We start from the raw sequence: 115,343 nt of genomic DNA, 5'->3' as shown, positions 1-115,343 counted from the left end.
AATAATACCTTTGCAAAAAGATACCATATTTACTGTCCTTCTACATAGTTAGGGGCTTAGCTTGATACAAGAAACGGTATCTTATTTGAAAGTGGGAAATTTGATGAGAAGGAAAAGGTGAAAAACCTTGATAGGTACTCGCTGCCGTTTAGGGTCTTGAACATGGTAAAAGATATAATTAGTATTTCATAGAAATATTGACATTTATTTTTCAGACAACTAAGCTTAATGAAAAATAGAGCTGGGGAGGGACTGCCAGTGGAATTAATTCAACTAAATTGTCCGAATTGTAATGGGAAAATTGAATATAAAGAAGGGCAATCATTTAAATGTCCTTTTTGTGAAACTGAAATAATGCTGAAAGAAAATAAAGTCTATTATGTAGATCAAACGATTAATCATTATTATGGTACAGCTGCTCCTAATACAGCTACACGTCCCAAAACGAATTTAAAGGCACTTCTTATTGTACCGATTGTCTTCTTGTGTGCCTTTCTTGGGTATTTTCTTTTTAGTAGTAATCAAACAGAGCATGGAAACCGTGAAGAAATAGCTGTTCGAACAATGCCTGAAAGTGAAGTGCTTCTATTCTTTTTAAGGGACATTTTTGATAAGGGTGGAGCAATGCCAACTAAAGAAGAGATTGCAAGTATTCGATATTTGGCCCCCTACTATTCTGATGATCAATGGCATTTTGATTACAGTCTAGACGATCCATTTACAAATAAGGAAGCTGAAATTTCTACCTATACCATGATGGATAAGTTATTAAATACGCAAGAAATCGAACAAAAAGACTTTGAAGCCTTTACTGGACTAACTGTATTGAAGCTCATGAATGATTATGAAATAGCACAAAGTGAAAAGGTAAGCTTTCGACATCTGAAAAACTTAAAAAGCTATACAGGTAGCTTTAATGAATCATTTAGTAAAATTGCGGAATATTTTAGCGATAAGTCTAATATTGAAGAGCTCTCTATCCAAATTCGAAGTAATGAGGAACTTGCTTTATTATTAGAGTTTCCGAATCTCCAATCACTTGAAATATCTTATGTGACTGAAGAAGTTAAGGATTTTGAGCTTCTTAATAAATTGTCACTAAAATCATTGTCTTTAAAATTTTTCAATGATTTGAAGTGGTTGTCTACATTAACTGATTTAGAGTCGTTAGCGATAGACAATAGTGAAGCGACCGATTTTAGCTCATTCTATTCACTGAATCAATTACAAGAATTGAAGCTTACATCGGTAAGAAATTTAAAAACGCTTGATTTTTTACAAAATATTCCTAACCTACAATCGCTTGATCTCGAAAATATGAACATTGCCAATTTAGAAAAGCTTAGAAATAAATCATCTTTGACAAAGCTACGTTTATCTTCTCCAGGTCAATTTGAATTGCTTGATATTGTGAACAGTCTGACATCACTCACTGAGTTATCATTAGCTGGTTATTATGGCGATACATCGCCGATTACAGCACCCAATTTGAAGAAGGCAGAGCTAAAGGGTTCTTTTATACAAAAGTTAGAGGCACCCACTTTAAAAGATTTGACTGTTTATATAAGTGGATCGGAATCGCAATTGAATGGTGCAGCATTTCTGAAATACCCACAGCTAGAAAAGCTTACAGTCAAGGAGTATGGGGTTTTCACGGACGTTCGTTCCTTAAATGACTTACCTAGTTTGCAAACAATTCATTTTAACGAGACCATTTTTTATGAAGAAACAGGTGACTTATTCAATTTACAGCACGTAAAGATATTAAATTGTTCTGAATGCAATTTTCAATTTAATAGTCAACAACCATTAACAAACAACGTGCTGGAACATTTAACTTTGAATGATGTATCGATTCAAATAGGTAATAGTGATTGGATAGATGAGGTTGATAAGATCATGCCTTACTTTGCTGGCCTTTCAGCTTTACGTTCATTCACATTACAGGATAGTTCACTTCAATCGTTACATTTTATGAAAAATTGGCAACAAATCGAGGAGCTTCATTTAGAAAATAACGCTATTTCAGATGTAGAGCCTTTAGTGAATATGCCTAACCTAAAAAGGCTATATATTTTAGGAAATCAGGTTCAAAATCAATCTGTTTTAGACAAAGGAATTCTCATTTATTAGAGTCAGGTGTATTTTTAACATGAACTCACTTAGTAATCAAATTAGGTACCAGTCATAAAGGAGGCTGGTACTTGTTTTTAATAGAATAAGGCTCGAGATGAGTATAGTATTACAAACTAAATATCGGGTCAATAAGGAAGAAACGATAGGAGCATTGGATTTATTTGTCTTAAGCAATTGGATAGTTTTATAATGAATAGATGGTTAAGTAGAGGAGCTGAAAAATATGTTCACACGTAATAAAGGTATTTATTTAGTGTTATCATTACTAGCAATCACTTTTGTTTTAACAGGCTGTGGTACCGCTAAAGACAAAGCAAAATCTGAAGGAGACACAGTGGATTATGCGGCGGAAGTGAAGGAAAATCCAATTGTGACGATTACGATGAGCAATGATGAAAAAATTGTCATTGAATTAGAACCTACTGTCGCCCCAAATACAGTCGCTAATTTTATATCCTTAGTGAAAGAAGGATTTTATGATGGTCTTATTTTCCAGCGTGTAATTCCTGATTTTATGATTCAAGGTGGAGATCCTTTAGGGAATGGTACTGGTGGACCTGATTATTCAATTGATGGTGAGTTTTCATCAAATGGATTTGACAATAATATGAAGCATGAACGTGGTGTTATTTCGATGGCTCGTTCGCAAGATCCTAATTCTGCAGGTTCACAATTTTTCATTATGGTAAAGGAAGCATCGCATCTTGATGGGGATTATGCTGCTTTTGGGAAAGTGATCGAGGGTATGGAAACAGTCGATGCCATTGTTGCGGTTGAGCGAGATGCCACAGATAAGCCGCTAGAAGATCAGCAAATGAAAAAGATAGAAGTGGATACAAAAGGCTTTGATTATCCAGCGCCTAAGGTCAATAAATAGTTAATCTAGAATTTATTTTATTGATAAAAACAATAATATAGACATAAAAGAGTATGTAAGAGGTGAAATCTTACATACTCTTTTTACTTGTCAATTTCCTTTGGTATTGAAATAAGCCATAAAAAATCGTCCTCTATCAGTATTTGGATGTCGTGCCCTTGAGTAACTAGCTGTTCAGCCTTATGCTGTTTGCTACTGATGCCACGACGTTTATCTCCAAGAATGACGAAATCCGTTTGCTGTGTAACAGCTCCCTGTAAGGACCCTCCACAGGCTTTTACTTGTTTGGCAGCCTCTGAACGGGTCATTGTAGAAAGAGCCCCTGTAAAAACGATTTGTTTTTTATAAAAGGGGTGTGTTAGGCTTTCAGCTGAATCAGAATGGAAAATGATTTCTAGGTTGTCCTTATTCGTCATATGGGTACTCCTTAACATTCTCTTATCATTTTAGATAATAAATAAATCCACAAAATTTTGCATGTATGCTACATTAAAAATAAAAAATTTAAAGAGGTACATAGACATGAATTCGCAATTGACTGCTTTTATTACTCTTAGCTGTACATCGGGTTTTCTAAATTTGTATTTATGTTTATACGTATTTCTACAACGCTACAATTACGCAAAAATTGCGCAATTGTTTATAGGGTATACGGCGTTAATTACGGTATATTGTTTTGCCTCTGCTTTTGGTTTAATAGCTACAACACTGGACGCAATAAAGTTTTGGACAGCCATTCAATATGTAGGTATGGCTTTTTCAACGCCGCTCGGTTTATTGTTTATCATGCAATATTTGGGCTTTCATTTGACAAGGAAAAAGATAATGGCCCTTCTAGTTATCCCTTTTATTAGCTTAATAATGGTTGCTACAAATGATATGCACCATTTTCATTATAAGATATTTGAAATTGATCCCGTGCTAGGGGCTCCTTATGTTTATCAGGAAATCGGTATATGGTATATCATTCATGGTATATTTACGTTTGGCTGTATGTTTGTATCCTTTTTACTAATAGTAAAGTATTGGAAAGAAACAAGTAAAACTTATCGCCAACAACTGATTGCCTTAATGTGTGGTCAGTTAATTCCTATGATCACTGCTTTTATATACTTATTGGGTCTAACACCTCAAGGGGTTGACCCTGTTCCAATGGTCTTATGGATTTCTTCTCTGTTGTATTTATGGTCTATTAATTCCTCACGTTTATTTAGTGTAATGCCTGTTGCCAAAGATGCTATATTCCAAAGTATCAATGATGGGGTCGTTGTGTTAGATGAGTCGTTTCGATTAATAGAGTTTAATCAAGCATGTAGCAAGGTGTTCCCTCAACTAACTCGGTCTATGTTTGGTGTGGATTTTAGGAAGCTATGGCTTGAAGTAACTGGGCAAACGATGCCATTTACATTAGAGACGACGATGAATACGCAAGAAATAGAGCTTGATCTTATGAGTCATACTTACCAGGTACGCATATCAGCGCTACGGCATGTTAATCATGGTAATGGGCATTTACTCATTTTCACCGACATTACAGAGTTAAAGAAGCTACAACGGATGTTAGAACAACAGGCTTATTATGATGAACTGACACAAATCTATAATCGTCGAGCATTTTTTCAACAATGTAATCAAGCCTTCAGCGAGATAAGAGCATCATCAACAGCATTTACAGTAGTATTAATGGACATTGATTATTTTAAAAGTGTCAATGATACGTATGGTCATGCTGTCGGCGATCAGCTACTTGTTCATGTTGTACAGGTTTGTCAGAGTCAATTGAAAAAAGGCGAGCTTTTTGCAAGATATGGTGGTGAGGAATTTGTTCTTGCACTCAAGGGCTATTCATTGTCTAAGGGGCAAGCATTAGCTAAGCAGCTTTGTCACAGTGTAGAAACACAACCTCTTATGACTATTGAGGGGGCTATTTACGCTACCATTAGCTGTGGAGTGGCTGAAGGAACAAATGAAGAAGAGACATTGTATCAGCTTTTAAATAAAGCGGATAAAGCACTGTATGGAGCAAAGCAGGCAGGGCGTAATCGAGTACATGTTTATTTAGAATAAAAAGGGCTAAAATATACGATCATTCATGGAAGGAATGATGTATATTTTAGCTTTTTAATTACCAATTCGTATGGAAAACACCTTCTGCATCAGTACGCTCATACATATGGGCGCCAAAATAATCACGTTGTGCTTGTAACATGTTCGCATTAGATGAGCCTGTTCGATAACTATCGTAATATGTGAGAGAAGCACTTAGACATGGGAACGCATTACCTGCTTGAATGCCTTCACAAACTATTTTTCTCAAGCCGTTTTGATAGTCCTTTGTCTTTTCTGCAAAGTAAGAGTCAATTAGTAAATTATCAAGTGTTGGGTGCTGTTGGTAGGCTTCACTAATCACATTTAAAAACTCTGCACGAATAATACAGCCACTGCGGAAAATTAAAGCAATATCCTTTAATGGTAAATTCCAGTTGTAAAGCTCAGATGTCATTTTATATTGTGTGAAGCCTTGTGCATATGCACAGATTTTACCCATATATAAGGCTTGACGTACGTTTTCTATCCAAACATCTTTATCTTGATTTTGTGGATTGTAGTTCGGCCCTGACAGTATAGCTTCGGCTCGAACCCGCTCCTCTTTTAATGATGAAATATAGCGAGCGAATAAGGCTTCTGTAATAATCGATGTAGGGATACCGTTATCAATGGATTGCATACTAGTCCATTTCCCAGTACCTTTTTGACCTGCTTTATCAAGAATCATATCAATTAGTGGTAAACCTGTTACTTCATCCTTTTTTCTTAAAATTTCAGCTGTAATTTCAATCAAATAGCTTTTTAATTCGCCTTGATTCCATGTTTCAAACGTATCAGCAATTTCCTCAACAGATAATCCTACATTTTTTCTTAAAAACGTATAGGCCTCAGCAATTAGCTGCATATCAGCATACTCGATCCCGTTATGCACCATTTTAACAAAGTGGCCTGCACCTTTAGGACCTATATACGTACAGCATGGTGTACCATCCACTTGTGCTGCGATTTTTGTAAGTATAGGTGCTACTTTGTCATAGACCTCCTGATCACCACCAGGCATGATAGATGGCCCTGTCAATGCGCCCACTTCACCGCCTGAAATCCCAATTCCTAAATAACCGATTTCTTGTGCTTTTAATTCATCATATCGACGCTCTGTATCTTGATAGTGAGAGTTACCACCGTCCATAATAACATCGCCTTTTTCAAGGAATGGCACTACCGATTGAATAACGGAATCAATAGCCTTCCCAGCTGTCACCATCAAAAATATCTTTCTTGGTTTTTCTAAAGATTGTACGAACTCTTCGATATCATAGTAAGGAGTAAGCGCTTGTCCTTCGATCTTTTGTAGCAGTTTGTCGGTTAAATCTCGTGTGTAATTATAAACGGCCACTTGCTCGCCCTTATTAGCCATGTTTAAAGCAATATTACTGCCCATAACACCTAAACCAATAACGCCTATTGTATTTAACATTGTGCTCGCTCCTTTTTTACATTTCTTAAACGAATAAACTAAGTAATAAAATAAATCCTAAACCAGCTACAGATACAATTGTTTCTAGCAACGTCCATGTAGCAAACGTTTCCTTCATGCTTAACCCAAAATATTCTTTAAACATCCAGAAACCAGCATCATTGACATGTGAAGCAATTAAGCTGCCAGCACCTGTTGCCAGCACAACCAAAGCGAGATTCACGTCACTTTGACCTAACATTGGAATGACTAGCCCTGCTGTTGTTAAAGCAGCCACTGTAGCAGACCCCAATGAAATACGTAAAATAGCGGCAATTATCCACGCAAGTAAAATCGGTGATAAGGTAGTTCCATGGAATAGCTCGGCAACGTAATCCCCAACACCCCCATCGATTAATACCTGTTTAAAGGCGCCCCCGCCCCCAATGATTAAAAGCATCATACCGATATGTGAAATGGCTGTTGTACAGGATTCCATTACCTGCTTAATCGGAATTTTTCTGGCTATTCCCATTGTATAAACAGCTACTAATAAGGAGATTAGCATGGACGTACCAGCTTCACCGATGAAGCGGATACCTGCTAAGAGGCCATTATCTTCAAAGCCCATTGTTTTTTGTAGCAGTGTAATAATAGTGGCAAGGGACATTAAAATCACAGGTAATAGTGCAGTGAAGACACTTATGCCAAAGCTAGGGGTATCCTCTAATTCAAATGTTTTTTGTTCACCTAAAGAAGCAATATTCCCAGTTTTGTTGAATGATTCAGGCACTAATCTTTTCGCCAATTTTGTAAATAATGGCCCTGCTAAAATAACGGTTGGAATGGCGATGATAAAGCCATAAAGCAAGACCTCACCAATATTTGCCCCGAATTCACCAGCGATGACGGTTGGTCCTGGATGTGGTGGCAAAAATCCATGTGTGACGGATAAGGCTGCTGTCATAGGAATTCCTAAATATAAAATAGAAACTTTTAATTGTCTTGAAATGGCGAAGACAATAGGGATTAATAGCACAAGCCCTACTTCAAAGAAAAGAGCGATACCGATAATAAAGGATGCGGCTACAACAGCCCATTGGATGTTCTTTTCACCGAATTTGTTTACAAGGGTCATGGCAATGCGCTGTGCACCGCCTGAATCCGCAATTAACTTGCCAAGCATAGCTCCAAGTCCAAATATTAATGCTAAGTGACCTAGCGTACCACCTAATCCTGCTTCAATCGTTTTCACGATGATATCTAAAGGCATGTCAAGAGCCAATGCCACACCAAATGAAACAATGATTAATGAGATAAATGTATTTAATTTAAAGCCCATGATTAAAATTAATAGCGCAATAATACCAATACCTACAATAACTAATGGCATGTATTCTCCTCCTCTTTAGTCGGGCTTAATTAAGCTCCTTTGATAATGAGCAATTGACGCATAATCATCTGCTAATACTCTAGATAAACGAATGAAAATGGGGAGCAATTGTCTATATTCTTTGGCCGCCTCTTCGATTGGGGTATGCTTATAAGTGTCACCAACCATATCAGCGACAACATCAAAGGAATCGATTTTTCCAATAGCATATAAGCCTAAAATACAAGCACCGAGACAGGAACTTTCATAGCTTTCAGGTACTACTACTTCCGATTCAAAAATATCAGCCATCATTTGTCTCCAAATCTCAGAGCGTGAAAAACCACCTGTTGCTTGGATACGTGTGACCGGGCTTTCCATACACTCGAGTAATGCTAAATAGACCGTATATAAATTGTAGATAACCCCTTCGAGAGCCGCCCGTATCATATGTTCTTTTTTATGTGACATTGTTAAACCGAAAAATGAACCACGTACATCTGGATTCCATAAAGGTGCACGTTCACCTGATAAATAAGGATGGAATAGCAGTCCATCAGCACCAGGTCTTACACGTTCTGCAATTTTTGTTAACACTTCATATGGATCAATACCTAGTCTTTTGGCTGTTTCGATCTCAGAAGAAGCAAATTCATCACGAATCCAGCGTAATACCATACCACCATTGTTTACGGGTCCGCCGATAACCCAATGATTTTCTGTTAAGGCATAACAGAAAATTCTACCTTTCACATCTGTTTTGGGCTTATCGATAATGGTACGGATAGCACCACTTGTCCCAATTGTGACAGCAATTTCACCTTCTCTAATTGCGTTAACACCTAAATTGGACAGTACGCCATCACTTGCACCAATGATAAACGGTGTTTGAGGATCAATACCAATTTGTTTAGCTAAACGGACATTACAGTTAGAAAACGATTGCGTTGTAGGTACAAGAGTCGATAATTGTGCTTTCGTAATACCTGCAATGGCTAAAGCTTCTTCGTCCCAATCTAATGTATGGAGATTCATCATACCCATACATGAAGCTAAAGAATAATCCACAACGTATTGATCGAAAAACTTCTTAAAAATATATTCTTTAATGCCAATGTATTTCTTTGTTTTTCGAGCAATTTCAGGATGCTCATTTACAAGCCAAGTAATTTTGCTTAATGGAGACATTGGATGAATAGGTGTACCAGTTCTTTTATAAACCTCATGTCCATTCCATTCATCTTTAATTTTATGTGCCCATGCCTCACTACGATTATCCGCCCAAGTGATAACAGGTGTTAAGGGTTGATCATCCTTGTCTACAGCAATAACACTATGCATAGCACTACTAAAGGAAACAAATAATAATGGTTTGTCAGAATGGACTTTCATAATGTGGGTAATGGCTTGCAGCACAGCTTGAAAAATCTCTTCTGGATTTTGCTCAGCTGTTGAAATATCAGGTGTATATAATGGATACCCAATATTCTCTTGTTGAATAACCTTGCCTTGTTCACTAAATAATACGGCTTTGGTGCTAGTAGTCCCTATATCAACACCTAACATATAGTTAGTCATTTTGTGGCTCAACCCCTTTAGATAGCATTTGCTGTGACCGCCATAGATCTTCTACCTTGCCTTGAACATCATCAAAATTTTCATGTAAGGATTTAATCATGAGCTCTCGATCTTTTGCTCTGATCGCATCAATATACAGCTCGTGGTTTTTCACAATACGAGTGAAATCCTCATATTTTTCTTGGAAGCGCATGCGCATAGATAACAAAATAAGGCCTTCCATTACTGGCTTTAGATTATTCCAAATCATCGTTATATAGGAATGATCGATGGAGCGAATAATGGCCTCGTGGAACATAACATCCTGATAAGAAAATTCGTCGGCATCATTATATTTAATGGCAACCTTCATCATTTCTAATGTTTTACTCAGCTCCATTGCTAAGCTAGTTGTATCCATTTTTATGAGACGTTCAAACACGAATGTTTCAATCAACAAACGAACATCATAAATTTCTTCAATTTCCTTTTCTGATAAACCAATGACAACAGCGCCCATTTTTTCTAATCGAATGATATTTTCAGACGCTAGTATTCTTAAGGCTTCACGAATAGGTGAACGACTTACTTCAAAATCAGCTGCTAGTTTGTTTTCAGAAAGAATGGTACCGCTTTCAATTAAGCCTGAAATAATGCGCATTCTAAGTTCATAGGCTACACGATCGCCTGTTGAAGCTTTAGAAAGCCATTTTTGTGGGTATAAATAGTCCTTAGATTCGCTCATAAAATCACCCTTTTTGATTTTGAGTATACTTGTATACAAGTATTATAGTCAGAAAGAAAATAAGATTGCAAGCGACTTACTAACAATTAGAAATGGAAAAAAGCTTCAACACTATACTTAGCTAAATAAAAAATTTAATGCACATTGTTTTATTGCTCTATGGACAAACTTGAGAATGAAAAGTTCATAAAACATTTAGTCGATGTTCGAGCTTTTCAAATACTCGATGGAGGATGGTTATGTCAAATATGAAAACAAATCGTAACAATGCAAAAGCAACTGGAACGAGTAGTGCAAACAAATCAAATAAACAGCGTCAAAAACTCCATCAGGAAGAGTTTGGAGCTGAATTTGAGCTTGATGCGTCTTCAGCACAGGTCAATAATTTTGCTGAAACACAAGGGAAAACAGGCATCAAGCAACCTGTCAGTGAACGGACTGCATGGCACTAATTGATATTTGACAACTATTCATGACATTGGGAAAAGAACTAAGGCAGCGGATGCCTTAGTTCTTTAAATATAGCCTGGGAAATATTGTGTTGGGAGGATCTCGGATGTCACAGATTATTTACCATACATATTTTCGAATCAATTTATAATACTACATCTAGAACAATGAAACTTTTTAAGAAGGGAAGATGTATACATTGGCTAAACACTCCGATACAAGTTGGAAGCAAGACCATCCTAGTACATTGTTTAGTAACTCAGTGCTAAAGGCAGATCGTTTGTTGAAGCATGCTAAATTACATCCAGAGGAAATAGCGCTAGAGCACGCTTTCAATCAAATAAAGCATGCTGAAAATGCACGTTTCAATGCAGAGCAATATGGTGAACATTTGGATATTGTGCAGCAAAATAAAGAAAGCCTAGAGCAGATTAAACAGCAATTACATGAAATGAAAGATGATATGAATAGGTAATCACAGAGGAAAGCGGCTTAAATTCTCGTAGTGAGTTTTAAGCCGTTGCTTATTTCAATGATGAGGTTAACACCAAACAATGATTTCGTATGGTGTGGTTTGAGCAGGAATGCTCCGAGTGGTAGGTCCATAAAAGACAATGAGGTTTCGATTGGCAGGGCTTTTAGAAAAGGGCTGCCCATTTTTAAGCGAGATAACAGTAGTAGGAGAAAGATTTAATTGCAATTGGCCATCACTACTTAGCAATTGATGATTAAAAAAATCTACCTTTACATTTTGATAGTTGCTATCTTTAACAATAATTAAAGCACGATATTGGGGCGGATAAATCATTGGTACAGGTGCATCCCCATCATAATAGCCTGTGACCCATTCCCCTGTCGTAACGATTTCATGATGAACAAAATAAGTAGAAGGAGAAATAACAAAGTTGACGACCCCGCCAGCTCCATCTTCTAAGGTCATCATTTTATAACAACCTTCCTTATCCCCGTTTTGCCCTACTGGAAAATCACTGATTTGTGTGACGACACCACGAAAAGATTTAAAATTGACCATAGTCATTCCCTTCTTACATAATTCTAAATTGTACCGTATCATTTTAATGTATGTAGTATAGGAAATTTAGGTGACAGGCAGTAACTAGGGATTACTATTTTTTATGAACCCATCTATACTGAAAATGTTTACTATAAAGCTAGAGGAGTGGAATCTATTGAAGTGGATTTCTAAAAATAAGAAAATCTTTCTGTTTTTAATTTTTGCTGTCATTGTTATTGCTGGTATACTCGATATTAAATATGAGGGATTATTCTTTCAGCTATTACCTACATCAATACAAACATTTTTATCTAATTTATTTTAGCATGTTGAGAACCGTACCTAAAAGAGTGCGGTTTTTTCATTAGGATAATCTTTATCCTACATGTAACCAATTAAATTAAAACAGAAAACGTCATTATGGATTTTCTATTGTTTGAATAGTATAGAATAAAAAATTACATAGTAAAAAGGAAGTCCATGATCGATGGACAAATGGACATTAGCACTTGAAACATTCTTGAAAGATTGGAAAGATCGAGAGGATGTCGTAGGAGCACTAGTTTGTGGGAGTTATGTTACAGGGTACCCCTTAAAACGCTCTGATAGCGATATACATATTATTTTGGCAGATCATGTGGAGTGGAGAGAAAGAGGCAATCGAGTAGTGAATGTCTTTTTGATTGAATACTTTGCGAATCCACCAGCTCAAATTCGAAAGTATTACCAAGATGATTTTAATAAACAGAGAACCATGTCGATGGTGCAATTTAAAACAGGTAGAATAGTATTTGATTATACTAGAATAATAAAAAACTTAAAATTTGAAGCAGAAGAGTGACTCAAAAAATATAAAGTAATGAATAAAACAATATTAGAAATAAAAAAATATGGAGTATGGAATGCACTGGATAATTTAAAGGACTGTTATGAGCAAGAGAGAAAAGACTTTAACTTTACCTATCATAACGAATTAGCAAATTTGTTTATGGAGTACTGTCAGTTTTTGAATGTAGAAATGATCCCTTCTTATCAAATCTATGCCTATCTTGAAGATCCAATCTATTTTCAAAAATATAGTAAGCTAGCATTTCCAGATGTGGCTTTTAAAAACATGTTTGTCCATGCTGTGGGAGGACAACGCACAACAGGTGATGACATTATATGAAGCATTAGTCGATTATGTGTTACTGCAAATGGGTGGTTTTCATAGTGATGGCGGGCATATTAAAAGCCCAATCGACAGTTCATCTTGAAGAATGGGGAGCTAGTTCAAAAACAAGACGGGCTGCCTATCGCTATGTTATTATAGAGATATAATAATAAAAAGAATCTATTTTTTATGAAAATGTCAACCATTTTTGGGGCGATTATTCCATAAAGCTTAAAAAACCCAAGTTTTAACTAGAATAAAAAATGGTTTTTTTGCTTGAGTTATGAATGGAAAGGCTCGAAAAAAGCTGATAACTCTCATATAAATAGTTGATATTTTATTCTTGAACTAATTGTGATAAACTGCAATAAGGTAATAATTGATACAGAAATGGTGTGCTCCAAGGTTGCTCCATGGCTTACAGTACTTCTAAAGCGGGAGTGCTAACATCCTTTCTGCAAATCTTAACATATAAGGAAGGTAAAAATGAGTAACAGACAAATTAAATCAGATGTTATCTTAATTGGTGCCGGAATCATGAGTGCAACTTTGGGAACATTGCTCAAAGAATTAGCACCAGATTGGAAAATTACAGTGTTCGAAAAGCTTGAGAAAGCAGGCGAAGAAAGTTCTCACGAATTGAACAATGCGGGAACTGGACATGCTGCATTATGTGAGCTGAACTACACTTCAGAGAAAAAAGACGGATCAATCGATATCAAAAAAGCGATTAATGTTAATGAACAGTTCCAAGTTTCAAGACAATTTTGGTCGTATCTTGTAAACAATAAGCTGATCAATAATCCACAAGACTTCATTATGCCTTTACCACATATGAGTTTAGTACAAGGGAAAGAAAATGTTGAGTTTCTAAAGAAACGTCATGAAACGATGATAAAAAATCCTTTATTTGAAGGAATGGAATTTTCTAATGACCCTGAAACACTAAAAAAATGGATTCCACTTATTATGGAGAATCGTCCAGCGGGTGAAGACATTGCTGCAACAAAAATTGACACGGGTACGGATGTTAACTTTGGTGCTTTAACACGTATGTTAATTGACCACTTAAAATCAAAAGATGTGGATGTTAACTACAACCATAGTGTTGAAAGTTTAAAACAAGCTAGTGATGGTTCATGGGAAGTACGTGTGCATGATTTAGACGGCTGTAAAATGGAATATCATTCAGCAAAATTTGTCTTCCTTGGAGCTGGTGGAGGAAGCCTAGAATTATTACAAAAATCGGGTATTCCTGAAGGGAAACATATTGGTGGATTCCCAATTAGCGGTCTATTCTTAGCATGTAATAATCCAGAAGTGGCTGAACAACATCATGCAAAAGTTTACGGAAAAGCAAAAGTTGGTGCTCCACCAATGTCAGTTCCGCATCTTGATACACGTTATATTGATAATAAGAAATCATTATTATTTGGACCATTCGCAGGTTTCTCACCTAAGTTTTTAAAAACGGGTTCAAATATGGATTTATTTGCTTCTGTAAAACCGCATAATATTACAACATTATTAGCGGCAGGCGTGAAAGAGATGGGATTAACAAAATATTTAATCCAACAGCTTATGCTTTCAAAAGAACAACGTATGGAAGAGTTACGTGATTTCATTCCAAATGCGAAGAGCGATGACTGGGATATTATCGTAGCTGGTCAACGTGTACAAGTTATTAAAGATACAGAAGCTGGCGGTAAAGGAACACTCCAATTTGGTACAGAAGTTGTAAGTGCTGCTGATGGATCGATTGCAGCTTTACTTGGAGCTTCACCAGGTGCGTCTACTGCTGTGCATGTTATGCTTGAAGTTCTTAATAAATGTTTCCCTCAACATATTAAAGAGTGGGAAACAAAAATTAAAGAAATGATTCCATCTTATGGTTTATCATTAGCAGAAAACCCAGAGCTTCTAAAAGAAATTAATGCAACAACAGATAAAGCTCTTTGTTTAAAATAAAGGCAATTCATATAAGCGTTTAAGACAGGCCCTCAATCTATTCAGGATTGAGGGCTTTTTATTTTGCAAATATCTTTTCCTGGGAAATGTCTAATCTAGTTGCTTATTTAATAAAAGAACCATGAAAATGAATATAAATATCAGTTGTTATTGATTAAACTGTAGTCCTATATCCTGTTGTTTTGTAGTAGTTGTTTTCTATACTCTTTATAAATGTATGAAGGAGGCCAATCTATAGATGATTAAACTACAAGACATTACTATGTCTACTATTAAAAATGTAAAAAGGCATATTCCATTAAGAATACGCCTTTTTCTAAAACTAGTAACAAATATTAATTCATGACTTTTATTGTCAATCCTCGGAGTTCCAATTGTGCTTGAATACACTAGATTAAAGAAAATGAAAGATTGTTTAATCATGTTATCTAAATTCGAAGCTTTGATAAACAAAATACCATAGAGCGTTTGATATAGGTAGCACAAAGGAATAGTAGTACAGCTACTAGCAGTGCTAGGGGGATGCTGAATAGAATAGGGAGGTCTACATCATACCAGATGCTCATTTTAATTTGATCTAGTCCGAATGTTCGTAAAATGCCAGCGAGTATAGATAGAACAGCACTTACAAGTAAGCCAATGTAAAGAACGGATAAGACAATTAGGGCTAATGAGCAAAAAAAGGCTTGTAGTATTTTTAGGAATGTCATTCTTTTTCCCTCCGTATAATGTGGTATACCTTTGCGTTTGAAGCAATCGTATAATCATCTGTATAGTAAAGCGTCTCAATTAGACAGTTTTCTCCCACTCTAACTACTTCGCCGTCAACAATCTGTGCATCTGTATACGATAGTTGTAGTTGTTTTCCTTTGATTGTATGGCAACTTAACCTTTTCTTAAATAATGGAAGAAGTGTCACTCGATCTTTTTCTATCACTACATTGTCCGCTAGTAGTTTGCTAATTTCACTTTCCCCCGATAATTTCAACTGAAAATGATTAGCCACTATTTCTTCAGCTTTTACTACACCAATAGCGTCGAACCGTCTGCTCTGTAATTTATCCTCAATTATGAATTTCCCAGAACTATTGATCTTGTGGACACATCCATTACGTATTTGAATGTTTCCAGCGTTTGTTAGTTCTTCGATCTCACAATAATCCTTTAATGTGCATGAGCCTGAACTGTTAAATACCTGGGCAGTAACAGAGCAATAAAAGGAGCTATGACCATGAGTGGACACCTTTTTTAAGTGTACTTCTTGATGTAAAGCTACAGCTCCTCGAATATTTAATTGCTCATACCCAGTATCCAGATGTTTAATGCGACCGTTCGTTAATGTTAGCGTACGAAGTTTTTGAAACATAAAAAATCACCTCATTATAATTTAATTAATATATATTTTAATTATTAAAATATATATTAATTAAATTATATGCAGCTCCCTTTTGTCAAGAACAAAAGGATTCCCTAAAATTTGGCCAATAAAAAAAGGATTTCAATTTGTTGAAATCCTAAAAAATATTATTCATTAATTGATTTACTTCACGTAAGATGTCAGCCATGTCTGCCAGTTTATCCTGAGAAAACTTTAAGAAAATTTCTTGGACCTTCTGATCACCATTATTTGTTAAAGCCATTTTGACAACACGACGATCATTATTTTCTCTAATTCGTTGAATCAGCTCTAGCTTTTCCAGCTTATCGCACATGGAAGTTACAGCTCCAGGTGTTACACTAAAGAAGTCAGCGATTTCTGTTGCCTTCATTCCATTATTTATTTTTAGTTGCAGAAGTAAAATCAATTGGTTTTGCGACAATGCTTCCCCTTTAGTTAAAAGTTCCACAAACATTTTTGATTTTTGCTGAATGTCCAGCATTTCTTTCATAATGATTTCTACATTGTGTAGACTATCTGCCATATAATCACGTCCATTAAAATATTTAATGATTAAATTATATAGCAATTAAATAAATCTTTCCAAGCATAGAATAGCTCTTAAAAAGTTTATTTTTTAAAAGTCACACGCATCCATTCAAAAAATCTATCTTTTTCTTCGAACTGTGGGTAGTGTGCAGAGTGTTCGTATGCTATAAATTCTTTTTTCTCGGCATCTATTTGGTCGAAGTATTTTTTAGCGGTATTCGATGATGTTTGATAGTCGTAGTCACCCATTACAAAATAGAAGGGGAGGTCTAGTCTATTAACTTTAGTAGGTAATGGATGTTGCATGACCTCTTTTAATAATGCTTCTTGAGATAATGATAGGCCTTTGTTGTAGCGGATCATATCCAATAAATTATATTCTGTACTGAATAGCATTCCTAACATATTGCCGTCAGGGTTATCAATGTTTCTTGTGGCTCCTCCATATTTATTTACGTAATGGCGGGGTGTAAATGTCTTACCCTTATTAATGTCTTCCGTTAACCTTTGTAAATATACAACATCTTCTGTGTTCCCTTTGAGTTGAGCCTGTTGGATGGTGTACTGTAAACTATCCATTTCACTTTCAATGGTATTACTCATTTGACCAATACCAATGTAGGCTTCATATTTTTCAGAAGCTTTAGCAGCTGCTTGTGTGGCAATATATGTACCATAGGAATGACCGATTAAGATGATTTTTTCTTTGTCTAGGCGATTAGCTATATAATCAGTCAGTGCTAATAAATCCTCCACAAGCAAGTCAGATGAAAGATTAGAATAGTCCTCGAAAAAATGATAGGATTTCCCGCTAGCCCGTTGATCGTAATGGACCACGGTAAACTCGGTTTCCAACAAATCTTGATATTTTTTGGCATAGGGAATTTCAGAACAGCCAGGTCCACCGTGAACAAAGATGATCACAGGATTATCTTTGTTTTGCCCACGTATCATAATTTCATGGTCACTGTCGTTAATTGCTACCTGCTCTAATGTACTAATGCTATTAGTTCCCTTTATAGATGATGTCCATGTTGGGAATAGAAGTGCTAGTAAAAGTAAGGAGCCCATGATAATGACAAGATATTTGACGAATTTTTTAATAGCTTTCATAGAATCCCTTCTTTACATGCGTTTCGTAAAGGTAGCTTGATACATTTTTCTTTTATACACATAAAAGTACATACTTAGCGGCCACCATAGCGTAACAAAAATAGGGTAGATTGCCCATATAACCGTAGGTGAAGAAACAACGTTAACAATAATGAAAAAGCTACTAATTAGCAATGAAGCTGTCACGGAGAATGCTACAAACGTTTTCCGTTGAGCATGATATAAAGCTAGAGGCCACCACATAATTAAAAATGCGGGATAAATCGCCCAAGGATATTGAGGAGACAGCATGATATTCAGGAATGCATAATAAATAATTGTGGAAGCACAGCCGATGAGTGCTGTTTTTAAAGTTTTTGCTTTTTCACCTAAGTACATAAGAATCGGCCACCAGATAATTGGATAAATAGCATAGATAAACCATAAATGATTTGGTGCATATAAATAATTTTCAACGATAAGAAATGCGATAATCATTGCACTACAAACGATAGAGTATTGTTTATACATTTTATTAGACATAAAAAATAGCGTAATTGGCCATAGCAAGAGCAGCAGGCAAGGATATATAAACCACATTGTTTGCGGTGATGTCGTGTAATTGACGATTCCTAAAAAGATCATGGTCATCAGGCTCCCGGCTAAAGAAAAGTTAATAAAGTTCCTCATGTTCATTCACCCCATTTCTTACGTGACCATACAAAGTACATTGATAAAGGCCACCAAAGTATTGCGAAGATTGGATAGATAGCCCAAATTGTATGTGGAGTGTAATAAAGATTAATAAAGATAAAAAATACAATGATTAAGCCACTCCCCCAGATGGAAAACTCTAAATTTAGTTTTGCCATGTTTTTCTTAGCAGGCTCCTTAACACCCAATTCCTTTTTCAAATCTTCAATATCTCCGAATTCTACAATCGCCTTATTGATGGCATCTTCTTGTTCCTTTCCTTGATCCATCAAGTAAAATACTTTTTCTTCAAGATTTTCAATGATTTCTTGTTTGACCATTTCAGTCTCGTTATTACGAGGAATATCCTTAAAAAGCTCATCAATATGGTTTTTTATTCTTTTCATTCAAAGCCCTCCATAAATAAATCGATTATTTCCTTTACTTCTGACCATTCTTTCACTAACTCATTTAAATAGGCTTTACCTAATGAGGTAATACGGTAATACTTTCTTTTGCCTCCATGTGAAACATCTCCATAATAGGCTTCAATAATTTCTTTTTTCTCGAGACGTTGAAAAACGGCATACAAAGTTGCTTCCTTGATTTGAAATCGATTGTTTGTACGGAGACTTATTTCCTGAGAAATTTCGTAGCCATAACGATCTTTTTCTGAAATTAGCCGTAAAATAATCGAATCCAAATGTCCTCGGATAATATCACTGCGAACCATAAGTCACCTACTTTATTTTATTGCTCTATCTGTCAGAGTAATAGTAGCAAACATTACTCTACCTGTCAAAGTAATTTATTTTTCCTTTTTAGCAATTATGTCGAAGTCCTCTTCATGAAAAAACTCCATTCGCTGAAATGCCGCAAAGGACAATTTCATAGCGAATGGAGCTGAAACAATACTTTTACATATATAATGCAGCAAGAAAAATTCCGAGGGCTTCCTCATAAATTTCGTCAAACTGACTGATTGGCAAAGGATTCGTACCGCTTCCTAGCTCAACGGTAAAGCCAGGTCTACGCCAATCTTGGATGAACCAATCTTTATAGCCTGCATAGCTTCCTGCAGATTGAATGGGTTCATAGCCGCTGACTCTACTAAATTCATTCACAAGTACCTCTGATTCTGGAGGCTCAAGATTTTCAAAGCCCCAATAAATAACACGCCCCTGTGTATGAAAGGCTAGTACTCTTGAAAAATCACGTAGTTTAGTCAAGTCAGCCATCGCAATAGCTTCAGGTTCAGATAAAGGTCTTTCACCACCATAATCTCTAGGCCCTGGTGTCTTAGGGTTACGGGCACTTTCTAGCTCCCATTGTGCAGGGAATTGATCATTTAAATCGATGCCATGGATGTTTGCTTTCCAGCCAGAAAAATCAGAGCTATCATTATTCCATGTAATTAATTGATTTCTTAATGTTGTATCATTTGGGGGACCTTGTATTACTAAATCCACTCCATCAGGATTCACCATAGGTACGATAGAAAGAGAGGTTTGCTGGTAAAGAGAGAATGGAGAGATGCCACGAATGCTACTTTGGTTGGTGAGGGCGAGCAAATAGTCGTTTAAAAATGTTAGAATAATAGGTGTAGTAATCCATTCATTTGCATGGAAGGAGCCGTTATAGTGAACACGTTTAGCTCCATTGCCAATCAACAACTCAGGTAGACCTTTCCCTAAAACGGAACTGCCAATAGTTGAATTGTGAAGAAAAGGATAAGCATCAATTAGTTTATTAAGATCATTCATCATACGGGTATACGTATAATTTTGCTTACCATCAACTAAACGCCACGTAATACGTTGTGGTATACGAATCATCTGACCAATTTGTAAGCGATTTGGATTGAGACCTGGATTAACGAGTAAGAGGGCGACTAGGGAGAGGTTTTGACTCTGTGCAATTTGCCAAAAAGAGTCCCCTTGTTTCAATTGATAGTCGATGGTCACAAAACCAGGAATACGAATGCGTTGTCCAACTCTTAAAAATTGGGGATTTATATTTTCATTGGAATCTAAAATTAGTTGAAGCGGTATTTTAAACACTTCACTGAAATGCCAAAGTGAATCTCCCGGTCTTACGATTATGTCCACATGTATTCTCTCCTTAATTTAGAAATGACTCAATATAAAATGTATATGAAAAATGCATAGACTTATTAATACGAAACAGCAAAATTTCTTTGTTGCTCATGTCAAAAGAAGAGATAATCAGTTATTTTTACATGTATACTAGTAATAAAATAGAGTGAAAGAAAGGTAAAGGTAGGAAAACCAAATGTTAAATAGATTGAAATTGGGTATACGCTCTAAGATTACATTAGGTTATATCATAATCATTCTTTGCTTACTTGCAGCCGTTGTCATATTAAATAATCAAATTAATTCTTTGCAAAAGGAAAGAAATTATATTATTAAGTACGATTCCAATGTTCAAACACTAACCAATGAAATTGAAAAATATATATTGGATATGGAATCGAGTCAGCGAGCTTTCATTATTACAGGCAAACAAAGCTATCTTGAGCCCTATAATAAGGCAGCTGATAATTGGAAAATGGATTTTAATGATCTCTATCAGCGAATGACAGATAAACCATCACAGCAGGAAAAACTAAAAGAGATAGAGGAAACGATTGAACATTGGATTGCCACTTCGGGAGAGCCAACGATTCAATATAAAAAAGATAATAACATAGAGGCGTTAAATGAGTTTTTTAAAGTAGATACTGGGCGCCAAGATTTGGAGAAAATGCGTAAGTTATTTGATTCGTTCCGCTCAACTGAAAATGCCTATACACAAGCGAAGGCAAGTCAATTAGACAAACAAAATAATAAGTTAACTAGTGGTTTATTTGGGATTTTAATTTTAGTTTCTATTATAGCAATTGTTATAGCTAGTGGCATTTCACGTTCTATTGTAAAAACGATAACAGAAGTTACACAAACCATTCAAGAAATCGCAGCTACAAAAGGTGATTTTACAAGAAGAATCTATGTGAATACCAATGATGAAGTGAATGATCTTGCCAATGCAACGAATATACTGCTAGAGTCAGTCGAAAAGAGAGAATGGCTACAAAGCAATATTGCGGAAATCGTGACAAAATATCAAGGAGTTTCAGCCATTACAAAATTGGCTGAGACCTTCCTGTCAGAAATCGCGCAGAAAACAGAGGCATCCCTTGGTGCATTTTATGTTCGTGAAATAACAGAGGACCAAGTACAATTTGTGAAAAAGGCTGCATTTGCTGACGGAGATGATCGCGTTGGTATGGAAAGCTTTAAAATGGGACAAGGATTAATTGGTCAATGTGCATTAGAAAAACGAATGTTATTTTACGATAATATTCCGCAGGACTATCGTTTAATCAGAACAGGATTAGGCGAGGTAAGACCGCATAATATTCTATTGATTCCTGTCATTTTTGAAAATGAAGTGATAGCAGTAGCAGAAATAGCGACAATGACTAAATTTAGTAAGCTACAGCAAGAATTAGTAAAGCAGGTCACAGAAACTTTTGGGCTAACAGTGAATAGTGTTTTAGGACGCATGGAAATTGTTCGTCTATTGAATGAATCTAGAGCAATGACGGAGGAATTACAAGTTCAATCAGAAGAGCTGCAGACACAATCAGAAGAATTACAAATGCAGACCGAAGAGCTGACAATGATTAATGAGCAGCTTGAAGAACGTACAAAAGAGGCAGAGTCTAAATCAAGAGAGCTAGAAAAGGCGAAAAAGGAATTAGAAGAAAGTGCCGAACAGCTTATCTTGAATTCAAACTACAAATCTGAGTTTTTAGCAAATATGTCACATGAATTAAGAACACCTTTAAACAGCATATTAATTTTATCGGAGATGCTAGCAGAAAATAGCCAACAAAATCTAACAGATGAGGAAATAGAGTATGCTCAAGTCATTCATTCTTCTGGAGAGGACTTACTTGCTTTAATTAATGATATTTTAGATTTATCAAAAGTCGAGGCAGGCAAGCTTGATATTATTTTTAATGAAGTGAACATGAGCGAAGTACCTGTACAAATTGAACATACCTTTGCACCTGTTGCGATGAAGAAGAATCTAGCATTCCATATTTCAAAGGCAGACCATGTTGTAGATGTATTCTATACAGATGAAAAGAGATTCCATCAAATCATAAAGAATTTATTATCCAATGCCTTTAAATTTACGGAACATGGTTCGGTAACATTAGCTATTCATCAGCTAACACCACAGCAGTTAACAAATAATATGCAGGATATAAGTACAGATTGGCTTGAAATTACTGTATCAGATACGGGTATAGGTATTCCGAAAGACAAGCATCAGCTTATTTTTGAATCATTCCAACAAGCCGATGGCGCTACGGTTCGAAAATATGGTGGGACTGGACTTGGTCTTTCTATTTGTAAGGAGTTTGCTAAATTGCTTGGCGGTTGGATTACGCTGCAAAGTGCTGAAGGACAAGGTAGTAGCTTTACGTTAACGATTCCAAGCTTACCAAATGGAATCGAAGAGGAGCATTGTCAAAAGCTTGCCATGAACGAAGTGGCTGTTACGGTGGTAGAGGAGCCAATTGCAGAGCAGCCAAAGGAAATAGAGGAAGCCCTTCAACAAGAGGTAGAGGTTTTCCAAGGGAAAAATATTTTAATAGTAGATGATGATAACCGTAATATTTATGCATTAAAAACGGCATTAGAAAAAAGAGGTATGAGCATTCTAGTTGCTAAAGATGGGCTTGAATGTTTAGAGGTAATGCATGCGCATCCTGACATCGATCTCGTTCTGATGGATATAATGATGCCGAATATGGATGGCTATGAAGCGATGACTATTATTCGTCAACAAATGAAACGAATAGACTTACCGATCATTGCATTGACGGCAAAGGCTATGAAAAATGACCGTGATAAATCATTGCAGGCTGGTGCATCTGATTATATTAGCAAGCCATTAAATTTAGATCAATTATTATCGGTCTTAAGAGTCTGGCTCGTTTCTAAAGGGAGTTAATGAAAATGGAGCAATTTCAGCCTTTGGAGCAAAAAATACAATTAAATAAACAAACAAATTTAGAAATTGATTTATTACTAGAGGCTATTTATCGTTTATCAGGCTATGATTTTCGTCAATACAATCGTTCATCCATTTCACGTAGAATTTATAATAGGATGGGGATCAATAACATTCCAACGATTTCTCAGGTACTAGAAAAGGTCATTCATGATCAAGAATTTTTAGAGCAGATGTTGAATGATTTTTCGATAAATGTAACCGAGATGTTTCGTAATCCTAGCTTTTTTAAAGCTTTTCGTGAAAAAGTAATCCCTATTTTAAGAGAGTATCCAGAAATACGTATTTGGCATGCTGGGTGTGCGACAGGTGAGGAAGTATATTCTATGGCTATTTTACTTCAGGAAGAGGGGCTTATAGAGAGGTCTATTATTTATGCAACAGATATGAATGAGCAAGTATTAGAAAAAGCGAAGAAAGGAGCTTTTCCTATTCATAAAATGCAGGCATATACGAAAAACTATATGCTTGCTGGAGGAGCCCATGCGTTTTCAGAATACTATCAAACAGATTATCAATATGCTTACTTCCATCCAACACTATTGAAAAATATTATTTTTGCTCAGCATAATTTAGTAACGGATCATTCTTTTAATGAGTTTCATGTTGTCTTGTGCAGAAATGTCCTGATTTATTTTTCACCTAAGCTACAGAGCCAGGTACACCATTTGTTTTATGAGAGTCTAAGTGACAAAGGATTTTTATGCTTAGGGGATAAAGAAACATTGCGGTTTGAAGAGATTATTTCAAAGTATCGAGAAATCGTAGGCTACGAAAGAATTTATCAAAAAATGTATTAATGAGTAAGAGGCTATCTTCAACTGATGGCCTCTATATATTGTTGAAAAAAGATGATGTCAATAGCAGAAAAAGAATCTTTGGCAAGGTGAGGGGTTAATTTCCGTTCCGCCAGCGTCCTTTCCAGGGGGCGTCCGATGAGCCGCTTCGCTTCACTCACTGCGTTTCGCTCCAGGGTCTCACCTGTGACGCTAAATCCCCTAGGAGTGACGCTGGCTCCACTCCAATCAAATGTATCTTTTATACTAGCCGAAGCGATCAAAATAGTCCATTATTTGTATAATTAAAGAAAAAAGGCTCTTATTTTCAATGTAGAGAAGTGATGAGTAACAACACCTCTCCATAAAATGAGTAGTGAATACCTCCATTTTATTTGAAAACCTTTGCTAAAAAGTTCACATTTTGTGGATTGGAGTGGAAGGCTACTTGACTCCTGTGGGATAGCGAGACAGGCGAGCCCCTGCACAGAGCTCGCCCATAGGAAAGCAGGTAGCCTGCAACGGAAATCCATTTTCACCTTTCACAAAAATTCTATTGATTGTTTTTCAACACTATAAAGAGGCTATCTTCATGTGATAGCCTCTGCTTTTTATTTATATGGAAGTAGTGCTAGCTTGAATCATTAATACACACATATCATCAGGCTGGTTTTCTTGTTTATCTTTAGGTAATAGGTTGTCAATGAGGCATTGTGAATAATCCCATTTAGTGGATGTTAGCGTTTGCAAATGCTTTTCTGACTCGATTTCACAGGGGCCCATTGCCTCTAAAACACCATCTGTAAATAACACAATTTGAATATCTTGTTCATATTGAATACATTGCTTTTGAACTTTCATTTCATCGAAAAAGCCGACCGCACAGCTACCTTGATTTAATGGAATACATGTTTTTTCATCTATTAGTGCGTATCCAGGAGGGTGACCAGCGTTTATGTATTCGACTGTTTTTTGCTCTGTATCAATGATGAAATAAATCGCTGTAAAATAATAAAGATTATTATCTTTTCCATCTTGTAAAAGAGTCATATAACGATTCAGTTCTTTGATGACAAGTTCTGGGTCGTTTAGTTGTTTAACGGCCTCTCTTAAAACCGAGGAGATAAACATACAAACAAGCGCTGCAGATATACCGTGACCCATCATATCCAATAAAATGATAGCATAGCGATGATCGTCTATTTTGTACCAATAATACATATCGCCTGCTAAATTAGAGGATGGTAGATAAGAAACTTCTATCCGGATATCCTTCTCGTTTAATGGTGGACTGAGCAGGCTTCGTTGTACATGAGTGGCTAGATCTAGTTCATATTGAATTTTCTTGTCATGCTGGGTGTGCCAGTCTAATTCAGCTTTTAAGCGTAAGGCAACACGAATTCTTGCAAGCAGCTCCGTTTTATTAATTGGTTTTGTAATATAATCTACACCACCAATGTCTAGTGCTTCTGCTAGTTTGTTTTTATCTTCCAGTGCTGTGACAAATATGATTTGGATATCTTTCAATCTTTCATTTTGCTTAATGCGTTTGCAGGCCTCAATACCATCTACTTCCGGCATCATAATGTCTAACAATATTAAATCTACAGAATTTCCTGTTGGATTTGGTGCATCTAATTGTAAATAATCAAATAGCTCATAAGCAGATGAAAGAGAAACACAGTTATCATAACCTGCATTTTTTAGTATTTTTTCAATGACAAATAGATTGACTTGATTGTCATCTACTAGAAGAATGGTCATAGTTAATTCCCCTTACTCTGATTGAATTGTGCAGATTATTCATGTATATAAAATACTTTCAACTTTATCATTATACAAAACATCGGAGAATAAAGGTATTTTAGCGATTTGAATAGGGGGATTTTATACTTTCGCTTTTTTAAATCCTTGATAAATATCAAATGCATTTGCTAAAACAGCAATAATTATACTGACGAGTAAGATTTTATCTATAGTATAGGCAACCTTAGCGGATGTTGTTTCTAGGATGGCAGCCATGTAGGGAATCGAGGCACTATGAATAAAATCTTGGTGTATCGCCATTAAAATAAAGACGATCGTTCCTACACTTTGAAGTAGTGCATTCGTGATGGCGATGAGCATTGTCCACTGACCAGCACGCCATTTTATAAAAGATAATACGAGACTAAGAACAATACATAGTAAGACGATAGGAGCAAATGATTGTAAAACATTTTGATTAAAGATTGGCATAACAAATTTCAAGCTACCATTGTCATTCGTTGTATAAATCCCTAAAAGACGATAAGCATTCCAATAGACAAAAGAAAATATTAGAATTCCAACTAGGCTAAAAATCGTATCACTTAAAGTAATCACCTTAACTTTGGGAATGGGTTTCATTTTAACTAAATCATCAGGTGACCATTGCTTGGTGTCTTTCAAAAAGGGTAAATGAATCTTTTCAGAACCAGAGCGCTCGATGATGATGAAAACGACGGTAATCCAAAACAATACGTGAAATATTACAGCAATAATCGCCACAATAATCATGGCAAATGCCGAAATAATGGTTGAAAGAAGCGCTTCTCCACCTGAATAGAGCACAATTTTTTGGATTACATGAACAATAACCGTAATGAAAATAGCCCAAGGCATAACTAGTTTGATTGTTCTTGTATATTGATCAAAAACCTCTGGGCCAATTAAAAAACGAGGTGTATCTTGATAGCTTGCCGCAACTTCGGAAGGACTTCCAAGTTTTTGGAGTACATCCTTAACATCGGATTCAGAATAGGACTCAGGCAGCATATCCTCAATCGTAGCTTTTAGTTCAAGCTTTATGTCTTCACGCTTATTCTTATGTAGCCTTTTAGACACTTCGTGAATATACGAATCAATTAAAGCCATTTATTTTCCTCCTTTAATCATTTTCATTGTTCATTATTTCCGTGTGGTAATATATGTTATTTGTGGGGTATAAAAATTAATATGAAAAATGTACAAACAACATGCAGCACTTTGAAAATGGAGGGGATATGATGAGAGTAATAGAGAAGTTATTAAAAGAACAAGATTTTTTAGAATTTCTGAATATCGTTGTAGAAGACTATCCAGGAAGAATGGGACAAAAGAGCAGCTGAAAAATCCATTGATGCAAAATGAGAACAATGACCAATCTTTTCAGTATTATGGACTTTGGGAAGATGACAAACTCATTGGTGGTATACAACTACATGACTTTCAAATGAACCTGCTTTCTAGTAATCCGTGGGGTAGAGCTTGTTGCAGTTGTTTTATTACATAAAAAGAGAAGGTTGCTAAAGAACTAATCTAACATCTCTTTCAAATTTTTTTAGCAAAAAACATTCATTTTGTTGCTTTGTTTCCGTTTATTTTTGGGGGGGCTCTGGACCGAGCTTTCTTCGCTGGTGATGGGTGTAGTAATGATCCAAGAGCTATAATGCATAGTCAAACCCTGGTTAGTGATGAGCTATATTTACAAGACTTATAGCAGTTTTTCTATGTGTTCGCAAAGCTTACATGTATTTGACATTTTAGAATAGGAATAGCGCTCTTACTACCGGTCAGTGCTCTTTTTTTATAAAAATAGAAGACCGCGTTGGTCTTTCAAGTGGTGTGATGTTAATAATAAAATAGCTTATGATTAATATCAGGATAATCAATGAATAAATTAAAGTATTTAGAGGGTGATCATGCTCCACAATAATTAAACGAATCATCGCTGTGATACCTATATATATAAAGTAGCGCAGTGGAAAATGATAATCCTCTTTAAAATATTTAATAATCATTGTGATGAACTCAAAATATAAGAAGAAAATAAGAATATTGGCAAGGAATAATTTATAATCGCCACCTTCCTTGGCGAAGATTAATATTTTAAGAAATTCGATTAGCTCCTTAAAAAGCAGAAATGATAGGATAAGAGCTAGTAACACAAGGCAAACGTTGAGAAATAGCTGTAGAGATTTCGGCACAGCTTTAATGAGCTGCGCGTAAGTAAAATTTTTTTGATTCATACATTTCCTCCAATCGAGTGTTAGTATTAGGTTTGTTAAATACATCATCATATGGCTGAGCAGTGGCTTATTATGATATAAATATAACAATTAGCCGTAAATCTTGTCTTTATTTTTTGTAAAGTTTTGGTATATTTTCATGAAAGAAAGTTTTCAAAATAATTTAGTGGTATGCTAAAATAGATGTGCATGAATATAAAATATAAAAGGGGTTTTTAAAATGGCAAAAGCTACAAAAACTGATGCGAAAATTACACCAGAACGTTTAGAAGAAGCGTTAAACGTTCGTGATCGTCTTATTATTGAGCTACTGGTACAAGTACTTGATGAAAAATTAGTAATTGAGCGCCCTGTATTACGTGAACGTCTAGGAAACCTTGTAGAACTTGCTGATCATGATGCAGAGCTGAAGGAAACAATCCACGCAGTAATTAACAAACTATAATGTTAAGAAGAATGCTACGCCTAAACCGTAGCATTCTTTTTTCTTGTCATGTAAAGCGTTCTACTAAGTCGTACATGCGCTCTGCCTCTGTATGAAGTTCCATAGAGGAGTGCATAATCGAGTTCACTGCTGACTTTTGTTCGTCTATGGAAGCATTAATTTGTTCCGTAGCTGCGGCAGATTGAGTAGCTACACTGGCTATTTCTTTGATAGCATTCATCACCACTATGCGATTTTCCGCCATGTCGTTCATTCCCTCATCTAGTGAAACAAGATGCTTTGTAATATCCTGAATGGAGTCTGCTAGGAATGTAAAAGCTCCTTTTACTTCAGTAATCGATATGGCTTGATTTTGTGAAAGTTGGAGCGTGTGTATCATCTTTGCATCGGAGTTTGCAGTACCCACCTCAATACGCTGTAATAGATTTCTGACACGCGTAGTAGCTTCGTTTGTATCCTCCGATAAATGCCGGACTTCCTCTGCCACAATGGCAAAACCTTTACCGTGTTCACCAGCACGCGCTGCCTCTATGCTAGCATTGAGTGCCAAGAGGTTTGTTTGTTCAGATATAGATGTAATTGTTTGTACCACTTGATGAATCTCTTTCATTTGGTTCGTCAAACTGGAGAAATTAGTTCTTAACTCCTCAATCACCTGTGTGAATTCACTTGAATTTTGCAGTAAACCTTCTACTTTTTGTCTACCATTTTCTTGTGATGAATTGATGATATTCATATTTTCAGTGATCTCACTATATTTATTTGTAGCAATTGAAATAAGTGAAGATAGTGTTTCAACCTTACTAATGGCCATCTCAGCTTCTTCTGCTTGCACAACTGCCCCTTTAGAGATGTCATTGATTGCTTGATGAATTTCGTCAGCAGAAGCGGTTGTTTCCTCTGTAATAGCACTAAGCATCTCTGAAGAAACTCTCATTTGAGAGGCGCTATCCTTCGTATTGTTGACCATTTCATATAAGCTATGTTTCATATTATTCACGTTATTAGCGAGTATACCTAGTTCATCTTTTGTGGTAACAGGTATGTCATCGCCAGTTAGCTTACCTTTAGCAATATCTGAAGTAATCACCATGATTTTGCGTATATAGGTAGTCATTCGTCCAGAGAAGAACCAGAAGAGTGCCACACCAATAATCGTTGCGAGGATTGTCATACAAAGCGTGTAATAGAAAACATTTTTAGTGCCTGCATTGAAGTCCATTTCGTATGTACCAGCTGCAATAATCCACCCCCAATGTTCGTCCATTTCTACATAAGTAATTTTAGGTGCAACGATTTCAGGGGTGGAGGGTAGTGCCCAATCATAACGGACATATCCTCCACCAGCCTTAGCTGCTTCAATCATTTCGCGTACAAAATAGCGTCCATCCTCTGTTTGTAAATCAGCAATATTTTGCCCTTCCAGAGATGGATGCGTTTCGACTATGCCGTTATCTTGAAAGGCATAGAAATAAAAATTATCCCCATATTTAACAGGATTATCGATGGATCGTTTATTGTCTTCAACTCTTTTACCAACAATTTGTGTTCTTGCACTTTCCTGAGCTTCCTCTAACGTTATATTTCCCTTTTGAACTTGAGCATCTAATTGTGCAATTAATTCAAGAATGCCTAGTGTGCCATTTTTAAGACTTTGTCGACCTACTTGATCTAGTTCACCTTTCACTACGATGTAATTGACGGTTCCAACTAGTACTGTTGATATTAGAATAACTATGATGGCAAGACTAACAAGTTTATTACGTACTGATTTCATGAAACAAAACCTCCGTTCCTCCAATATAGTTATATTATAATATATAGTTTTCTAATAAAATAGAAAATTCTGATAATAAATGTCATATTTTAATATACTATGTATTCATGATGCTTATAGAACAATTGATGGGGAAGGTCTCATAAAAGAACCCCAATAAAGAACAAGTAGTTCTTTATCGGGGTTACTATGGATTAGTATACTTTATCTCCATTGAAGATAGAATTTTTTACGATAACATAATCAACATTTCGAATAGCCTCTAGTTTTGTGCCACCAGCATAAGAAATAGATGATTGTAAGTCTTGCTGCATCTCGATTAATGTATCTTTGATGCTACCTTTATGCTCAACATACATTTTCTTTCCTTCGACATTTTTGCGTTCGCCTTTTTGGAATTCAGAGGCAGAGCCGAAGTATTCCTTCACCGTTTTACCATCAACTTCAATTGTTTCACCTGGTGATTCTTCATGACCAGCAAATAAAGAACCAATCATCACCATTGAAGCGCCGAAACGTACAGATTTAGCGATATCGCCATGTGTACGAATACCACCGTCAGCAATAATTGGCTTTGTAGCAGCCTTTGCACACCAACGTAGTGCAGCTAGCTGCCAGCCTCCTGTACCAAAGCCTGTTTTGATTTTAGTAATACAAACTTTACCTGGTCCAATGCCTACTTTCGTAGCATCTGCGCCAGCATTTTCTAGTTCACGTACGGCTTCAGGTGTTCCAACGTTTCCAGCAATGACAAAGCTGTTTGGTAAGTGCTTCTTAATGTGTTGGATCATACGAATAACAGCATTTGAATGACCATGTGCAATATCAATTGTAATAAATTCAGGTACTAAATTAGCAACTGCTAATTCTTCAATAAACGCATATTCATCTTCTTTTACACCAACACTGATCGAGGCAATTAAGCCCTTTCCTTGCATTTCTTGAATGAAGTTTATACGAGTTTCTGGTTGGAAACGGTGCATAATATAAAAGTAACCGTTTTCAGCAAGTTTCTTAGCAAGATTTTCGTCAATAATTGTTTGCATATTTGCAGGTACTACAGGAAGCTTAAAAGTATGCCCACCTAAAGTAACCGAAGTATCACACTCTGAACGACTTTCTACAATACATTTTGCGGGAATTAGTTGAATATCCTCATAGTCAAATACGTTATCCATTATATACACTCCTAAAATACGAATATTTTTAAAGATTTATTTTAAATTGTTCGCCATTTGGTAATTTACATGATTTTTGAGTAAATGTCAAAGCTTTTACGAAAATAAATGAAAAATTTAAAAATAAGGGGGAATAAATTTATTTGTAGATGAATGATTCCATTTATAATTTGTGCTATGTTTTGTAATCCATGTACAATAGAATTGTTTCAAAAAATGACAAGGGAGTGTTGGAAATGGCAGTAGAAGTGTATTTGATCTTTAATGGAAATTGTCGAGAGGCTGTTGCGTTTTACGAAAATGCTTTTAATACGGACAAGGCTGAAATTATGACGTTTGGAGATTCACCTCAAAATCCTGATTACCCACTACCAGAGGAAGCGAAAGATCTTGTGATGCATACACGACTTTCTGTATTTGGTAGTAGAATTATGTTCTCAGATACATTTCCAGGCTCACCGTTCTCCGTTGGGAATAATGTTACATTAGCGGTTGTTTCCGATGACGAAGAGCAAATGCGAGCAGCATTTGATAAGCTGAAAGACGGCGGAAAAGTAACGATGGAGTTACAAGAAACATTTTGGAGTAAATGTTACGGTTCGCTGACAGATAAATTCGGTATTGAATGGCAATTTAGCCATGAGGCAAATGAATAAATAGCTAATAAAAGCACGATGATCTTGGAAAGTCCAAAGATCATCGTGCTTTATTTTAATTCATCCATGTCTTTTGTCGAAAGCCAAGCGTTATGGATAATTAGTAATTAAATCGGTCTACATAGCCTTGTAATTCGTCCGCCATATCAAGTAAAGTTTTAGCCGAAGAAGCGATTTCCTGCATGGAGGACAATGTTTGTTCCGTTGAAGCGGCAACTTCTTCAGAGGCTGCTGCATTTAGTTTTGCATGGTCTGATAGCTCAATGGCTGTTGCGGATACTTCTTCTACAACGGCAGACATTTCTTGTGCCGAAGCTGATATATCTTCCATTTTCGGTGCAATCTCTCGAAGACTTTCAACGATACTTGTAAATTTCTTTTTCGTATCCTCAGATTGCTGTAACCCTTCTTGGACATCTGATGAAGCTTTCATCATCGTTTGCACAGATTTAGCCGTGTCCTGTTGTATGCCTGTAATAAGCGCAGAAATTTGTTCTGCTGATTGATGGGATTGTTCCGCTAATTTACGTACTTCATCTGCTACAACCGCAAAGCCTTTGCCTTGTTCACCAGCTCGGGCTGCTTCAATAGCGGCATTCAGAGCAAGAAGGTTCGTTTGGTCAGAAATGGCACTAATAATTTCTATAATGGAACCAATTTCTTTTGTTCGATCAAACAGTGATTTAATCATGGTGTCGGACTGTGTCACAGATTCATGGATGGAAACCATTTGATTCACAGTTTGTTCAACAGATTGTCCGCCTTCCTCTGCTAATTGGATAGCCTGACTGGACAGGTCTGAAACTTGTAGGGCACTATCTGCCACTTCTACAACACCTTTAGCAATTTCCTCAATGGAAACAGCATTTTGATCGATTCCAGTTGTTTGTTTTTCGGTGCTGATAGCTACCTGCTGCATAGCCTCTGTAACCTGTTCAGATGCAGCTATGTTTTGTTCAGCATTAGCTGAAAGTCCTTGGGCAGAGGTTTGAACATGCTGAGAGCTTTGGTCAACATTGCGTATCAGTTTTTTTAAGCTAACTTTCATCGAGACAAATGCCTCACTAAGCTGTCCAATTTCATCCTTTGTATGAATATCAATAAACTCCGTTAAATCGCCCTCACTAATTTTTAATGCACTTTGCTGAAGTCGTTTAATAGGGTTCACAATAGATTTAATCATAGAGAGCATAAAAATAATTCCTACAATAATAGAAATACCAATGATGAGCAATGTGATAGTAAATGAAGCAGTCGCTGCCTCTGTAGCCTCTGCGATGAACATTGTACCAACTACTTTCCACCCTGTAAGTTCATTGGTTTCAAAACGTAACTGGCGATCATCTTCCATAATCATACCTTCCTGTTGTTCGTAAACTTTTGCCATATATTCTTCTGTTGCTCGTGAGCCGCTTTCTTTATCTTTTTGCGCAATATATAGCTGATTACGATCTAGTAAGGATGCAAACCCAGTTTCTCCTATACGTGTTTCGTCTGTCAGTGCACTAAGAACAGAGATATTTACATCTAAGGCCATCACACCAGAATTATCTGGAAGAGCTTGCATGACAGTCACTACTACATTATTTGTTGATTTTGAGATATATGGTGAAGTAATGGATACTTGCCCTTTGTTCTCAATTGCTTCTACGTACCAAGGTCGTTTACGTGGATCATAATCACTTGCATAATCATGGACGGGTTCATCAATTATTTGACCATCTGCTGTTCCAATATATAACAGCTCTACCTCGGGATGAGTATTAATATATTCTTGAAAAAGTTTTTTTAATTCAGTTTTTTTATCTTCTTGTAAATAAGATTGATTTATTTTTTTGGAAAAATATCCAATGTCATGAACTTTTGGCGCAATTGTATTTGTAATATTGCTGTTAAGCATACGCACACTTTCCTTAGCGCTTGCTTGTTGCTCTTCTAAAATCTGATTTTTAGTACTTTTAAAGGAGGTATACCCGATTAAAAGTGCGGGAATGAGGAGTATCATTAAAAATGCAAAAATGAGTTTCTTTCTTAAGCTAATCTGTTTCATATAGTATTCCTCCTTAAAATGACATTAGTTAATTGTCATAATTTGATAACTGGTTCAATAGACAAGTCATTCCAATGTTTAATCTGATTCTAAGAGGAAAATGAATAATAATCAACATAATTTTCTGAAAAATCTGGAAAATAAAGTTATACTATAGTACTTTTTGTAGAAAAATATTTTATTTTGTAATTTCCCCTGTTTTTATATGTCAAATTAGTACAGAAAAAATCTGAGCTCCATAATAGAACTCAGATTCTGAAAGGATAATTTAATATTCAAAACGATTTACGTAACCTTGCAATTCATCCGCCATATCAAGTAACGTTTTGGCAGAGGATGCCATGTCCTGCATAGAGGATAAAGTTTGCTCAGTAGAAGCAGCAACTTCCTCTGTAGCTGCAGCATTTAATTTGGCGTGATCTGATAATTCAATAGCTGTAGCGGAGACCTCTTCCACGACTGCAGACATTTCTTGTGCAGAGGCAGATATATCCTCCATCTTTGGCGCAATGTTTCGTAGACTTTCAATAATGCTGGCGAATTTCTTACTTGTTGATTCTGTCAATTGTAAGCCATCCTGAACATCTGCTGAAGCCTTGACCATAGTCTGCACAGATTTAGCCGTATCCTGCTGAATACTCGTAATGAGCGCAGCAATTTGCTCTGCTGATTGGTGAGATTGCTCTGCTAATTTTCGTACTTCATCGGCTACTATGGCAAAGCCTTTGCCATGTTCTCCAGCCCTTGCTGCCTCGATAGCAGCATTGAGGGCTAGTAAATTTGTTTGGTCTGAAATGGCACTAATCATCTCTAAAATTGAACCGATTTCTTTCGTGCGATCATATAGAGTTTTAATCATTGTATCTGATTGTGTAACAGATTCATGAATAGAGTTCATTTGTTGTACAGTTTGTTCGACTGCTTGTCCACCTTCATCTGCCAGTTGGATAGCATGGCTAGAAAGGTCTGATACCTGCATAGAGCTGTCTGCGACCTCAACAACCCCTTTAGCAATTTCCTCAATGGAGATAGCATTTTGGTCAATACCTGTTGTTTGCTTTTCCGTGCTGACTGCCATTTGTTGCATAGCATCCGCAACCTGTTCAGAGGCAGCGATATTTTGTTCTGCATTGGCAGATAAATCTTGAGCAGACTTTTGAACATGCTGGGAGCTTTGGTCCACGTTGCGAATTAGTTTTTTCAAGCTAACCTTCATGGAGATAAAAGCTTCCCCAAGTTGTCCAATTTCATCTTTAGAATGAATTTCAATAAACTCTGTTAAATTACCTTCACTAATTTTCAACGCGCTTTGCTTAAGTCGATTAATTGGAGTAACTACAGACTTAATCATGAAGAGCATGAACATAATACCAACTAGAATGGACACAACAATAATGATCAAGTTGATATTTAAAGTGGAGGCAGCAGCCTTTGCAGCTTCTGCAGTAAACATTGTGCCTATTATCTTCCAGCCAGTAAGTTCATTTGTAGCAAACTGTAAATGACGGTCTCTTTCAATAATTGTACCGCTTGCTTGCTCATAAATTTTAGTGATATAGTTTTCTGTTGCCTCAGTACCACTTTCTTTTTCAGGCTGTGCGATATAGAGCTTATTGCTATCTAGAAGAGAGGCAAAACCAGTCTCTCCAATGCGGATATTATTCGTAATATCACTTAATGTAGAAATGTTAAGATCTAATCCTATGACTCCAGAACCATCTGGTAAAGCCTGCGTAATTGTAATGACCATGTCACCAGTTGATTGTGTAACATAAGGGGCAGTGATGGAGACCTCGCCATTATTATCTAAGGCTTGCTTATACCAAGGTCTTGTACGAGGATCGAAGCCATCAGGATAGTCTTGAGCAGGCTCGTCAAGTAGTTTGCCATCGGCAGTACCAATATAAATCAGCTCTACTTCAGGGTGCATATTAATGTATTCACTTAGTAATGATTGAAGTTTCGGAATGTTATGATCTTGAAAGTAGGTTTTACTAAATTTTTTCGAAAAATATTGCACATCTTTTAGTTTGGGTTCAATCGTGTTCGTAATATTGGTATTAAGAATACGTACACTTTCAGTTGCACTTGCATGTTGTTCTTCGGAAATTTGCTTTTCTGCACTTTGGTAGGAAACAATTCCAATCAACAGGGTTGGGATGAGAAGCATTGCTAAAAACGAAAAAATAAGCTTTTTTCTTAAACTTAGTTGTTTCACTTGTATTATCCTCACATAATTTTTTTATTCTAAACTTTTCCCTAGAAGGTAAATAATTCTCATTCTATCAGAAATAAAATAAAAGTTAAGTACTTTGGAATAATAATTTACAAGTTATATATATTATGGTCAATTATTCGAAATTTCGCTAAATTGAAATCGTTAGAAGCTATATAAAGCTACAGTTTGATATATACTAATGCTCAAAAGAGGAGGGAAATAGGTTATGATTCATCAAATTGGGCAGGTAATGTTATATGTTAATGACCAAGAGGTAGCAGTAAAGTTTTGGACAGAAAAAGTGGGGTTTGTTGTCGTTGCTGATCAGGAAGAAGCAGGGATGCGCTGGATTGAAATTGCGCCAACGAAGGATGCACAAACATCATTTGTGTTGCACAATAAAGAGATCATAGCTAAAATGCAGCCGGAGCTAAACTTAGGAACTCCGTCTATCATGTTTTATGCTGATAAAATGGAAGAAATGTACCAAGATTTTCAGGCAAAGGGCATTAAAGTGGGCGATTTAGTTATGATGCCAATGGGTAGGGTATTTAATTTTGCTGATCCTGAAAATAACTATTTTGCCTTGGTTGAAAAACAAATATAAATGACGGAATCTGCTCGTATTTTGCTTTGTTTTTAAGCAAAAATGAGCAGATTCCTGTTTTTTTATCTTATTTAATAGAGAGAGTCTTCTATGATAAATCCTCTCCAAAAATACTAACCGTTTGTCGATCTATCATAAATTCATGACCATTCCATTTTAAAACATTTTCTACATAGCCTAGTCCATCGGCATGATACCTACCTGCAATTCCTTGATACCCTAAAATTTCATAGGTTCCATCTCGATCATAATCAATGGGATATAGTCCGCTAAAAGGGTCTACCCAGCCTTCTATAGGTTGCTTTAATGTACCGTCCGGATTATAAATTTCTGCTAAGTAGTCCGCTCCTTTATACTGTAAATCGATTGTGTATCTTTTAGCGGGATTTGAACTTTGAACTACAGCCTTGTAGTGATCTACATAATTGACGCTATATTTGAGTTTATTATTAAAAGACTCTGCGTCAAAAATAGAACGAACTTGATTGTTGATGGATGAAAATATTTCACCGTTTATAATTCCTCCGCTACCCCCAGTATCAGAGACAACCAGAATATCCTCAATATGATTACCAGTAAAATCGCCTAGAAAAATAGTCGGATTATAGCCCAAATTCTGTTTCAAGGGAAACTGTTGCATTTGTTGTGTTTGCACATAAAAAATAGTGAGTGTGATATTTTTCCACAGAGGGCTATCCGGTTGTTGAACGCCCACTAAAAAAATTGTTTCCAAAAAACCATCGCCATTAATATCTCCAAACTTAGTTTGAATTACTTGTGGAGCCAAATAGGATAAGGTGCCAGCACTTTGTGGCGAATTAGAATGATTAGTCATGTATACACCTCTTTCATTAGTCTTAGCATATGTTGTAAACAAAGCATGGTGCATAAATTAAAGGGTAAAATTGAAACATTGTAATTCATATTAAACTAACAAAAAAACTTGAGTTTCACCCATTGACATTTTCAAATGTGAAAAGTATTATAAATGTCAACGAATCAGAAAATTCAGTACCGAATAGTATCTCACTACAATATGTAGGTAGAGATTTTTTTTCACTATCAATTCTTAGTAATTTTATATGATTTATATATATTGGGAAGAAGGAGATTTACTTGAAGGATTTATTTGTAAAAACAGAGCGACAACGGTTCTGGTTAGATCAGCTAGCAGCTATTGCAGAGCCAATTAAGGCTGAGGCTGTTGAGGTAGACGAACAATCTCGTTTCCCGTTTAAAGCACATCAATTGCTTTTGCAAATTGGCTATCCACAACTAACTTTACCGAAACAATATGGCGGAGAGGGCTTATCAGTCTATGATATGGTACTTGTGCAAGAAACATTAGCAAGCTATGACGAAAATGCATCTCTTTCCCTTGGCTGGACATTAGGCGTTGTTGGTGAAATATATGAAACCCACTTATGGACTGAGGATGTATTAACAGCATTCGCTCAAGAAATAAAGAGCGGTGCCATCATTAATAGAGCAGTTAGTGAGGCAGCAACGGGTAGTCCAACACGTGGTGGTCGACCTGGAACATATGCTGTTTCGACAAAAGAGGGCTGGCTATTAAATGGACGCAAAATCTTTACGACTGCGTCACCGGTGCTCGATTATTTCCTTACTTCTGCTTGGATTGAAGAAAAGCAACAAATTGGTTTCTTCCTTATTCATAAAGATTCTGTAGGGCTAACGATTGAAGAAAATTGGGAGATGTCTGCGATGCGAGGTACTAGTAGCCATGATCTTGTGTTAAAAGATGTCATAGTGGCAACAGAGCATTTAGTAGAGTTACCAAGTCATCCTAGTGGTGGCAAGATAAATGGCTGGATACTCCATATCCCAGCAACATACTTAGGTATTGCACAGGCTGCCCGTGACTATGCGGTCCATTTTGCCAATCATCATCAACCGAATAGCTTGAATGCTCCGATTAGTACGTTGCCAAATGTACAACAGCTTTTAGGAGATATTGAATTAAAGCTTCATCAAGCACGTTTTGTCTTGTATGGAGTGGCTGAGGCTTATGATGATACAGCTAGACGTAGTTTATTAACAAATGAAATGGCTGTTGCTAAACATACAGTAACAAACATGGCAATAGATATAGTCGATAAGGCAATGCGTGTAGTGGGAGCGAAAAGCTTGCAGCTATCCAATCCATTACAACGCTATTACCGTAACGTCCGTGCAGGACTTCATAATCCGCCTATGGATGATATGACGATTATAAAGTTAGCGACTGCCGCTATTGAACAACAAAAATTAACTGGAAATTCATAATGATTACATGGAAATAAGGAGAAATGACAGATGAAAAAGATTAGATTATTTCAATTTGCCGCAATTGGTTTGGCTTCTATAGCACTTTTAACGGGGTGTAATTCAGGACAATCAGCAGATAAGGATTCAGGTGATGGTGAACAGGTTCGTACAGTAAAGGTCGCCTACGATCAAGCCTCCAAGCCTATTAGCTATATCGACGATAATGGAAATCCAACAGGGTATGATGTAGAAGTAATGAAATTAGTAGATGAATTAGTACCTGACTATCAATTTGAATACGTAGGTACAACAAGTGATGATTTGTTGATTGGTGTTGAGCAAGGGAAATATCAAGTAGGGGTTAAAAATGCCTTCTTTACACAGGAGCGTACAGAGAAATTTATTTTCCCGAAGGAATTTTTAGGGTTAAGTAGTGCGGGGCTCGTTTTACGTAAAGAGGATGAAGGTGTGAAAACATTAGCCGATTTTGCAAAAAAGGGTTATTCTTTAGCACCGATTGCTGCTAATAACGCGCAATATACAATTATCGATGAATATAATACGGCAAATCCAGACAATAAAGTACAACTTCAAGCTGGTGATGCATTTACCGTAGACGTTGTGCAGTGGGTAAATGAAGGGCGTGTTGATGGTGGCGTCATGATTGAGGGACCATTTAAACAACAAGTGCTTGCTGAGGATGGCCCTTATTACAACTTAAAAGATGAGGTTGTCTATAACGAATTTGCTGTTATTAAAACATGGCCTCTGTTCAATAAAAAAGAACAAGAATTTGCTGATGCCTACGATAAAGCGATAGCTCAAATTAAAGAGCAGAAGAAACCAAATGAATTAAGCACGAAGTTCTATGGTCGCGATTTATTTGAAGTGCTAGAAAATGTTAATCGTTAGCTTGAAACGGAACGAATAATAAGGCTGTTGAGTCTTTAATGCTCAGCAGTCTTTATTCATAAAAGGAAAAGTTGGTGAGGAAATGGATAAATATTTTGATGCAACCTACATTTGGAACGCAATCCCAATGTTATTACCATTTTTAAAAATGACGTTCTTAGTTGCAGGGTCCTCTATTATCTTAGGCACACTATTTGGTTTATTGTTGGCGGCAGCTAAGCTATCTTCAATAAAGTGGTTACAAAAATTCGCAAATTTATATACAACGATTATGCGTTGTACGCCATCCATCGTTTTGTTATTTCTTGTCTATTATGGTGTGCCAGCATTAGCAGAAAATGTTGGTCTTAACCTCCATTCAATTGAAACAGCTATATTCGTTGTCGTAACATTCACCTTACAATTTGCTGCAATCATGTCTGAGGTGATAAGATCCGCCTATTTAGCTATTCCAAAAGGTCAGTTTGAAGCAGCGGTTAGTGTGGGCTTAACACCATTTCAGGCATACCGTCGAATTATTTTCCCTCAGGCACTTGTCGTTGCTTTGCCGAACTTTGGGAATGGCATGATTGCTTTGCTACAAGAAGGCGCACTAGCTTATACAATTGGTCTAATTGACATTGTGGGCAAGGCAAATTTAATTATTGCCAGTAACATCAATGCTCATGCCTTAGAAATTTATATTGCATTAGCCATTATTTATTGGGTGTTATCAATTATTATAGAAAAAATATTTACTATATTAGAAAAGGTATTTGGGAAGGGTAAGAAAACCTTAGAAACAACTTAAGGAGGAGGCGTGAACGTGAATTATCCATTTTTACTTGAAACATTTTTCATTGCATTATCTGGTGTTCCCATTGCACTCCTTATCACAGTTGTTGCTTTATTGATAGCTCTGCCACTTGGTTTTTTGTTGGCACTCACTAGAATTAATAAAATTCCAGTTATTCATCATCTAGCAAAAATTTACGTTTCATTCGTGCGAGGAACGCCAATCATTATACAAATCTTTATTATCTATAGTAGTATCCCGTTAATGTTAAAAATTATTTTTGAAAAATATAATATTGCGTATGATATTTATAAAATCAATCCAATTTGGTATGCGTTTATCGTGTTTGCATTCAGCTCAACAGCCATTTTAATAGAGGTCTTTCGTTCTGCATTAAGCACTATTGAAAAGGGGCAATTAGAGGCTGCACACTCAGTAGGTTTGACAACGTTCCAAGCTTATACTCGAATTATCATTCCACAAGCATTAGTAGTTGCGCTACCAAATATTTGTACAGCTACTGTCAATCTTATTAAAGCTACCTCGCTAGGCTACGCAATGTCACTTCCTGAAATTACGCTGAAGGCCAAAGTAGCTGCAAATGTTGGCTACAATTATGTGGAAGCCTATCTGGATATCTTTATCGTGTACTTAATATTATGTAGTACGGTGGAATACTTGTTTAAGCGCTATGAAAAATATTTAAGCAAATACAAAGTGGCAAATGCCTAAGGGGTGAATGAGCATGTTAGAAATTAAAAATATTCATAAATCATTTGGTGGCAATGAAATTTTAAAGGGTGTTGATTTAGCGATTGATAAAGGCGATGTTGTTGTTATTTTAGGCCCTAGTGGCTCAGGAAAAACAACATTATTACGTTGCATCAATTTTTTAGAAAAAGCGGATCAAGGACATGCGACATTTGGAGATATTCAAGTGGATTTTCAACATGTGAAGAAAAAAGACGTACATGCAATTCGCCAACGTGTCGCATTTGTCTTCCAAAATTATAATCTTTTCACTAATAAAACGGCATTAGAAAATGTGACGGAAGGTTTAATCATTGGACGTAAAATTCCTAAAGCACAGGCTGTGGACATTGGTAAAAAGGCACTGGATAAAGTAGGTTTATCGGAAAAGTATGATGCCTATCCAAGTCAACTGTCAGGCGGTCAGCAGCAGCGAGTAGGGATTGCACGTGCAGTAGCATTGAACCCAGATATTATTTTATTTGACGAACCAACGTCCGCACTTGATCCTGAATTAGTAGGTGAGGTTCTACAGGTCATGAAAAATATTGCAGCTGAAGGCACAACAATGCTTGTGGTGACACATGAAATGGGATTCGCCAAAGATGTTGCTAATCGTGTGATTTTCATGGATGGAGGCGTTGTCGTAGAAGAGGGGAGCCCTCATGATATTTTCGTAAGCCCAAAAGAGGAGCGCACAAAGAAATTTTTAAAACGTGTCATTCCAGAAGATTACACTTTCTATATATAAAAAAACAGGAGGATCTGTTACTGACAGATCCTCCTGTTTTGTTGTTGAAGAAAGACGAAGTAAATAGCAGAAAAAGACTTTTTGGCAAGGCGAGAGGTTGATTTCCGTTCCGCCAGCATCCTTCTCAGAGCGCGTCCGATGAGCCACTTCACTCATTCCGTTCGCTCTAGGGTCTCAGCTGTGACGCTGGCTCCACTCAAACCAACCATGTGCAAAAGTGTCTTTTCCTTCTCTTTCATACTAGACGTAATGAATAAAATAGCCCATTATTTGTCTAATTAAAGAAAGGGTAGGCTCTTATTTTCAATGTAGAGAAGTGATGATTGACAACATACCACGATAAAATGAGTAGTGAATACCTCCATTCTTATGTGAAAACCTTTGCTAAAAAGTGACCATTTTGTGGGTTGGAGTGGAAGGCTACTTGACTCCCGTGGGATAGCGAGACAGGCGAGCCCCTGCACGGAGCGGTAGCGGAGGAAGCGGCTCAGCGCTCGCCCACAGGAAAGCAAGTAGCCTGCAACGGAAATCCATTTTTACCTTTCACAAGAATTCTATTGATAGTTTTGTTTTTCAGCACTATGACAGGAGGATCTGTTAGCTATCATTGAAGGAAATGCGTTAATTTGTTGATGGAATAAATGTGTAGCTCATGCATAGCCCTCGTGCAGGCTGTATAAAAATAGTACCGTTCGTTTTCCTTTGCGTAATTAGCAGCAGATGCATTATAGATAAGCACAGCATCAAATTCGATACCTTTCGCCATATAAGCTGGAAGTAATAAAATACCTTTTTTAAACTGCTTCGTATTATGGTTAATCAATTGAATATCTACTTGATTACTTAATTGCCCATATACTGCGGAGCATTCAGCAGCAGTTTTACAAATGACAGCAATGGTTTCAAATTTAGCTGAGAGGTGATGGATGTTTTGGGTAATTTCATCTATCAGTTCCAATTCATTAGGAACGACAGTAATTGATGGTTCTGGACCAGTTCGGTTAAATGCCTCAACTTCGCTACCATCATTTAAAATTTTTGCAGTGAGTTGAATGATTTGTTTTGTCGAACGATAGCTTTTCATTAAAATCATTTTTTCAGCCTGCTCACCATATAATTGAGGGTCGAGCAGGGAAGGGTTATCGAAGGTATGTGGATGAATCGTTTGATGTCCATCTCCTAAAATAGTCATACGTGCTTTTGGGAATAACTGCTGTAATACAGTCAGTTGGAATGGAGAATAATCTTGTGCTTCATCAATCAATACATGATGGATCATCGTATTAGTCTGCTGCCCTTCAATTTTGTCCTGTAAATATAAAAATGGTGCTGCATCCTCATAAGCTATAAAACGTTTTGCTAAATTTGGAAGTGTTTGCCGGCAAATATCCTCCCAATCGTTTGGCATAAGATGCTGTAAATCTTTAGTAATGGGGTTATTCAAATCAAAGAGTTGGCGATACGTGCCTAACATATGCACAAACTTTAATTGGTGAACGGAATTGCGTAACGGTTTAAAGTATTTTTTTACAATTTGTCTCGCTAATTTTTGTCGTTCTTGATCTAAATCATCGAATGAATTTTCAGTATAGCGCCCTTCGTATAAAAGCTCACTGTAAGACTTGGAGTAGTCCTCTTTATCTAATAGTTCAGTTGCTTCTTCTACCCATTCTTTTGTACGCTCAGCCTTTTCAAATTTCGTCAGTTGTTGCAATAACCATTCTTTTACGAATTGTAGGCGATTTGGTATCGACATAGTGGAAGGGAAAGAATAGAAGTATTCAGTAATTTCCTGCGCTGTAATAATTCGTTCCCCACGAAATACGATATTTTTAAATAATAAGCCCTTATTGGATAAATAGCTTACATATTGATCCATCAAATGCTTGTAAGCAAGGCTCGCTTTATAAGATATACTACTTAATTTTGATTGATAATAAGCTTCATCCTTTTCTGTTAAAAGGTCCTCTAATTGCTCGTACGGATATTCCAATTTAAACTGTCGACCTAATCGTTTTTCTACATACTCTATAAACGTTAATTGCTGCATATTGTCCTCGCCTAAATCAGGTAAGACCGTATGGACATATTGGTTAAAAAGTTGATTAGGTGTAATCAATAAAATTTGATCGGCAGTCATTTCATTGCGATAGCGATACAATAGATAAGCGACTCGTTGTAAAGCCACAGCTGTTTTACCACTACCCGCAACACCCTCTACAATAAGATAGCGTGATTGAACATGGCGAATAATTTTATTTTGCTCAGCTTGAATCGTTGCAACGATACTACGAATATGCTCGTTTGCATTTTGTGCAAGGATATCAAGCAATAAATCATCACCAATGGTAAGACCAGTATTAAACATCGATTGTAGCTGCCCATTTTTAATAATAAATTGCCGTTTCAGTAGCATTTCACCATGAATCTCTTCTGCCATTGTGTCGTAGGAGGCTTTACCTGGTGTGTAATCATAGTACATACTCGATATAGGTGCACGCCAATCATAAATAACTATATTTTCATCTTGTTCGTCCAATAAAGTGGCAACACCTATATAAATTTTTAATGGATCTTGCTGCCCATCTTGTAAAAAGTCAATACGAGCAAAATAGGGTGATTGTTGTAAACGCTCGTATACCTTAACATTCTGAATTGCACGCTGCTGTGCAAGCTCTGAGTCAGAGAGAAGCTCTACCTGTTGCTTAATCGCGAAAAAGGTTTCGTCAACATCTTCAGCAGTATCTAAATTGACTCTGACATCGTTCCAAAAAGTTTTCTTCAGAGCGACAGCATTTTCCTTGAAGCTCTTTTCTTTTAGCAATAATTCGTTCTTTTTGTGATCAATGAGGTTTAAACTTTGCTCAAGATGATGTTTTTCTTCTAGCCATTCATTTTGATTTTTCAACGTTTACTCACATTCCTCTCCATATTTTTCTCTTCTGTTAGTAGTAATCCTCACCTATAAATATGGTGAAAAGAAAATAATTGTGATTCTCCTTTAAATGGTTGTCCAAACACCTTTTTTAGTATATAAACGTATTTAACCTAAGAGGAAATGTAGGGTGATTGAATCAGGAAATTTATCATACATCTACTCCGCAATGAAGTATAGTCTAATAATTATTGTAAATTTATGCTATAATAAAATTATAAAGAAACCTAGAGTTTAACGATAAAGGCTGTTCCACAAATAAGTGGAGCAGTCTTTTTTATATGTAGGAAAGTCTAACATTATGCCTGTTTTTTAAGAATTTGTTATTAATATTTAGTTTTTATTTGTCCTAGAAGTAAAAATAAATTTAACTGAATTGTCGAAATATATTGACATTTCATCTTCTGTTTTTTATTCTTGTGTATAAAGTTTCCGTTAATCGGAATGTTTTTCCGTTTGGTGGAAACTTGTAGGTGTGTAAGAAATGCTTAATGGATACGTTGTCTGTGCCTCAGTTCAAAGCTAAAGAAAAAATTATTAGGGGGAGACGGTTATGGTAAACCTACAGCAAGATAAAAAAGAAGATGAACCACGGATAAAGGGAATTAATGCATTTGTATTAATGTTTATTATTATTTTAGTCATGTCGTTACTGACCTATATTTTACCAGCTGGACAATATGAAAGAGTTGAGAGTAATGGCAGAATGATAGTAGATCCAGAATCCTTTCAGTATATCAATTCAAATCCTATTGGCTTTCTAGAAATATTCAATAGTGTGCATCTGGGAATGCTTGAGGGTGCTTCTATTATTTTATTTGTCTTTTTATTCGGAGGCGCTTTAGGGGTAATGCAAAAGACTGGAGCTATTGATTCCTTTATTAAAGTTATGGCCTCGAAATTTGGAAAACAAGAGTACGTATTAATCCCTATTCTAGTTTTAATATTTGCTAGTTTAGGGACACTAATTGGCTCAGCAGAGGATACGCTTGTCTATATAGCGATTATTATCCCATTAACGATGGCACTCGGAATGGATGCGATTACAGGCTTTGCGATCGTCATGCTAGGTACATTAGCAACTGGCTTTACTTCAGGCATTACGAACCCATTTAACATTGGTGTAGCTCAAACTATTGCAGAGCTTCCAATGTATTCAGGAATGTCATATCGAATCATTGTGTTCATCGTTTTTTATAGTTTGACAGTACTTTATATATACAGGCATGCAAAAAAAGTGAAGAGTGACCCATCCAAAGGGATTTACGGAAAGTTTAAAAGAGAAGAGAGCATCAAAATTGATTTAGACTTTAAGATGAGTCCACGTCATTTGATAGCACTATTCGTATTATTGGGAAATTTTGTTGCATTGATTGTAGGGGTAATAAAGTATCAATGGTATATAAGTGAAATTGCTGGTGTCTTTCTATTAAGCAGCATTATTATGTCTATTATTTGTAAGATTGGACCGAATAAAATGGCTGAAGGATTTATTTCTGGTGCCCGGGATATGGTAGAAGGGGCATTAATTATCGGATTTGCCCAAACCATTTTAGTTATTACTACAAATGGAGGATTAATTGATACTATTCTTCATTTTGTTTCAAATACTGTAAGTGTATTACCTGCTTCTATCAATGCGATAGGAATGTTTTTGCTTCAGCTCTGTTTAAATTTCTTAGTACCTTCTGGAAGTGGACAAGCAGCGTTAACGATGCCGATCATGACACCTTTAGCGGATTTAATTGGTGTAACTAGGCAAACAGCCGTACTGGCTTTCCAGTTTGGTGATGGTATTTCAAATATGGTCATTCCAACAAGTGGCGTTTTATTAGCGGGACTAGCAATAGCAGGTATTCCATTTTCAAAATGGTTCAGATGGGTCTTTCCTTACTTCCTTATACAGACAGGCTTAGCGATTGTCTTATTAGTCATTGCGCATCTCATAAATTATGGACCATTTTAATAAAATAAATAATAAATTAGGAGTGATTAGATTGATAGAAACGGCTAATTTAAAACAACAGGTTATTGAATGGCGTCGGCATTTGCATATGCATCCTGAATTATCGCATCAAGAGCATAAGACAGCTCAATATATTTATGATCAATTAATAACGTTTCCTCATTTAGAAGTAAGACGTTTAACAGAAACAAGTGTATGTGCCTTTTTAAGAGGTACAAAAACAGAAGATAAAGGACATACCATTTTACTACGAGCTGATATTGACGCTTTGCCGATTGAAGAAGAAACGGATCTACCATTCAAATCAATAAATCCAGGAGTCATGCATGCGTGTGGACATGATGCTCATCCAGCCATGTTACTTGGTGCAGCAAAGGCATTGGCTGAGCGTGGGACCAATTTTAATGGAGAAATTCGTTTTGTTTTTCAGCATGCTGAAGAGGTGACACCAGGAGGGGCTGCTCAACTAGTTGCACTAGGAATAGTAGAGAATGTCGATTATGCTTTCGCTTTACACGTGAGCCCTGATTATGAAGTAGGGCAATTTGCTATGAAAGATGGTAAATTTACTGCAGCAGCAGATGATTTTGAAATTAAAATTTATGGTCGTGGCGGTCATGCATCAACACCAGAGGTCGCTATAGATCCTTTAATAATTGGTTCTGAAATAGTTGTAGCTTTGCAAACAATAGTGTCACGTAAAGTACCAAGTACACATGCACCTGTTTTAACTGTTGCAAAATTTCACTGTGGAACGGCATTAAATATTATTGCAGATACAGCAGAGCTTGGAGGAACAATCCGTTCCCTAGATGCGAAAATTCGTGTGGATACACGAAAACATTTAGAAAAGATAGTGACAGGTATTGCAACTATGCACGGTGCAAAAGTAGACATTAATTGGGAACTAGGTTGCCCTTCCGTCTCAAATGATAAGGAATTAACGGCATTATCTCGTCGTATAGCTGGAGAGATTGTTGGCGCTACAGGTGTGAAGGTATTGCCTGAACCCATATTTGGCACAGAGGATTTTGCCGATTTTTCAGAAGTTGTTCCCTCATCTATGCAATTTATCGGGGTACATAACGTAGAGTTTGGTGAAGCGTACCCATTGCACCATCCTCGTTTTAAAATAGATGAAGAAGCTCTTATATATGGTGTTCGTTACTTTGAAAATATAGCACGGACACTTTGCCCATAAGTGACGTAAGCTAAAAAATAATGAAGGCATGAGTATTGGTGTGGTAATGACTCATGCCTTTTAAATTGCTTACAGTATGTATTGAAAACTAAAGGATTGTTCTTTTAATACGATATAGAAACTTGAAGGGAGGTGCAGAGGATGAAGGTAATCTTTACAGTGGGGTTGCCTGGAAGTGGAAAAAGTACATTTGTGAAACAGCTAGCGAAAAGTGAAAATGCGATTATTCTTTCCAGTGATGCAATACGTCAGGAATTGTTTGGTGATGCCACTAAGCAAAAATCACGTGTAGTCTTTCGCACGTTATATGAGCGTCTGAATGATTTAGTGGCAAAAGGTTATTCTGTCATTGTAGATGCCACCAATATAGAGCGGGAGCGCAGAATGTTTGCACTCCGCAAATTGCCGAGTGCGGTTAAGAAGGAATGCTATTACTTTGATACCCCTTATTCAATCTGTGTAGCCAGAAACCAACGACGGAAGCGGCATGTACCATTATTGGTGATGGAAAAAATGAGAAAGCATCTAGAGTTTCCTACAGCAGGAGAAGGGTTTGATGAAGTGCATATTGTACATGAATCAAGTCCCTATGATATCTCTCGACAGCAATTTGTCTCACTTATACAAAGCCAACCCACTTATGAAGAACTGTTTCAAACACTTCGATCAGTCCCACTTTTTAAAGAAATTTATCATTTCAATCAAGAAAACCCATACCATCAATTTTTACTATGTCAGCATACGTATTTCGTGTTTGCCTATATCAATGAATACTATTTGGAAAGTGATAAACTGGCACTACAATTGGCTGCATTGTTCCATGATGTCGGCAAACCATTTTGCAAAAAATATAAACCATTGCAACAACGATATGGCTATTATGGGCATGAAAATGTATCTGCCCAATTGGTTTGTCATTTTCTTGTAGAGTTGGGCTTTGAAGAGGATTTTGTGTTGAAGGTTGTTCATTTAGTGCAATTTCATATGTTAATCCAGTATGGGGGCGATAAAGGCGGAAGCCAAATTTATCACTTATTAGATGGTGATTTATTAACAAGACTTTATTTCTTCCGAGAGGCAGATCAATTTGCTAAATAAAAAGGAAAGGAAGTGGAATTATGACGAAATTAATGAAATACCCAAGAAGCTTTCATTTACCATGGAGCAGGGGCTATACCCACGATGATAAAGTTGCTAAAAATGTGAATCATTTTATAGGAAAAGAAGTGGTGGTCACTGAAAAACTAGATGGGGAAGGCACTACGCTTTACAAAGACTATATGCATGCCAGAAGCATCCATTCAGCCAATCATCCTTCTAGACATTGGATAAAAACATTTCATGCAAGTTTTGCGTATCGAATTCCTAATGATTGGCGCTTATGTGGAGAAAATATGTATGCGAAGCATTCCATTTATTATCAAGCCTTAACAAGTTATTTTTATTTATTTAGTATTTGGAATGAAGATAATATTTGTTTAAGTTGGGATGAAACAGTCGCTTTTGCAGCCGAGTTAGGTATTGAAACAGTACCCGTTTTATATCGGGGTATTTTTGATGAAGGACAAATAAAACGGACATTTACTGGTAAATCCATTTTTGATGGTGAACAAGAGGGGTATGTGATTAGAAACGTTGCCTCCTTCCATTATGATGATTTTCGCTATAATTTAGGGAAATTTGTGAGACCACAACATGTTCAAACAAGCGATCATTGGCTACAGGAAGAAATGATTCCAAATGGCTTAAAATAAAATGGATCTAACGAAATTACTTTGATCAATGATTAAATAAAAAGGACTGAGAAAAATGTAATACTAAATCGATTACTACAAAATTATATAATATGAGGAAGTGTGCAAGGAATGCATATCCCTTTTGAAAAGGGCTTGCAGGTTCGATTCCTGTCATCCTCACGCAAAGGTAAATAAAAATGAACTCTCATTCCTACACGAGAGTTCATTTTTTTTATTTAGTATAGTTATCGAAGTAACCTTGAATATAAATCATAGGTGTTCCTTTGTCACCTGAGCCAGATGTTAGATCAGATAGCGAACCGATTAGGTCTGTTAAGCGACGAGGTGTTGTTCCTTGTGCAGCCATTTGACCCGTTAAATCTTCATCTTTATTTTGAATGTATTCAGAAATAGCGGCTTTTAATTCTTCACCTCGAAGGTTAGCAAAGTCGTTATCTGCTAAGTATTTCAATTTAACTTCGTTTGGTGTCCCATGCAATCCAGCCGTGAACGCTGGTGAAACAACAGGGTCTGCAAGCTCCCAAATTTTACCCACTGGATCTTTAAATGCACCGTCACCATAAATCATGACTTCTACCGTTTTGCCTGTTGCCTCTTTAATTTTTGCTTGGATTCCATCAACAATCGGCTGACAAGTATGGGGGAATAGTTTTACACTATCCTCTGTCGCTTTGTTAGAGCCAAGAAGACCATATTCTGCATTGAAGCCAGACCCATTAATAGACTCAGCTAAAATATTATCAAGGCTGTAAACTTTTTCAGCACCGTTTGCTGTTAAAATGCGCTTTGTACGGAAGCGTGTATGAATATCACATGTTAATACACTCTTTGTATAATTTAAAATTGTTTTTGGGTTATTAGAGAAGATGACTTCACATTTAGCGCCTTCTGCTTCAATTAACTCTTTATAGTATTCAATATAATCTACACCGGTGAATGTATGTTTTTTGTAGCCAAAATGTTCACGGAATTCAACCTCATTTAATGTATCTGTCCAAGGGTTAATGCCTTTTACATCTAACTCATCAATATCTACAAGGTGATTACCTACTTCATCGGATGGGTAGCTTAGCATTAGTACAACCTTTTTAACACCTTTGGCAATACCACGTAAACAGTTGGCAAAGCGGTTTCGACTTAAAATCGGGAAAATAACGCCGACAGTATCATCGCCGAACTTAGCTGCCACATCTACAGCGATATTATCTATTGTCGCATAGTTACCTTGTGCACGTGCTACAACAGATTCAGTTACTGTGACAATATCACGATCCTCGATTGCATAGCCTTCAATTGTCGCAGCATTTAACACTGTATCTACAACGATTTGTTCAATATTATCGCCTTCGTTAATAATAGGACCACGAAGACCTCTTACAACTGTACCGATTACACGTTCCAACTTAATCTCTCCTCATTCTATCAATCGTAAAGTGAAATAAAATCCATATGATTTTACTATACGCTCCAGTAATGATATAAGTAAAATTAATAGTTCATATAATAGCTATAAGAGGTGCTTATATGATAGGGAAATTAGATTTATATCGTATTTTTAGTGTTGTAGCAAAAAATAATAGCTTTTCGAGTGCGGCTAAGGATTTATATATGACACAGCCTGCTGTTAGTCAGGCAATGATGCAATTGGAGAAGGAGCTTGGAACACGTCTTTTTAATCGAACTCCAAAAGGTGTGACGCTGACAACAGAGGGTAGTCTTCTCTTTGAATATACGAATTCAGCTTTAGGGCTTTTAGATGCTGGTGAAGAAAAGTTGCTAGAATTTAAAAATTTAACAACAGGGCAATTAAAACTAGGAGTAGGAGATACCATTTCACGCTTCTTTTTAATGCCTTATTTAGAAGCATTCCATACAATGTATCCGAATATCAAATTACAAATGTTAAATGGTACAACATCTGAAATATGCAATTTTATTAAATCGGGTGAGGTTGATATCGGATTTTGCAATTTTCCAATAGAAGATTCAACTTTACAGTTAACCGTATGCACGAATATTCAAGATATCTTCGTGTGTGGGGAGAAATACAAGACACTTGCGTCTAAAAGTTTAAGCTATGAGGATCTTTTGAAATTTCCACTTATCTTTCTAGAGAAAAAATCGAATTCACGAAAGTATGTGGAAGACTATCTCTTTGCAAGAGGTATCCATATTGAACCCGAATTTGAGCTAGGTTCACATGATTTGGTGCTAGAGTTTGCTCGTAGTAATCTCGGTATTGCATGTGTAACCAAGGAATTTTCAAAGGACTATCTCCAGCGAGGTCTTCTCTACGAATTAACCTTAATGGAAAGTATTCCAACAAGGAGTATTGGTATGTGTTATTTGAAAACAGTACCTCTTTCTAGAGCAGCGACAAAATTTGTGGAAATCATTGAAACTAAGCGTTTGAATACGAGAAGAACCATAAAGAAAGCTTAGCGACGAGAAAAAGTCAGCTAAGCTTTCTTTATTAATGTATCTATGAGTATGTCGACATTGCGCTTATTTTTCATCGTTGGTGAGCAAAGATAAGAAAATGTCCGCAGAAAATGCTGTCCTTCAAGGGGCAAAATGGTCATATCTTCATTTTTTAATTCACGTTCAATAACACAAGCGGATAGTAAGGAAAGACCAAGTCCCTGCATAACGCTCTCTTTGACCCCCTGATTACTACTAATCGTCAAAAGTGATTGGATTTGTAGACCGTTAGCTCTGAATAAATGATCTAAATAATAACGTGTCCCAGAGCCTTCTTCACGGGCAACCCAGTTTTGCTGTTGAAGTTTATCGGGGGTAATGGGTTGTTGCTTTGTCAGTGGATGATTACTGGCACTGACAATAAATAGTTCATCCTGCATAAATGGCTTAATTACCAGTTCATTATCCTGTGCTTGCCCTTCTATCAGACCAATATCAACTTGCAATAATTTTGTATATTGAATGATTTCTTTTGTATTGCCAATAATAATTTGAAGCTCAAGTTGTGGGAACTGTTGCTGCAAGCTTGCTATGATGGGGGGCAATATATATTCGCCGATCGTAAAGCTTGCTCCAATGACTAATGTACCTTGTACCTCTTGATGATAGGCCGCAATATCCTCTTTCGCCGCTTCAGTTATAGCCATGATTTGCTTCGCTCGTTTATATAGAATTTCACCAGTTGGTGTAATTTGCACGGATTTTGGTGAACGAATAAACAAGGTTGTTTGTAATTCCTGCTCTAGGTTTTTAATGTGTAAGCTAACACTTGGCTGTGAAATATGAAGTATTTCAGAGGTTTTCGTAAAATTATTGACCTCAACTAGTGTGACGAACGTTTTTAAAGATTCGTATTGCATACTTTCACCTCTATTATTAGAAATATTAATGATAATGATTATATATATGTATTTTACTAATAGTTCGCTTTTTATTAAAGTAATAATCAACAAGGGAGAAAGAAGTGAACAACATGGTTAGTAGACAGAATAAAGTGAAATCCACCCTTAATCCTAATTTCTTGAAGGGAGTATTGTTAACACTCCTTATTGCTTTAGTAGCGAAATATATTGCCACATTTCCTTTCTTTTCAATATTAGGTCAGTTGGTTATTGCCATTATATTAGGAATGGCTTGGAGAGCAGCTTTTAAAGTACAAGATTCATGGCAAGTGGGTATTGCCTTCTCTAGTAAGAAGCTATTACGGCTTGGCATTATTTTATTGGGCATGCGCTTAAATTTGGCAGACATTTATCATGCAGGGGCAAATGTTTTTTTGATTGCAGTTATTAATTTAGTATTTGCTTTACTAGTTGTGTACGGATTAACAAAAATGTTTAAAGTGGAACAGAAGCTAGGGATATTAACGGCTTGTGGGACAGCAATTTGTGGGGCTGCCGCTGTAGTGGCAATCGCACCTCAAATAAAAGCAAATGAAAAAGAAATGGCAGTAGGGGCAGCAATTGTTGCCTTATTAGGGACTATATTTACGCTTATTTATACAGTTATCTATTCCATCATCGACTTAACTCCAACGGAGTATGGTATTTTTGCAGGTGGTACATTACATGAAATTGCCCATGTTATTGCAGCAGCGTCTGCTGGTGGAAATGAAGCAATTGATATAGCGGTTATTGTGAAATTAACACGTGTTGCTCTACTTGTACCAGTAGCGATTATGATCGGTATTTTCTATCGAAGAATAGACAAAAATGAAGAGAAAAGGGCATTTTCCTTCTCCATCATTCCGTGGTTTATTTTAGGGTTTTTAGCGATGAGTGCTATTAATTCATTGGGGATTATACCAGCTAATGTAGCGCAAGCATTTGTCAATATTGCGTATATTTTAATCGCTATGGCCATGGCTGGTCTTGGGTTAAATGTGGACATTAAAACCTTTAAGGAGCTAGGTGTAAAGGCATTTATTGCTGGTTTAATTGGCTCTGTTTGTTTATCCGTTTTGGGTTATATACTAGTCATTATTTTATCTTAAAAAAAAGACCCTGCATAGTAGTTCAACATGCAGGGCTTTTTAGATAGAATCAGAAGATAATGTATAAATAATTTAATTGTCGTTCATTAACGTAAAGCTTCGATGGAAGATGCTAATTCAGCCACCACGATTTTGCTGCCAATCATTGGGCTGTCCGCTTTTTCTCCCTCAGAGCCTGAACTTGGACGCTGATGGGCTGCAGCGAATGCATCGCTATTACGCCATGCTTGGAAATGCTCCTTGGATTCCCAATACATATTAACACTCATCTCGTCATAAGTAGGATCGTCAGTTGAAATTAACACCTCTACTTTATGGAAGCCTTCAAATTGTTGTAGTGGACCTGGCTTTGTAAAGTTAGGTGCCATTTTCGCAGCAAAACCGGGTTTCACTTGAATACGATTAGTTACAATAATCATGCTTTTACCCCCCTTAATTTCATTTACTTAAATTTTGAATGAATTATCATTGATTATCATTCGCAATCAATGATAAGTGGCTTAGGAAGACATTGTCAATAGATGCCCCTCTATATATTATCTCATAGCAGTTTATGGGCTGTATATAGGCTGACATTTAACTGACATAATCTGGTGCTATAATGAATGTAAGAGCGAACTAGTATCGAGGTGAATGACTATGGCAACTATTTTAGTAGTAGAAGATGAATATGCAATAAGTCAGGTGTTAAAGGTATATTTACAAAAAGTGAGTTATGATGTGACACAATGTTTCAATGGTGGTCAAGCCTTGGACATGTTTCGGGAAATACAGCCAGACCTAGTATTGCTAGATATTATGTTGCCAGAGAAAAACGGCTGGTCCATTTTAAAGGAAATTAGAGAGCTAAGTACTTGCCCTGTTATTATGTTGACAGCATTAGGTGAAGTAAACTACCGCTTAGAAGGGTTTGACCATGGAGCAGACGATTATATTGTTAAGCCTTTTATTGCAGATGAAGTTGTTGCAAGGGTGAGGGCTGTTTTAAGACGTGCTGAAGGAAGCACAGACTCATCCGTTATAAAACGTTATGGTTCTTTAACCATTGATAGTAAAGCACATAGGGTATTTCTTGGTGAAGAAGAAATTGTATTAACGCCAAGAGATTTATCAGTGCTTATGTTTTTAGCAGACCATCCCAATCAAACATTTACCCGTGATCAGCTCATAGATCAAGTTTGGGGTTGGGAGTATGAAGGTAGTGATCGAGCCGTAGATTTAGCTATAAAGAGGCTTAGAAGGGCATTAAAGGAATGGGATGGGGCAGAAGGAGAAATAAAGACACTACGTGGATTGGGGTATCAGCTAAGTGTTCAAAAAAAATAAGCGAATATCTTTACTCCAATATTGGACGAGTCGTTATTTATTAACACTTTTTATTGGCTTAGCTATAATTTCCTTCATCTCGGCCGCATGGATTCGTCATACAACATTTGAAAATCGATTAGAATTGATGGAGTTTTTAGCAGACGAGACGGTCTATCGTTTAACTGATACAACAAATCCTAGTAATGGGCCGATAAATGGTATTCCAGGCTTTATTGGGGACCGTGAGCGCTTCAATATGAGAGAGATTGATCCGATTTTGTATGTTGTTGACACAGAAGGCAATATACTGACGAGCAACCGCCCTGTGCCTCCTGGCAGTGCCAAAAATGCGACTGGTTTGTTGGATGGAGAAGAAGGGACGAAGGAAGTAACTGGGGGAAGAGAGCCCGAATATGTGGTTACAAGAAAGATAGAAAATAATGATCAGTTATTGGGCTGGGTTCTCGTGATGGAGAAGAAGGTAAATTTAACAAGGGTTAACCAAGCATATGGACAGCTTGCCTTATTGATTGGAGCCTTGGCTTTATTAGGCTGGATAGCTATTTACTTTTTATCAAAGCGTTTAGCCCGTCCAATCAAGCAAGTAGCAGAGGCAGCCAAGCATGTCCAGGAAGGTCATTATGCTGTTGATTTACCTCAAGATAGTAAAGAAAAAGAAGTCTATGAGCTTGTTACATCCTTTAAAAATATGGCGAGTAAGCTAGAACAACTAGAGAAAACGCGAACGGAATTATTAGCAGGTGTCACTCATGAATTGAAAACACCTGTCACCTCGATAAGTGGTCTATTACAAGCTGTAAAAGATGGCGTTGTAACAGGGCAGGATGCGATAGAGTTCATTGAAATGGCGATGGTTGAAACAACAAAAATGAAAACAATGGTTGGTGATTTACTTGCCTTTAACCACTTTGCTGTGGATGCTATCCCCGTGAAGATCGAATCTGTAGATGTTAATCAGTTATTGCGTGATACAGTGGCTCAGTGGGAAGTAATGCAGGATGATGATCTTGTAAGTGTGAATTTGCATTTATTAGATCAACCAGTACTGGTAGAGGCTGATATTGTTCGTATCCAACAAATCATGACAAACCTTTTAACGAATGCCAAACAGGCGATGGACAAAGGAACAATCACCTTAACGCTGACAGATCAAGGGGATACGTTATCGATGATAGTCAAAGATACAGGGCGCGGTATCCCTCTGGAGGATCAGGCATTTATTTTTGAGCGTTTTTATAGAGGAGAAAATAAAAAATATACAGTTCGAGGCTTGGGTTTAGGACTACCACTTAGTAAAATGATGGCACAATCCGTCGGGGGTGATTTACGATTAATCGAAAGCAAGACCTCTGGTACATCCTTTGAATTAGTATTACAAAAGGCTACTACGCTGTAAGAGCGTGGTAGCTTTTTTATGTTGATGCAGCCAATCATTGTACCGAGAGTAGAGGAAGACGATAGTTATTTTTTTGCATTTCTCATAGAGATGGTGGTGAGCATTGAATTGTAAAAAATAGTTGAAGAATATGTAAAGCCGACATCTGCCTGACACAAAGGCTCTTTATAGTAAATGGTGTAGACGAGGAGTAAACAAAAGGACGAGCCTTATGAAGGTTTTGTCATCTTCATGTACTAGTTGGTAAACAATTCAAATGGGAAAGTAGCTGTCAGTATAATACTAAGACAAGGGAGCGTGATGAGATGCCGATAGTAACTTCATTTAATCCAAATGGTCGCCAAGAGATTAAACAAGCAATCTCCTACCCAGATTATGCTCTATTAAAAGCCAAGATTCAGCATGTTATGCAGCTAGACCAACATGCGGGCAAGAACGGTAAATATTTGATCCGTAGTACGTATTTCGATAATTTGTCCAATAAAGTGCTAAATGAGAAAAAAGAGGGCTATATCAATCGAGATAAATATCGGGTACGCATATACGGGAAATCTAGTGCCATTATTAATTTAGAGCGAAAAAGTAAGCGTAACAATGTCACTTTTAAATCGAAGTGTAAAATATCTCAGGCTGAGTACGAACAAATGCGTGTCGGGGATATATCCTGGATGGAGAATGACGACCGAGCGCTAATTCGAGACTTATATCAAGAAATGAATTATAGCCAGCTTAGACCTACAACGGTAGTAGACTATGAGCGAGAGGCATACATTTATCCGTTCGGAAATGTCCGCGTAACGTTTGATAGTAAGGTCCAATCGAGTCTACGCAACACAGATATGTTTAATCAAAACCTGCCGATGGTAGATGTACTGGAGCCGAACCTTGTGATTTTAGAGGTAAAGTATGATGAATATTTACCAGACATTATCAAGTATTTACTACAATCTGTAGATACACATGCAGAGGCCTATTCCAAATATCAGCTTAGTCGTATGTACGGCTAAATACAAAGGAGAATGAACAAATGGATACAATTAAATTTAGCGATATATTTAAATCCAACTTTTTAGAAAAAACAACATCATTTTCATTAATCGATTCTATTATTGGCTTAGTAGTGGCATTTTTTATAGGGCTTTTCATTTACGCCGTTTATAAGAAAACTTTTAATGGTGTCATTTACTCTCATTCATTCAATATCTCATTACTTATTATGACAATGGCAACTGCACTTGTAATTATGGGGATTAGTTCAAATGTTTTGTTATCACTTGGTATGGTTGGTGCTTTATCCATCGTACGTTTCAGAACACCTATTAAAGATCCAATGGATTTAGTCTATATTTTCTGGGCAATTGTTTCTGGTATTTTATGTGGAGCAGGGTTTATTCCATTAGTAATTATCGGTGCTGTGTTAATCGGTCTTGTACTACTAGTGTTCGTGAATAAAATTACGGTAGAGAATCCTTATTTATTGATTGTAAAGTTTGAAGAAGAGCTAGCAAATGCTGAGGTGGAGCGAATTATTGCTGCACAAACAAAAAAATTCGCCCTCAAATCAAAATCCATTATGCATAATGATGAAATTGAAACAACTTACGAAATTCGTGTAAAGCAAAATGATGCGAAGCTGATGGATGAACTAACAAAAGTAGCTGGTGTTAAATCAGCCATTATGCTTAGCTACGATGGGAATTTCACAGCGTAATGACCTCATTAACAAAAAGGACTACGATGAGAGGTGATGGCTATGATTAAAACACGAATTGTCTACCTGTGCATGGCAATTTTACTCCTTCTCTTTGTCGTGATATATGCTGTGCTTCCAAATGCAGGAATTGAAACGAAAAATTCCGAGTTCTCCTATGAGGATATGGTATTTAATAGCAATAAAGTAACCACTGTCGATATCGAGATTGCTGAGGAAGATTGGACTGACATGCTTGAAAATGCAGCGGACGAGGAATTAAAACAGGCGGATATTACAGTAAACGGCAAGAAAATTGAGAATGTTGCTATTCGCACAAAAGGGAATTTATCATTACGATCAGTTGTCAATAGTGACTCGGATCGTTATAGTTTAAAAATCGATTTTGATTACTATGATGATACTCAAAGCTTATATGGTTTGAAAAAATTAAATTTAAATAATAATTATAGTGATGCTACATTGATGCGGGAATATATCTCCTATGAAATGATGGAGCAAATGGGCTTACCAACACCGGCACACTCCTATATGTATGTCACAGTAAATGGTGAGGAACGAGGCTTGTTTTTAGGAGTGGAAGCAGTAGATGAGACATTCCTAGCCAATAACTATGGTTCCAATGATGGCTTTTTATTTAAGCCAGATGGAACTGGCAGTGATTTGAAATATATTAGTGATGATATTGCAGACTATACAGGAATGGGATTAAAAACAAATGAAGGTCATATTGATCAATCCAAGCTTGTGGAGATGCTAAATGCTATTAATAACGGTGGAGACATCGGAAAATACCTTGATGTCGATGAAATGTTACGTTATTTCGCTGTCAATACAGCACTTGTCAATTTAGATAGTTACCAGGGTAATATGAAACATAACTATTATTTGTATGAACAGAATGGTGTGTTTTCAATTATTCCATGGGATTACAATATGTCCTTCGGCGGCTTTGGTGTTGTCGGTGGAGGCGGTAGAATGGGTGGAGAAAACAGTCAAAATCCAGCTGATGCTCCCACAACTTTAGAAGAACCAGCAGCACAAAACAATGAACAACTTAATCAGGCAGGTGGGGTGAAGTTACAACAGCCAGATGGAGGCTTCAATAGGGGAATGGAAATGGGGATGTCAAGCAGCCTGTTAGCCGAGAGTGCTATTAATTTTAGTGTGAAAACCCCTGTGTCTGGCACAACGTTAGAGGAGCGGCCACTGCTGAATGCCTTGCTTACTAATGAAGAGTACCGTGCTAAATATGAAGGTTATCTAGAAGAGCTAGCGACAACCTATTTAACAGAGGATTATGTACAAGCTATTACTAAAAACTTAGCACTATTAATAACGACCTATGTGGAGGCAGATCCCACAAAATTCTCTACTACAGAGCAATTCTTAGAGGCAGTTGAAGGTGAAAATAGCTTACCTGAATTCGCTAAACAGCGCTCCCAATCTATTTTAAAGCAGCTATCTGGAGAGCTGGTTGTAGAAGCGTCTACGACATCACAAGGAAATATGGGAGCACCAACTCCAAATGAAAATGGTGAGATGAATTCGATGCCAGAGAATTTTGATCCGAGTCAGCTACCAAAGGATTTTGATCCATCTCAGAGCCCGCCGTTTAATAGAGAGGGCAATGGCCCACGAGAAGGACAAAATGGCGAATCAATGCAACGCCCTGATGGAAGCGGAGGCCCAATCAGTATGCCAGGTGAAAATGATGGAGCGTCTAATCAAGCAACTGTAATTGATAAAAATACAGTGTTTACAGCCACAGCCTGCCTTGTACTGCTTCTCTTAGCACTTCTCTTTGTTGTTAAATTTAAACGCAGAGGTCGTTGAAAAAATAACCATATCCAACATGTTTGGGTATGGTTTTTGCATTTTCTCGTGTTAAAATAAAGCATTCTTTTCTGAGGAGTCTTTTCATATGAATGAACAACAGTTTGATAAATATTTGCATATTAACACAGTGGGAGAACAATATGGTTTCCCTAAACTCGCACACTATCATCGATATGAGCCAACACCATACAGCGGGTTGGAACAATTGTTTGAAGCGTATGAGATGCCGAACAATCCAGTATTCATTGATATGGGATGTGGAAAAGGAAGAGTGCCCATTTATGTGCATCATAAGTTCCATATTCCGACTATTGGGATAGAAATGGATGCAGGATTTTATGCAGAGGCTGAAGAAAATAAACGTAGTTATCTCCAAAAAACGAAAGCACATGCACCGATTTCATTTATTCATACAATAGCTGAGGCTTATGAAATAAAGTCACGTGATAATGTATTTTTCTTCTTCAACCCTTTTTCGATTCACATTTTTCGTACAGTCATTCATAATATTTGGAAATCCTATGAACAGCGAATGCGAGATATTCATTTAATTTTATATTATCCGCCTTATGATTATTTACAATTTTTACATCACGGAACATCATTTGAATTACTTCATGAGGTTCATTTAGAAAATGAAACCAATATTAATGAACGTCTTTGTGTGTTTGTATTAAAAAGAGCTTAGAGCTTGGGAAACCAACTCTAAGCTTTTCTAATTTAAATAAATAAAGTAACATCGCAGCAATTATTTTCAGGGAAATAATGATATAAGAAAATGAACGCTCTTACTTAGACTTTATTGTAAAAAAGTAATTTCATCTAATAGTTTTGTACTAGTCTTTATGTAAAATTAAAAGATAATTCACAAATAACTAATTATACTGAAAAATCACTCTAGACTAAATATAAAGAATGTTTTACAATGTAAAAGGCTTATATGAATAATATTTTTCATTCGTTTTAGATAGTTATAAATAATTATTTTTGCTATTGAGTAAATGAATTTAATTGTTTATAATTATCTGAAATATCTAATATTTTAGAAATTTTCAGGGGGAATTAAATTATGAGAGAGAGCAAAAAGCTTAAGAAGTTCGGTTCACTTTTAGTAGCATCTTCATTACTTGCTGGTGTTCTTGCAGGTTGTGGTAACGGAGACGATTCAAGTTCTGGCGGAGGCTCATCATCAGGCGGAGGTTCATCTGATGGCGATACAATTAAAATTGGTGCCAACTTAGAGCTTTCGGGGAATGTAGCATCTTATGGTTCCTCTATTGGGCTAGGTGCAGAACTGGCTGTAAAAGAAATTAATGATGCTGGCGGTATTGACGGTAAGAAAATTGAACTGATTAAAGTAGATAATAAATCAGAGAACTCTGAGGCAACCTCAGCTGCTATTAAACTAGCAACGCAAGATAAAGTAGTAGCAATGCTAGCGCCTGCAACTTCAGGAAATACAGTAGCAACGGTTCAAATAGCCAATGATAATAAAATTCCAATTGTAACTGGTTCTGGTACAGCGCCAAATATTACAGTAAACGAAGATGGCAGTGTGAATGAATATGCATTCCGTACATGCTTTATCGATCCATTCCAAGGAATTGTAGCGGCTAACTTTGCCTCAGGCGAGCTAGATGCGAAAAATGTAGCGATTTTCGCAGATAATGCATCAGACTATGCAAAAGGTTTGGCAAAATCCTTTAAAGAAACAATTACTAAGAGTGGCGGAAAAGTTGTGAAAGAAGAAGCTTATGTAGCGAAGGATACAGACTTCCGTACACAGTTAACAAATATTAAAGCATCAAATCCAGATTTTATCTTTATCCCTGGATACTACGAAGAAGTTGGTTTAATCGTTAAACAAGCACGTGAAATGGGTATTGATGTACCTTTAATGGGTGCTGATGGTTGGGATTCTCCAACTTTAATAGATTTAGCTGGTGCGGATGCATTGAATAACACATACATCACAAACCACTATTCTGCTGAAGACCCAGACCAAAAAATTCAAGATTTCGTAAAGGCATTTAAAGCGGCAAATGGTGACAAAGCACCTGACGCATTTAATGCACTTGGTTATGACTCAATTTACTACATTGCAGATGCGATTAAACGTGCAGGCTCTACGGATGGTGAAGCAATTAAAAATGAATTAGCTGCAACAAAAGATCTTTCTTTAGTAACAGGTACTTTCTCAGTTGACGAAAACCATAACCCAATTAAAACAGCAACAGTTCTTGAATTCAAAGACGGTAAACAAGTGTTCAACTCTAAAGTTAATCCTTAATGTTTTGTAAGCAAGGGGGAGGCGGGTAAACACGCCTTCCTTTTTATGTTTTAGATAACTAGAATGCTAACGTAATTCATAACTTTCTAGTATAGATGCATGTACAGATTTCTCATTTTTCAGAAAATTCAAAGGAGTGAATGCGCATGGAATGGATACAGCAACTTGTGAACGGTATTTCACTTGGAAGTATCTACGCGTTAATAGCGTTAGGGTATACGATGGTATACGGTATTATCAAGCTGATTAACTTTGCTCATGGTGATGTTTTCATGATCGGGTCATTTATTGGCTTTTACGCAATTGCTAAATGGGAGCTTGGTTTCTTCCCGGCTCTATTATTGGCAATGACCGTTTGTGCGATCTTTGGTGTTTTAATTGAACGTATTGCCTATAAACGTTTACGAAATGCAACACGTATCGCAGCATTAATTACAGCGATTGGTGTGTCATTGTTAATTGAATACACTACTATTTTCTTCAGAGGTGCTCAACCAGCAGCTTATCCTGAAGTTTTCAAAAATAAATCATTTGATATTTTTGGTGTACAAATTAGCAGTACATCCATTTTAATTTTATCAGTCGCAGTTGTACTGATGATTCTTTTACAATTCATCGTACATAAAACAAAAATCGGTAAAGCGATGCGTGCCGTTTCTCACGATGCAGATGCAGCTCGCTTAATGGGTATAAACGTTGATAATACAATCTCTGCAACATTTGCTATTGGTTCAGCTTTAGCTGGTGCAGCGGGTGTTATCTTCGGTGTTTATTATACAAAGATTGATCCTTTAATGGGTGTTATTCCTGGCGTTAAAGCATTTATCGCAGCTGTTCTTGGTGGTATTGGTATCATTCCGGGCGCTATGGTTGGTGGTATGTTACTAGGTGTTGTAGAGTCCTTAGTAAGTGCGCTTGGCTTCTCATTATGGCGTGATGCAGCGGCATTCGTTATTTTAATTTTAATTTTAATCTTCAGACCATCGGGTATCTTTGGTAAAAACGCCCGTGAGAAAGTGTAGGTGAGCGGTTTTATGAAAAAGTCTAAAATTTTTTGGGGCTATGCCGTAATAGCGCTAGTCATCTATGCAGTTGTGCAATTATTGATTACAACAGAAGTAATTGATTTGTACTACAAAAATATGTTAATCACAATGTGTATTAACATCATGCTGGCTGTCAGCTTGCATATTGTTATTGGGGTTACTGGACAATTCTCAATTGGGCATGCTGGGTTCCTTGCAGTTGGTGCATATGTGTCCGCTATCATTACCACAAAATTAATGCTGCCATTCCCATTGGCTATCCTTTTAGGGGCAGTCGCAGCAGCGGTTGCTGGTCTAATAGTAGGGATTCCCACTCTTCGTTTAAAAGGAGATTATTTAGCAATTGCGACACTAGGCTTTGCTGAAATTATTCGTATTATCTTTTTAAATACGGATTATGTTGGTGGCGCAGCAGGGATGCAGGTTAAATATTTATCCAACTGGACATATGCATTCTTTGGTGTTGTGTTAACGATTCTCGTTATCTCGAACTTTACAAACTCTCGTCATGGTCGTGCATGTATTTCCATTCGTGAGGATGAAATTGCAGCGGATGCTATGGGTATTAATACGACCTACTATAAAGTTGTTGCATTCGCGATTGGGTCTTTCTTTGCAGGTCTAGCTGGAGCTATTTTCGCACATAACTTTTATATTATCCAACCGACAACATTTGGTTTCTTAAAATCATTTGATATTTTGATTTATGTTGTACTTGGTGGCTTAGGGAGTCTTTCTGGTTCAGTGATTGCAGCGATTTTCTTAACTTTTGTATCAACTTATCTAGCAAACTTCCCTGAAACTCGTATGATTATTTATAGTTTAGTATTAATTATTGTCATGCTGTATCGTCCAACCGGCTTAATGGGAACAAAGGAAATTACGCAGTTATTTAAGTTTGGTAAAAAAGGAGGTACAAAATAATGACTGGAAACCTTCTTATAAAAGTTGAAAACATGGGGATTCAATTCGGTGGTTTAAAGGCGGTACAGGGTGTGAATATGTACCTTAATCAAGGTGAATTAGTAGGGCTAATTGGACCTAATGGTGCTGGGAAAACAACCAGCTTTAATATGCTGACAGGGGTTTATACCCCAACGGAAGGTATAATTACTTTTGCTGGTATGAGATTAAATGGACTTGCACCATATCAGGTGACGCAAAAGGGTATTAGCCGTACGTTCCAAAATATTCGCTTATTTAAAGAGCTATCTGTTCTAGACAATGTTAAGGTAGCCAATCATTCTCTTGCTAAGCATTCCATGTGGTCTTCTATTTTCCGTTTGCCAACTCATTTCAAGGGTGAGGCAGCAATGGAGCATCAATCAATTGAATTCTTAAAAATCTTTGGCTTAGATGTCTATAAGGATGAACTAGCTAAAAACTTACCATACGGAATGCAGCGTCGTTTAGAGATTGCTCGTGCTTTAGCGGCGAATCCCAAGCTACTATTATTGGATGAGCCTGCAGCAGGGATGAACCCGCAGGAAACACATGATTTAATGGAGTTAATTGCATTTATTCGTAAAGAATTTGGCTTAACCATTTTGTTAATTGAGCATGATATGAGCTTAGTTATGGGTATTTGTGAACGCATTTATGTACTCGATCATGGACAATTAATCGCTGACGGGACACCAGAAGAAATTCGCAACAATCCTAAGGTAATTGAAGCGTACCTTGGTGAGGAGGTTATCGGCTAATGCTAAAAGTACAAAATATCGATGTTTATTATGGCAACATCCAAGCATTAAAGGGCCTCTCTTTAGAAGTAAACGAGGGTGAAATTGTAACGTTAATCGGTGCAAATGGTGCTGGAAAAAGTACATTGTTAAAGACATTATCAGGTTTACTGAAGCCAAAAGGTGGCATTATTGAATACGAGGGCTTCTCTATTGCTGGGAAGGCAGCACAAACTATTGTTAAATCGGGGATTTCCCACGTTCCCGAGGGTCGTCGTGTTTTTGCCAATATGTCAGTAGAAGAAAACTTAGAGCTTGGTGCCTATCTACGTAATGATAAAGCTGGTATTAAAAAAGATATGGATCATGTTTTCGAGTTATTTCCGCGCTTATTAGAGCGTCGCAAGCAGCAGTCAGGCACATTATCTGGTGGGGAACAGCAGATGCTTGCGATGGGCCGTGCCTTAATGGCAAAACCAAAACTGTTATTAATGGATGAACCTTCGATGGGTCTTGCACCGCTAATGGTTAAAAATATCTTTAATATTATTGAACAGGTCAATAAAGAAGGTACAACCGTATTGCTTGTTGAGCAAAATGCTAATATGGCTTTATCTGTTGCTAATCGTGCGTATGTACTTGAAACAGGACGTATTGTTTTAGCTGGTTCAGCAAAAGAGCTTCAAGAGAGCGAGCAAGTAAAAGCAGCTTATTTAGGCGGATTATAGAATTTGAAGGGCATCTCGACAAAGAGATGCCCTTTCAGTTGATCTTCGATATATCAAGATTACCTCTTCATAAAGCTGATCCCTTGAAAAATCAAAGGTAGCCTTTTTACTTTATTTTTTGGTAAGGTGGAAAAAAGGAGTGATACATGTTGAAGTTTTCAGCACAATATTTTATTAAACAATTAAATTTAGCCGAACATCCAGAAGGAGGCTATTACATTTCATCATTTCGTGCCACAGACGAGCTAGCAGTGAGAGATGTTCAGAGACCTATTTATACGAGTATTTATTTCTTATTACGCTCACAAGATATCTCACATTTACATCGATTACAATCAGATGAGCTATGGTATTACCATGCGGGAAGTCCACTAACAGTTCATATGATTTTCCCCGATGGTACCTATGAGGCGAAAAAGCTTGGTTTGAATGTAGAAGCTGGTGAGGTACCACAAATTGCAGTTCCGAAAAATACCATTTTCGGCTCATCGGTGGAGGATTCCGAGACGTTTAGTCTAGTCGGGTGTATGGTTGCACCAGGATTTGACTTTGCAGATTTTGAATTGTTTACACAGGAAGAGCTTTTAGCAGACTATCCTCAGCACGAGGGAGTAATTCGTAAAATGGCTTACAAAACCATTAAATAGAAAAGTAGCCGTCTCAAAGTTTTTGAGACGGCATGATTTGTTCACCATAGTATTTCTTCAGGATAATTCAGTTGTATTTGGATATCATGTAATGCTTGCTTAGTCGTAATGGCTGCTTCCATTAGAGTTGATTTTAATGCCAAATATTCATGATCCTCTACCATTAATCGCACCGCAAATGCCGCTAAATGTGCTTTTCGCTCCTCTTTACTTAATTGGATATATTCTAGATTCAGAACATCAACATATTGCGTAGCAAAACGGAAAGTGAATGGATTTTTAGCATGTAGCATTCGGACAAACATAACGTAATCTTCCTCATCCATCTCCTGTTCCAAACAATCGGCAATAGCCGCTTGAAACTTGCGTAAAATGGCAATTTCATGATTCCACATAGATGCATTGTTTAACTGCTGATGCAAATCAATAAAATCATTTAAAGCAATCGCACTAAATATTATTTCTGGCCAAAGAATTTCTGTGGCAAAATAAACATTTTTATTAGGAAAGATCAGTTCATGTTGTGTCAGGACATTTTTATTAAGTCCGTTACTCACGAAATCAAGGTGATGTTCCCCGAGCATAGCATGTCTTAGTTTATAGCATACGCTTAAAATACGTAGTCGAGGACCTTGATAATCATAGTATTTATTTTCATCACCAGTTACTTTATAGATCGCATTGATTAGTTCATCTAAATCCCAATAATCCCCGCTAACCCGTACCCCTGTTAGTTGCTCTGTGCTTTGAATAGATATCATAGTCCTCGCCCTCCTTTAAGTGCTTATTTTGGTGTGTAGTTGAGTAGTTTGAATAGTTCTGTTTGTTCCTTATCTGTTAAATCACGCCATTGGCCCACTTTTAAATTACCAAGCTTAATATTCATAATACGAATACGCTGTAGGCGCTTAACGGAATAACCTAGCGCTGAGCACATTCGGCGGATTTGACGATTTAAGCCTTGCTCTAAAATGATTTTAAAAACTTTGTCCGAAATCTTTTCTACATGACAAGGTAAGGTTGTTGTATCTAGAATATCAACACCGGCTCCCATTTTTTTAATAAATTGCGCTGTTATAGGCTGATCAACTTGAACGATGTATTCTTTTTCATGATGGTTTTCTGCACGCAGAATTTTATTGACGATATCGCCATCATTCGTTAATAACAATAATCCCTCTGATTCCTTATCGAGACGTCCGATATGAAAAATACGTAAGGGATGATTGACGAAATCAACGACATTGCCTTTTATATGACGCTCTGTTGTACTTGTAATGCCGACAGGTTTATTCAGAGCAATATAGACAAGCTGTTGTTCTTTCTTTACCTCTTTTCCATCAACGCAAACTATATCACCTGTTTCAACCTGACTACCGACAGTCGCCAACTGACCATTAATGGTTACTTTTCCTTCAGCAACCCATTTATCAGCACCACGACGGGATATGATGCCTGTTTCACTTAAATATTTATTAATACGCATATTGTTCTCCTATATTTTATATTATTTTTAAGTATACCTTACCGTGTACATGCCGTGAATTCTAGAAGCTTTTCTAGCAAAAATAAATTAAATGGAAAAGTTTTTGAAAAAGTTGAAATTATTTTATGTTTCTGACAATATAGTAGTTGAGAGGGTTTCTATGAAAATAGTGTTATTCCGATATAAAATAACGTTTTTTCTAGATAGTTCTCATTAAATTGTGTAAAGGGGAGAAGTAAAATGGTTTATGCATTTCCAAACACTGAAGGATCGGTAGTTCAATTCAAACAGAAATATGATAATTATATTGGTGGCGAATGGACACCCCCAGTGAAAGGTCAATACTTTGATAACGTCACTCCTGTTACTGGACAAGTTTTTACACAAGTAGCACGTTCCACAACTGAGGATATTGAACATGCACTCGATGCAGCACATGCTGCTAAAGATGCATGGGGCAAAACATCACCAACAGAACGTGCAAACATTTTACTTAAAATTGCGGACCGTATTGAGGAAAATCTAGAAAAGCTAGCCGTTGCCGAAACATGGGATAACGGTAAAGCGGTGCGCGAAACATTAAATGCAGATATCCCTCTTGCAATTGATCATTTCCGTTATTTTGCTGGAGTCTTACGTGCTCAAGAAGGTTCCGTTAGCCAAATTGATAACGATACAGTTGCTTATCACTTCCATGAGCCGATCGGGGTAGTGGGTCAAATCATCCCTTGGAACTTCCCACTATTAATGGCAGTATGGAAGCTCGCACCAGCACTTGCAGCTGGGAACTGTGTCGTATTAAAACCTGCAGAGCAAACACCTGCATCTATTATGGTGCTGGTGGAATTAATAGAAGATTTATTACCACCAGGAGTCATTAATGTTGTGAATGGATTTGGCTTAGAAGCAGGGAAACCGCTTGCATCCAATCCTCGCATTGGTAAAATTGCCTTTACAGGTGAGACGACGACAGGTCGTTTAATTATGCAATATGCATCTCAAAATCTTATTCCCGTTACATTAGAATTGGGCGGTAAATCACCAAATATCTTCTTTGAAGATATTATGGATAAAGATGATGCCTTTTTAGATAAAGCAGTAGAGGGCTTCGTACTATTTGCTCTAAATCAAGGAGAAGTATGTACATGTCCTTCACGTGCACTGATTCAGGAATCTATATACGATAAATTTATGGAGCGTGTATTACAGCGTGTAGAAGCCATTAAAGTGGGCAATCCGCTTGATCCAAACACAATGATGGGCGCGCAGGCTTCAAGTGAGCAAATGGAAAAAATTCTTTCTTATTTAGATATTGGTAAGCAAGAGGGTGCACAATGCCTAATTGGTGGTGAGAAAAATAATGTAGGTGAGGGCTTCGAAAATGGCTACTACATTAAACCAACAGTCTTCAAGGGAAATAATAAAATGCGTATTTTCCAAGAGGAAATTTTCGGACCAGTTGTTGCTGTAACAACGTTTAAAACAAAAGAGGAAGCACTAGAAATTGCTAATGATACATTATATGGCTTAGGTTCTGGTGTTTGGACGAGAGATATTAATACAGCTTATCGCTTCGGTCGTGAAATTCAAGCAGGTCGTGTTTGGACAAACTGTTACCATGCTTATCCTGCACATGCTGCATTTGGCGGCTATAAAATGTCAGGTGTTGGTCGTGAAAATCACAAAATGATGTTAGCGCATTACCAACAAACGAAAAACCTATTAGTTAGCTACAGCGAAAACAAACTTGGTTTCTTCTAATTTGTAGGGAGGTGCATGAGCGTGGTTGAACGTGTACTAGCTACAGAAGAAGCGCTGGCACTAATCAATCTATTAAAAGATAAACATGGACCTGTGATGTTTCATCAGTCCGGCGGATGCTGTGATGGCTCCTCGCCAATGTGCTATCCAGAAGGTGATTTGCTATTAGGAGATCAGGATGTGTGCCTTGGAGAGATTGGCGGTGCGCCTTTCTACATGTACAAAAATCAATATGATTACTGGAAGCATACACAAATCATATTGGATGTTGTTGCGGGCAGAGGAGGCATGTTCTCATTAGAGGGCGTAGAGGGAAAACGTTTCCTAACAAGGTCAAGAGCCTTCACATCTGAGGAGTTACGAGCACTAGGGTTAATTTAAATGAAGGATAGTACAGCGGCAGAAAAATTTGCCGCTGTTTTTTATATTAATTTTTGTGAAATAGAGTATGTAAAGTGATATTGGTTGATGAATTTCTTAAAAATAGGAATAAATGTAATCGATCCTTTAAGGTGACGGTAAATAATAGTTTTCTTGTGGTTTTTGCTATCATCCTCAAGACCTCCTTTTATAGTTGTTAATATTTCCTATTAAATCAGATAAATGAAGTAACATACATTAAATTAAGTTTACTTTTTATGTTAATTGTTACAAAGAGGATTGAATCTTTCTCACAGATTGTCACGTAAAATGGGTAAAGGAGTGTGCTAAATATGGATTACGCGCTGATTGAAAATGAACTTACAAATACAGTTGAGGATGTATCAAAGGCTGCTGGTTGGACAGTCGATCGTAAAATTGTTTTAGCGATTGCTAGTAAATTTGTAGCGTCAGGAAAAACTTTTGATGCAATGAGATATAAAAATGTTTTGCAAGAGATGAAGAAGCAATCCTCGTGGATGTCCCCTTTACGAACAACAGTTGGATATAGTATAGCCGCCAATTTATTGGAGCAAGAAGATACTGAAAAGGCAGTCGAGGACTTACTTACAAATGTGAGTATCTTGAAGGAAGCAAAATTTAGAAGTGGCAATTTCAGCTATATCGGAGCACAGTTTTTGACTGAGGATGAACAAAATAAAAAAGCACATGCACAGGCAGCTAGAGCTTTATTCGATGCTATTCGTAAACATCATCCGTTTTTAACATCTTATGAGGACATTCCTTATGCAGTGTTATTGAGTAGTCCATCTGATGATGTTGAGCTACGGGCGGAAACAATGAATCGATATTATAAAGAACTACGAACATATAATTTTAATGCTGGTAATGAACTACAGTGGCTATCACAGGTATTAACATTTTTATCCCCACAATTTGATGTTAACCTAGCACCAAATGTTGTGGCACTCCGTGATATACTCAAAAACCAAAATGTAAAGGTCAAGGCTATGCATTATCCTTTACTCGGCTTTTTAGCCATACTAAATCTTACTAAAGCACAGCTTCAAGATATTATTGATTTATATCAAGAATTAAAGGACTTGAAATTATTAAAATGGCACCGTGAATTTGTTCTCTTTATGGCTGTACAAATCGCTATTTATGATATGGCGAAGGTGCAAAAATCTTTGTCCATGACCATTATGTCTTCCATTGAATTATTAATCCAAGCACAGCAAGCAGCGATGATAGCTGCGGTTAGTGCAGCTGCTATTGCATCAAGTTCAAGTTCTTCATGATAGAATAAAGGAGAACTTGATTATTTGGAGGTGCATTTGAAGGATGAAGGAAACAAAACTATGGATGAATGGTCAGTGGCAAGATGCCAAGGAAAGCTATGAGCTAACATCTCCGTATAGTGGTGAGGTTATTGCTCAGGTAGCAAAAGCATCGATACAAGATGTAGAGAGAGCAATCGAAGGTGCACAGCAGGCATTCCAATCGTTTAAAAAGACTACAGCCTACGAACGTGCCGAAATATTATATAAAGTTGTTGAGATTATGCGACAACGTAAAGAAGAATTTGCCGAAATTTTAGCATTAGAGGCAGGGAAGCCTATAGTAGCAGGATTAGCCGAAATTGACCGTACAATCGCAACCTATCAATTTGCGGCAGAGGGAGCTAAACAGTCTAAAGGTGAGACTGTTCCGATGGATGCAGCACCTGGAGCTGGAGATCGTATAGGCTGGACAAAACGAGAACCATTGGGTGTAATCTCAGCCATTACGCCGTTTAATTTTCCGTTCAATTTAGTGGCACATAAATTAGGCCCAGCATTTGCAGTAGGTAATACGGTTGTATTAAAGCCAGCAACACAAACGCCGTTAAGTGCTATTGTGATGGCTGAAATTTTTCGTGAAGCAGGATTACCTGATGGCGCGTTACAGATCGTAACAGGAAGTGGTGGCGAGCTTAGTGATACACTTGTTACGCATCCATACGTCAAAAAAGTAACCTTTACAGGCAGTAGTAAAGTTGGTTTGAGCATTAAAGAAAAGGTCGGTTTGCGTAAAGTAACGTTAGAGCTAGGTTCTAATGCAGCCGTGATTGTCGAACCATCGACGCCAATTCATAAAATTGTCAGTCGTTGCGTAAGCGGTGCTTTCAACTTTGCTGGACAAGTATGTATTTCGTTACAGCGTGTTTATGTGCATTCGTCCATCATTGATGAATTTACTGAAGCATTCGTTGAAGAAACGAAAAAACTTATAGTAGGAGACCCGTTAGATACAAAGACAGATGTCAGTGCCATGATTAATCCAAATGAGGTAGAACGTATCCGAGCGTGGGTTGAGGAAGCACGGGAACAAGGGGCAGTTATTGCAACAGGTGGCGAATTTACAGAACGTACTCTAACACCAACAGTTATGACGAATGTAACAGCTGACATGAGAATTGTCTGTCAGGAAACATTCGCACCAATCGTCTCAATTGTTTCATATGAAACATTAGACGACGCGATTCGACTTGTGAACGAGTCGGACCTTGGTCTAAATGCGGGTATTTACACGAATATATTGTCAGATGCCTTATATGCTGCAGACGAATTACAGGCTGGTGCTGTCATTATTAATGATATTCCGACATTCAGGGTAGATAACATGCCATATGGTGGGGTGAAGATGAGTGGTTATGGACGAGAAGGAATTAAGTGGGCCATTGAGGAAATGAGCGATATGAAATTTATTTCGATGAAAAAATCGTTCTAAATTTGCATCAGCTCTTTTTCTGCGATACGATGACGAAAGAACATTACATGAAGGGAAGTTGCAAGTATTATGCCAAACAACGCTGTACCAATGAGCCAATCACGTACGGTTCAATCGCGTCTCGTATTACCCCCAGACACAAATAATCACAATTCTATTTTCGGTGGAAGAGTGTTAGCTTATATTGATGAAATCGCTGCTATTACAGCAATGAAACATGCGAAGGGACTCGTAGTTACAGCCTCTATCGATTCGGTTGATTTTTTATCGGCTGCACATGTAGGGGATATTCTTGAAATCGAGAGTATTGTTTCGTCTACAGGACGTTCTTCTATGGAAGTTTACGTTCGTGTTGTTTCTCGTAATATTGAGACTGGCGAGGAAAAATTAACGACAGAATCCTTTGTTACGATGGTTGCAGTAAATGAGGAAGGGAAACCAGTACCAGTTCCTGCGATTTATCCTGAAACAGATGAAGAAAAACGTTTGTTTGAAACAGGGCCAGCAAGACGAGAGCACCGTAAGCAAAAACGTGCATTACCACATTAAGGAAAAGGGAAATTCGCTTTTAAAAGTGAATTTCCCTTTCATTTTACATATTTAGTTCATTAACTACATTAATAAGAGAGTCAGAAGAAGAAGAAACGAGCGTAGCTCCCTGTGATAATTCAGTAATTAGATTAGAGATGGCTGAAATATCTCTTGATGTGTTGACATATTGCTGTTGAATGCCAGAAACAGCATCGGCAATATCATTAAATGACTTGGATAAATTCTCTTGTGTATTGACACTGTGCTGAATTTTTTGATCCACATTAAGAACGGAATTGGCCATCGTTGTAATATTGCTTTCTGTTTCTTTAATGAGGTGCGAAACATTTTGTACGGCATTTTTTGTTTCCTCAGCAAGCTTGCGTACTTCCTCAGCCACCACCGCGAAACCTTTCCCATGTTCTCCAGCTCGAGCAGCCTCGATGGAAGCATTTAAGGCTAATAAATTGGTTTGATCAGCAATACCTGTAACAAGTCCAACAATCTCAGAAATTTTCTGAGAAGAGGTACGTAGCTGATTCATCGTTACCTCCAGACTGTTGACACTTTGTAAAATGACTTGGATTAAATCATTTTGTTCTTTAAGCTGCAGTTGACCACGTCTTGATTTTTCTTGGGTATCTGCTACGAAGCTCAATCCTTGCTTTGTCGCCACAGCAATATCATCTGTCTGCGAGGAAATAACCAATAGTGATGCTGCTGTTTCTTCACTAATAGCGTTGAGCTCCTCTGCTGTACTCTGAATGGTTGTAACAAGAGAGTTTTTTGTTGCATCAGCTACTGAGCGAATGCGTTCTTCTTCATTTTCATAGGCCTCGATTACAAGCTGTTGCTCGAAATTAATGATTTTACAAAAAGCATTTATAGCACGAATGGCATCTTGTTTTGAGATGTCCACTTCGCTCACAAAATTTGTGAATGTAGAAGTGAGTGATTGGAATGAGGCAATATACCATTTGGATTGTAAACCAATTCGCACGTGAGTCTCGGCAATTGCCTTTCTTTCGGCAATGTAGGCATCATTTATATGACTCTCAAAAATATCACTTAAATGTTTATGTAATGTAATTTTCAAACGGTCAATATGTGATGTTCTATTAATAATATCGATTAGATCTTGGCTCAAACTAATGGCAGCATAAAATTGCTCCACCATTGCAGGGATGAGATCCTTTGCAAGCGGTTGTAGTTGTTTAATGATTGCTAAATCGTCTACTGTTAAATTTAAAAGTTGCAATTGTTTTTGAAGATTTGGGTAGTTCGATACATCTAGTCGTACATCATTCTTAAAATTTTCAGGTGTTAATGTAATTGAATAGTTAGCACTACTGTTTTTGGAAAACCAACTCATTATTATTTGCTCCATTCCTAATATCCATAATAAATTGTAAGTAAAAAAGCCTTTTGAAATTTGTTAGGTTTGTAAATTTGATAAATAATTGGTATTAAATCTATTTTACTATTATTTGCTGAATATTTGGTTAAAAATTTGGTTATTTCTTTATTTTTTTACTTAATTGTCAGTTCAATTAGTGAAGCGAAGTAAATTTGAATTTAAAATAGGAAACCTGTAAAATACGAACTGTTTAGCAAGATAGAGACTGTATGTAAAAAAGGATTAGAGGAGGTATTATATGGAGAAAAAGCGTTTTAAATTTGTCATCCCAGTCATGGTTATTGTCGCAATTGGCTCTGTTTATATGTTACGAAACTATTATGCTGAGGTACCCTCTGTTGAGCAATTATTAATTACAATCTGTGCAACTTTGGGATCAGGCGTATTAGCATACTTTTTATTTCCGCAGCAAGGTGATAATAAAATTGATGATAGGGGACCCTATTAACTTCTTGAAAAAGGAGACTGCTCGTTTCATGACAAAACGAGCAGCTTTTTTTATGGTTTAAATAATTTAAACCAGCCTTTATGTTTAAAGATAGCTAGCATAAAGATCGCAATAATAATCATAGAGCCTAGTACAATAAAATAGCTGTAATGGCCATGAAGCTCAGGCATGTTATCAAAGTTCATGCCATATACACCAGCAATAAAAGTAAGTGGAATAAAGATAGTTGATACAATGGTTAAAGTCATCATAATGCCGTTCATGCGACTTGAGCTCATAGCCATATAGTTATCACGCATATCCGCTGTCAGTTCTCGATTGGATTCAACCATTTCAGTTAGTTTAATGAGATGGTCGTATATATCCCCGAAATAAGCTCTTTCTGATTTGTTTAAAGAAAAACGGTAAGAATTAAGAATTCGATATAAAAGATCTCGCATCGGTAAAATAGTGCGTCTAAGGTCAAGCAAATCGCTACGGAATTCGAAGACAATCTTCATGGCATTTACGTTGCTTTGGTATGTAAGTTCGCCTTCAAGTGCATTAAGATGATCTTCAATTTTATAAACAAGAGGGAAATAGCTATCCACGATTTTATCAATTGTTTGATATGTTAAATAAACCGTCCCCCGTTCCCAATTTTTTGGTTGGCTTGCTAGTATCTTTTGTACCTTATCTATTTCAGGAACAGGGTTTTTATGGAACGTCACAATAAATTTATTGGAGGCAAAAATATTAACCTCTTCTGCAGCAAGGTTCTCTTCATTTACTCGATGAATAACAAAGAAATGAAAATCATCATAGAAATCGAGCTTTGGGCGCTGTAATCGCATTAAGCAATCTTCAATAGCAAGCGGATGGAAATGGAAAAATGTATCTAATAATGATTCTTCTTCGGCTGTAGGGCAATTAAAATCAACCCAATACCATTCAAATTCTTGCTGATGTATAACTTCCAATGGAAAATCTTTTAGTAATTGTTGTTGTTTTGTAATACCAATGGTGCTTATCACGGTTTTCACCTCAAATTATTTACTACAAAATTTTATTTAGTGCCCCTCTTTAAAGCATACCCAACCAGCAAATAAAGTAGTGGCAAAAAATCTAGAAGGTTTTGTAAAGCCCGCCTTTTGTAGCAGTGTTAAAATATCCTCTTCACGCATAAACGAAAGGGAGCGAATGGATTTTTCCATCTCTGCTACATCAGATGCAGAAAGCTTTGTATGTTGTAGCCAATAGGAACGCCATAAATCAAATTGTAGTTCAGTTTCTAAAGAGCCGGGCTGACCATATTTTGAGACAAGGACAAACGGTGCTCCAGGCTTTAAATGTCTTGCGATTTCTTCTAATGTAGATAGCTTTTCTTCATAACCCAGAATAAAATGCAGAACGAGAACACAACTTGCTGCATCGTATTTTATGGAGGGTAATTGAGTATCTAGTATTGTTCCTTGGTGGAAAGACAGTGTATTGGGTAGAGCGTGTAGACGTTCCTTTGCTATGCTGAGCATGGACTCTGATGGATCAATACCTGTGAATGACCAGTCGGACCTTCCATCTGCAAGCTGTAAAATTTCATTGCCGCTTCCTGCACCGACAATTAACATATCAGCTTTATCTGGGAGTATAGAATGATAAAAGGTTTGTATTAAACGTAGCATGGCATCATAGCTTGGCAATGTACGACGAATACCCTTTTCATATTCGTTTGCTAATGTGTTGTTAAATTCCATCTCTCATCACAGCCTTCCAAAAAAAATTTAATAAATCTTATTTAATGTGAAACTATTACGGGTATAGTTCCGTAAATAGTAGTACATAAAACATAGACAAAGTACAAAGAAAGGGTTGATATATATGGAGACTAAATGGTCTAAAGTAATCATACACGCAAGTGCATTTTTTGCGCCATGGTTAGTACCTATTATTTTCTTCTTAATTAGTTCGGATGAGGAAGTGAAGGCGATTTCTATTCAAGCATTGCTCTTCCAAATTGTTATGGGTATTTTAATCGCTATCTCAGTTGTTTTAAGTTTTGTTCTTATTGGGTTACCGTTTTTAATCATTTTCGGCATCATGTTATTTGTTGTACCAATTATCGGTATCGTAAAAGCATTGTCTGATGAGCCTTGGCGTTATCCAATTGTTGGTCGTTGGGTATAATTTTCATAGACGCAAGTATATGCTAGTTGCATATGCTTGCGTTTTTTCTATGACTAATAAGGGTACATTAGGTATATGAGCAAATTATAACCCGTGCAGATTTGACTGAAAAAGCACTGTTTTTCGTACTAAAATAGGCACTTTAAGACTTTTCACTTTTCTATGGGCGAAATCATTGCAATTTTTTTGAAGCGTTTTGTATAATATACTAAAAGAAAGTCAAAGATAGTCAAAGTCAGTGAAGCAAGCGAGGTGTATTCCTAAAATGCGTAATATATCAGACATCATAGAAGGTTACTTAAAGCAAGTACTTGAATTAGGTGGAGAAGGGCATATTGAAATTAAACGGAGTGAGATTGCTGATAAATTTCAATGTGTGCCATCACAAATAAATTATGTAATTAATACAAGATTTACTGCCGAGCGAGGTTACCTTGTTGAGAGCAAACGTGGTGGTGGTGGGTACATACGAATTTTACGTGTCCGCGCGCATTCACAGATTGATTTAATCGACGATGTTCTCAGACAAATAGAAGGTGGAGCATCTCAAACGATGGCAGAAGATTTAGTATATCGGCTCATCGATGAGCAGGTAATTTCAAAACGAGAAGCGAAATTAATGTTAGCAGCAATTGATCGCTCCACAATCGATTTACATCTCCCTTTAAGAGATACTATTCGAGCAAAGATCTTGCGAGCAATGCTGACAACAATCAAATATGAACAGCAAAAATAGTGAGGTGATGGAAATGATATGCGAACATTGTAAGCAACGTAATGCGACAGTTACAGTAACACAAGTTCAAAATGGGCAAAAGGTGGAGCACCATTATTGTGACGTCTGCGCCTCACAGTTCCATCCATTTCATGCAGAGTTTAAACAAGAGCCAGTGTCTATTCAACAGCTATTGTCGAACTGGTTCGGCTCGCCTACATGGCAAAAGGTGGGAGAAAAACAACAAGTTCAACCACAACAGCAAACATGCCCACAATGTGGATTTTCGTATAAACAATTTTTAAAAGAAGGTAAATTTGGATGCCCGAGCTGTTATGACACCTTTAGTGAGCATTTGCCTAAGCTCTTTAATCGCATACAGGCAGGCCCCCAACACATTGGTAAAATGCCTGGTGCTCGCAGTAATGTGTATGTCATTAAAAAGCAAATAGAGGATATCCGCAAGCGTATGAAGGCCGCTGTAGCTGAAGAACAATTTGAGGAGGCGGCGAAGCTTCGTGATGAAGTTAAAGAGCTAGAGAAGCATCTACAATTTGAAGGTGGTGATGTGTCATGATGATTGATTCATTTTTAGAGCGTGCGACCCCAACGTGGATGCATATCAAGGATGATTATTCAGATATTGTCATTAGTACACGTATTCGCCTTGCTCGAAATTTAGATGGCTATCGATTTCCATTAGCTTTCTCAGAGAATGAGGCATTGCAGGTGGAACAGGCAGTTACACATGCAATAAGTGATAGCCCAACGCTTCAAAATGATTATGCTTATTTTGCTATTAAGGATTTAACGCCTCTACAGCGTCAAATTCTTGTAGAAAAGCATTTGATTAGTCCACAGCTGGCTAAAAAAGAGCAAGTAGGCTCCATACTTCTTTCTGAAGATGAATCCGTTAGCATTATGGTGAATGAAGAGGATCATTTACGCATTCAATGTATGACAGCAAGCTTTCAACTTCAAAGTGCCTATGAACAAGCAAATAAAATTGATCGTATCCTAGAGAAAGTATTACCGTATGCCTTTCGAGATACTTTTGGCTATTTAACAAGTTGTCCGACGAATATTGGCACGGGTCTTCGCGCATCGGTCATGATGCATCTACCCGCACTGACATTAACCGGGCAAATGAATCAAATTATTAATGCCATGACTCGCTTAGGAATGACTGTAAGAGGTATATATGGGGAAGGCAGCGAAAATTTAGGAAATGTTTATCAAGTGTCGAATCAAATTACACTTGGGAAGACAGAAGAAGACATTTTAGCAGACATACAAAGTGTCGCTGAAAAGATTATCCAAAAAGAGCGACACGCAAGAGGGAAGTTGATGGAAAAGGCAGAGCTTGCTCTAGAAGATAGAGTATATCGGGCTTTAGGTACCCTTACACATGCGAGAATTCTAACAAGTGAGGAAGCCGCTACCTGTCTATCTAATGTTCGTTTAGGAGTAGATCTACAGTTAATTGATGGGATTCAAGCAACAACCTTAAATGAATGTGTTGTTAGTATGCAACCAGGTTTTTTACAGCACTATGCAGGTGAGGCACTGCCCCCTGCTGAACGGGATCGTGTCCGAGCGGAAATGCTCCGTGAGGCATTATCTCAAGAATATGCGAATAAGCCTATAAATGGGGAAAAAGGAGAGGATTTATATGATGTTTAATCGTTTTACACAACGCGCGCAAAAAGTATTACAGCTTGCTCAGGAAGAGGCTATTCGTTGGAAGCACGAATCTATTGGAACAGAGCACATTCTATTAGGGCTTATACGTGAAGGCGGCGGTATTGCTGCGAAAGCGTTAGAAGCCATTGATATTAGTCCTCAAATGATTGAAGCTGGTATTGAGGAATTAGTTGGTAAAGGTAAAGAAGATGTCGGCCCAATTGTTCACTATACGCCAAGAGCTAAGAAAGTAATTGAACTATCTGTGGATGAATCACGTAAATTAGGTCACTCGTATATCGGCACAGAGCACTTATTATTAGCGCTTATTCGTGAAGGTGAAGGCGTGGCAGCTCGCGTCTTAAACAATGCGGGTGTCGGCTTAAATAAAGCACGTCAGCAAGTATTATTGCTATTAGGTAACAACGATAATGCACAATCTGGGCAACAAGCAGCTCAAGCTGCCAATACCCCAACTTTAGATAGCCTAGCACGTGATTTAACACAAATTGCACGTGAAGGCACATTGGACCCTGTTATTGGTCGAAGCAAGGAAATTACACGTGTGATTGAAGTGTTATCGCGTCGTACGAAAAATAACCCTGTATTGATTGGTGAGCCAGGTGTTGGTAAAACAGCGATTGCTGAAGGGTTAGCACAGCAAATTATCCATAATGAAGTACCAGAAATCCTACGTGACAAACGTGTCATGACTTTAGATATGGGGACGGTTGTTGCAGGTACTAAATATCGTGGTGAATTTGAAGATCGTTTGAAAAAGGTGATGGATGAAATTCGCCAAGCTGGCAACATCATTTTATTCATCGATGAATTGCATACATTAATCGGTGCAGGTGGTGCAGAAGGTGCAATTGATGCCTCCAATATTTTAAAACCATCTTTAGCACGCGGTGAGCTTCAATGTATTGGTGCAACAACATTAGACGAGTACCGCAAATATATTGAAAAGGATGCAGCATTAGAGCGTCGCTTCCAACCAATCCAAGTGGATGAACCAACAGTGGAAGAAGCGATTCTAATTATTCAAGGCTTACGTGACCGTTATGAAGCGCATCACCGTGTAAAAATTACAGATGAAGCGATTGAAGCAGCGGCTAAAATGAGTGACAGATATATTTCAGACCGATTCCTACCAGATAAAGCAATTGACTTAATCGACGAGGCAGGTTCCAAAGTCCGCTTACGTTCATTTGCAGTGCCACCAAACTTAAAGGCACTTGAAGATAAACTTGAAAATGTGCGCTCTGAAAAAAATGCAGCCGTATCAGGCCAAGAATTTGAAAAGGCTGCCTCTCTAAGAGATACAGAGCAAAAGCTGAAAGATGAAATTGAAGCTACACGAAAAAATTGGAAAGAAGAGCAAGGCAAAGCGGAATCTAAAGTGACTGTGGATGATGTTGCAGCGGTTGTATCAATGTGGACAGGAATCCCAGTAGCTAAAATTGCTTCCGAGGAATCTTCGAAGTTATTACAACTTGAAGAAGAGTTACACAAACGTGTAGTAGGGCAAGGAGAAGCGGTAGAAGCGATTTCTCGTGCGATCCGTCGTGCAAGAGCAGGCTTAAAAGATCCAAAACGACCAATCGGCTCATTCATTTTCTTAGGACCTACAGGTGTTGGTAAAACAGAGTTGGCAAGAGCACTTGCTGAAGTGATGTTTGGCGATGAAGATGCGATGATTCGTGTCGATATGTCTGAGTACATGGAGAAACATTCGACTTCTCGTTTAGTAGGTTCACCTCCAGGCTATGTGGGCTTTGATGATGGTGGTCAATTGACTGAAAAGGTTCGCCGTAAACCATACTCGGTCGTATTATTAGATGAAATTGAAAAAGCACATCCAGATGTTTTCAATATTCTACTGCAAGTTCTTGAAGATGGCCGTTTAACAGATTCTAAGGGCCGTGTAGTAGACTTCCGTAATACAGTAGTCATTATGACTTCAAACGTTGGTGCCGATGCTTTAAAATATCAAAAGAGCCTTGGTTTCAATGTAGGTGGAGCAGAATCTAAGCATAAAGATATGAAGGGTACGATGCTAGAAGAATTGAAAAAAGCATTCCGTCCAGAGTTCTTAAACCGTATCGATGAAATGATTGTCTTCCACGCATTAGATAAAGAGCATTTAAAAGAAATCATTGCAATGATGGGCAATGCACTAACAAAACGCTTAAAAGAGCAAGATATTTCGTTGGAGCTAACTGATGCAGCACTTGAGAAAATTGCTGAGGAAGGCTATGACCCTCAATATGGTGCTCGTCCGTTACGCCGTGCATTACAAAAACAAGTAGAGGATCGATTATCAGAAGAATTGCTGAAAGGTAATGTAGAGAAGGGTAATCAGGTTATCATTGATTATGTAGACGGTGAGTTTATTGTAAAGAAAAAAGAGGGTGTATCCATCTCTAAATAATTTTATGCAAAGACAGCGAGGCTTTAAGTGCCAAGCTGTCTTTTTTTCTGTACAATTAATGATAAGAACAAATATTCGAGGTGAAAGCAATTTGGCAAAGAAAAAAACAAAGTTTGTATGTTCAGGCTGTGGCTATGAAACTGCAAAATGGATGGGAAGATGTCCAGGGTGTGGGGAATGGAATAAGATGGTGGAAGAAGTTGAGATGGTCGCAAAAGGACCACGAGGAGCATTCCAGCATTCTGCTACAGTTACCCAAAAGGCTCTCCCAATCATTCAGGTCGAAGCGACTGAAGAATCCCGTGTAGCGACGGAAATGGGCGAACTGAATCGCGTATTGGGTGGTGGTATTGTACCCGGTTCGCTCGTATTAATCGGGGGAGATCCGGGGATTGGGAAATCTACACTATTACTACAAGTTTCAGCATTACTTTCGAATAAAGGGCATCGTGTGCTCTATATTTCTGGAGAGGAATCCATTCGTCAAACAAAATTACGAGCAGAGCGTCTAGGAGTGGTTTCTCAAGAGCTTTACATATATTCCGAGACGAATCTCGAATTTTTAAACCAAACCATTGATGAAGTACAACCGAAATTTGTCATTGTCGATTCCATACAAACCGTCTTTCATCCAGAAGTAACAAGTGCACCAGGTAGTGTATCGCAAGTTCGTGAATGTACGGCAGAGCTGATGCGAATCGCCAAGACAAAAGGCATTGCTATTTTCTTGGTCGGGCATGTAACGAAAGAGGGGCAAATTGCCGGACCTCGTATTTTAGAGCATATGGTTGATACAGTGTTATATTTTGAAGGAGAAAGACATCATAATCATCGTATTCTACGCAGCCAAAAAAACCGCTTCGGCTCTACCAATGAAATTGCGATATTTGAAATGCTTCAAGGGGGATTAAAGGAAGTGCTGAATCCTTCTGAATTATTTTTGCAGGAGCGGTCACAAGGAGCAGCGGGTTCCACTATTGTTGCATCAATGGAGGGGACAAGACCCATCCTTGTCGAAATTCAATCTTTAGTAACACCTACAAGCTTCAATTACCCTAAACGCATGGCAACGGGTGTCGATCAAAACCGAGTGCAATTGCTAATGGCAGTGCTAGAAAAACGGATGGGTCTCATGCTACAAGCCCAGGACGCATATATTAAAGTTGCTGGTGGTGTCAAATTGGATGAGCCAGCAATTGATTTAGCGGTGTTGACAAGTATTGTCTCAAGCTTTAAAGATCAAGCTGTGCGAGCAACGGACTGCTTTATTGGTGAAGTAGGGCTGACAGGTGAGGTACGTCGAGTATCACGGATTGAACAGCGTGTTATTGAAGCGGCAAAGCTTGGGTTTAAAAGAGCTTTCATACCTGCCTCCAATATTGGTGGTTGGGATTTTCCACAGGGAATAGAAATAGTTGGAGTAGAAACGATCAAAGATGCATTAAATGCATGCTTTAGAGAGTTGTAAAGGGAAATTGTGCATGTTGGATACCATTCTGACATGCATTTTCCGTCATTTTTAACATTAAAATCGGAAACTCAAGTAAGGGGATAGGCGTCCTAGATAATAGCAAGATAAAGTCATGCAAGAGTGTCATCGAAAACACAGTAAGATAGAGGTTGGAAAGAATGATGTCTAAATGATTTATCCCTGTGAATGAACATCAAAAATAATGATAATTTGATGAGCTCATGAAGGATTTTCTACAGTAAACTATGTATAATCTTAACTAACAATAGGAGGTGACAGCTTGTGAAAAAATTTGTTCAAATTGCCTTTTTACTGATTGGGGGAGCATTGGGCCTTGTTTTCTTACCGCCATTATACGAATTGCTTCATTTATCATCTAATCCTTGGCTAGATAATCCTTATGTATCAGTAGCATTAGGCGCGCTTTTACTATTTACACTGTCTTTTGCATTTTCCGATTATTTTGTGAAGCTCATTAGCTGGATGGAAGAGGTCCTGTTTAAGGTGCCTATCGGTGATTTATTTTTTGGTACGCTTGGTTTAATCATGGGACTGATTGTAGCTTATTTTTTAGGCTTCGCCATCGATAGTGTGCAATTCCCTGTAATTACAGAAGTACTCCCTATTATTCTGTCATTTGTATTAGGTTATTTAGGGTTCCGTTTAGGTTTTAGAAAAAGAGATGAATTAATACAGCTTTTTACTTTACGTAGTAATAATACAAAGAAAAAGGCTGCTGAAGGTGCTGAAATTCAAGAAATACGAGGGAGTTATAAGCTGTTAGATACGAGCGTTATTATTGATGGTCGTATTGCTGATATTTCTGGAACTGGCTTCATAGAAGGAGTCTTAGTCGTACCTCAATTTGTCCTTACAGAGCTGCAGCATATTGCCGATTCTTCCGATACGTTAAAACGTACAAGAGGACGTCGTGGATTAGATATTTTAAGAAAATTACAAGATGAACGTAAGACAAAAGTTGAAATTACGGATGAAGATTTTGAGGATGTACAAGAGGTGGATTTAAAGCTTGTACGTCTTGCAAAGAAAATGGGGAATGACACACAGATTGTCACAAATGATTTTAACTTGAATAAAGTCTGTGAGCTCCATCATGTGAAAGTATTAAATATTAATGATTTAGCGAATGCGGTGAAGCCTGTTGTAATCCCAGGTGAAGACATGCAGGTTGTGGTCATCAAGGATGGTAAAGAGCATAATCAAGGGGTTGCCTATTTAGATGATGGAACAATGATTGTTGTTGAAGGTGGCCGTAGTTATATCGGACAGGCCATTACTGTGACAGTAACGAGTGTGCTGCAAACATCAGCGGGTCGAATGATATTTGCCAAGCCGAAGGACGATTAGGATGTGGAAAAATGCAATATGAAGTAGTACTACCTGCGGCAGGAAGCGGAAAACGCATGGGTGCGGGACAAAATAAATTGTTTTTAAAACTTTTAGAGAAGCCTATTCTGATCCACACGCTAGAAGTGTTTCAACAAGATCCTTTTTGCACTGGTATTTGGCTGGCTGTAAAACCAGAAGAACGTACTTATATTCAAGAATTGCTAGAGCAATTTGAGATTACAAAAGTGAAGGGCTTACCTGATGGCGGTGCTGAGCGACAGCATTCCGTTCATTCATGTATGAAAGAGATGCAGCAGGTAGATATTGTGCTTGTCCACGATGCAGCTCGGCCTTTTATTACACATGATATTATCGCTAGCCTTGTACAAAGTGCTCATGAGTTTGGTGCAGCTATTGCGGGGGTTCGAGCGAAGGATACAATGAAAAAGGTTCGTAATGGTATTATCGAAGAAACAGTCGATCGTGATAGCTTATGGATGATTCAAACGCCACAAGCCTTCCAATTTGATTTAATTGTGGAGGCAGAGGATGTTGCTGAGAAGGTGGGCTTTCTTGGTACAGATGAAGCTATGTTAGTTGAACGCTTGGGTCATGCAGTGCATATTGTCGAAAGTAGCTATGAAAATGTCAAAATGACGACACAGGAAGATTTAATATTTGGTGAAGCTATTTTACGTAAACGAGCATTGCAAATAAACGAATAGTAATTTAAAAATCTCATTGGCGATTGTTGCTAATGGGATTTTATCTTGATTTAACCAATGTTTATAGAGCAAGACGCAAACTTATGCTGAGATGTAAGTGAGGGAAATGCTCACTATTTGCTATCAGCTCAATTTCCTAGGAAATATGTTAAAATGTGAGGGTATAATAGTGAGTAAATATAAAAGTGAAAGAAGGTGAATGAGACTGCGATTACAGCAGGCAAGGAGCTTGTTTGATCCACATGTTTTGCTAAAGTAGTCTCTCTATCATATGTTTCGAATTGGACAAGGTTTTGACGTACATGCATTTGAAGAAGGTCGTCCATTAATTATTGGCGGTATCACGATTCCGCATGAAAAAGGGCTAGTAGGGCATTCTGATGCAGATGTTCTTTTACACACGGTTACGGATGCAGCTCTAGGGGCAATTGGAGAAGGAGACATCGGCCGCCATTTTCCAGATACGGACCCAGCCTTTAAAGACGCTGATTCAGCAAAACTATTAGCGTATATTTGGAAAATTGTTGAGGACAAAGGCTATGTGTTAGGGAATGTAGATTGTACAATTATGGCACAGCGTCCCAAAATGGCGCCTTATATTGAACAGATGCAAAATCGCATCGCTGAATTGCTTCATGCAGAGCCGTCTCAAGTCAATGTAAAGGCAACGACAACTGAACGTTTAGGTTTTACAGGTCGTGAGGAAGGTATAGCGGCTATGGCCACAATTCTATTGATGAAGAAATAAATGCGGATTAACTCCGCTTTTATTTCCTGTAACAGAGTGGTAAAATGAACAAAGTCAATTTTTTGATCGAAAATTTAGGAGGCTTTTAATATGACGAAAGAAGTTCGCGTTCGTTACGCGCCATCTCCAACAGGTTTTTTACATATCGGTGGAGCGCGTACAGCATTATTCAATTATTTATATGCAAAACATCATAACGGTAAATTCATTGTACGTATTGAAGATACGGATATTGAACGTAATGTAGAGGGCGGAGAAGCATCTCAGCTAGATAACCTAAAATGGTTAGGTATTGAATATGATGAGTCCATTGATATTGGTGGACCTTATGCGCCTTATCGTCAAATGGAACGTCTTGATATTTACAAAGAGCACGCTGAGAAATTATTAGAACAAGGTGTTGCTTACAAATGTTTCTGTTCATCAGAAAAGCTTGAAGCATCACGTGAAGAACAAAAAGCAAGGGGTGTAGCGGCCCCTACTTACGATGGGACATGTCGTCAATTATCAGCAGAGGAAGTCGCAGCTAAAGAAGCAGCGGGCGAGCCATATACAATCCGTATGCGTGTTCCTGAAAATGTAACTTATGAGTTTGAAGATTTAGTTCGTGGACCAGTTACATTTGAATCTAAAGACATTGGTGATTGGGTACTTGTAAAAGCAAATGGTATTCCAACATATAACTATGCGGTTGTGCTAGACGATCACTTTATGGAAATCTCGCATGTTTTCCGTGGAGAAGAGCATTTATCGAATACGCCAAAACAAATGATGATTTTTGATGCATTTGGCTGGGAATATCCACGCTTCGGTCATATGACATTAATTATTAATGAAAATCGTAAAAAGCTATCTAAACGTGATGAATCAATTATTCAATTTGTCACGCAATATAAAGATTTAGGATATCTTCCTGAAGCAATGTTCAACTTCTTTGCGCTACTTGGATGGTCTCCAGAAGGGGAAGAAGAGATCTTCTCGAAAGAAGAGTTTATTAAAATCTTTGATGAAAAACGTCTTTCTAAATCACCATCTATGTTCGATAAGCAAAAGCTGACATGGATGAATAATCAATATATTAAAAAACTATCTTTAGAAGAAGTCGTAGCATTGTCTTTACCACACTTGCAAAAAGCAGAGCTATTACCTGAAGAACTTACGGCAGAGCAATATGCATGGGCGACGGATTTAATCGCACTTTATCACGATCAAATGAGCTTTGGGGCAGAGATTGTGGAGTTATCTAGCCTATTCTTTAACGACCATATTGAATATGATGAAGAAGCAAAAGAGGTTTTAGCGGGAGAGCAAGTGCCTGAAGTAATGGCAGCATTTAAAGCAGAGCTTGAGCAATTAGAAGAATTTACACCAGATGCAGTAAAAGCTGCTATTAAAGCTGTGCAAAAAGCAACAGGTCATAAAGGTAAAAATCTATTTATGCCAATTCGTGTTGTAACAACAGGTGAAACGCATGGACCAGAGTTACCAAATGCGATTTGTTTAATTGGTAAAGAGAAAACAATTGACCGCGTAGAAAAATTTGCCCAATAAAGAGAAATTTATTGACAATTCATTCTTTCGTTGTAAAATGTATTTACATTGAAAAAGCGTTGATAAGGAGAAGTAAGTGGCGCATGCTCTTAAGAGAGGACCATCACCGGCTGAAAGTGGTCTGAGCCCAGGCAAAACTGAAATGCACCTTTGAGCATAGAGCTGAACTATAGTAGGCTTTATCGAGTCGTTCCCGTTAAAGAACGTCCAGAGTGGAAGGCATCTTTGCCTTCAAACAGAGTGGAACCACGCATTTTAAGCGTCTCTGTCATTCCCTTTTGGGAATGATAGGGGCGCTTTTTATTTTTTAGAAAAAGGCAATGATGCAGGCTTCATTAATTTACAAGGAGGCGTCAATACCACATCATCTACGCAGGGAATCTGAAGGAAATTGGCAATTGCTATCGTTTTAGTGTGTAGGATTTCAAAGGATTTGAGCAAGACCAACATGAAAAGGGGGAGTTTTTGTGTTTAAAAGAATGAAGGAAGATGTGGAAACAATTTTTGAGAATGATCCAGCAGCGCGTAGTGTATTTGAAGTGGTGTTAACCTATTCTGGTTTGCATGCGACATGGGCGCATCGAGTGGCGCATTGGTTCTTTAAAAGACGTTTTTATTTTATAGCTCGTGCCATTTCGCAAATTAGCCGTTTCTTTACGGGAATCGAAATTCACCCAGGTGCAAAAATTGGTCGTCGTTTCTTTATAGACCATGGTATGGGTGTTGTCATTGGTGAAACATGCGAAATTGGTAATAATGTTACTTTGTATCAAGGTGTAACATTAGGTGGTACAGGGAAAGAAAAAGGAAAACGACATCCTACGTTAGAGGACAATGTGCTTGTTGCAACGGGCGCGAAAGTATTAGGGTCTATCACAATTGGTGAGAATAGTAAAATTGGTGCGGGATCAGTTGTTTTAAAAGAAGTACCGCCAAACGCTACAGTTGTCGGTATTCCTGGTAAAATAGTAATTAAGGATGGAGTTCGTCTAGAGAAAAAACTAGATCATCAAAATATACCTGATCCTGTGGAAGAACGTTGTCAAGTTTTCGAGAAGCAAATCACTGAATTGCAGCAGGAAATCGAACGCTTACAAAAGGAGAGAGAAACACAATGAGTATTCAAATATTTAACTCATTAACAAGACAAAAGGAAACCTTCGTACCGCTGGAAGAAGGAAAAGTTAAAATGTATGTTTGCGGTCCGACTGTTTATAACTATATCCATATTGGAAATTCACGTCCTGTCATTGTGTATGATACAGTTCGCCGTTATTTTCAATATAAAGGCTATGATGTAAAATTCGTATCCAATTTTACGGATGTAGACGATAAAATCATTAAGGCAGCAAATGAGTTAGGCGAAGAAGTGCATGAATTAACAGAGCGCTTTATTGCTGCGTACTTTGAGGATGTTACAGCACTAGGGTGCAAAAAAGCGGATGTTCATCCACGTGTAACAGAGCATATGGACGATATCATTCAATTTATTCAAGTATTAATTGATAAAGGCTATGCTTATGAATCTGCTGGGGATGTGTATTATCGCACACGTAAGTTTGATGGTTATGGTAAATTATCGCATCAATCAGTAGACGATTTAAAAATCGGTGCTCGTATTGAAGCAGGCGAGAAAAAAGATGATGCATTAGATTTTGCTTTATGGAAAGCTGCGAAGCCGGGTGAGATCTTCTGGGAAAGTCCATGGGGAGATGGTCGTCCAGGCTGGCATATTGAATGTTCTGTAATGGCTCGTGAGCATTTAGGAGATACTATTGATATTCATGCTGGTGGGCAAGATTTAACTTTCCCTCACCATGAAAATGAAATTGCTCAATCAGAAGCACATAACGATAAAACATTTGCACGTTATTGGATGCATAACGGGTATATTAATATCGATAATGAAAAGATGTCTAAATCTCTTGGCAATTTCATTCTTGTTAATGATATTCGTAAACAAATTGATCCACAGATACTACGTTTCTTTATGCTATCGGTTCATTATCGTCACCCAATTAACTTTGCTAAAGATTTAGTAGAAGCTGCTGCAACGGGCTTAGAACGCATTCGTACAGCTTACAATAATGTGAAGCATCGTCTTACAACTACAGCAAGCTTAGGTGATCACTCTGAAGAATGGCTGAGCAAAATTGCTGAACAAAAAGCACAGTTTGAAGAGGCAATGGATGATGACTTTAATACTGCAAACGCTATTTCAGTATTATTCGAGGTAGCACGTATTGCTAATATTTACTTAAATGAAGCAAATACTTGCAAGAAAGTTTTAGAAACATTTATGGAAACTTTTGAAGTAGTAGGCGACGTCTTAGGTATTGAATTTGTAAAAGAAGAAGAGCTATTAGACGAAGAAATTGAAGCATTGCTACAAGAGCGCGTAGAGGCACGTAAAAACCGTGATTTTGCTCGTTCTGATGAGATCCGTGACCATTTGCAAGCCCAGGGTATCATTTTAGAAGATACACGACAAGGAACTAGATGGAAACGAGGGTAATAAAGTTGGATAAACTTCGCAATGAAGATGTTAAGCAATTAAATGCGCTGGCATTAGCCTATATGGGGGATGCCGTATTAGAACAAAAAATACGTGAGCATTTGCTACGTTCTGGCCGTGTAAAGCCGAATACGCTGCATCGAGAGGCAACTCGTTATGTTTCAGCAAAAGCGCAATCTATGATCGTTCATCGCATGATGGATGAAAATTATTTAACAGAGGAGGAATTGGCTGTGTTCCGTCGTGGACGCAATGCCAAATCCGGCTCTGTACCAAAAAATACAGATGTCCAAACCTATCGTAATAGCTCAGGCTTTGAGGCAGTGCTTGGTAGTTTATATTTATTAAATGAACTAGAACGCGTGTATGAAATCATTGCATATGCTATTCAAATAATCGAGGAATCAAAGGGAGTGTCTAAATAATGGCAGAACAAAATGGTGAAATTATTGCCGGTAAAAACCCAGTGTTAGAAGCACTTCGTTCAGGCCGCGATATGAATAAAGTATGGATTGCAGAAGGTGTCAAAAAATCTGGTGTGAATGAATTGCTAGATTTAGCCCGAGAACGTGGTGTAATAGTTCAGTTTGTCCCAAAAAAGAAAGTCGATCAATTATCGAGTGCTAATCATCAAGGAATTGTTGCATCTGTTGCCGCTTATAAGTATGCTGAACTTGAGGATTTATTTGCAGCTGCAGCCAATAAACAGGAAGATCCTTTTTTCCTAATTTTAGACGAGCTAGAGGATCCTCATAATCTAGGGTCTATTATGCGAACGGCTGATGCTATCGGAGCACATGGTATTATTATTCCAAAGCGTCGATCTGTTAGTTTAACAGCTGTAGTAGCAAAAGCATCCACAGGTGCTATTGAACATGTTCCAGTTGTACGTGTGAATAATCTTGCTCAAACGGTTGATGAATTAAAAGAACGAGGTGTATGGATCGCTGGTACAGATGCGAAGGGCTCGGTGGATTATCGAAAAATGGATGCCACATTACCGTTAGCCATCATTATTGGTAGTGAGGGCAAGGGAATGGGTCGTTTATTAAAAGAAAAATGCGATTTTTTATATCACTTACCAATGGTTGGGCATGTCACATCATTAAACGCATCAGTTGCTGCAGCGCTTTTAATGTATGAAGTGTATCGTAAACGTCAAGAAGCGAATGAGTAACAATGAAAAACATTTTGCTTGTTGATGGCTATAATATGATTGGATCTTGGAAAGAGCTGCGGCCATTGCGTGATACAAATTTTGAGGATGCGCGCAGAAAGCTGATAGAAGTTATGGCTGAATATAAAGCGGCTATGGACTGGCGCGTAATTATCGTTTTTGACGCACATCTTGTACCAGGAGTTGAGCAATCTTATATAGAAAATGATGTAGAAGTCATTTATACCCGTAAAAATGAAACAGCAGATGAACGAATAGAAAAAATGACGCGTGAACTAAAGGCTAGAAATGTACAGATACATGTAGCAACGTCCGATATGGCAGAGCAAAGCGTTATCTTTGGTAATGGTGCTCTAAGGAAATCGGCTAGAGAGTTAGAAATTGATACAAGCATTATCCAACATAAAATTTCACATGACGTGAGGCGCAAACAAGAAAGTAAGCCGCCTTCTCGTATAGAATTAAAGCCAGATGTTGCACTTGCTTTTGAAAAATGGCGACGAGGATTGAAATGATAGATTGACGCATATTTTCCAATTCCGTTATACTGTTCCTAATTATCTGTTGTGGCTGAGGTGATACCATGTTTAAAAATAGCATTGTACAAGTGACACAAGATTTTGAACGATTCAATGATGAAGAACTTATTGAAATGGTGCATCAAGGTAATACAGATGCGTTGGATTACTTAATTACGAAATACCGTTTGTTAGTAAGAGCGAAGGCAAGGTCCTATTTTTTAATTGGAGCAGATAAGGAAGACATCGTGCAAGAGGGTATGATCGGTTTATATAAAGCGATCCGTGATTTTAAAGGCGATAAACTGGCTTCTTTTAGGGCTTTTGCAGAGCTGTGTATTACAAGGCAGATCATCACGGCGATTAAAACAGCTACTAGGCAAAAGCATATTCCACTAAACTCCTATATCTCTTTGGACAAGCCTATATTTGATGAAGAATCAGACCGAACGCTAATGGATGTGCTAACAGGTGCTATTATGGACGATCCAGAAGAATTGATGATTCATAGAGAAGAGTTCGGCTATTTAGAAGAAAAGATGAGTGAGATTTTAAGTGAATTAGAACTACAAGTTTTAGCTTTATATCTAGATGGTCAGTCTTATCATGAAATTTCTGAGAAATTAAATCGCCATGTGAAATCGATTGATAATGCATTGCAGCGGGTCAAGCGCAAATTAGAGCGACATTTGGTCCTTGAGGAAATGTCTTAGTCCATATAGGCCTTTATTGACATTGACAAATATAGGTGTTAGTCTTAAAAAGACAAAGTGCCGAAAAAGGTGAGTATATGGCAAAAAAAGTCGTGCTAAATTGCGAGAAATGCGGGTCGAGAAATTACACGTTCCCAGCTAAAGAAGGTTCAACTGTACGTCTCGAATTAAAGAAATTTTGCTCGCATTGCAATGAACATACAATGCATAAACAAACGCTATAAAATGATATGTAAATAGACAGATATGATTGATTCGGAGGTTAAGCTAGAATGGGCAAGATCAAAGGCTTTTTAAGTGATGTAATGTCTGAAATGCGCAAAACAAGCTGGCCAAAAAGTAAAGAACTAACGAAATATACAGTCGTTGTAATTTCAACTGTTGTCATTATGGCTTTATTTTTTGTATTAGTTGACTTAGGTGTTTCATCATTATTCCGCTGGTACTTAGATTTATAATTTAGTAAATAGCATATTTTTGAAATAGCCCGTCCATTGTAATAACGGGTTTTTTCGTTTGTTTTATCTTCATTCAGCAGAAAACTTTATCTATTGGTTTGATAACATGGTGAAGTGAAGGTCAGTAAAATACGCTCATGATGATAAGGATGCTACTAGGAGAGTATGATAGTAGTGATTGATGACTATGCTAGTTTCGGTATATATCATCGGGCTTTCGCTGGCTATTAGCGAAAGCTATATTTTTCTAATGAGATGTTTGTGAAAAGAGTAAGAATGCGTTTAGCATATCGCGATTCATTTTCACTTTTATTTGTAAGGGAGGGACGGACGAGGAGTCCTAGTAGTTATGGAGAAAAATTGGTATGTTGTTCATACGTATTCAGGGTATGAAAACCGTGTAAAAGCAAACCTAGAAAAACGTGTAGAAACAATGGGAATGCAAGATAAAATCTTCCGTGTAATTGTTCCTGAGCACGAGGAAACAGAAATGAAAGATGGGAAAAAGCGCACGATGATGCGTAAAGTTTTCCCTGGTTATGTGTTAGTTGAGTTAATTATGACAGACGATTCTTGGTATGTAGTACGAAATACGCCAGGCGTTACTGGCTTTATCGGCTCATCAGGTGGAGGAGCAAAACCAACACCTTTACTACCAGAGGAAGCAGATCGTCTACTACAACAAATGGGTATGACTGATAAGGTTGTAGAAGTTGATATAACTGTTGGTGAGGCTGTTGAAGTATTAGAAGGGCCGTTCGCTCATTTCCAAGGGCGTGTTGAGGAAATTGACACGGAAAAAGGAAAAATAAAAGTGTCGGTTGATATGTTTGGTCGCGAAACAATTATGGAGCTAGATTTCGAACAAATTCAAAAATTATAGTTCCAGTAATTGATCTATAACATGTCAATTGGTAGATGTTTCGCAGATTTTGTTAATTACTACTTGCTTAAAAAAATTAAAAGTGGTATCATTTCATAGGTCAGACTGTCATACTTTTAGTTGACGTCTGTATTGATAATTTTAATGTTATCGGCACTTAGCTGACAGACAGATATTGAGTGGGAGGGGCAACCCAATTACCACATCACGGACTTAAGGAGGTGTGTCTCGTGGCTAAAAAAGTTATTAAAGTTGTAAAACTTCAAATCCCTGCTGGTAAAGCTAACCCAGCTCCACCGGTTGGTCCTGCATTAGGTCAAGCGGGTGTGAACATCATGGGATTCTGTAAAGAATTCAATGCGCGTACTGCTGATCAAGCTGGTCTTATTATTCCAGTTGAAATTTCAGTATTCGAGGACCGTTCTTTCACTTTCATTACAAAAACTCCACCTGCAGCAGTGTTACTTAAAGTGGCAGCTGGTATCCAATCAGGATCTGGTGAACCAAATCGTAAAAAAGTGGCAACGGTTAAGCGTGATAAAGTTCGCGAAATCGCTGAAACTAAAATGCCAGACCTTAACGCTGCTTCAGTGGAAGCTGCTATGTTAATGGTTGAAGGTACTGCACGAAGCATGGGTATTGTTATCGAAGACTAATCCCATTTACTTGATGTTTTGTTTTTTGGAAGGTTGCGAAGTTTCTTTGTGAACACGCAACCTTTATTCGTGGGAGGTAAAATCCGCTATAACCACAATCAAGGAGGAAATATATAATGGCTAAAAAAGGTAAAAAACTGCAAGATGCAGTAAAATTAATTGATCGTAACTCACTATATAGTGCACAAGAAGCAATCGAACTTGCTCAAAAAACTAGCACAGTTAACTTCGACGCTACTGTAGAAGTTGCTTTCCGTCTAGGTATTGATACTCGTAAAAACGACCAACAAATCCGTGGTGCAGTAGTGCTACCAAACGGTACTGGTAAAACTCAACGTGTATTAGTATTCGCAAAAGGTGAGAAGCTTAAAGAAGCTGAAGCAGCTGGTGCTGACTATGTAGGCGATGCAGAATACATCCAAAAAATCCAACAAGGTTGGTTTGATTTCGATGTAATCGTAGCAACTCCTGACATGATGGGCGAAGTTGGTAAACTTGGTCGTGTATTAGGACCTAAAGGTTTAATGCCAAACCCTAAAACTGGTACAGTTACTTTCGATGTAACAAAAGCGATCGAAGAAATCAAAGCTGGTAAAGTAGAATACCGTGCTGATAAAGCTGGTATCATCCACGCTCCTATCGGTAAAGTTTCTTTCTCAGCAGAAAAATTAGTAGAAAACTTCTTAGCTGTTTTTGATGTAGTGCAAAAAGCAAAACCTGCTGCAGCTAAAGGTACTTACATGAAATCTGTAAATGTTACAACTACAATGGGCCCAGCTATTAAAGTTGACGCTTCTAACGTAGTAGTAAAATAATTTATATATATGTGTTGACGACAGTGAGTATACATGATATTATAGTTGCTGTTGTGAATTATCCATTTGTACCGTAGACAGTAGGGGTGACTTGTCACTTAATGATCCTACCGAGGACATCGGAATTCAGATTCTTATTTTAAAGATGATGACTTTCAGCCTCTGCGTCTATTTGACCCAGAGGCTTTTCTTTTGTCGGTATAAATGACCCATTCTAATAGGAGGTGTCATCATGAGCAAAGCAATCGAAAACAAACAAGTACAAGTTCAAGAGATTACTGAAAAATTCCAAGGCGCTGCTTCTGTAGTAGTCGTGGATTACCGTGGTCTTAATGTTGCACAAGTAACTGAGCTTCGTAAACAACTTCGTGAAGCTGGCGTTGAGTTCAAAGTTTACAAAAATACTTTAACTCGTCGTGCTGCTGAGGCTGCTGGTCTTGAAGGAATCAACGACGTATTAGTTGGTCCTAACGCAATTGCGTTCTCAAATGAAGATGTTGTAGCGCCTGCTAAAATCATCAACGAGTTCGCTAAGAAAAACGAAGCTTTAGAAATTAAAGCGGGTATTATTGAAGGTACAATCTCTTCTGTTGAAGATGTTAAAGCACTTGCAGAACTTCCATCACGCGAAGGTCTACTTTCTATGCTTTTATCTGTACTTCAAGCTCCAGTGCGTAACTTCGCACTTGCAACAAAAGCTGTTGCAGAACAAAAAGAAGAACAAGGCGCGTAATTTAATACGCACTCAAACTTCTGCGGCCTGATCGCAAAAAAAATAAAACATTATCCAATTAGGAGGAAATTATAATGAATAAAGAGCAAATCTTAGAAGCTATCAAAGCTATGACAGTTCTTGAATTAAACGATTTAGTAAAAGCAATCGAAGAAGAATTCGGTGTAACAGCTGCTGCTCCTGTAGCAGTAGTTGCTGGCGGTGCTGCTGCAGCTGAAGAAAAAACTGAATTTGACGTAGTATTAGCATCTGCTGGTGCAGAAAAAATCAAAGTAATCAAAGTGGTTCGTGAAATCACTGGTTTAGGTCTTAAAGAAGCTAAAGAAGTAGTAGATAACGCTCCTAAAGCTCTTAAAGAAGGCGTTTCTAAAGATGAAGCTGAAGAAATCAAAGCTAAACTTGAAGAAGTTGGCGCATCTGTAGAAGTTAAGTAATCTCGTATTACTTTTTAACAAAAGGAAAGCTCGTCATTTTGGCGAGCTTTTTTCTTCATTCTGAGGAGGCATGAAAATGTCAGATCATTATTATACAAGTAAGCCTCAAACTGAGAGTAAACCTCGTCACTGGACATTCAAGTTACTAGGGCATTCGTTTTCGTTTGAAACGGATGCAGGTGTATTTAGTAAAAGCGAAGTAGATTTTGGATCCCGTGTTTTAATAGACGCTTTTAAAATGCCTAATATTAATGGTGCGATATTGGATGTAGGTTGTGGATATGGGCCGATAGGATTATCGATTGCCAAAGCGAATCCAGACCGTACCGTTTATATGATGGATATAAATGAACGCGCAGTTACACTTTCGCAAAAAAATGCGCAAGTGAACGGTGTTCAAAATGTGCGAATATTTGTGAGTGACGGCCTATCGATGGTTGATACAGATGTAGAAGCTGCAGCTATCTTAACGAATCCACCAATTCGTGCAGGGAAGGAAACGATTTTCCGCTTTTACGATGGAGCTTATGATCGACTAGTGCCTTCGGGTGAGCTTTGGGTAGTCATCCAGAAAAAACAAGGAGCACCATCGACAGTAAGTTACCTAGAAGAAAAATTTTCAGAAGTCGATATTGTCGAGAAGAAAAAAGGGTACTGGATAGTACGCGCAAAAAAATAAATGAAATATGTATAATTTATTGACTTGACAAATCGGCTATGATAATATGATACAATGCAAAAATATTATTTTGAGGTCGTATGCCCTTTTGTATAGAAATGTTTTTATATGGGTATACTTGCCAAGATAAGTTTAGTTAACCGAAAATGAGATCTTTTTGAAGACTCGTTTTCTTTTTGTCTTTCGAAATCATACACTATTTGTATGATTTTGCAAAGACCTAATATCGCTTTATTGAGGGGTGAATGAGTTGACAGGTCAACTAGTTCAGTACGGACAACACCGCCAGCGTAGAAGCTTTGCGCGTATTAAAGAGGTGCTTGAGCTTCCAAATCTGATTGAGATTCAAACGGCGTCTTACGAGTGGTTCCTTGAAGAAGGTTTACGTGAAATGTTCCGTGACATTTCGCCGATCGAGGACTTTACAGGTAATCTTTCATTAGAATTCATCGATTATTCATTAGGTGAGCCTAAGTATGATGTTGATGAATGTAAAGAGCGAGATGTTACTTACGCAGCTCCATTACGTGTGAAAGTACGTCTTTACAACAAAGAAACAGACGAAGTGAAAGAACAAGATGTCTTCATGGGTGACTTCCCATTAATGACAGAAACAGGTACGTTCATTATCAACGGTGCTGAACGTGTTATCGTTTCACAATTAGTTCGTTCACCAAGTGTGTATTTCCATGATAAAACTGATAAAAACGGTAAAAAAGGTTTCGGCGCAACGGTGATTCCAAACCGTGGTGCATGGTTAGAGTATGAAACTGATGCAAAAGACGTAGTTTATGTGCGTATCGATCGTACTCGTAAGCTACCAGTAACAGTGTTACTACGTGCACTAGGCTTCGGTTCAGACCAAGAAATTATCGATATTATCGGTGATAACGAGTATTTACGTAATACGTTAGAAAAAGATAACTCTGAAAGTACAGAAAAAGCACTTTTAGAAATCTATGAACGTTTACGTCCAGGTGAGCCTCCAACAGTAGAAAGTGCGAAGAGTTTATTGTACTCTCGTTTCTTCGATGCAAAACGTTATGATTTAGCGAATGTTGGTCGCTACAAAATGAATAAAAAGCTTCATATTAAAAATCGTTTATTTAACCAAACGATTGCTGAAACGCTTGTAGATCCTGAAACAGGCGAAATTTTAGTAGAAAAAGGTACAGTGCTTGACCGCCGTACTCTAGATAAAATTCTACCTTACCTAGAAGATTCATCAAAAGGTATTGGTTACCGTACTTTATCGCAAGTTGGTGGCGTGCTTGAGGACGATGTAACAATCCAATCTATTAAGATTTATGCACCGAAAGATGAAGCACAAAAAGAAATTAATATCATCGGTAATGCGTACATTGATGAAGAAGTGAAGAATATTACACCAGCTGACGTTTTATCTTCAGTAAGCTATTTCTTCAACTTACTTTACCAAGTAGGCGCAACAGATGATATTGACCATTTAGGTAACCGTCGTCTACGTTCAGTAGGTGAGTTACTACAAAACCAATTCCGTATCGGTTTATCTCGTATGGAACGTGTAGTACGTGAGCGTATGTCCATTAACGACACAGCTGCAATCGTACCGCAACAATTAATTAATATTCGTCCTGTAATTGCGTCTATTAAAGAGTTCTTCGGTAGCTCTCAATTATCTCAATTCATGGACCAAACAAACCCTCTAGCAGAGTTAACACATAAACGTCGTTTATCTGCATTAGGGCCTGGTGGTTTAACACGTGAGCGTGCTGGTTTTGAAGTGCGTGACGTTCACTACTCTCACTACGGTCGTATGTGTCCAATCGAGACACCTGAGGGTCCAAACATTGGTTTAATCAACTCATTATCTTCATTTGCCAAAGTCAATAAATTTGGATTCATCGAAACGCCTTATCGTCGTATTGATCACGAAACAGGTCGAGTAACGGATCAAATTGATTATTTAACAGCTGATGAAGAAGATAACTACTATGTAGCACAAGCAAACTCGCTATTAAATCCAGATGGTACCTTTACTAATGAAGAAGTAGTAGGTCGTTTCCGTGGGGATAACACAGTATTCAATAAAGCTCAAATGGACTACATGGACGTATCTCCTAAACAAGTAGTTTCTGCTGCGACTGCATGTATCCCGTTCTTAGAAAACGATGACTCTAACCGTGCACTTATGGGTGCCAACATGCAACGTCAAGCAGTTCCACTTCTTAACCCAGAAGCACCATTCGTTGGTACGGGTATGGAACATGTTGATGCGCGTGATTCAGGTGCAGCTGTTGTAGCGAAATACGATGGTATTGTTGAGCACGTAGAGGCTCGCTCTATCCATGTTCGTCGCATTGAAGTTGTAGACGGCAAAGAGGTTAAAGGCGATTTAACAAAATATAAATTACAAAAATTCATTCGTTCAAACCAAGGTACTTCATATAACCAACGTCCACTTGTAAAAGTTGGAGAGCGTGTGAAACCTCGTGATATTTTAGCAGACGGTCCATCAATGGAAAGAGGCGAACTGGCTCTTGGACGTAACGTACTTGTTGCATTCATGACTTGGAACGGCTTTAACTATGAGGATGCTGTTATTATGAGCGAGCGCCTTGTAAAAGACGATGTCTATACATCTGTTCATATTGAAGAATATGAATCAGAATCTCGTGATACAAAGCTTGGGCCTGAAGAAATCACTCGCGATATTCCGAACGTTGGAGAAGATGCACTTCGTAACCTAGACGAACGTGGTATTATCCGTATTGGTGCGGAAGTACGTGATGGCGATATTCTGGTAGGGAAAGTAACACCTAAAGGGGTTACAGAATTAACTGCGGAAGAGCGTTTATTACATGCAATCTTCGGTGAAAAGGCTCGTGAGGTTCGTGATACTTCATTACGTGTACCACATGGTGCTGGCGGTATCATTCTTGACGTTAAAGTATTTAACCGTGAAGATGGCGATGAATTACCACCAGGCGTTAACCAATTAGTTCGTGCTTATATTGTTCAAAAACGTAAAATTCGCGTTGGGGACAAAATGGCCGGACGTCATGGTAACAAAGGGGTTATCTCTCGTATCTTACCGGAAGAAGATATGCCGTTCATGCCAGATGGCACGCCTGTTGATATCATGTTAAATCCACTTGGTGTACCTTCTCGTATGAATATCGGACAAGTTTTAGAGTTACACTTAGGTATGGCTTCCCGCTACCTAGGCGTTCACATGGCAACACCAGTATTTGATGGTGCTAATGAAGAAGACGTTTGGGAAACAATGGAAGAAGCAGGGATGAACCGTGACGGTAAAACAATCCTGTATGATGGACGTTCTGGTGAACCATTTGATAACCGTGTATCTGTTGGGATCATGTACATGATCAAACTTGCTCACATGGTTGATGATAAACTTCACGCACGTTCAACTGGTCCTTACTCACTTGTTACGCAGCAACCACTTGGTGGTAAAGCGCAATTTGGTGGACAACGTTTTGGTGAGATGGAGGTATGGGCACTTGAAGCATACGGTGCTGCATATACACTTCAAGAAATCTTAACGGTTAAATCCGATGACGTTGTTGGTCGTGTGAAAACATATGAAGCCATCGTTAAAGGTGAAAGTGTACCAGAGCCAGGTGTTCCTGAATCATTCAAAGTATTGATTAAAGAACTTCAATCTCTTGGTATGGATGTTAAGATGTTAACAGTTAATGATGAAGAAGTAGAGCTTCGTGATTTAGACGAAGAAGAAGATCTTCAACCAGCTGATGCACTTAACATTGCACCACAGCCAGATACAGAAGAAGAGCCAGTAGAGTCTTTTGAATAATGGAAACCCAAATTCACAATGGTGAATAAGGTCAAACTTATTTTTCAAATTAGCCGGGCAGGATTTAACGCCCTGCCTGGCTTTTTCTTTTAATAAATCATTCTATTTCTAATCCTTTGCCAAAGAGGCAATTCTTTGCAAGCGATTATCGAGCTGCGTAAAAGAGTCTTTATAAAGACCTATACTAGAGGGAGGTAGGCTCCTTGATAGACGTTAATGAATTTGAATATATGAAAATCGGTTTAGCATCCCCTGACAAGATTCGTTCTTGGTCATATGGTGAGGTTAAAAAGCCTGAAACAATTAACTACCGTACATTAAAACCAGAAAAAGATGGTTTATTCTGTGAACGTATCTTTGGTCCAACTAAGGATTGGGAATGTCATTGTGGTAAATATAAACGTGTACGCTATAAAGGCGTAGTTTGTGACCGTTGTGGCGTTGAAGTAACGCGCGCTAAAGTTCGTCGTGAACGTATGGGACACATCGAATTAGCAGCACCAGTTTCTCATATCTGGTACTTCAAAGGTATTCCAAGCCGTATGGGTCTAATTCTAGATATGTCACCACGTGCATTAGAAGAAGTTATTTATTTTGCTTCATACGTTGTGATTGAAGCAAGTGCTACTAATTTAGAAAGCAAACAATTACTTTCTGAAAAAGAGTACCGTGCATACCGTGAAAAATTCGGCAACACATTCGAAGCTGCAATGGGTGCAGAAGCAATCAAAAAACTATTAAGCAAAATTGACTTAGAGGATGAAACACATTCTTTAAAAGAAGAGTTAAAATCTGCACAAGGTCAAAGACGTACTCGTGCTATCAAACGTCTAGAAGTTGTTGAATCTTTCCGTAACTCAGGTAACTCACCTGAATGGATGATTCTAGATGTTCTACCTGTTATTCCACCAGAGCTTCGTCCAATGGTGCAATTAGATGGTGGTCGTTTTGCAACTTCCGATTTAAACGATTTATACCGTCGTGTAATCAACCGTAATAATCGTTTAAAACGTTTATTAGATTTAGGTGCGCCAAGCATCATCGTACAAAACGAAAAACGTATGCTACAAGAAGCTGTTGACGCATTAATTGATAATGGTCGTCGCGGACGTCCTGTAACAGGTCCTGGTAACCGTCCACTAAAATCACTTTCACATATGCTGAAAGGTAAACAAGGTCGTTTCCGTCAAAACTTACTTGGTAAACGTGTTGACTATTCTGGTCGTTCCGTTATCGTAGTAGGTCCAAACTTAAAAATGTACCAATGTGGTTTACCAAAAGAAATGGCTATCGAATTATTCAAGCCATTCGTAATGAAAGAGTTAGTAGAGCGTGGTCTTGCTCATAACATTAAATCTGCTAAGCGTAAAATTGAACGTTTAAACAATGACGTTTGGGACGTTTTAGAAGATGTTATTCGTGAGCATCCAGTATTATTAAACCGTGCACCAACGCTTCACCGTCTTGGTATTCAAGCATTTGAACCAACACTAGTTGAAGGTCGTGCTATTCGTCTTCACCCATTAGTATGTACAGCGTATAACGCTGACTTCGATGGTGACCAAATGGCGGTTCACGTACCGTTATCAGCAGAAGCTCAAGCAGAAGCTCGTCTTCTAATGCTTGCAGCACAAAACATCTTGAATCCAAAAGATGGTAAACCTGTTGTAACACCTTCTCAAGATATGGTATTAGGAAACTACTACCTAACACTTGAACGTGAAGATGCTCGTGGTGAAGGTACTGTTTTCTATGGTCCAAATGAAGTCTTAATTGCATATGATACAGGTCATGTACATTTGCATACACGTATCGCGATTAAAGCGAGTTCGTTAAATAACCCAACATTCACAGAAGAGCAAAATAATATGTTCTTATTGACAACTGTTGGTAAAGTAATCTTTAACGAAATCTTGCCAAAATCATTCCCTTATATTAATGAGCCAACTGATTTCAACTTAGAGCAAGTAACACCAGAGAAATACTTCGCTAAATTAATAATTGACGAAGATACACTGAAAGAGCTTGAATCAGATAGCGCTTATAATAATTTAGATGAAAAAGGGAAAATTGATGCACAACGTACAGCTGTATTGCGCAAATATTTTGCATCAGTACCAGTTGTAAATCCATTCCGTAAAAAATTCTTAGGAAATATCATTGCTGAAGTGTTTAAACGTTTCCACATTACTGAAACATCTAAAATGCTTGACCGCATGAAAAACCTAGGATTTAAATATTCAACACGTGCTGGTATTACTGTAGGTGTATCTGACATCGTAGTATTACCTGATAAAGGCGAAATTTTAGCGGTAGCTCAAGAAAAAGTGGATAAAGTTCAAGCGCAATTCCGTCGTGGTTTCATTACAGAGGATGAACGTTACGATCGTGTTATCTCAAGCTGGAGTGCTGCGAAAGATGAAATTCAAGCGAAACTGATGAAGTCACTTGAGAAAACAAACCCAATTTTCATGATGTCTGATTCAGGTGCCCGTGGTAACGCATCTAACTTTACTCAGTTAGCTGGTATGCGTGGTCTGATGGCCAACCCGGCTGGTCGTATTATTGAACTTCCAATTAAATCTTCATTCCGTGAAGGTTTAACAGTATTAGAGTACTTCATCTCTACTCACGGTGCTCGTAAAGGTCTTGCCGATACAGCCCTTAAAACTGCCGATTCAGGTTACTTAACACGTCGTCTTGTTGACGTTGCACAGGATGTTATTGTGCGTGAAGATGACTGTGGTACTGACCGTGGCTTAACAATTGGCGCATTAATGGAAGGCACAGAACTGATCGAAGCGCTAGATGAACGTATTGTTGGTCGTCATACGAAGAAAACAATCGTACATCCTGAAACGGGTGAAGTTATTTTAGGAAGAGATGGTTTAATCGACCAAGATGTTGCTCGTGCAATTATTGAAGCAGGTATCGAGGAAGTGACAATCCGTTCAGCATTTACATGTAATACAAAACATGGCGTATGTAAAAAATGTTACGGCATGAACTTGGCAACAGGTGAAAAGGTTGAGGTTGGAGAGGCAGTTGGTATTATTGCAGCTCAATCAATCGGTGAACCAGGTACACAATTAACAATGCGTACATTCCATACAGGTGGGGTTGCCGGAGATGATATTACACAAGGTCTTCCACGTATCCAAGAGATCTTTGAAGCACGTAATCCAAAAGGTCAATCTGTTATTTCAGAAATCACAGGTACTGTTTCAGATATCACAGAAATTCGTGAAGGCTTAAAAGAAATTACTATTCAAGGTGACGTAGAAACTCGTAAGTATCAAGCACCTTATAATGCACGCTTAAAAGTTATCGAAGGTGATAATGTAGAGCGTGGTCAAGTTTTAACAGAAGGTTCTATCGATCCAAAGCAATTGTTAAAAGTCAAAGACGTTTCAACTGTTCAAGAATATTTATTAAAAGAAGTTCAAAAAGTATACCGTATGCAAGGGGTAGAAATTGGTGATAAACATATCGAGGTAATGGTTCGCCAAATGCTTCGTAAAGTACGTGTAATTGAAGCTGGAGATACAGATTTATTACCAGGTTCATTACTAGATATCCACCAATTTGCAGAGGCAAATGCAGATGCTGTTATGAATGGCAAAAATCCTGCAACTTGTCGTCCTGTTATCCTGGGTATTACAAAAGCTTCTCTTGAAACAGAATCATTCTTATCTGCAGCATCGTTCCAAGAAACAACACGTGTGTTAACAGATGCAGCAATTAAGGGTAAACGTGACGAGCTTCTTGGATTAAAAGAGAACGTAATTATCGGTAAACTTGTTCCTGCAGGTACTGGTATGCAACGTTACCGTCAAATCCGCATCGAAAAAGATGAGCTTGACACAGAAGTTGTTTCTGCCGAATAGACATTAAAATAGGACCGAAGAGATGGAATTTCACCGTCTCTTCGGACTTTTTAAAGATATTAGTTGACAGTGTAAATTGGTAATGATAATATATTGAAGGTTGATAGTTAACTGTCTGTACTTCGGAGGATATGAAAATGTCTTATGATAAAGTAAGGGCTAGTCAAACAATCATAGGTACAAAGCAAGCAGTAAAAGCAATGCGAGCCGGTTCAGTGAAAGAACTTCTTGTGGCACTTGATGCAGACAATTGGGTAACCGATTCGGCCATATCTTTCGCGAGAGAAATCGGTATACCAGTTATTCTTGTTGAGTCGAAAAAGGAACTGGGCAAGGCCTGTGGAATCCATGTTGGAGCTGCGGTAGTTGCGATTACTGTAGAGTAGTTTTTGTGTATTAAACACAAAGACTTTGTTTTTACCCAAAAAATGAACCACCTGGATGTGTGGTATTAACAAGGAATAAATGAAGGGAGGAAATATCGATGCCTACAATTAACCAATTAGTACGTAAGCCTCGTCAATCTAAAATCACGAAATCAAAATCACCAGCGTTAAACAAAGGATATAACTCATTTAAAAAATCTTTAACTGATGTTAAATCACCACAAAAACGCGGTGTTTGTACTCGTGTTGGTACAATGACACCTCGTAAACCGAACTCAGCGTTACGTAAATACGCTCGTGTACGTTTAACTAACCAAATTGAGGTTACAGCTTATATCCCAGGTGAAGGCCACAACTTACAAGAGCACAGTGTTGTTCTTATCCGTGGCGGACGCGTAAAAGACTTAGCGGGTGTTCGTTACCATATCGTACGTGGAGCTCTTGATACAGCTGGTGTAAACGGTCGTTTACAATCACGTTCTAAATACGGAACAAAACGCCCTAAAGAAAAAAAATAATTTAACGTTAAATAACGTTATTTAATACTGAGCCTCATACTAATTGTCACAAATATCGAATCTTGCTAGCAGATTTGATATTTGATCGACAAATACGAAAAGGCCAACTTTATAAAATAATCGATAACTATTCGAAAGGAGGAAAACACATGCCTCGTAAAGGTCCTGTTTCCAAACGTGACGTGTTACCAGATCCAATTTATAGTTCAAAACTAGTAACTCGTTTAATCAATAAAATGATGGTTGATGGTAAAAGAGGTACTTCTCAAAAGATTTTATACGGTGCGTTCGAACTTGTTAAAGAACGTTCTGGTGAAAATCCAATTGAAGTATTCGAAGCCGCTCTAAACAACGTAATGCCAGTTCTTGAAGTTCGTGCTCGCCGTGTTGGTGGTTCAAACTACCAAGTACCGGTTGAAGTACGTCCAGAACGTCGTACAACTTTAGGTCTTCGTTACCTAGTTAACTATGCTCGTCTTCGTGGTGAAAAAACTATGGAAGAACGTTTAGCTAACGAAATTCTTGATGCTTCTAACAACACTGGTGCATCAGTTAAGAAACGTGAAGACATGCACAAAATGGCAGAAGCGAACAAAGCATTCGCTCACTACCGTTGGTAATTTAACCTATGTGTTAGCCAGTTAGCTAACACAAGGTCTCTTATACAGTCTTTACCCCAATATGGAAGGAGAAATTTCCTATGAAACGCGAATTCTCACTTGAGAATACTCGTAATATTGGGATCATGGCTCACATTGATGCTGGTAAAACAACAACAACTGAGCGTATCCTTTATTACACTGGTAAGATTCACAAAATCGGTGAAACTCATGAAGGCGCTTCTCAAATGGACTGGATGGAGCAAGAGCAAGAGCGTGGTATTACAATCACTTCTGCTGCAACAACAGCCCAATGGGCAGGCCATCGTGTAAACATCATCGATACTCCTGGACACGTAGACTTCACTGTAGAAGTAGAACGTTCATTACGTGTACTTGACGGTGCTGTTACAGTACTAGATGCTCAATCTGGTGTTGAGCCTCAAACTGAAACTGTATGGCGTCAAGCTACAACTTATGGTGTTCCACGTATTGTATTCATTAATAAAATGGATAAAACAGGAGCAGATTTCTTATATTCTGTAGGAACTCTACATGATCGTTTACAAGCAAACGCTCACCCTATCCAATTACCTATCGGAGCTGAAGATCAATTCTCAGCAATCATCGACCTAGTTGAGATGAAAGCTACTTTCTATGGCGACGAAAAAGGTACAGCAGTAACTGAAGGAGAAATTCCTGAAGAATACCGCGCACAAGCTGAAGAATACCGTGAAAAACTAATCGACGCTGTTGCAAGTGTTGATGAAGAAATCATGGAAAAATATTTAGAAGGCGAAGAAATTACTGTTGCGGAACTTAAAGCGGCAATCCGTCGTGCTACAATCGCAGTAGAATTTTACCCAGTAATCTGTGGTACAGCATTCAAACACAAAGGCGTACGTCCAATGTTAAATGCCGTTATCGATTACTTACCATCTCCAGTTGATGTACCAGCAATCAAAGGTACTTCAGTAGATGGTGACGAAGAGTTAGAACGTAAATCTTCTGATGAAGAGCCATTCTCAGCTCTTGCATTCAAAGTTATGACTGACCCATTCGTAGGTAAATTAACTTTCTTCCGTGTGTACTCTGGAACATTAGATTCAGGTTCATACGTGCAAAACTCTTCTAAAGGTAAACGTGAGCGTGTAGGTCGTATCCTACAAATGCACGCTAACTCTCGTGAAGAGATCTCAAAAGTATTTGCTGGAGACATCGCAGCAGCAGTAGGTCTTAAAGACACTACTACTGGTGATACTCTTTGTGATGAGAAGAACCTAGTTATTCTTGAATCAATGGAGTTCCCTGAGCCAGTAATTTCTCTTTCTGTAGAACCAAAATCAAAAGCTGACCAAGATAAAATGGGTCAAGCTTTACAAAAACTTCAAGAAGAGGATCCAACTTTCCGTGCTCATACTGACACAGAAACTGGACAAACAATCATCTCAGGTATGGGTGAACTTCACCTTGATATCTTAGTTGACCGTATGCGCCGTGAATTTAAAGTAGAAGCTAACGTAGGTGCTCCAATGGTATCTTACCGTGAAACATTCCGTAGCTCTGCAAAAGTTCAAGGTAAATTCACTCGCCAATCTGGTGGTCGTGGACAATACGGAGACGTAACGATTGAGTTCTCTCCAAATGAAGAAGGTAAAGGATTTGAATTCGAAAACGCTATCGTTGGTGGTGTAATTCCTCGTGAATACATTCCTGCAGTTGAAGCAGGTCTTCGTGACTCTCTTGACCGCGGTGTAGTAGCTGGTTACCCTCTAATCGACATTAAAGCGAAATTAGTATTCGGTTCTTACCATGACGTTGACTCGAATGAGATGGCGTTCAAAATTGCTGCATCTATGGCTCTTAAAGAAGCTTCGAAACAATGTGACGCTGTTATCTTAGAACCAATGATGAAAGTAGAAGTTGTAATTCCGGAAGAATACCTTGGCGATATCATGGGTAACATTACTTCTCGTCGCGGACGCGTTGAGGGTATGGATGCTCGTGGTAACTCACAAGTTGTTCGTGCAATGGTTCCTTTAGCAGAAATGTTTGGTTATGCAACAACACTTCGTTCTGCAACACAAGGTCGTGGTGTATTCTCAATGACATTCGATCATTATGAAGAAGTACCAAAATCAATTGCTGCTGAAATCATCAAAAAAAATAAAGGTGAATAATTGAATTTTCATCTTGCATAAAGTATAACTAATTTGTAAGCTATGATTGCAGGATAGGGGATGGGCCCGTTCTCTATCAGCATTCATTCTATAAATTTCAAAAATAAAACATATAATTTTGAGGAGGCAATCTCTAATGGCTAAAGAAAAATTTGACCGTTCTAAAACGCATGCTAACATTGGTACAATCGGACACGTTGACCATGGTAAAACTACTTTAACTGCTGCAATCGCTACAGTTCTTTCTAAAAAAATGGGTGGTACAGCTAAATCATACGCTGACATCGATAACGCTCCAGAAGAAAAAGAGCGTGGTATCACAATCAACACTTCTCACGTAGAATATGAAACAGAAACTCGTCACTATGCACACGTTGACTGCCCAGGACACGCTGACTATGTTAAAAACATGATCACTGGTGCTGCACAAATGGACGGCGGTATCTTAGTAGTATCTGCTGCTGATGGCCCAATGCCACAAACTCGTGAACACATCCTTTTATCTCGTCAAGTAGGTGTTCCATACTTAGTAGTATTCATGAACAAATGTGATATGGTTGATGACGAAGAATTATTAGAATTAGTAGAAATGGAAATCCGTGATCTACTATCTGAATATGACTTCCCAGGTGACGATATTCCTGTAATCAAAGGTTCTGCTCTTAAAGCTCTTGAAGGTGAACCAGAATGGGAAGAAAAAATCGTTGAATTAATGGACGCTGTAGATTCTTACATCCCAACTCCAGAACGTCAAACTGACAAACCATTCATGATGCCAGTAGAGGACGTATTCTCTATCACTGGTCGTGGTACAGTTGCAACTGGCCGTGTTGAACGTGGTCAAGTTAAAGTTGGTGACGTAATTGAAATCATCGGTATCGCTGAAGAAGCTAAATCTACTACTGTAACTGGTGTAGAAATGTTCCGTAAATTATTAGACTATGCTGAAGCTGGTGACAACATCGGTGCTTTACTACGTGGTGTTGCTCGTGAAGAAATCCAACGTGGTCAAGTATTAGCTAAACCAGGTTCAATCACTCCACATACAAACTTCAAAGCTGAAGTTTACGTTTTATCAAAAGAAGAGGGTGGCCGTCATACTCCATTCTTCTCTAACTACCGTCCTCAGTTCTACTTCCGTACAACTGACGTAACAGGTATCTGTAACTTACCAGAAGGCGTTGAAATGGTAATGCCTGGTGATAACATCGAAATGACAGTTGAACTTATCGCTCCAATCGCTCTTGAAGAAGGTACTAAATTCTCTATCCGTGAGGGTGGCCGTACTGTAGGCGCTGGCGTAGTTGCTTCTATCCAAAAATAATTTTAGCTTTCGCTAATTATCAAACCAATCTGTAGGGACGCTTACAGATTGGTTTTTTGTGTTAAAATAAGGGAAATCAAATGATTTTAATTAGTGTATGTATACATAACAGCTAGCATGTCATCCAGGATAAATAAAGGAAAGGGGAATTGAACATGGACATGAAAATCTTGCTCATTGAAGATGATCCATCCATTTTTAATATGATTCAAGAACGTTTTGCACATTGGTCATTACAAGTGGTTGGTCCTAAAAATTTTAAAAAGGTGATGGACAACTTTATAGAGGAGAAACCACATCTTGTGCTGATTGATATTCAATTACCTGCCTATGATGGCTTTCATTGGTGTCGAGAAATACGTCATTTATCCAAAGTACCCATCCTTTTTCTCTCGTCTCGAGATCATCCAATGGATATGGTGATGGCTATGCAAATGGGAGCAGATGATTTTATACAAAAGCCATTCCATATGGAAGTGCTACTCGCGAAAACACAGGCGATTTTACGAAGAACCTATGACTATGTTGAGGAGAAAATGGACGTTACATGTTTTAATAACGCCGTTATTGATTATACAAGAAGTGAGATTATATTTAATGGGGCTACCGCTTCCTTAACGAAAAACGAGCTCTTCATTTTACGAATTTTAGTGGAACAGGTTAATCAGATTGTTTCAAGAGACGAATTAATGAGAAAGCTTTGGGATGATGAACGTTTTGTCAATGATAATACTTTGTCGGTAAATGTTAATCGATTACGTACAAAGCTAGAGGATATTGGTTTACCAGAAGTGATTCTAACTAAAAAAGGACTTGGATATATGGCAGTCAGCCAGAGGACGTGAAAAACGTGTTATTATTATTTATAAGAGAACGCTTTGCATGGATTGGTTTTTTTATTTTCATTTTTACACTTCTAAATGTGCTATTTTCTTTAGATGTTGGTTTAAATAGTATTTCAATATGGTATGTAAACATTAGTTTGCTTGTTAGTTTTACGCTCTTTTTTGTGTGGCGTTATGTCAATGAAGTTGGGAAATTAAAAGATTTCCTGGGAAATATGGACGGCTACCTTGATGAAGCACATAAAAATAGACTAGTTTTAACTCCTTTTCAGGAAGCATGCTTTCAAAAAATGGAAAGTGTCTTTTATGAGAAGAACATGGAGTTAAATCAAGCTAAAGTGCAACTACAAGAGTATTCAGATGAGCTGTTGGCTTGGGTTCATGAAGTAAAGGCCCCTTTAACAACGATTAATTTATTATTAGAGCATATTGAGGATGTATCACTGCGCCGAAAATTAGAGAATGAATGGCTGAGACTACATCTTTTAGTCGATCAACAGCTACATCAAACAAGATTAGCCTCTATTGAAAAGGACAACTATTTAAATGAGGTCGAGCTGAAACCGATTGTCTATAAAGAAATCAGGGGTATGCAGGCTTGGTGTATTGAAAAAGGTATTGGCTTTGAAGTCGCTGAGCTTACAGATACGGTTCTGACTGATGGCAAGTGGCTGGCGTTTATTGTTCGGCAAATTCTCTCAAATGCCATAAAGTATAGTCCAGTAAATTCTGAGGTCACAATTTTTACTGAACATGACCCAACAGGTGCGACATTATTACATATAAAAGATGTAGGTATAGGTATTCCTTTAGAGGATTTACCTCGAATTTTTCAAAAATCGTATACGGGAACAGCGGGAAGAGAATCCTCACAATCTACAGGAATGGGTCTTTATTTGGCATCCAATGCAGCCCGGAAAATCGGGATTCGCATCTATGTTCAATCGAATGTTGGAGACGGCTCATTATTTACACTGCGTTTTCCCTTACAAAATGAATATGTCAAACTAACAGGTAGATGACGAAATTGTCACCTACCTTTTTATATTGTCATGTAAAACGCACGAATGAATAGCTATGACAGGGTACACTTGGATTATAGAAAGGGGCGTTATCACGTGACAGTTTTAATTGGTCGTAAAATAAAGAAAGTATATGGCAAAAAATCAACGGCTCAAGAAGTGCTAAAGGGTATTGATTTAGAAGTAAATAAAGGTGAGTTTGTAGGCATTATGGGACCTTCAGGTTCAGGTAAAACAACACTTTTAAATGTCTTGTGTTCTATAGATTTCGCAACAGAAGGTGTAATTGAAATAAACGGTCATAATTTGCGTGATATGAAAGAAAAGGCGTTAGCGAATTTTCGACGAGAGCAGCTAGGATTCATATTTCAAGATTATAATTTACTGGATACCCTCACAGTAAAGGAAAATATCCTTCTGCCATTAGCTATCAGTAAGTTACCAAAAGCTGTTGCGGAAAGTCGAGTGAAAGAGCTAACATCCCTATTGGGTATCACAGAAATTTTAAATAAATATCCCAATGAAATATCTGGTGGACAAAAGCAGCGTACCTCTGCTGCACGTGCACTTATTACGACCCCATCGTTGGTATTTGCAGATGAGCCTACTGGTGCATTGGATTCTAAATCGGCTACAGCCTTGCTCCAAAATCTCCAAAACATTAATGAGACGAAAGAAGCGACAATAATGATGGTTACACATGATGCAGTAGCTGCAAGCTTCTGCACACGTGTTTTATTTTTAAAGGATGGCCTGATCTATAGTGAACTTTATAAGGGTGATAAAACAAGGCAGGCATTTTTCCAAGAAATCATGCATACGCAAAGTGTGCTAGGCGGTGACGGGTATGAGTCTTAGTAAGCTAGTGATTAGAAGCATGAAGAAAAATATGAAGCACTACTATCTATATTTCTTTGCTCTTATTTTTAGTGTTACTTTGTATTTTTCCTTTGTTACATTGCAAAATAATTCTGAGGTATGGGATGCTGTTCAAATGAGTGGAACGGCTACGGCAGGATTTAAAGCAGCCACTTATATTCTCTATTTTATCGTTTTATTCTTCGTCCTATATGCAAATCATTTATTTATGAAACGTCGTAGTAAGGAAATAGGCTTGTACCAATTGATAGGCATGACAAAGGGGCTAATCGTGCGTTTACTAGCGATTGAAAACATTCTCTTATTTATTGGTGCTGTTATTCTAGGGATGCTGGCAGGTTTCTTTAGCTCACGCGTATTTGCTATGATTTTACTACGTGTCCTTGAAAAAGAAGCTCTTGTAACCATGACATTTAGTACACAGGCATTACAGCAGTCGATGATCGTATTTGCTATTCTTTTGGTTATTGTTCTTGTACAGATGGCTTGGATGATTCATCGTGTTTCATTATTATCACTGTTTAGCGCGGCAAAACAAGCAGACGAGCGTGTGAGGCGTTTTAGCGCATTACAAATGGCAATTGGCTTTATGGGTCTTATGCTGATTGCTTATGGCTACTATGCGTCAACAAAGCTATTTGATATTGAATCAACTGGTCATTTATTTATCAATATGATGATAATTTTAGCTACGACTATTGGTGGTACATTTCTTGTCTTTCGTTTCTCCGTAGCCTTTATTATGAATACTATTCGCTTGAAGAAAAAAGGGCATTTATCTATCAAGGATGTATTAGCATTAACACCGATTATGCATCGCATGAAGAGCAACGCAAAGTCATTAACACTTATCACTGTATTAACAGGTGTGTCTCTAGGTGTAACGACGCTATCCT

General features: G+C 37.7%; 111 protein-coding genes, 1 tRNA gene and 2 other annotated features (1 of these 114 only partly in view). Of the genes, 80 read left to right on the top strand and 32 right to left on the bottom strand.

The annotated features are described in order from the left end of the window. Positions 1–258: 258 nt before the first annotated feature. Positions 259–2,133 (top strand): leucine-rich repeat domain-containing protein, encoded by a 1,875-nt coding sequence (locus V6670_RS22700; RefSeq protein ID WP_338652173.1) that lies wholly within the window; start codon positions 259–261, stop codon positions 2,131–2,133. Positions 2,134–2,359: 226 nt separating this feature from the next. After that, positions 2,360–3,013, top strand: coding sequence for a peptidylprolyl isomerase (locus V6670_RS22695; protein ID WP_338652172.1), 654 nt, complete (start codon positions 2,360–2,362; stop codon positions 3,011–3,013). A gap of 83 nt (positions 3,014–3,096) precedes the next feature. On the opposite strand, the gene V6670_RS22690 is transcribed toward V6670_RS22695, so the two are convergent. After that, positions 3,097–3,429 (bottom strand): BRCT domain-containing protein, encoded by a 333-nt coding sequence (locus tag V6670_RS22690; RefSeq protein ID WP_141904570.1) that lies wholly within the window; start codon positions 3,427–3,429, stop codon positions 3,097–3,099. A 106-nt stretch (positions 3,430–3,535) separates the two neighbouring features. On the opposite strand from V6670_RS22690, the gene V6670_RS22685 reads away from it, so the two are divergent. Next, entirely contained in the window at positions 3,536–5,080 is a 1,545-nt protein-coding gene (locus V6670_RS22685) for a histidine kinase N-terminal 7TM domain-containing protein (protein ID WP_141904569.1), read from the top strand. Positions 5,081–5,138: 58 nt separating this feature from the next. Here V6670_RS22685 and gnd read toward each other — a convergent pair whose 3' ends face one another. Genes gnd through V6670_RS22665 form a run of 4 tightly spaced genes read right to left on the bottom strand, consistent with a single transcriptional unit; the run spans position 5,139 to position 10,192 of the window. After that, positions 5,139–6,539 carry a decarboxylating NADP(+)-dependent phosphogluconate dehydrogenase gene (gene gnd, locus V6670_RS22680; RefSeq protein ID WP_338652171.1) on the bottom strand — a complete coding sequence of 467 codons (1,401 nt, stop codon included), beginning with the start codon at positions 6,537–6,539 and terminating at the stop codon, positions 5,139–5,141. 25 nt (positions 6,540–6,564) lie between these two features. Beyond that, the gene (locus V6670_RS22675; RefSeq protein ID WP_141904567.1) at positions 6,565–7,911 is read right to left on the bottom strand and encodes a GntP family permease; all 1,347 of its coding nucleotides are present in this window, start codon (positions 7,909–7,911) and stop codon (positions 6,565–6,567) included. 15 nt (positions 7,912–7,926) lie between these two features. Beyond that, positions 7,927–9,468, bottom strand: coding sequence for a gluconokinase (gntK, locus tag V6670_RS22670; protein WP_141904566.1), 1,542 nt, complete (start codon positions 9,466–9,468; stop codon positions 7,927–7,929). Next, positions 9,461–10,192 (bottom strand): GntR family transcriptional regulator, encoded by a 732-nt coding sequence (locus V6670_RS22665; protein ID WP_141904565.1) that lies wholly within the window; start codon positions 10,190–10,192, stop codon positions 9,461–9,463. Before V6670_RS22665 ends, gntK begins: the two co-directional genes overlap by 8 nt. Positions 10,193–10,431: 239 nt before the next feature. Between V6670_RS22665 and V6670_RS22660 the strand changes: the two genes are divergently transcribed. Together V6670_RS22660 and V6670_RS22655 are read left to right on the top strand one after the other, a co-directional pair. After that, positions 10,432–10,644: a hypothetical protein gene (locus V6670_RS22660; RefSeq protein ID WP_058844097.1), complete on the top strand. Its 213-nt coding sequence runs from the start codon at positions 10,432–10,434 to the stop codon at positions 10,642–10,644. Between the two features lie 197 nt (positions 10,645–10,841). Next, a complete protein-coding gene (locus V6670_RS22655; RefSeq protein WP_036127166.1) occupies positions 10,842–11,117 on the top strand; it encodes a hypothetical protein in 276 nt (91 codons plus the stop codon). A gap of 66 nt (positions 11,118–11,183) precedes the next feature. Here V6670_RS22655 and V6670_RS22650 read toward each other — a convergent pair whose 3' ends face one another. Next, a complete protein-coding gene (locus V6670_RS22650) occupies positions 11,184–11,675 on the bottom strand; it encodes a hypothetical protein (RefSeq protein ID WP_141904564.1) in 492 nt (163 codons plus the stop codon). A gap of 157 nt (positions 11,676–11,832) precedes the next feature. Here V6670_RS22650 and V6670_RS22645 point away from each other — a divergent pair, with 157 nt between their 5' ends. From V6670_RS22645 to V6670_RS22630, 4 genes are all read left to right on the top strand, one after another. Then, positions 11,833–11,982 carry a hypothetical protein gene (locus V6670_RS22645; RefSeq protein ID WP_338652170.1) on the top strand — a complete coding sequence of 50 codons (150 nt, stop codon included), beginning with the start codon at positions 11,833–11,835 and terminating at the stop codon, positions 11,980–11,982. A gap of 162 nt (positions 11,983–12,144) precedes the next feature. Next, positions 12,145–12,498: a nucleotidyltransferase domain-containing protein gene (locus V6670_RS22640; RefSeq protein WP_338652169.1), complete on the top strand. Its 354-nt coding sequence runs from the start codon at positions 12,145–12,147 to the stop codon at positions 12,496–12,498. A gap of 18 nt (positions 12,499–12,516) precedes the next feature. Next, entirely contained in the window at positions 12,517–12,825 is a 309-nt protein-coding gene (locus V6670_RS22635; RefSeq protein WP_338652168.1) for a hypothetical protein, read from the top strand. A gap of 471 nt (positions 12,826–13,296) precedes the next feature. Continuing rightward, a complete protein-coding gene (locus V6670_RS22630) occupies positions 13,297–14,778 on the top strand; it encodes a malate:quinone oxidoreductase (protein ID WP_036127138.1) in 1,482 nt (493 codons plus the stop codon). Between the two features lie 428 nt (positions 14,779–15,206). On the opposite strand, the gene V6670_RS22625 is transcribed toward V6670_RS22630, so the two are convergent. The 8 genes from V6670_RS22625 to V6670_RS22590 form a co-directional block, all read right to left on the bottom strand. Then, the gene (locus tag V6670_RS22625; protein WP_141904563.1) at positions 15,207–15,488 is read right to left on the bottom strand and encodes a hypothetical protein; all 282 of its coding nucleotides are present in this window, start codon (positions 15,486–15,488) and stop codon (positions 15,207–15,209) included. Further along, positions 15,485–16,144, bottom strand: a complete 660-nt coding sequence (locus V6670_RS22620; RefSeq protein ID WP_338652167.1) for a hypothetical protein — start codon at positions 16,142–16,144, stop codon at positions 15,485–15,487. The genes V6670_RS22625 and V6670_RS22620 overlap by 4 nt, the downstream gene beginning before the upstream one ends. A 148-nt stretch (positions 16,145–16,292) precedes the next feature. After that, on the bottom strand, positions 16,293–16,700 hold the full coding sequence (locus V6670_RS22615) for a MarR family transcriptional regulator (protein WP_338654730.1): 408 nt from the start codon (positions 16,698–16,700) through the stop codon (positions 16,293–16,295). Between the two features lie 86 nt (positions 16,701–16,786). Next, complete coding sequence (locus V6670_RS22610; protein ID WP_338652166.1) at positions 16,787–17,818, bottom strand: alpha/beta hydrolase; 1,032 nt, start codon at positions 17,816–17,818, stop codon at positions 16,787–16,789. A gap of 12 nt (positions 17,819–17,830) precedes the next feature. Then, the gene (locus V6670_RS22605) at positions 17,831–18,487 is read right to left on the bottom strand and encodes a hypothetical protein (RefSeq protein WP_141904559.1); all 657 of its coding nucleotides are present in this window, start codon (positions 18,485–18,487) and stop codon (positions 17,831–17,833) included. Positions 18,488–18,489: 2 nt separating this feature from the next. Further along, a complete protein-coding gene (locus V6670_RS22600; RefSeq protein WP_338652165.1) occupies positions 18,490–18,897 on the bottom strand; it encodes a permease prefix domain 1-containing protein in 408 nt (135 codons plus the stop codon). Continuing rightward, positions 18,894–19,223, bottom strand: coding sequence for a PadR family transcriptional regulator (locus tag V6670_RS22595; protein WP_036119488.1), 330 nt, complete (start codon positions 19,221–19,223; stop codon positions 18,894–18,896). The genes V6670_RS22600 and V6670_RS22595 overlap by 4 nt, the downstream gene beginning before the upstream one ends. A 184-nt stretch (positions 19,224–19,407) precedes the next feature. Then, positions 19,408–20,598: a M14 family metallopeptidase gene (locus tag V6670_RS22590; protein WP_141904557.1), complete on the bottom strand. Its 1,191-nt coding sequence runs from the start codon at positions 20,596–20,598 to the stop codon at positions 19,408–19,410. A gap of 184 nt (positions 20,599–20,782) precedes the next feature. On the opposite strand from V6670_RS22590, the gene V6670_RS22585 reads away from it, so the two are divergent. Further along, entirely contained in the window at positions 20,783–23,521 is a 2,739-nt protein-coding gene (locus tag V6670_RS22585) for an ATP-binding protein (RefSeq protein ID WP_338652164.1), read from the top strand. A 5-nt stretch (positions 23,522–23,526) separates the two neighbouring features. Continuing rightward, positions 23,527–24,381 (top strand): protein-glutamate O-methyltransferase CheR, encoded by an 855-nt coding sequence (locus tag V6670_RS22580; protein WP_141904555.1) that lies wholly within the window; start codon positions 23,527–23,529, stop codon positions 24,379–24,381. Between the two features lie 17 nt (positions 24,382–24,398). Here V6670_RS22580 and V6670_RS22575 read toward each other — a convergent pair whose 3' ends face one another. The 3 genes from V6670_RS22575 to V6670_RS22565 all read right to left on the bottom strand — a co-directional run bounded on the left by V6670_RS22575 (position 24,399) and on the right by V6670_RS22565 (position 27,252). Beyond that, entirely contained in the window at positions 24,399–24,539 is a 141-nt protein-coding gene (locus tag V6670_RS22575) for a hypothetical protein (protein WP_186436176.1), read from the bottom strand. 433 nt (positions 24,540–24,972) lie between these two features. Beyond that, complete coding sequence (locus V6670_RS22570) at positions 24,973–26,121, bottom strand: fused response regulator/phosphatase (RefSeq protein ID WP_036119474.1); 1,149 nt, start codon at positions 26,119–26,121, stop codon at positions 24,973–24,975. 123 nt (positions 26,122–26,244) lie between these two features. Next, a complete protein-coding gene (locus V6670_RS22565) occupies positions 26,245–27,252 on the bottom strand; it encodes a hypothetical protein (RefSeq protein ID WP_141904554.1) in 1,008 nt (335 codons plus the stop codon). Positions 27,253–27,353: 101 nt separating this feature from the next. On the opposite strand from V6670_RS22565, the gene V6670_RS22560 reads away from it, so the two are divergent. Next, the gene (locus V6670_RS22560; protein ID WP_338652163.1) at positions 27,354–27,485 is read left to right on the top strand and encodes a hypothetical protein; all 132 of its coding nucleotides are present in this window, start codon (positions 27,354–27,356) and stop codon (positions 27,483–27,485) included. 444 nt (positions 27,486–27,929) lie between these two features. Here the strand turns inward: V6670_RS22560 and psiE are convergent, their stop codons facing one another. After that, on the bottom strand, positions 27,930–28,385 hold the full coding sequence (psiE, locus tag V6670_RS22555; protein WP_141904553.1) for a phosphate-starvation-inducible protein PsiE: 456 nt from the start codon (positions 28,383–28,385) through the stop codon (positions 27,930–27,932). 220 nt (positions 28,386–28,605) lie between these two features. On the opposite strand from psiE, the gene V6670_RS22550 reads away from it, so the two are divergent. Then, entirely contained in the window at positions 28,606–28,830 is a 225-nt protein-coding gene (locus V6670_RS22550; RefSeq protein ID WP_141904552.1) for a phosphate-starvation-inducible protein PsiE, read from the top strand. A gap of 46 nt (positions 28,831–28,876) precedes the next feature. Here V6670_RS22550 and V6670_RS22545 read toward each other — a convergent pair whose 3' ends face one another. Both V6670_RS22545 and guaC read right to left on the bottom strand, forming a co-directional pair. After that, positions 28,877–30,607 (bottom strand): methyl-accepting chemotaxis protein, encoded by a 1,731-nt coding sequence (locus V6670_RS22545; protein ID WP_141904551.1) that lies wholly within the window; start codon positions 30,605–30,607, stop codon positions 28,877–28,879. A 194-nt stretch (positions 30,608–30,801) separates the two neighbouring features. Then, entirely contained in the window at positions 30,802–31,785 is a 984-nt protein-coding gene (gene guaC, locus V6670_RS22540) for a GMP reductase (protein WP_141904550.1), read from the bottom strand. Between the two features lie 236 nt (positions 31,786–32,021). On the opposite strand from guaC, the gene V6670_RS22535 reads away from it, so the two are divergent. Next, positions 32,022–32,441: a VOC family protein gene (locus tag V6670_RS22535; protein WP_036119456.1), complete on the top strand. Its 420-nt coding sequence runs from the start codon at positions 32,022–32,024 to the stop codon at positions 32,439–32,441. Positions 32,442–32,541: 100 nt separating this feature from the next. Here V6670_RS22535 and V6670_RS22530 read toward each other — a convergent pair whose 3' ends face one another. Next, entirely contained in the window at positions 32,542–34,491 is a 1,950-nt protein-coding gene (locus V6670_RS22530; protein ID WP_338652162.1) for a methyl-accepting chemotaxis protein, read from the bottom strand. Between the two features lie 268 nt (positions 34,492–34,759). After that, positions 34,760–36,709 carry a methyl-accepting chemotaxis protein gene (locus V6670_RS22525; protein WP_338652161.1) on the bottom strand — a complete coding sequence of 650 codons (1,950 nt, stop codon included), beginning with the start codon at positions 36,707–36,709 and terminating at the stop codon, positions 34,760–34,762. Positions 36,710–36,935: 226 nt separating this feature from the next. On the opposite strand from V6670_RS22525, the gene V6670_RS22520 reads away from it, so the two are divergent. After that, positions 36,936–37,316 (top strand): VOC family protein, encoded by a 381-nt coding sequence (locus V6670_RS22520; RefSeq protein ID WP_141904547.1) that lies wholly within the window; start codon positions 36,936–36,938, stop codon positions 37,314–37,316. 88 nt (positions 37,317–37,404) lie between these two features. On the opposite strand, the gene V6670_RS22515 is transcribed toward V6670_RS22520, so the two are convergent. Then, entirely contained in the window at positions 37,405–38,151 is a 747-nt protein-coding gene (locus V6670_RS22515; protein ID WP_338652160.1) for a hypothetical protein, read from the bottom strand. 281 nt (positions 38,152–38,432) lie between these two features. Here V6670_RS22515 and V6670_RS22510 point away from each other — a divergent pair, with 281 nt between their 5' ends. From V6670_RS22510 to V6670_RS22490, 5 genes are all read left to right on the top strand, one after another. Further along, positions 38,433–39,602, top strand: a complete 1,170-nt coding sequence (locus V6670_RS22510) for an acyl-CoA dehydrogenase family protein (protein ID WP_338652159.1) — start codon at positions 38,433–38,435, stop codon at positions 39,600–39,602. A 30-nt stretch (positions 39,603–39,632) separates the two neighbouring features. After that, positions 39,633–40,496: a transporter substrate-binding domain-containing protein gene (locus V6670_RS22505; RefSeq protein ID WP_338652158.1), complete on the top strand. Its 864-nt coding sequence runs from the start codon at positions 39,633–39,635 to the stop codon at positions 40,494–40,496. 82 nt (positions 40,497–40,578) lie between these two features. Then, complete coding sequence (locus tag V6670_RS22500) at positions 40,579–41,286, top strand: amino acid ABC transporter permease (protein WP_338652157.1); 708 nt, start codon at positions 40,579–40,581, stop codon at positions 41,284–41,286. A gap of 15 nt (positions 41,287–41,301) precedes the next feature. Next, entirely contained in the window at positions 41,302–42,003 is a 702-nt protein-coding gene (locus tag V6670_RS22495) for an amino acid ABC transporter permease (protein WP_338652156.1), read from the top strand. 13 nt (positions 42,004–42,016) lie between these two features. Further along, a complete protein-coding gene (locus tag V6670_RS22490) occupies positions 42,017–42,772 on the top strand; it encodes an amino acid ABC transporter ATP-binding protein (protein ID WP_036123911.1) in 756 nt (251 codons plus the stop codon). Positions 42,773–43,376: 604 nt separating this feature from the next. Here the strand turns inward: V6670_RS22490 and helD are convergent. Then, complete coding sequence (helD, locus tag V6670_RS22485) at positions 43,377–45,680, bottom strand: RNA polymerase recycling motor HelD (RefSeq protein WP_141904542.1); 2,304 nt, start codon at positions 45,678–45,680, stop codon at positions 43,377–43,379. Between the two features lie 580 nt (positions 45,681–46,260). On the opposite strand from helD, the gene V6670_RS22480 reads away from it, so the two are divergent. The 5 genes from V6670_RS22480 to V6670_RS22460 all read left to right on the top strand — a co-directional run bounded on the left by V6670_RS22480 (position 46,261) and on the right by V6670_RS22460 (position 50,790). Then, a complete protein-coding gene (locus tag V6670_RS22480; RefSeq protein ID WP_141904541.1) occupies positions 46,261–47,673 on the top strand; it encodes an AbgT family transporter in 1,413 nt (470 codons plus the stop codon). A 22-nt stretch (positions 47,674–47,695) separates the two neighbouring features. Beyond that, positions 47,696–48,874, top strand: coding sequence for an amidohydrolase (locus V6670_RS22475; RefSeq protein ID WP_338654729.1), 1,179 nt, complete (start codon positions 47,696–47,698; stop codon positions 48,872–48,874). A 141-nt stretch (positions 48,875–49,015) separates the two neighbouring features. Beyond that, complete coding sequence (locus tag V6670_RS22470; RefSeq protein ID WP_141904539.1) at positions 49,016–49,972, top strand: AAA family ATPase; 957 nt, start codon at positions 49,016–49,018, stop codon at positions 49,970–49,972. 20 nt (positions 49,973–49,992) lie between these two features. Continuing rightward, a complete protein-coding gene (locus V6670_RS22465; protein WP_141904538.1) occupies positions 49,993–50,628 on the top strand; it encodes an RNA ligase family protein in 636 nt (211 codons plus the stop codon). Between the two features lie 94 nt (positions 50,629–50,722). Beyond that, positions 50,723–50,790 (top strand) — tRNA-Ser (locus V6670_RS22460). 52 nt (positions 50,791–50,842) lie between these two features. Here the strand turns inward: V6670_RS22460 and V6670_RS22455 are convergent. After that, the gene (locus V6670_RS22455; RefSeq protein ID WP_141904537.1) at positions 50,843–52,033 is read right to left on the bottom strand and encodes a coenzyme F420-0:L-glutamate ligase; all 1,191 of its coding nucleotides are present in this window, start codon (positions 52,031–52,033) and stop codon (positions 50,843–50,845) included. A gap of 122 nt (positions 52,034–52,155) precedes the next feature. On the opposite strand from V6670_RS22455, the gene V6670_RS22450 reads away from it, so the two are divergent. Continuing rightward, complete coding sequence (locus V6670_RS22450) at positions 52,156–53,073, top strand: LysR family transcriptional regulator (protein WP_058845141.1); 918 nt, start codon at positions 52,156–52,158, stop codon at positions 53,071–53,073. A gap of 17 nt (positions 53,074–53,090) precedes the next feature. On the opposite strand, the gene V6670_RS22445 is transcribed toward V6670_RS22450, so the two are convergent. Next, complete coding sequence (locus V6670_RS22445; protein WP_141904536.1) at positions 53,091–53,972, bottom strand: LysR family transcriptional regulator; 882 nt, start codon at positions 53,970–53,972, stop codon at positions 53,091–53,093. Positions 53,973–54,085: 113 nt separating this feature from the next. On the opposite strand from V6670_RS22445, the gene V6670_RS22440 reads away from it, so the two are divergent. Further along, positions 54,086–55,105: a YeiH family protein gene (locus tag V6670_RS22440; protein ID WP_141904535.1), complete on the top strand. Its 1,020-nt coding sequence runs from the start codon at positions 54,086–54,088 to the stop codon at positions 55,103–55,105. Between the two features lie 86 nt (positions 55,106–55,191). Here V6670_RS22440 and V6670_RS22435 read toward each other — a convergent pair whose 3' ends face one another. Then, positions 55,192–55,524, bottom strand: coding sequence for a heme oxygenase (locus tag V6670_RS22435; RefSeq protein WP_036123876.1), 333 nt, complete (start codon positions 55,522–55,524; stop codon positions 55,192–55,194). Between the two features lie 220 nt (positions 55,525–55,744). Here V6670_RS22435 and V6670_RS22430 point away from each other — a divergent pair, with 220 nt between their 5' ends. The 12 genes from V6670_RS22430 (at position 55,745) to V6670_RS22375 (ending at position 67,773) form a co-directional block, all read left to right on the top strand. Further along, a complete protein-coding gene (locus tag V6670_RS22430; RefSeq protein ID WP_141904534.1) occupies positions 55,745–56,431 on the top strand; it encodes a response regulator transcription factor in 687 nt (228 codons plus the stop codon). Next, complete coding sequence (locus V6670_RS22425; protein ID WP_338652155.1) at positions 56,415–57,830, top strand: HAMP domain-containing sensor histidine kinase; 1,416 nt, start codon at positions 56,415–56,417, stop codon at positions 57,828–57,830. Before V6670_RS22430 ends, V6670_RS22425 begins: the two co-directional genes overlap by 17 nt. Before the next feature lie 305 nt (positions 57,831–58,135). Beyond that, positions 58,136–58,837, top strand: coding sequence for a polyphosphate polymerase domain-containing protein (locus tag V6670_RS22420; RefSeq protein WP_141904532.1), 702 nt, complete (start codon positions 58,136–58,138; stop codon positions 58,835–58,837). Positions 58,838–58,857: 20 nt separating this feature from the next. After that, entirely contained in the window at positions 58,858–59,541 is a 684-nt protein-coding gene (locus V6670_RS22415; protein WP_036123865.1) for a DUF4956 domain-containing protein, read from the top strand. A 72-nt stretch (positions 59,542–59,613) separates the two neighbouring features. Continuing rightward, the gene (locus tag V6670_RS22410; RefSeq protein WP_338652154.1) at positions 59,614–61,377 is read left to right on the top strand and encodes a CotH kinase family protein; all 1,764 of its coding nucleotides are present in this window, start codon (positions 59,614–59,616) and stop codon (positions 61,375–61,377) included. 88 nt (positions 61,378–61,465) lie between these two features. Next, positions 61,466–62,068 (top strand): class I SAM-dependent methyltransferase, encoded by a 603-nt coding sequence (locus V6670_RS22405; RefSeq protein WP_141904530.1) that lies wholly within the window; start codon positions 61,466–61,468, stop codon positions 62,066–62,068. 381 nt (positions 62,069–62,449) lie between these two features. Then, entirely contained in the window at positions 62,450–63,670 is a 1,221-nt protein-coding gene (locus V6670_RS22400; RefSeq protein WP_036123848.1) for an ABC transporter substrate-binding protein, read from the top strand. 146 nt (positions 63,671–63,816) lie between these two features. Beyond that, complete coding sequence (locus V6670_RS22395; RefSeq protein WP_036123845.1) at positions 63,817–64,692, top strand: branched-chain amino acid ABC transporter permease; 876 nt, start codon at positions 63,817–63,819, stop codon at positions 64,690–64,692. A gap of 12 nt (positions 64,693–64,704) precedes the next feature. Beyond that, the gene (locus tag V6670_RS22390; RefSeq protein ID WP_036123842.1) at positions 64,705–65,640 is read left to right on the top strand and encodes a branched-chain amino acid ABC transporter permease; all 936 of its coding nucleotides are present in this window, start codon (positions 64,705–64,707) and stop codon (positions 65,638–65,640) included. Next, the gene (locus V6670_RS22385; protein WP_141904529.1) at positions 65,640–66,419 is read left to right on the top strand and encodes an ABC transporter ATP-binding protein; all 780 of its coding nucleotides are present in this window, start codon (positions 65,640–65,642) and stop codon (positions 66,417–66,419) included. The genes V6670_RS22390 and V6670_RS22385 overlap by 1 nt, the downstream gene beginning before the upstream one ends. Continuing rightward, a complete protein-coding gene (locus tag V6670_RS22380) occupies positions 66,419–67,126 on the top strand; it encodes an ABC transporter ATP-binding protein (RefSeq protein ID WP_036123837.1) in 708 nt (235 codons plus the stop codon). Before V6670_RS22385 ends, V6670_RS22380 begins: the two co-directional genes overlap by 1 nt. Positions 67,127–67,272: 146 nt before the next feature. Then, positions 67,273–67,773 carry a cupin domain-containing protein gene (locus V6670_RS22375; protein ID WP_170829857.1) on the top strand — a complete coding sequence of 167 codons (501 nt, stop codon included), beginning with the start codon at positions 67,273–67,275 and terminating at the stop codon, positions 67,771–67,773. A 41-nt stretch (positions 67,774–67,814) separates the two neighbouring features. Here the strand turns inward: V6670_RS22375 and V6670_RS22370 are convergent, their stop codons facing one another. Together V6670_RS22370 and rluF are read right to left on the bottom strand one after the other, a co-directional pair. Continuing rightward, positions 67,815–68,534: a hypothetical protein gene (locus V6670_RS22370; protein WP_141904528.1), complete on the bottom strand. Its 720-nt coding sequence runs from the start codon at positions 68,532–68,534 to the stop codon at positions 67,815–67,817. A 23-nt stretch (positions 68,535–68,557) separates the two neighbouring features. Then, positions 68,558–69,259 (bottom strand): 23S rRNA pseudouridine(2604) synthase RluF, encoded by a 702-nt coding sequence (rluF, locus tag V6670_RS22365; protein ID WP_141904527.1) that lies wholly within the window; start codon positions 69,257–69,259, stop codon positions 68,558–68,560. A 240-nt stretch (positions 69,260–69,499) separates the two neighbouring features. Between rluF and adh the strand changes: the two genes are divergently transcribed. The 5 genes from adh to V6670_RS22340 all read left to right on the top strand — a co-directional run bounded on the left by adh (position 69,500) and on the right by V6670_RS22340 (position 74,722). Further along, the gene (gene adh / locus V6670_RS22360) at positions 69,500–71,020 is read left to right on the top strand and encodes an aldehyde dehydrogenase (RefSeq protein WP_338652153.1); all 1,521 of its coding nucleotides are present in this window, start codon (positions 69,500–69,502) and stop codon (positions 71,018–71,020) included. A 21-nt stretch (positions 71,021–71,041) separates the two neighbouring features. Next, complete coding sequence (locus V6670_RS22355; RefSeq protein ID WP_338652151.1) at positions 71,042–71,401, top strand: DUF779 domain-containing protein; 360 nt, start codon at positions 71,042–71,044, stop codon at positions 71,399–71,401. A gap of 332 nt (positions 71,402–71,733) precedes the next feature. Beyond that, positions 71,734–72,702: a DUF4003 family protein gene (locus tag V6670_RS22350; protein WP_338652150.1), complete on the top strand. Its 969-nt coding sequence runs from the start codon at positions 71,734–71,736 to the stop codon at positions 72,700–72,702. Between the two features lie 43 nt (positions 72,703–72,745). After that, a complete protein-coding gene (locus V6670_RS22345) occupies positions 72,746–74,173 on the top strand; it encodes an aldehyde dehydrogenase family protein (protein WP_338652149.1) in 1,428 nt (475 codons plus the stop codon). A 69-nt stretch (positions 74,174–74,242) separates the two neighbouring features. Further along, positions 74,243–74,722, top strand: a complete 480-nt coding sequence (locus V6670_RS22340) for an acyl-CoA thioesterase (protein WP_016992152.1) — start codon at positions 74,243–74,245, stop codon at positions 74,720–74,722. A 43-nt stretch (positions 74,723–74,765) separates the two neighbouring features. Here the strand turns inward: V6670_RS22340 and V6670_RS22335 are convergent, their stop codons facing one another. Continuing rightward, complete coding sequence (locus V6670_RS22335) at positions 74,766–76,076, bottom strand: protoglobin domain-containing protein (protein ID WP_141904522.1); 1,311 nt, start codon at positions 76,074–76,076, stop codon at positions 74,766–74,768. A gap of 283 nt (positions 76,077–76,359) precedes the next feature. Between V6670_RS22335 and V6670_RS22330 the strand changes: the two genes are divergently transcribed. Then, positions 76,360–76,569 carry a hypothetical protein gene (locus tag V6670_RS22330; protein ID WP_141904521.1) on the top strand — a complete coding sequence of 70 codons (210 nt, stop codon included), beginning with the start codon at positions 76,360–76,362 and terminating at the stop codon, positions 76,567–76,569. A 50-nt stretch (positions 76,570–76,619) separates the two neighbouring features. Here V6670_RS22330 and corA read toward each other — a convergent pair whose 3' ends face one another. Continuing rightward, entirely contained in the window at positions 76,620–77,582 is a 963-nt protein-coding gene (gene corA, locus V6670_RS22325; RefSeq protein WP_338654727.1) for a magnesium/cobalt transporter CorA, read from the bottom strand. Positions 77,583–77,618: 36 nt separating this feature from the next. Further along, positions 77,619–78,302 carry a class I SAM-dependent methyltransferase gene (locus tag V6670_RS22320; RefSeq protein ID WP_141904519.1) on the bottom strand — a complete coding sequence of 228 codons (684 nt, stop codon included), beginning with the start codon at positions 78,300–78,302 and terminating at the stop codon, positions 77,619–77,621. A gap of 124 nt (positions 78,303–78,426) precedes the next feature. Between V6670_RS22320 and V6670_RS22315 the strand changes: the two genes are divergently transcribed. The 35 genes from V6670_RS22315 to V6670_RS22145 all read left to right on the top strand — a co-directional run. Continuing rightward, the gene (locus V6670_RS22315) at positions 78,427–78,732 is read left to right on the top strand and encodes a DUF4870 domain-containing protein (protein ID WP_036123796.1); all 306 of its coding nucleotides are present in this window, start codon (positions 78,427–78,429) and stop codon (positions 78,730–78,732) included. A 265-nt stretch (positions 78,733–78,997) separates the two neighbouring features. After that, positions 78,998–79,468, top strand: a complete 471-nt coding sequence (locus V6670_RS22310; RefSeq protein ID WP_058845128.1) for a CtsR family transcriptional regulator — start codon at positions 78,998–79,000, stop codon at positions 79,466–79,468. Between the two features lie 13 nt (positions 79,469–79,481). Beyond that, positions 79,482–80,024, top strand: coding sequence for a UvrB/UvrC motif-containing protein (locus V6670_RS22305; protein WP_036123855.1), 543 nt, complete (start codon positions 79,482–79,484; stop codon positions 80,022–80,024). Further along, entirely contained in the window at positions 80,021–81,130 is a 1,110-nt protein-coding gene (locus V6670_RS22300; protein ID WP_089933389.1) for a protein arginine kinase, read from the top strand. The genes V6670_RS22305 and V6670_RS22300 overlap by 4 nt, the downstream gene beginning before the upstream one ends. Next, on the top strand, positions 81,120–83,564 hold the full coding sequence (locus V6670_RS22295; RefSeq protein ID WP_036123786.1) for an ATP-dependent Clp protease ATP-binding subunit: 2,445 nt from the start codon (positions 81,120–81,122) through the stop codon (positions 83,562–83,564). The genes V6670_RS22300 and V6670_RS22295 overlap by 11 nt, the downstream gene beginning before the upstream one ends. 91 nt (positions 83,565–83,655) lie before the next feature. After that, on the top strand, positions 83,656–85,032 hold the full coding sequence (gene radA / locus V6670_RS22290) for a DNA repair protein RadA (RefSeq protein WP_036123854.1): 1,377 nt from the start codon (positions 83,656–83,658) through the stop codon (positions 85,030–85,032). Positions 85,033–85,317: 285 nt separating this feature from the next. Continuing rightward, on the top strand, positions 85,318–86,403 hold the full coding sequence (locus tag V6670_RS22285; protein ID WP_036123784.1) for a PIN/TRAM domain-containing protein: 1,086 nt from the start codon (positions 85,318–85,320) through the stop codon (positions 86,401–86,403). 11 nt (positions 86,404–86,414) lie between these two features. Then, on the top strand, positions 86,415–87,110 hold the full coding sequence (ispD, locus tag V6670_RS22280) for a 2-C-methyl-D-erythritol 4-phosphate cytidylyltransferase (protein ID WP_089933395.1): 696 nt from the start codon (positions 86,415–86,417) through the stop codon (positions 87,108–87,110). A 271-nt stretch (positions 87,111–87,381) separates the two neighbouring features. Then, positions 87,382–87,858 carry a 2-C-methyl-D-erythritol 2,4-cyclodiphosphate synthase gene (gene ispF, locus V6670_RS22275; protein WP_036123777.1) on the top strand — a complete coding sequence of 159 codons (477 nt, stop codon included), beginning with the start codon at positions 87,382–87,384 and terminating at the stop codon, positions 87,856–87,858. A 90-nt stretch (positions 87,859–87,948) separates the two neighbouring features. Further along, positions 87,949–89,409 carry a glutamate--tRNA ligase gene (gltX, locus tag V6670_RS22270; RefSeq protein ID WP_141904518.1) on the top strand — a complete coding sequence of 487 codons (1,461 nt, stop codon included), beginning with the start codon at positions 87,949–87,951 and terminating at the stop codon, positions 89,407–89,409. A gap of 50 nt (positions 89,410–89,459) precedes the next feature. After that, positions 89,460–89,679 (top strand) — a binding site (T-box leader). 197 nt (positions 89,680–89,876) lie between these two features. After that, positions 89,877–90,527, top strand: coding sequence for a serine O-acetyltransferase EpsC (gene epsC, locus V6670_RS22265; RefSeq protein WP_036123753.1), 651 nt, complete (start codon positions 89,877–89,879; stop codon positions 90,525–90,527). Next, positions 90,524–91,924, top strand: a complete 1,401-nt coding sequence (gene cysS / locus V6670_RS22260; protein WP_058845124.1) for a cysteine--tRNA ligase — start codon at positions 90,524–90,526, stop codon at positions 91,922–91,924. Before epsC ends, cysS begins: the two co-directional genes overlap by 4 nt. Before the next feature lie 5 nt (positions 91,925–91,929). Continuing rightward, positions 91,930–92,349, top strand: coding sequence for a Mini-ribonuclease 3 (locus tag V6670_RS22255; protein ID WP_089933406.1), 420 nt, complete (start codon positions 91,930–91,932; stop codon positions 92,347–92,349). Further along, positions 92,349–93,101 carry a 23S rRNA (guanosine(2251)-2'-O)-methyltransferase RlmB gene (rlmB, locus tag V6670_RS22250; protein WP_036123745.1) on the top strand — a complete coding sequence of 251 codons (753 nt, stop codon included), beginning with the start codon at positions 92,349–92,351 and terminating at the stop codon, positions 93,099–93,101. Before V6670_RS22255 ends, rlmB begins: the two co-directional genes overlap by 1 nt. Before the next feature lie 2 nt (positions 93,102–93,103). Further along, positions 93,104–93,616: an NYN domain-containing protein gene (locus V6670_RS22245; RefSeq protein WP_141904517.1), complete on the top strand. Its 513-nt coding sequence runs from the start codon at positions 93,104–93,106 to the stop codon at positions 93,614–93,616. 68 nt (positions 93,617–93,684) lie between these two features. Next, positions 93,685–94,332, top strand: coding sequence for an RNA polymerase sporulation sigma factor SigH (sigH, locus tag V6670_RS22240; protein ID WP_036123738.1), 648 nt, complete (start codon positions 93,685–93,687; stop codon positions 94,330–94,332). Positions 94,333–94,409: 77 nt separating this feature from the next. After that, entirely contained in the window at positions 94,410–94,556 is a 147-nt protein-coding gene (gene rpmG, locus V6670_RS22235; RefSeq protein WP_004233588.1) for a 50S ribosomal protein L33, read from the top strand. A gap of 48 nt (positions 94,557–94,604) precedes the next feature. Further along, positions 94,605–94,790, top strand: a complete 186-nt coding sequence (gene secE / locus V6670_RS22230; protein ID WP_036123733.1) for a preprotein translocase subunit SecE — start codon at positions 94,605–94,607, stop codon at positions 94,788–94,790. A 349-nt stretch (positions 94,791–95,139) separates the two neighbouring features. Continuing rightward, a complete protein-coding gene (nusG, locus tag V6670_RS22225; RefSeq protein WP_036123731.1) occupies positions 95,140–95,673 on the top strand; it encodes a transcription termination/antitermination protein NusG in 534 nt (177 codons plus the stop codon). 230 nt (positions 95,674–95,903) lie between these two features. After that, on the top strand, positions 95,904–96,329 hold the full coding sequence (gene rplK / locus V6670_RS22220; protein ID WP_004233593.1) for a 50S ribosomal protein L11: 426 nt from the start codon (positions 95,904–95,906) through the stop codon (positions 96,327–96,329). Positions 96,330–96,445: 116 nt separating this feature from the next. Continuing rightward, positions 96,446–97,144, top strand: coding sequence for a 50S ribosomal protein L1 (gene rplA / locus V6670_RS22215; RefSeq protein WP_036123728.1), 699 nt, complete (start codon positions 96,446–96,448; stop codon positions 97,142–97,144). 53 nt (positions 97,145–97,197) lie between these two features. After that, positions 97,198–97,344, top strand: a sequence feature (ribosomal protein L10 leader region). 32 nt (positions 97,345–97,376) lie between these two features. Further along, positions 97,377–97,877 (top strand): 50S ribosomal protein L10, encoded by a 501-nt coding sequence (rplJ, locus tag V6670_RS22210; RefSeq protein WP_004233596.1) that lies wholly within the window; start codon positions 97,377–97,379, stop codon positions 97,875–97,877. A gap of 74 nt (positions 97,878–97,951) precedes the next feature. After that, complete coding sequence (rplL, locus tag V6670_RS22205) at positions 97,952–98,311, top strand: 50S ribosomal protein L7/L12 (protein WP_004233598.1); 360 nt, start codon at positions 97,952–97,954, stop codon at positions 98,309–98,311. Between the two features lie 76 nt (positions 98,312–98,387). Beyond that, a complete protein-coding gene (locus V6670_RS22200; RefSeq protein WP_058845123.1) occupies positions 98,388–98,990 on the top strand; it encodes a class I SAM-dependent methyltransferase in 603 nt (200 codons plus the stop codon). Positions 98,991–99,231: 241 nt separating this feature from the next. Further along, positions 99,232–102,807 carry a DNA-directed RNA polymerase subunit beta gene (gene rpoB / locus V6670_RS22195; RefSeq protein ID WP_186436175.1) on the top strand — a complete coding sequence of 1,192 codons (3,576 nt, stop codon included), beginning with the start codon at positions 99,232–99,234 and terminating at the stop codon, positions 102,805–102,807. Between the two features lie 203 nt (positions 102,808–103,010). Further along, positions 103,011–106,694, top strand: coding sequence for a DNA-directed RNA polymerase subunit beta' (rpoC, locus tag V6670_RS22190; protein ID WP_338652147.1), 3,684 nt, complete (start codon positions 103,011–103,013; stop codon positions 106,692–106,694). A gap of 137 nt (positions 106,695–106,831) precedes the next feature. Further along, positions 106,832–107,080, top strand: a complete 249-nt coding sequence (locus V6670_RS22185) for a ribosomal L7Ae/L30e/S12e/Gadd45 family protein (RefSeq protein ID WP_036123715.1) — start codon at positions 106,832–106,834, stop codon at positions 107,078–107,080. A gap of 98 nt (positions 107,081–107,178) precedes the next feature. Continuing rightward, on the top strand, positions 107,179–107,598 hold the full coding sequence (gene rpsL, locus V6670_RS22180; protein WP_010860613.1) for a 30S ribosomal protein S12: 420 nt from the start codon (positions 107,179–107,181) through the stop codon (positions 107,596–107,598). Positions 107,599–107,747: 149 nt separating this feature from the next. Next, the gene (gene rpsG / locus V6670_RS22175; RefSeq protein ID WP_036123710.1) at positions 107,748–108,218 is read left to right on the top strand and encodes a 30S ribosomal protein S7; all 471 of its coding nucleotides are present in this window, start codon (positions 107,748–107,750) and stop codon (positions 108,216–108,218) included. A gap of 80 nt (positions 108,219–108,298) precedes the next feature. After that, positions 108,299–110,377: an elongation factor G gene (fusA, locus tag V6670_RS22170; protein WP_141904514.1), complete on the top strand. Its 2,079-nt coding sequence runs from the start codon at positions 108,299–108,301 to the stop codon at positions 110,375–110,377. Positions 110,378–110,513: 136 nt separating this feature from the next. Next, positions 110,514–111,701 carry an elongation factor Tu gene (tuf, locus tag V6670_RS22165; protein ID WP_036123706.1) on the top strand — a complete coding sequence of 396 codons (1,188 nt, stop codon included), beginning with the start codon at positions 110,514–110,516 and terminating at the stop codon, positions 111,699–111,701. A 155-nt stretch (positions 111,702–111,856) separates the two neighbouring features. Further along, positions 111,857–112,546, top strand: a complete 690-nt coding sequence (locus V6670_RS22160) for a response regulator transcription factor (protein WP_338652146.1) — start codon at positions 111,857–111,859, stop codon at positions 112,544–112,546. A 5-nt stretch (positions 112,547–112,551) separates the two neighbouring features. Continuing rightward, positions 112,552–113,568, top strand: a complete 1,017-nt coding sequence (locus tag V6670_RS22155) for a sensor histidine kinase (RefSeq protein ID WP_338652145.1) — start codon at positions 112,552–112,554, stop codon at positions 113,566–113,568. Positions 113,569–113,664: 96 nt separating this feature from the next. Next, the gene (locus tag V6670_RS22150) at positions 113,665–114,426 is read left to right on the top strand and encodes an ABC transporter ATP-binding protein (RefSeq protein WP_036123701.1); all 762 of its coding nucleotides are present in this window, start codon (positions 113,665–113,667) and stop codon (positions 114,424–114,426) included. Beyond that, positions 114,416–115,343: the beginning of an ABC transporter permease gene (locus V6670_RS22145; protein ID WP_338652144.1), read on the top strand. The gene runs 1,052 nt beyond the window's last position; 928 of the gene's 1,980 nt are visible here — the first part of the coding sequence; the start codon lies at positions 114,416–114,418; the stop codon falls past the right edge of the window. Before V6670_RS22150 ends, V6670_RS22145 begins: the two co-directional genes overlap by 11 nt.

It is taken from the genome of Lysinibacillus sp. Y5S-8, from assembly GCF_036894365.1.
GTDB classification, from domain to species: Bacteria; Bacillota; Bacilli; order Bacillales_A; family Planococcaceae; genus Lysinibacillus; species Lysinibacillus fusiformis_D.
This window is presented reverse-complemented; position numbering and strand designations above follow the sequence as displayed.

Bases quoted from the DNA above. Each gene is read 5' to 3' on its own strand.
- V6670_RS22695 (WP_338652172.1), top strand. From the start codon at position 2,360: ATGTTCACACGTAATAAAGGTATTTATTTAGTGTTATCATTACTAGCA.
- V6670_RS22690 (WP_141904570.1), bottom strand. From the start codon at position 3,429: ATGACGAATAAGGACAACCTAGAAATCATTTTCCATTCTGATTCAGCT.
- V6670_RS22685 (WP_141904569.1), top strand. From the start codon at position 3,536: ATGAATTCGCAATTGACTGCTTTTATTACTCTTAGCTGTACATCGGGT.
- gnd (WP_338652171.1), bottom strand. From the start codon at position 6,539: ATGTTAAATACAATAGGCGTTATTGGTTTAGGTGTTATGGGCAGTAAT.
- V6670_RS22675 (WP_141904567.1), bottom strand. From the start codon at position 7,911: ATGCCATTAGTTATTGTAGGTATTGGTATTATTGCGCTATTAATTTTA.
- gntK (WP_141904566.1), bottom strand. From the start codon at position 9,468: ATGACTAACTATATGTTAGGTGTTGATATAGGGACTACTAGCACCAAA.
- V6670_RS22665 (WP_141904565.1), bottom strand. From the start codon at position 10,192: ATGAGCGAATCTAAGGACTATTTATACCCACAAAAATGGCTTTCTAAA.
- V6670_RS22660 (WP_058844097.1), top strand. From the start codon at position 10,432: ATGTCAAATATGAAAACAAATCGTAACAATGCAAAAGCAACTGGAACG.
- V6670_RS22650 (WP_141904564.1), bottom strand. From the start codon at position 11,675: ATGGTCAATTTTAAATCTTTTCGTGGTGTCGTCACACAAATCAGTGAT.
- V6670_RS22640 (WP_338652169.1), top strand. From the start codon at position 12,145: ATGGACAAATGGACATTAGCACTTGAAACATTCTTGAAAGATTGGAAA.
- V6670_RS22635 (WP_338652168.1), top strand. From the start codon at position 12,517: ATGAATAAAACAATATTAGAAATAAAAAAATATGGAGTATGGAATGCA.
- V6670_RS22630 (WP_036127138.1), top strand. From the start codon at position 13,297: ATGAGTAACAGACAAATTAAATCAGATGTTATCTTAATTGGTGCCGGA.
- V6670_RS22625 (WP_141904563.1), bottom strand. From the start codon at position 15,488: ATGACATTCCTAAAAATACTACAAGCCTTTTTTTGCTCATTAGCCCTA.
- V6670_RS22620 (WP_338652167.1), bottom strand. From the start codon at position 16,144: ATGTTTCAAAAACTTCGTACGCTAACATTAACGAACGGTCGCATTAAA.
- V6670_RS22615 (WP_338654730.1), bottom strand. From the start codon at position 16,700: ATGGCAGATAGTCTACACAATGTAGAAATCATTATGAAAGAAATGCTG.
- V6670_RS22610 (WP_338652166.1), bottom strand. From the start codon at position 17,818: ATGAAAGCTATTAAAAAATTCGTCAAATATCTTGTCATTATCATGGGC.
- V6670_RS22605 (WP_141904559.1), bottom strand. From the start codon at position 18,487: ATGAGGAACTTTATTAACTTTTCTTTAGCCGGGAGCCTGATGACCATG.
- V6670_RS22600 (WP_338652165.1), bottom strand. From the start codon at position 18,897: ATGAAAAGAATAAAAAACCATATTGATGAGCTTTTTAAGGATATTCCT.
- V6670_RS22595 (WP_036119488.1), bottom strand. From the start codon at position 19,223: ATGGTTCGCAGTGATATTATCCGAGGACATTTGGATTCGATTATTTTA.
- V6670_RS22585 (WP_338652164.1), top strand. From the start codon at position 20,783: ATGTTAAATAGATTGAAATTGGGTATACGCTCTAAGATTACATTAGGT.
- V6670_RS22580 (WP_141904555.1), top strand. From the start codon at position 23,527: ATGGAGCAATTTCAGCCTTTGGAGCAAAAAATACAATTAAATAAACAA.
- V6670_RS22570 (WP_036119474.1), bottom strand. From the start codon at position 26,121: ATGACCATTCTTCTAGTAGATGACAATCAAGTCAATCTATTTGTCATT.
- V6670_RS22565 (WP_141904554.1), bottom strand. From the start codon at position 27,252: ATGGCTTTAATTGATTCGTATATTCACGAAGTGTCTAAAAGGCTACAT.
- V6670_RS22560 (WP_338652163.1), top strand. From the start codon at position 27,354: ATGCAGCACTTTGAAAATGGAGGGGATATGATGAGAGTAATAGAGAAG.
- psiE (WP_141904553.1), bottom strand. From the start codon at position 28,385: ATGAATCAAAAAAATTTTACTTACGCGCAGCTCATTAAAGCTGTGCCG.
- V6670_RS22550 (WP_141904552.1), top strand. From the start codon at position 28,606: ATGGCAAAAGCTACAAAAACTGATGCGAAAATTACACCAGAACGTTTA.
- V6670_RS22545 (WP_141904551.1), bottom strand. From the start codon at position 30,607: ATGAAATCAGTACGTAATAAACTTGTTAGTCTTGCCATCATAGTTATT.
- guaC (WP_141904550.1), bottom strand. From the start codon at position 31,785: ATGGATAACGTATTTGACTATGAGGATATTCAACTAATTCCCGCAAAA.
- V6670_RS22535 (WP_036119456.1), top strand. From the start codon at position 32,022: ATGGCAGTAGAAGTGTATTTGATCTTTAATGGAAATTGTCGAGAGGCT.
- V6670_RS22530 (WP_338652162.1), bottom strand. From the start codon at position 34,491: ATGAAACAGATTAGCTTAAGAAAGAAACTCATTTTTGCATTTTTAATG.
- V6670_RS22520 (WP_141904547.1), top strand. From the start codon at position 36,936: ATGATTCATCAAATTGGGCAGGTAATGTTATATGTTAATGACCAAGAG.
- V6670_RS22515 (WP_338652160.1), bottom strand. From the start codon at position 38,151: ATGACTAATCATTCTAATTCGCCACAAAGTGCTGGCACCTTATCCTAT.
- V6670_RS22505 (WP_338652158.1), top strand. From the start codon at position 39,633: ATGAAAAAGATTAGATTATTTCAATTTGCCGCAATTGGTTTGGCTTCT.
- V6670_RS22500 (WP_338652157.1), top strand. From the start codon at position 40,579: ATGGATAAATATTTTGATGCAACCTACATTTGGAACGCAATCCCAATG.
- V6670_RS22490 (WP_036123911.1), top strand. From the start codon at position 42,017: ATGTTAGAAATTAAAAATATTCATAAATCATTTGGTGGCAATGAAATT.
- V6670_RS22480 (WP_141904541.1), top strand. From the start codon at position 46,261: ATGGTAAACCTACAGCAAGATAAAAAAGAAGATGAACCACGGATAAAG.
- V6670_RS22470 (WP_141904539.1), top strand. From the start codon at position 49,016: ATGAAGGTAATCTTTACAGTGGGGTTGCCTGGAAGTGGAAAAAGTACA.
- V6670_RS22465 (WP_141904538.1), top strand. From the start codon at position 49,993: ATGACGAAATTAATGAAATACCCAAGAAGCTTTCATTTACCATGGAGC.
- V6670_RS22450 (WP_058845141.1), top strand. From the start codon at position 52,156: ATGATAGGGAAATTAGATTTATATCGTATTTTTAGTGTTGTAGCAAAA.
- V6670_RS22445 (WP_141904536.1), bottom strand. From the start codon at position 53,972: ATGCAATACGAATCTTTAAAAACGTTCGTCACACTAGTTGAGGTCAAT.
- V6670_RS22440 (WP_141904535.1), top strand. From the start codon at position 54,086: ATGGTTAGTAGACAGAATAAAGTGAAATCCACCCTTAATCCTAATTTC.
- V6670_RS22435 (WP_036123876.1), bottom strand. From the start codon at position 55,524: ATGATTATTGTAACTAATCGTATTCAAGTGAAACCCGGTTTTGCTGCG.
- V6670_RS22430 (WP_141904534.1), top strand. From the start codon at position 55,745: ATGGCAACTATTTTAGTAGTAGAAGATGAATATGCAATAAGTCAGGTG.
- V6670_RS22420 (WP_141904532.1), top strand. From the start codon at position 58,136: ATGCCGATAGTAACTTCATTTAATCCAAATGGTCGCCAAGAGATTAAA.
- V6670_RS22415 (WP_036123865.1), top strand. From the start codon at position 58,858: ATGGATACAATTAAATTTAGCGATATATTTAAATCCAACTTTTTAGAA.
- V6670_RS22410 (WP_338652154.1), top strand. From the start codon at position 59,614: ATGGCAATTTTACTCCTTCTCTTTGTCGTGATATATGCTGTGCTTCCA.
- V6670_RS22405 (WP_141904530.1), top strand. From the start codon at position 61,466: ATGAATGAACAACAGTTTGATAAATATTTGCATATTAACACAGTGGGA.
- V6670_RS22400 (WP_036123848.1), top strand. From the start codon at position 62,450: ATGAGAGAGAGCAAAAAGCTTAAGAAGTTCGGTTCACTTTTAGTAGCA.
- V6670_RS22395 (WP_036123845.1), top strand. From the start codon at position 63,817: ATGGAATGGATACAGCAACTTGTGAACGGTATTTCACTTGGAAGTATC.
- V6670_RS22390 (WP_036123842.1), top strand. From the start codon at position 64,705: ATGAAAAAGTCTAAAATTTTTTGGGGCTATGCCGTAATAGCGCTAGTC.
- V6670_RS22385 (WP_141904529.1), top strand. From the start codon at position 65,640: ATGACTGGAAACCTTCTTATAAAAGTTGAAAACATGGGGATTCAATTC.
- V6670_RS22380 (WP_036123837.1), top strand. From the start codon at position 66,419: ATGCTAAAAGTACAAAATATCGATGTTTATTATGGCAACATCCAAGCA.
- V6670_RS22375 (WP_170829857.1), top strand. From the start codon at position 67,273: ATGTTGAAGTTTTCAGCACAATATTTTATTAAACAATTAAATTTAGCC.
- V6670_RS22370 (WP_141904528.1), bottom strand. From the start codon at position 68,534: ATGATATCTATTCAAAGCACAGAGCAACTAACAGGGGTACGGGTTAGC.
- rluF (WP_141904527.1), bottom strand. From the start codon at position 69,259: ATGCGTATTAATAAATATTTAAGTGAAACAGGCATCATATCCCGTCGT.
- adh (WP_338652153.1), top strand. From the start codon at position 69,500: ATGGTTTATGCATTTCCAAACACTGAAGGATCGGTAGTTCAATTCAAA.
- V6670_RS22350 (WP_338652150.1), top strand. From the start codon at position 71,734: ATGGATTACGCGCTGATTGAAAATGAACTTACAAATACAGTTGAGGAT.
- V6670_RS22345 (WP_338652149.1), top strand. From the start codon at position 72,746: ATGAAGGAAACAAAACTATGGATGAATGGTCAGTGGCAAGATGCCAAG.
- V6670_RS22340 (WP_016992152.1), top strand. From the start codon at position 74,243: ATGCCAAACAACGCTGTACCAATGAGCCAATCACGTACGGTTCAATCG.
- V6670_RS22335 (WP_141904522.1), bottom strand. From the start codon at position 76,076: ATGAGTTGGTTTTCCAAAAACAGTAGTGCTAACTATTCAATTACATTA.
- V6670_RS22330 (WP_141904521.1), top strand. From the start codon at position 76,360: ATGGAGAAAAAGCGTTTTAAATTTGTCATCCCAGTCATGGTTATTGTC.
- V6670_RS22320 (WP_141904519.1), bottom strand. From the start codon at position 78,302: ATGGAATTTAACAACACATTAGCAAACGAATATGAAAAGGGTATTCGT.
- V6670_RS22315 (WP_036123796.1), top strand. From the start codon at position 78,427: ATGGAGACTAAATGGTCTAAAGTAATCATACACGCAAGTGCATTTTTT.
- V6670_RS22310 (WP_058845128.1), top strand. From the start codon at position 78,998: ATGCGTAATATATCAGACATCATAGAAGGTTACTTAAAGCAAGTACTT.
- V6670_RS22305 (WP_036123855.1), top strand. From the start codon at position 79,482: ATGATATGCGAACATTGTAAGCAACGTAATGCGACAGTTACAGTAACA.
- V6670_RS22300 (WP_089933389.1), top strand. From the start codon at position 80,021: ATGATGATTGATTCATTTTTAGAGCGTGCGACCCCAACGTGGATGCAT.
- V6670_RS22295 (WP_036123786.1), top strand. From the start codon at position 81,120: ATGATGTTTAATCGTTTTACACAACGCGCGCAAAAAGTATTACAGCTT.
- ispD (WP_089933395.1), top strand. From the start codon at position 86,415: ATGCAATATGAAGTAGTACTACCTGCGGCAGGAAGCGGAAAACGCATG.
- ispF (WP_036123777.1), top strand. From the start codon at position 87,382: ATGTTTCGAATTGGACAAGGTTTTGACGTACATGCATTTGAAGAAGGT.
- gltX (WP_141904518.1), top strand. From the start codon at position 87,949: ATGACGAAAGAAGTTCGCGTTCGTTACGCGCCATCTCCAACAGGTTTT.
- cysS (WP_058845124.1), top strand. From the start codon at position 90,524: ATGAGTATTCAAATATTTAACTCATTAACAAGACAAAAGGAAACCTTC.
- rlmB (WP_036123745.1), top strand. From the start codon at position 92,349: ATGGCAGAACAAAATGGTGAAATTATTGCCGGTAAAAACCCAGTGTTA.
- V6670_RS22245 (WP_141904517.1), top strand. From the start codon at position 93,104: ATGAAAAACATTTTGCTTGTTGATGGCTATAATATGATTGGATCTTGG.
- sigH (WP_036123738.1), top strand. From the start codon at position 93,685: ATGTTTAAAAATAGCATTGTACAAGTGACACAAGATTTTGAACGATTC.
- rpmG (WP_004233588.1), top strand. From the start codon at position 94,410: ATGGCAAAAAAAGTCGTGCTAAATTGCGAGAAATGCGGGTCGAGAAAT.
- secE (WP_036123733.1), top strand. From the start codon at position 94,605: ATGGGCAAGATCAAAGGCTTTTTAAGTGATGTAATGTCTGAAATGCGC.
- nusG (WP_036123731.1), top strand. From the start codon at position 95,140: ATGGAGAAAAATTGGTATGTTGTTCATACGTATTCAGGGTATGAAAAC.
- rplA (WP_036123728.1), top strand. From the start codon at position 96,446: ATGGCTAAAAAAGGTAAAAAACTGCAAGATGCAGTAAAATTAATTGAT.
- rplJ (WP_004233596.1), top strand. From the start codon at position 97,377: ATGAGCAAAGCAATCGAAAACAAACAAGTACAAGTTCAAGAGATTACT.
- rplL (WP_004233598.1), top strand. From the start codon at position 97,952: ATGAATAAAGAGCAAATCTTAGAAGCTATCAAAGCTATGACAGTTCTT.
- V6670_RS22200 (WP_058845123.1), top strand. From the start codon at position 98,388: ATGTCAGATCATTATTATACAAGTAAGCCTCAAACTGAGAGTAAACCT.
- V6670_RS22185 (WP_036123715.1), top strand. From the start codon at position 106,832: ATGTCTTATGATAAAGTAAGGGCTAGTCAAACAATCATAGGTACAAAG.
- rpsL (WP_010860613.1), top strand. From the start codon at position 107,179: ATGCCTACAATTAACCAATTAGTACGTAAGCCTCGTCAATCTAAAATC.
- rpsG (WP_036123710.1), top strand. From the start codon at position 107,748: ATGCCTCGTAAAGGTCCTGTTTCCAAACGTGACGTGTTACCAGATCCA.
- fusA (WP_141904514.1), top strand. From the start codon at position 108,299: ATGAAACGCGAATTCTCACTTGAGAATACTCGTAATATTGGGATCATG.
- tuf (WP_036123706.1), top strand. From the start codon at position 110,514: ATGGCTAAAGAAAAATTTGACCGTTCTAAAACGCATGCTAACATTGGT.
- V6670_RS22160 (WP_338652146.1), top strand. From the start codon at position 111,857: ATGGACATGAAAATCTTGCTCATTGAAGATGATCCATCCATTTTTAAT.